At 38.3% G+C, this 115,343-nt stretch carries 94 protein-coding genes, 1 tRNA gene and 2 other RNA genes (1 of these 97 only partly in view); 43 read left to right on the forward strand and 54 right to left on the reverse strand.

Annotated elements, in window-relative coordinates; genetic code table 11:
* On the reverse strand, nt 1-172 hold the beginning of the coding sequence (locus NPX99_RS03165; protein ID WP_269030362.1) for a pyridoxine 5'-phosphate synthase. Its footprint begins 563 nt before the window's first position; 172 of the gene's 735 nt are visible here — the first part of the coding sequence; the start codon lies at nt 170-172; its stop codon lies off the left edge, out of view.
* A gap of 76 nt (nt 173-248) precedes the next feature.
* Entirely contained in the window at nt 249-1,370 is a 1,122-nt protein-coding gene (locus NPX99_RS03170) for an ATP-dependent DNA helicase (protein ID WP_269030363.1), read from the reverse strand.
* Nucleotides 1,371-2,140: 770 nt separating this feature from the next.
* Here NPX99_RS03170 and NPX99_RS03175 point away from each other — a divergent pair.
* From NPX99_RS03175 to NPX99_RS03190, 4 genes are all read left to right on the forward strand, one after another.
* Nucleotides 2,141-3,349, forward strand: a complete 1,209-nt coding sequence (locus NPX99_RS03175) for an MFS transporter (RefSeq protein ID WP_269030364.1) — start codon at nt 2,141-2,143, stop codon at nt 3,347-3,349.
* 27 nt (nt 3,350-3,376) lie between these two features.
* Entirely contained in the window at nt 3,377-3,499 is a 123-nt protein-coding gene (locus NPX99_RS03180; protein WP_269030365.1) for a hypothetical protein, read from the forward strand.
* Nucleotides 3,500-3,537: 38 nt separating this feature from the next.
* Complete coding sequence (locus NPX99_RS03185) at nt 3,538-3,807, forward strand: hypothetical protein (RefSeq protein WP_269030367.1); 270 nt, start codon at nt 3,538-3,540, stop codon at nt 3,805-3,807.
* Nucleotides 3,808-3,912: 105 nt separating this feature from the next.
* A complete protein-coding gene (locus tag NPX99_RS03190; protein WP_269030368.1) occupies nt 3,913-4,377 on the forward strand; it encodes a TauD/TfdA family dioxygenase in 465 nt (154 codons plus the stop codon).
* Between the two features lie 660 nt (nt 4,378-5,037).
* On the opposite strand, the gene NPX99_RS03195 is transcribed toward NPX99_RS03190, so the two are convergent.
* The 7 genes from NPX99_RS03195 to NPX99_RS03225 all read right to left on the reverse strand — a co-directional run bounded on the left by NPX99_RS03195 (nt 5,038) and on the right by NPX99_RS03225 (nt 13,798).
* Nucleotides 5,038-6,831 (reverse strand): acetolactate synthase 3 large subunit, encoded by a 1,794-nt coding sequence (locus NPX99_RS03195; RefSeq protein WP_269030370.1) that lies wholly within the window; start codon nt 6,829-6,831, stop codon nt 5,038-5,040.
* Between the two features lie 269 nt (nt 6,832-7,100).
* A complete protein-coding gene (gene miaA, locus NPX99_RS03200; protein WP_269030372.1) occupies nt 7,101-7,973 on the reverse strand; it encodes a tRNA (adenosine(37)-N6)-dimethylallyltransferase MiaA in 873 nt (290 codons plus the stop codon).
* Between the two features lie 646 nt (nt 7,974-8,619).
* Complete coding sequence (locus NPX99_RS03205) at nt 8,620-10,137, reverse strand: Do family serine endopeptidase (protein WP_269030374.1); 1,518 nt, start codon at nt 10,135-10,137, stop codon at nt 8,620-8,622.
* Nucleotides 10,138-10,305: 168 nt separating this feature from the next.
* Nucleotides 10,306-11,253, reverse strand: coding sequence for a protease modulator HflC (gene hflC, locus NPX99_RS03210; protein WP_269030376.1), 948 nt, complete (start codon nt 11,251-11,253; stop codon nt 10,306-10,308).
* A gap of 2 nt (nt 11,254-11,255) precedes the next feature.
* On the reverse strand, nt 11,256-12,401 hold the full coding sequence (hflK, locus tag NPX99_RS03215) for an FtsH protease activity modulator HflK (protein WP_269030378.1): 1,146 nt from the start codon (nt 12,399-12,401) through the stop codon (nt 11,256-11,258).
* Between the two features lie 96 nt (nt 12,402-12,497).
* Complete coding sequence (locus NPX99_RS03220) at nt 12,498-13,007, reverse strand: dihydrofolate reductase (RefSeq protein WP_269030380.1); 510 nt, start codon at nt 13,005-13,007, stop codon at nt 12,498-12,500.
* The gene (locus NPX99_RS03225; protein ID WP_269030382.1) at nt 13,004-13,798 is read right to left on the reverse strand and encodes a thymidylate synthase; all 795 of its coding nucleotides are present in this window, start codon (nt 13,796-13,798) and stop codon (nt 13,004-13,006) included. Before NPX99_RS03225 ends, NPX99_RS03220 begins: the two co-directional genes overlap by 4 nt.
* A 224-nt stretch (nt 13,799-14,022) precedes the next feature.
* On the opposite strand from NPX99_RS03225, the gene NPX99_RS03230 reads away from it, so the two are divergent.
* The 3 genes from NPX99_RS03230 (at nt 14,023) to NPX99_RS03240 (ending at nt 19,602) form a co-directional block, all read left to right on the forward strand.
* Entirely contained in the window at nt 14,023-15,330 is a 1,308-nt protein-coding gene (locus NPX99_RS03230; RefSeq protein WP_269030384.1) for an MFS family transporter, read from the forward strand.
* Between the two features lie 1,101 nt (nt 15,331-16,431).
* Entirely contained in the window at nt 16,432-17,739 is a 1,308-nt protein-coding gene (locus NPX99_RS03235; protein WP_269030386.1) for an MFS family transporter, read from the forward strand.
* A gap of 555 nt (nt 17,740-18,294) precedes the next feature.
* Nucleotides 18,295-19,602, forward strand: a complete 1,308-nt coding sequence (locus NPX99_RS03240) for an MFS family transporter (protein WP_269030388.1) — start codon at nt 18,295-18,297, stop codon at nt 19,600-19,602.
* A 79-nt stretch (nt 19,603-19,681) separates the two neighbouring features.
* Here the strand turns inward: NPX99_RS03240 and NPX99_RS03245 are convergent, their stop codons facing one another.
* A complete protein-coding gene (locus NPX99_RS03245; RefSeq protein WP_269030390.1) occupies nt 19,682-19,987 on the reverse strand; it encodes a DUF2853 family protein in 306 nt (101 codons plus the stop codon).
* A 94-nt stretch (nt 19,988-20,081) separates the two neighbouring features.
* On the opposite strand from NPX99_RS03245, the gene ssrA reads away from it, so the two are divergent.
* The 5 genes from ssrA to NPX99_RS03270 all read left to right on the forward strand — a co-directional run bounded on the left by ssrA (nt 20,082) and on the right by NPX99_RS03270 (nt 24,059).
* Nucleotides 20,082-20,433, forward strand: a transfer-messenger RNA (tmRNA) gene (ssrA, locus tag NPX99_RS03250).
* Nucleotides 20,434-20,606: 173 nt separating this feature from the next.
* Nucleotides 20,607-21,152, forward strand: coding sequence for an SspB family protein (locus NPX99_RS03255; RefSeq protein ID WP_269030392.1), 546 nt, complete (start codon nt 20,607-20,609; stop codon nt 21,150-21,152).
* A 12-nt stretch (nt 21,153-21,164) separates the two neighbouring features.
* A complete protein-coding gene (locus NPX99_RS03260; RefSeq protein ID WP_269030394.1) occupies nt 21,165-21,353 on the forward strand; it encodes a DUF4169 family protein in 189 nt (62 codons plus the stop codon).
* Between the two features lie 5 nt (nt 21,354-21,358).
* Complete coding sequence (locus NPX99_RS03265) at nt 21,359-21,610, forward strand: ribbon-helix-helix domain-containing protein (protein ID WP_269030396.1); 252 nt, start codon at nt 21,359-21,361, stop codon at nt 21,608-21,610.
* Between the two features lie 112 nt (nt 21,611-21,722).
* The gene (locus tag NPX99_RS03270; RefSeq protein WP_269030398.1) at nt 21,723-24,059 is read left to right on the forward strand and encodes an ATP-dependent helicase; all 2,337 of its coding nucleotides are present in this window, start codon (nt 21,723-21,725) and stop codon (nt 24,057-24,059) included.
* A gap of 59 nt (nt 24,060-24,118) precedes the next feature.
* Here NPX99_RS03270 and NPX99_RS03275 read toward each other — a convergent pair whose 3' ends face one another.
* Nucleotides 24,119-24,748 (reverse strand): DapH/DapD/GlmU-related protein, encoded by a 630-nt coding sequence (locus NPX99_RS03275; RefSeq protein ID WP_269030578.1) that lies wholly within the window; start codon nt 24,746-24,748, stop codon nt 24,119-24,121.
* A 140-nt stretch (nt 24,749-24,888) separates the two neighbouring features.
* Here NPX99_RS03275 and NPX99_RS03280 point away from each other — a divergent pair, with 140 nt between their 5' ends.
* From NPX99_RS03280 to NPX99_RS03290, 3 genes are read left to right on the forward strand one after another with little or no spacing between them, the layout of a single operon-like run.
* On the forward strand, nt 24,889-25,470 hold the full coding sequence (locus NPX99_RS03280) for an SCO family protein (protein WP_269030400.1): 582 nt from the start codon (nt 24,889-24,891) through the stop codon (nt 25,468-25,470).
* A gap of 28 nt (nt 25,471-25,498) precedes the next feature.
* Nucleotides 25,499-26,368 (forward strand): 50S ribosomal protein L11 methyltransferase, encoded by an 870-nt coding sequence (locus NPX99_RS03285; RefSeq protein ID WP_269030402.1) that lies wholly within the window; start codon nt 25,499-25,501, stop codon nt 26,366-26,368.
* A gap of 17 nt (nt 26,369-26,385) precedes the next feature.
* Nucleotides 26,386-28,212: an aminopeptidase P family protein gene (locus tag NPX99_RS03290; protein ID WP_269030404.1), complete on the forward strand. Its 1,827-nt coding sequence runs from the start codon at nt 26,386-26,388 to the stop codon at nt 28,210-28,212.
* 336 nt (nt 28,213-28,548) lie between these two features.
* Here the strand turns inward: NPX99_RS03290 and ligA are convergent, their stop codons facing one another.
* From ligA to ettA, 24 genes are all read right to left on the reverse strand, one after another.
* On the reverse strand, nt 28,549-30,708 hold the full coding sequence (ligA, locus tag NPX99_RS03295; RefSeq protein ID WP_269030405.1) for an NAD-dependent DNA ligase LigA: 2,160 nt from the start codon (nt 30,706-30,708) through the stop codon (nt 28,549-28,551).
* A gap of 91 nt (nt 30,709-30,799) precedes the next feature.
* Nucleotides 30,800-32,461 (reverse strand): DNA repair protein RecN, encoded by a 1,662-nt coding sequence (recN, locus tag NPX99_RS03300; RefSeq protein WP_269030406.1) that lies wholly within the window; start codon nt 32,459-32,461, stop codon nt 30,800-30,802.
* A gap of 6 nt (nt 32,462-32,467) precedes the next feature.
* Complete coding sequence (locus tag NPX99_RS03305; RefSeq protein WP_269030408.1) at nt 32,468-33,361, reverse strand: outer membrane protein assembly factor BamD; 894 nt, start codon at nt 33,359-33,361, stop codon at nt 32,468-32,470.
* 170 nt (nt 33,362-33,531) lie between these two features.
* The gene (gene lpxC / locus NPX99_RS03310; protein ID WP_269030410.1) at nt 33,532-34,407 is read right to left on the reverse strand and encodes a UDP-3-O-acyl-N-acetylglucosamine deacetylase; all 876 of its coding nucleotides are present in this window, start codon (nt 34,405-34,407) and stop codon (nt 33,532-33,534) included.
* A gap of 209 nt (nt 34,408-34,616) precedes the next feature.
* Nucleotides 34,617-36,371, reverse strand: a complete 1,755-nt coding sequence (gene ftsZ / locus NPX99_RS03315; protein WP_269030412.1) for a cell division protein FtsZ — start codon at nt 36,369-36,371, stop codon at nt 34,617-34,619.
* Between the two features lie 68 nt (nt 36,372-36,439).
* Entirely contained in the window at nt 36,440-37,741 is a 1,302-nt protein-coding gene (gene ftsA / locus NPX99_RS03320; protein WP_269030414.1) for a cell division protein FtsA, read from the reverse strand.
* Nucleotides 37,738-38,646 carry a cell division protein FtsQ/DivIB gene (locus NPX99_RS03325; protein ID WP_269030418.1) on the reverse strand — a complete coding sequence of 303 codons (909 nt, stop codon included), beginning with the start codon at nt 38,644-38,646 and terminating at the stop codon, nt 37,738-37,740. Before NPX99_RS03325 ends, ftsA begins: the two co-directional genes overlap by 4 nt.
* Nucleotides 38,634-39,554, reverse strand: coding sequence for a D-alanine--D-alanine ligase (locus tag NPX99_RS03330; RefSeq protein ID WP_269030421.1), 921 nt, complete (start codon nt 39,552-39,554; stop codon nt 38,634-38,636). Before NPX99_RS03330 ends, NPX99_RS03325 begins: the two co-directional genes overlap by 13 nt.
* A 239-nt stretch (nt 39,555-39,793) precedes the next feature.
* On the reverse strand, nt 39,794-40,771 hold the full coding sequence (gene murB, locus NPX99_RS03335; RefSeq protein WP_269030423.1) for a UDP-N-acetylmuramate dehydrogenase: 978 nt from the start codon (nt 40,769-40,771) through the stop codon (nt 39,794-39,796).
* The gene (murC, locus tag NPX99_RS03340) at nt 40,749-42,176 is read right to left on the reverse strand and encodes a UDP-N-acetylmuramate--L-alanine ligase (protein ID WP_269030425.1); all 1,428 of its coding nucleotides are present in this window, start codon (nt 42,174-42,176) and stop codon (nt 40,749-40,751) included. Before murC ends, murB begins: the two co-directional genes overlap by 23 nt.
* Nucleotides 42,160-43,296 (reverse strand): undecaprenyldiphospho-muramoylpentapeptide beta-N-acetylglucosaminyltransferase, encoded by a 1,137-nt coding sequence (gene murG, locus NPX99_RS03345; protein ID WP_269030427.1) that lies wholly within the window; start codon nt 43,294-43,296, stop codon nt 42,160-42,162. Before murG ends, murC begins: the two co-directional genes overlap by 17 nt.
* Nucleotides 43,286-44,443 (reverse strand): FtsW/RodA/SpoVE family cell cycle protein, encoded by a 1,158-nt coding sequence (locus NPX99_RS03350; protein ID WP_269030429.1) that lies wholly within the window; start codon nt 44,441-44,443, stop codon nt 43,286-43,288. Before NPX99_RS03350 ends, murG begins: the two co-directional genes overlap by 11 nt.
* A 130-nt stretch (nt 44,444-44,573) precedes the next feature.
* A complete protein-coding gene (gene murD, locus NPX99_RS03355; protein WP_269030430.1) occupies nt 44,574-45,974 on the reverse strand; it encodes a UDP-N-acetylmuramoyl-L-alanine--D-glutamate ligase in 1,401 nt (466 codons plus the stop codon).
* A 4-nt stretch (nt 45,975-45,978) separates the two neighbouring features.
* Complete coding sequence (gene mraY / locus NPX99_RS03360; RefSeq protein ID WP_269030432.1) at nt 45,979-47,049, reverse strand: phospho-N-acetylmuramoyl-pentapeptide-transferase; 1,071 nt, start codon at nt 47,047-47,049, stop codon at nt 45,979-45,981.
* A gap of 21 nt (nt 47,050-47,070) precedes the next feature.
* Nucleotides 47,071-48,492 carry a UDP-N-acetylmuramoyl-tripeptide--D-alanyl-D-alanine ligase gene (locus NPX99_RS03365; RefSeq protein ID WP_269030434.1) on the reverse strand — a complete coding sequence of 474 codons (1,422 nt, stop codon included), beginning with the start codon at nt 48,490-48,492 and terminating at the stop codon, nt 47,071-47,073.
* Nucleotides 48,489-49,940, reverse strand: a complete 1,452-nt coding sequence (locus NPX99_RS03370; RefSeq protein WP_269030436.1) for a UDP-N-acetylmuramoyl-L-alanyl-D-glutamate--2,6-diaminopimelate ligase — start codon at nt 49,938-49,940, stop codon at nt 48,489-48,491. The genes NPX99_RS03365 and NPX99_RS03370 overlap by 4 nt, the downstream gene beginning before the upstream one ends.
* Before the next feature lie 17 nt (nt 49,941-49,957).
* The gene (locus tag NPX99_RS03375; RefSeq protein WP_269030438.1) at nt 49,958-51,706 is read right to left on the reverse strand and encodes a peptidoglycan D,D-transpeptidase FtsI family protein; all 1,749 of its coding nucleotides are present in this window, start codon (nt 51,704-51,706) and stop codon (nt 49,958-49,960) included.
* A complete protein-coding gene (gene ftsL, locus NPX99_RS03380; RefSeq protein ID WP_269030440.1) occupies nt 51,706-52,110 on the reverse strand; it encodes a cell division protein FtsL in 405 nt (134 codons plus the stop codon). Before ftsL ends, NPX99_RS03375 begins: the two co-directional genes overlap by 1 nt.
* Nucleotides 52,107-53,105, reverse strand: coding sequence for a 16S rRNA (cytosine(1402)-N(4))-methyltransferase RsmH (rsmH, locus tag NPX99_RS03385; RefSeq protein ID WP_269030580.1), 999 nt, complete (start codon nt 53,103-53,105; stop codon nt 52,107-52,109). The genes ftsL and rsmH overlap by 4 nt, the downstream gene beginning before the upstream one ends.
* A 432-nt stretch (nt 53,106-53,537) precedes the next feature.
* Nucleotides 53,538-53,929, reverse strand: an RNA gene (gene rnpB, locus NPX99_RS03390) — RNase P RNA component class A.
* Nucleotides 53,930-54,014: 85 nt separating this feature from the next.
* Nucleotides 54,015-54,524, reverse strand: a complete 510-nt coding sequence (locus tag NPX99_RS03395; protein ID WP_269030442.1) for a lytic transglycosylase domain-containing protein — start codon at nt 54,522-54,524, stop codon at nt 54,015-54,017.
* A gap of 817 nt (nt 54,525-55,341) precedes the next feature.
* Nucleotides 55,342-55,728: a hypothetical protein gene (locus NPX99_RS03400; RefSeq protein WP_269030582.1), complete on the reverse strand. Its 387-nt coding sequence runs from the start codon at nt 55,726-55,728 to the stop codon at nt 55,342-55,344.
* A gap of 852 nt (nt 55,729-56,580) precedes the next feature.
* Nucleotides 56,581-57,519, reverse strand: coding sequence for an ArsR/SmtB family transcription factor (locus NPX99_RS03405; protein ID WP_269030444.1), 939 nt, complete (start codon nt 57,517-57,519; stop codon nt 56,581-56,583).
* Between the two features lie 430 nt (nt 57,520-57,949).
* Complete coding sequence (ettA, locus tag NPX99_RS03410) at nt 57,950-59,599, reverse strand: energy-dependent translational throttle protein EttA (protein WP_269030446.1); 1,650 nt, start codon at nt 59,597-59,599, stop codon at nt 57,950-57,952.
* A 162-nt stretch (nt 59,600-59,761) separates the two neighbouring features.
* On the opposite strand from ettA, the gene NPX99_RS03415 reads away from it, so the two are divergent.
* On the forward strand, nt 59,762-60,298 hold the full coding sequence (locus tag NPX99_RS03415) for a hypothetical protein (RefSeq protein WP_269030448.1): 537 nt from the start codon (nt 59,762-59,764) through the stop codon (nt 60,296-60,298).
* A gap of 47 nt (nt 60,299-60,345) precedes the next feature.
* On the forward strand, nt 60,346-60,954 hold the full coding sequence (gene pncA, locus NPX99_RS03420; protein ID WP_269030450.1) for a bifunctional nicotinamidase/pyrazinamidase: 609 nt from the start codon (nt 60,346-60,348) through the stop codon (nt 60,952-60,954).
* 39 nt (nt 60,955-60,993) lie between these two features.
* On the opposite strand, the gene NPX99_RS03425 is transcribed toward pncA, so the two are convergent.
* Nucleotides 60,994-62,052: a DUF475 domain-containing protein gene (locus tag NPX99_RS03425; RefSeq protein ID WP_269030452.1), complete on the reverse strand. Its 1,059-nt coding sequence runs from the start codon at nt 62,050-62,052 to the stop codon at nt 60,994-60,996.
* Between the two features lie 342 nt (nt 62,053-62,394).
* On the opposite strand from NPX99_RS03425, the gene NPX99_RS03430 reads away from it, so the two are divergent.
* Both NPX99_RS03430 and NPX99_RS03435 read left to right on the forward strand, forming a co-directional pair.
* Nucleotides 62,395-62,934, forward strand: coding sequence for a helix-turn-helix domain-containing protein (locus tag NPX99_RS03430; protein ID WP_269030454.1), 540 nt, complete (start codon nt 62,395-62,397; stop codon nt 62,932-62,934).
* A gap of 405 nt (nt 62,935-63,339) precedes the next feature.
* Complete coding sequence (locus NPX99_RS03435; protein ID WP_269030456.1) at nt 63,340-63,519, forward strand: YegP family protein; 180 nt, start codon at nt 63,340-63,342, stop codon at nt 63,517-63,519.
* A 558-nt stretch (nt 63,520-64,077) separates the two neighbouring features.
* Here the strand turns inward: NPX99_RS03435 and NPX99_RS03440 are convergent.
* Together NPX99_RS03440 and NPX99_RS03445 are read right to left on the reverse strand one after the other, a co-directional pair.
* Entirely contained in the window at nt 64,078-64,392 is a 315-nt protein-coding gene (locus NPX99_RS03440) for a hypothetical protein (protein ID WP_269030457.1), read from the reverse strand.
* A gap of 417 nt (nt 64,393-64,809) precedes the next feature.
* Nucleotides 64,810-65,046: a hypothetical protein gene (locus NPX99_RS03445; protein ID WP_269030458.1), complete on the reverse strand. Its 237-nt coding sequence runs from the start codon at nt 65,044-65,046 to the stop codon at nt 64,810-64,812.
* Between the two features lie 476 nt (nt 65,047-65,522).
* Here NPX99_RS03445 and NPX99_RS03450 point away from each other — a divergent pair, with 476 nt between their 5' ends.
* Nucleotides 65,523-65,837, forward strand: a complete 315-nt coding sequence (locus NPX99_RS03450) for a helix-turn-helix domain-containing protein (protein WP_269030460.1) — start codon at nt 65,523-65,525, stop codon at nt 65,835-65,837.
* On the opposite strand, the gene NPX99_RS03455 is transcribed toward NPX99_RS03450, so the two are convergent.
* Complete coding sequence (locus NPX99_RS03455) at nt 65,761-65,943, reverse strand: hypothetical protein (RefSeq protein WP_269030462.1); 183 nt, start codon at nt 65,941-65,943, stop codon at nt 65,761-65,763. The two genes, NPX99_RS03450 and NPX99_RS03455, sit on opposite strands and share 77 nt — an antisense overlap.
* Nucleotides 65,944-67,134: 1,191 nt before the next feature.
* A tRNA-Ile gene (locus NPX99_RS03460) sits at nt 67,135-67,211 on the reverse strand.
* A gap of 173 nt (nt 67,212-67,384) precedes the next feature.
* Between NPX99_RS03460 and NPX99_RS03465 the strand changes: the two genes are divergently transcribed.
* Nucleotides 67,385-68,122: an SIMPL domain-containing protein gene (locus NPX99_RS03465; RefSeq protein ID WP_269030464.1), complete on the forward strand. Its 738-nt coding sequence runs from the start codon at nt 67,385-67,387 to the stop codon at nt 68,120-68,122.
* Between the two features lie 38 nt (nt 68,123-68,160).
* On the opposite strand, the gene NPX99_RS03470 is transcribed toward NPX99_RS03465, so the two are convergent.
* The 3 genes from NPX99_RS03470 to dnaG all read right to left on the reverse strand — a co-directional run bounded on the left by NPX99_RS03470 (nt 68,161) and on the right by dnaG (nt 73,277).
* Nucleotides 68,161-68,622 carry a YcgN family cysteine cluster protein gene (locus tag NPX99_RS03470; RefSeq protein WP_269030465.1) on the reverse strand — a complete coding sequence of 154 codons (462 nt, stop codon included), beginning with the start codon at nt 68,620-68,622 and terminating at the stop codon, nt 68,161-68,163.
* A gap of 355 nt (nt 68,623-68,977) precedes the next feature.
* Entirely contained in the window at nt 68,978-70,990 is a 2,013-nt protein-coding gene (gene rpoD, locus NPX99_RS03475) for an RNA polymerase sigma factor RpoD (protein ID WP_269030466.1), read from the reverse strand.
* 349 nt (nt 70,991-71,339) lie between these two features.
* The gene (gene dnaG / locus NPX99_RS03480) at nt 71,340-73,277 is read right to left on the reverse strand and encodes a DNA primase (RefSeq protein ID WP_269030467.1); all 1,938 of its coding nucleotides are present in this window, start codon (nt 73,275-73,277) and stop codon (nt 71,340-71,342) included.
* A 134-nt stretch (nt 73,278-73,411) separates the two neighbouring features.
* Between dnaG and NPX99_RS03485 the strand changes: the two genes are divergently transcribed.
* From NPX99_RS03485 to carA, 5 genes are all read left to right on the forward strand, one after another.
* Complete coding sequence (locus NPX99_RS03485) at nt 73,412-74,629, forward strand: mechanosensitive ion channel family protein (RefSeq protein WP_269030468.1); 1,218 nt, start codon at nt 73,412-73,414, stop codon at nt 74,627-74,629.
* A 70-nt stretch (nt 74,630-74,699) separates the two neighbouring features.
* A complete protein-coding gene (locus tag NPX99_RS03490) occupies nt 74,700-76,376 on the forward strand; it encodes a Na/Pi cotransporter family protein (RefSeq protein WP_269030469.1) in 1,677 nt (558 codons plus the stop codon).
* 644 nt (nt 76,377-77,020) lie between these two features.
* Entirely contained in the window at nt 77,021-77,272 is a 252-nt protein-coding gene (locus NPX99_RS03495; RefSeq protein WP_269030471.1) for a GlsB/YeaQ/YmgE family stress response membrane protein, read from the forward strand.
* 821 nt (nt 77,273-78,093) lie between these two features.
* A complete protein-coding gene (ubiC, locus tag NPX99_RS03500) occupies nt 78,094-78,645 on the forward strand; it encodes a chorismate lyase (RefSeq protein WP_269030473.1) in 552 nt (183 codons plus the stop codon).
* 867 nt (nt 78,646-79,512) lie between these two features.
* Nucleotides 79,513-80,709, forward strand: coding sequence for a glutamine-hydrolyzing carbamoyl-phosphate synthase small subunit (gene carA, locus NPX99_RS03505; protein WP_269030474.1), 1,197 nt, complete (start codon nt 79,513-79,515; stop codon nt 80,707-80,709).
* Nucleotides 80,710-80,866: 157 nt separating this feature from the next.
* On the opposite strand, the gene NPX99_RS03510 is transcribed toward carA, so the two are convergent.
* Nucleotides 80,867-82,108 carry an MFS transporter gene (locus NPX99_RS03510; RefSeq protein WP_442864048.1) on the reverse strand — a complete coding sequence of 414 codons (1,242 nt, stop codon included), beginning with the start codon at nt 82,106-82,108 and terminating at the stop codon, nt 80,867-80,869.
* Nucleotides 82,109-82,700: 592 nt separating this feature from the next.
* Between NPX99_RS03510 and NPX99_RS03515 the strand changes: the two genes are divergently transcribed.
* The 4 genes from NPX99_RS03515 to NPX99_RS03530 all read left to right on the forward strand — a co-directional run bounded on the left by NPX99_RS03515 (nt 82,701) and on the right by NPX99_RS03530 (nt 89,977).
* A complete protein-coding gene (locus tag NPX99_RS03515; protein WP_269030476.1) occupies nt 82,701-83,540 on the forward strand; it encodes a DUF1460 domain-containing protein in 840 nt (279 codons plus the stop codon).
* A gap of 570 nt (nt 83,541-84,110) precedes the next feature.
* On the forward strand, nt 84,111-87,584 hold the full coding sequence (gene carB, locus NPX99_RS03520) for a carbamoyl-phosphate synthase large subunit (protein ID WP_269030478.1): 3,474 nt from the start codon (nt 84,111-84,113) through the stop codon (nt 87,582-87,584).
* 249 nt (nt 87,585-87,833) lie between these two features.
* Nucleotides 87,834-88,043: a cold-shock protein gene (locus NPX99_RS03525; RefSeq protein WP_004863356.1), complete on the forward strand. Its 210-nt coding sequence runs from the start codon at nt 87,834-87,836 to the stop codon at nt 88,041-88,043.
* Between the two features lie 731 nt (nt 88,044-88,774).
* Nucleotides 88,775-89,977, forward strand: a complete 1,203-nt coding sequence (locus NPX99_RS03530; RefSeq protein WP_269030584.1) for a pyridoxal phosphate-dependent aminotransferase — start codon at nt 88,775-88,777, stop codon at nt 89,975-89,977.
* A gap of 720 nt (nt 89,978-90,697) precedes the next feature.
* On the opposite strand, the gene NPX99_RS03535 is transcribed toward NPX99_RS03530, so the two are convergent.
* Together NPX99_RS03535 and trxB are read right to left on the reverse strand one after the other, a co-directional pair.
* Nucleotides 90,698-91,603 carry a LysR family transcriptional regulator gene (locus NPX99_RS03535; protein WP_269030481.1) on the reverse strand — a complete coding sequence of 302 codons (906 nt, stop codon included), beginning with the start codon at nt 91,601-91,603 and terminating at the stop codon, nt 90,698-90,700.
* Nucleotides 91,604-91,621: 18 nt separating this feature from the next.
* On the reverse strand, nt 91,622-92,575 hold the full coding sequence (gene trxB, locus NPX99_RS03540; protein WP_269030482.1) for a thioredoxin-disulfide reductase: 954 nt from the start codon (nt 92,573-92,575) through the stop codon (nt 91,622-91,624).
* 306 nt (nt 92,576-92,881) lie between these two features.
* On the opposite strand from trxB, the gene NPX99_RS03545 reads away from it, so the two are divergent.
* Nucleotides 92,882-94,276, forward strand: a complete 1,395-nt coding sequence (locus NPX99_RS03545; RefSeq protein ID WP_269030484.1) for a TrkH family potassium uptake protein — start codon at nt 92,882-92,884, stop codon at nt 94,274-94,276.
* Between the two features lie 533 nt (nt 94,277-94,809).
* Here NPX99_RS03545 and NPX99_RS03550 read toward each other — a convergent pair.
* Complete coding sequence (locus NPX99_RS03550; protein ID WP_269030486.1) at nt 94,810-95,868, reverse strand: glycosyltransferase family 4 protein; 1,059 nt, start codon at nt 95,866-95,868, stop codon at nt 94,810-94,812.
* Nucleotides 95,869-95,874: 6 nt separating this feature from the next.
* Nucleotides 95,875-96,348, reverse strand: a complete 474-nt coding sequence (gene greA, locus NPX99_RS03555) for a transcription elongation factor GreA (protein ID WP_035009226.1) — start codon at nt 96,346-96,348, stop codon at nt 95,875-95,877.
* 324 nt (nt 96,349-96,672) lie between these two features.
* Between greA and NPX99_RS03560 the strand changes: the two genes are divergently transcribed.
* The 3 genes from NPX99_RS03560 to NPX99_RS03570 all read left to right on the forward strand — a co-directional run bounded on the left by NPX99_RS03560 (nt 96,673) and on the right by NPX99_RS03570 (nt 100,791).
* Nucleotides 96,673-97,080, forward strand: a complete 408-nt coding sequence (locus NPX99_RS03560) for an SH3 domain-containing protein (RefSeq protein WP_269030490.1) — start codon at nt 96,673-96,675, stop codon at nt 97,078-97,080.
* Between the two features lie 129 nt (nt 97,081-97,209).
* Nucleotides 97,210-99,378, forward strand: coding sequence for an excinuclease ABC subunit UvrB (gene uvrB, locus NPX99_RS03565; RefSeq protein ID WP_269030492.1), 2,169 nt, complete (start codon nt 97,210-97,212; stop codon nt 99,376-99,378).
* A gap of 720 nt (nt 99,379-100,098) precedes the next feature.
* The gene (locus NPX99_RS03570) at nt 100,099-100,791 is read left to right on the forward strand and encodes a BA14K family protein (protein ID WP_269030494.1); all 693 of its coding nucleotides are present in this window, start codon (nt 100,099-100,101) and stop codon (nt 100,789-100,791) included.
* Nucleotides 100,792-100,860: 69 nt separating this feature from the next.
* On the opposite strand, the gene NPX99_RS03575 is transcribed toward NPX99_RS03570, so the two are convergent.
* A complete protein-coding gene (locus NPX99_RS03575; protein ID WP_269030496.1) occupies nt 100,861-101,505 on the reverse strand; it encodes an MBL fold metallo-hydrolase in 645 nt (214 codons plus the stop codon).
* 141 nt (nt 101,506-101,646) lie between these two features.
* Between NPX99_RS03575 and NPX99_RS03580 the strand changes: the two genes are divergently transcribed.
* Nucleotides 101,647-102,351 (forward strand): response regulator, encoded by a 705-nt coding sequence (locus NPX99_RS03580; protein ID WP_269030498.1) that lies wholly within the window; start codon nt 101,647-101,649, stop codon nt 102,349-102,351.
* A gap of 7 nt (nt 102,352-102,358) precedes the next feature.
* Nucleotides 102,359-103,699 (forward strand): ATP-binding protein, encoded by a 1,341-nt coding sequence (locus NPX99_RS03585; protein WP_269030500.1) that lies wholly within the window; start codon nt 102,359-102,361, stop codon nt 103,697-103,699.
* A gap of 49 nt (nt 103,700-103,748) precedes the next feature.
* Here NPX99_RS03585 and NPX99_RS03590 read toward each other — a convergent pair whose 3' ends face one another.
* Together NPX99_RS03590 and NPX99_RS03595 are read right to left on the reverse strand one after the other, a co-directional pair.
* Nucleotides 103,749-104,249: a YbjN domain-containing protein gene (locus tag NPX99_RS03590; RefSeq protein WP_269030585.1), complete on the reverse strand. Its 501-nt coding sequence runs from the start codon at nt 104,247-104,249 to the stop codon at nt 103,749-103,751.
* Nucleotides 104,250-104,629: 380 nt separating this feature from the next.
* On the reverse strand, nt 104,630-104,887 hold the full coding sequence (locus tag NPX99_RS03595) for an accessory factor UbiK family protein (RefSeq protein ID WP_269030502.1): 258 nt from the start codon (nt 104,885-104,887) through the stop codon (nt 104,630-104,632).
* A 277-nt stretch (nt 104,888-105,164) separates the two neighbouring features.
* Here NPX99_RS03595 and lgt point away from each other — a divergent pair, with 277 nt between their 5' ends.
* The 4 genes from lgt (at nt 105,165) to NPX99_RS03615 (ending at nt 109,332) form a co-directional block, all read left to right on the forward strand.
* Nucleotides 105,165-106,043, forward strand: coding sequence for a prolipoprotein diacylglyceryl transferase (gene lgt / locus NPX99_RS03600; RefSeq protein WP_269030504.1), 879 nt, complete (start codon nt 105,165-105,167; stop codon nt 106,041-106,043).
* Nucleotides 106,018-107,097 (forward strand): class I SAM-dependent methyltransferase, encoded by a 1,080-nt coding sequence (locus NPX99_RS03605; protein WP_269030506.1) that lies wholly within the window; start codon nt 106,018-106,020, stop codon nt 107,095-107,097. Before lgt ends, NPX99_RS03605 begins: the two co-directional genes overlap by 26 nt.
* Nucleotides 107,098-107,178: 81 nt before the next feature.
* Nucleotides 107,179-107,967 (forward strand): peptidoglycan editing factor PgeF, encoded by a 789-nt coding sequence (pgeF, locus tag NPX99_RS03610; RefSeq protein WP_269030508.1) that lies wholly within the window; start codon nt 107,179-107,181, stop codon nt 107,965-107,967.
* Nucleotides 107,968-108,399: 432 nt separating this feature from the next.
* Nucleotides 108,400-109,332: a ribose-phosphate pyrophosphokinase gene (locus tag NPX99_RS03615; RefSeq protein WP_269030510.1), complete on the forward strand. Its 933-nt coding sequence runs from the start codon at nt 108,400-108,402 to the stop codon at nt 109,330-109,332.
* On the opposite strand, the gene NPX99_RS03620 is transcribed toward NPX99_RS03615, so the two are convergent.
* On the reverse strand, nt 109,329-110,828 hold the full coding sequence (locus NPX99_RS03620) for an ATP-binding protein (protein ID WP_269030586.1): 1,500 nt from the start codon (nt 110,826-110,828) through the stop codon (nt 109,329-109,331). The genes NPX99_RS03615 and NPX99_RS03620 overlap by 4 nt on opposite strands.
* 280 nt (nt 110,829-111,108) lie before the next feature.
* Here NPX99_RS03620 and NPX99_RS03625 point away from each other — a divergent pair, with 280 nt between their 5' ends.
* Complete coding sequence (locus tag NPX99_RS03625; RefSeq protein ID WP_269030512.1) at nt 111,109-111,735, forward strand: 50S ribosomal protein L25/general stress protein Ctc; 627 nt, start codon at nt 111,109-111,111, stop codon at nt 111,733-111,735.
* A gap of 78 nt (nt 111,736-111,813) precedes the next feature.
* Nucleotides 111,814-112,398 (forward strand): aminoacyl-tRNA hydrolase, encoded by a 585-nt coding sequence (gene pth, locus NPX99_RS03630; RefSeq protein ID WP_269030514.1) that lies wholly within the window; start codon nt 111,814-111,816, stop codon nt 112,396-112,398.
* Between the two features lie 134 nt (nt 112,399-112,532).
* Here pth and NPX99_RS03635 read toward each other — a convergent pair whose 3' ends face one another.
* Nucleotides 112,533-113,276, reverse strand: a complete 744-nt coding sequence (locus NPX99_RS03635; RefSeq protein WP_269030516.1) for a L,D-transpeptidase — start codon at nt 113,274-113,276, stop codon at nt 112,533-112,535.
* A 285-nt stretch (nt 113,277-113,561) separates the two neighbouring features.
* On the opposite strand from NPX99_RS03635, the gene ychF reads away from it, so the two are divergent.
* Entirely contained in the window at nt 113,562-114,665 is a 1,104-nt protein-coding gene (ychF, locus tag NPX99_RS03640) for a redox-regulated ATPase YchF (protein ID WP_269030518.1), read from the forward strand.
* Between the two features lie 147 nt (nt 114,666-114,812).
* Here the strand turns inward: ychF and NPX99_RS03645 are convergent, their stop codons facing one another.
* Nucleotides 114,813-115,253, reverse strand: coding sequence for a PRC-barrel domain-containing protein (locus NPX99_RS03645; protein ID WP_269030520.1), 441 nt, complete (start codon nt 115,251-115,253; stop codon nt 114,813-114,815).
* Nucleotides 115,254-115,343 lie beyond the last annotated feature (90 nt).

Genomic DNA, 115,343 nt, shown 5'->3' on the forward strand with positions numbered 1-115,343 from the left:
GCAAATCTGCAAAACGAATATGTCGCTCATCGGGACGTGGATGGACTGTCAAACCAGCAGCACCTGCTGTAAGTGCGATATGCCCAATATGATTGATATTTGGCCAAGGAAGATTACGCCGATTGCGCAAAACGGCAATAGCATTCAGATTAACCGAAAGTTTTATGGCCATGTTCACTCCTATTTTCAGACACAGCTCTCAAAACAAAAATATATTTGCCAATATAATAGCAGAGAATAAAATTTTCCTATCGAACAATTGTTAAACGCTCTGCTGCACGTGTAATTCCGGTATACAGCCAGCGTGCATACATATCACGAAATGCAAAACTTTCATCAAATAAAACCACATTATCCCATTGAGATCCTTGTGCTTTATGAACAGTTAATGCATACCCATAATCAAAATCATCATATCTTTTTTTCAATTGCCATGAAATCTCACTATCAGGATTTTCAAACACAGCTTTTAAAAGCTTAATTTTCGCTACTCCACGATCGCTTTCTTCTGGTTTAACGAGAAGATTAATACTTGGTTTAACAGTTTCTTTCTGTGAAGTCATGACTTTCCATAAAGATCCATTTAACAAACCTTTAGTGGGATCATTACGCAAACACACCAGCTTATCTCCCGCTTGTGGATAATCTGCCGTAAACTCCTTCAAAGCGCGTAAACGCCTATTATAAAGATGCCGTGTTCGATTCACCCCTACCAACACCTGATCAGCATCTAAAACCAATTTCTGATCCACCTCTTTGCGTGGAATAACGCGCGCCGCTCCATAATCACCATAAACAATATCACGTCCTTCACGCACATCCATAGCTAAACGAACAATTGGATTATCATGCGCTTGTCGATGAATTTCAGAGAGAAGAAAATCTGGTGCAGCATTGGAAAAAAAACCACCCCCTGATATAGGAGGCAATTGACCTGGATCACCAAGAACAAGAATTGGCGTTCGAAAACTCATTAAATCACGCGCTAATTGTTCATCGACCATTGAACACTCATCAATAATGATAAGTTTAGCGTGTGCAGCAGCACTTCTTCGATTTAAGGCAAATGTTGGTGCAAGAGACTTTTTTCCTGTGATTTCATCAGAAACTTCTTCTTCTCCACGCGGAGAGTAAATCAATGAATGAATAGTACAAGCATTACTTGCACCTTTAGAACGTAAAACCTGTGCTGCCTTTCCTGTAAACGCAGCAAACTGAACAGAACCATCAACTGTTTCTGCGAAATAGCGTGCAAGTGTCGTCTTACCCGTCCCCGCATAGCCAAAAAGGCGAAAAAGTGGTGAACGCCCTTCCCTTAACCACGCGGCAACAGCCTTCAATGCTTTATCCTGTTCCGGTGAAAACTGCATAGCTTACCAACATAAGATTTGTATAAAAAGAGCAAGAATTTTGAAAAAAAAGACTATCAAGAAAAACTTTTTTATTAAGAATTGCTGACACACGCTCATCTAACAACTTTCGTAGCACAATTATCAATCATTTACCCATATAGTTTTTCAAGATATTCTAACAATCTAAATTTTATTTCTACATTGATCCTCAACGTAACACATTATACTTAATCAAATAAAATATCATTTTTTGCATATGCATATCTTAAATTTAAAATAACACCTTTATATGCTTTTTCTAACCAAAATTTAGAATGAGAAAAAGAGCATTGCAATTGCAAAACCATCGCTAGAAAAAATGTCCTTAACAGGATAAAAATAATGTAATTTCATGAACACTATTTTACACAATCAATCAGCTTTCTTGCACATAAAAATAAAGTATATCCCCTATTACGAAATAATCATTAAATATATCAAAAACCTTTTGGCGGAAATAGAAATAGCTCGCAACAAAAAGACTTAATCCTATGATGATGCTACACCTATAAAGTTCTTCCCTCTTATCATGTGTTTAATAAATTTACTCTTATCGCTAGCCTATCGAATTTGCACCACACATCATCACTTATTTTCTTAAATTAAGCATATTTCTTAGCTTTTATCTTCATACCAATCGCGTATGACAGATTTTTATGTAATTCGCATAAAATACCTCATTTAATTGTTGCAATCATTATTTAAAAAAACTACTTCATTGGAATAGACTTTAGTTGGAGGGGGGCATAGTGGGCAATAATAAATTTATAGAAAAAAATTATTATAGATGGATTGTATTGCTTGTTGCCACTATCGCTCAAGCATCAGCCTGCTTCTTTGTTCAAGGAATTGGTCCTTTAGCTGAATTTTTTAAGAAGGATTTCTCGCTTAGTGACTCTCAGATAGGTTTGCTGTCTTCAGCTGCGCAGTTCCTACCTATTATTGGGTTACTTATAGCTGGCGAATTGCTAGACAAGTTTAACGAACGCTATATTGTTGGAGTTGGCGCGGTCGGCGTTTCTGTCGCTCTTTTGTTGGGAGCAATCGCAGATAACTATATTTCCCTTTTGGTTTGTTTGCTCATTGTAGGGGGATTTTATAGTTCTGCTCAACCTGGTGGTGCTAAATCTGTTTCTTTATGGTTTCCACAATCGCAGCGCGGATTTGCAATGGGAATAAGGCAAGCGGGACTACCCTTAGGTGGGGCATTAGCTGGGATAGTTCTGCCTGCTAGTGCACTTGTCTATGGCACACAAGGTGCGTTTTTGGTCGGTGCCATAGTTTCTTTTTTAGGTGGATGCATATTTATTATTTTTTATCACGCACCAGCAAAAGTTGTAGTTATCGTTCCAGAAAACAAGGCAAGAGTTTCATTCTATGCAAATGTACGGTCTCGTCTTGCGATGTTAGCGGCGCCACATATGAAGAATATTATTTTTTCAGGCGTTTCACTTGTGATAGTTCAATATGTTTTAACCATTTTTATAACGGTTTATTTTTATAGAATCTATCACCTATCTTTAGATAAAAGTGCTTATTTGTTCTTTGTTTCACAAGCTTCTGGTGCCTTAGGGAGAATTATTTTAGCAGCGTGGAGTGATCATTGTAAAAAAGGACGATTTTTTCCTGTCTTGTTTTGCATGATTGCAGTCGTTTTTGGATTTTTAATATTAATTTTGGGCATGAGTGGATCCATAATTTATCTCACTATTTTATCTGCTTGGTTAGGTTTTTTTGGAATGGGATGGTATGGCCCTTGGGTTGCTTATATTGTAGACTCTTCGCCAAAAGAAAGCGTTGGCTTTTCTCTGGGGCTAGCAATGTCTGTAAATCAAATCGCAATTATTACTGCTCCACCATTATTTGGATTAATCCAAGATTTTACAGACACTTATTTACTAACATGGCTGATTTTAATTTTAATGATTGTTGCTTCACTTTTCTTAATAAAAAAGTAGGGGAATATAATTGGGAGGAAAATTATAATGATCAATGAAAATACTTTTGAGTTGAGCAATGTCGAAAGAGACAAACTTTGGGAGGCTTTAAACCATGTTATTTATGATCCATATGGTGGTCTTGAATATTCGGTTGAGCTAAAAAAATAGTATTTTCGCTGCTACCACAGAGAATATTGACAATTCTTATGAATCAAAAGGTGTTTATTACCCCGAGACCATATTTAATCTTTGAAAACCTTCCAATTGATAGACAAATTAATACGTCACCTCATCCCTATAATTTAGATGCGTCTTGTAAAAGTGGCTATATGAGCGAAAATTTAATTATGATGTTTTCTTTATTGATCGGAGAGCCTTATTCAATTCAGTTTGAAGGCGGACATATAGTAAATAACCTAGTTCCTTTAAAGGATAATAAAAAAGATGATACAGGATTAGAATCTGAAGTTGAGTGAGGTTTTCATATAGAAAATGCTGCACTAAAATTTATAAGTGGTTTTAATTTATCTTCTAAAGGGATATTTTTATCTGGTGTTCGCAATGATGTTAATGGTCCGTTGTTGAGAATATCTGATGCACGTCTCACTTTAAAACTTTTAAGTGAGGAGAATGTGCGTAGCTTAAGGGATAATTTATATATCATTAATGTTCACTATAGATGGAAAAAAAATGGGGTAGCCTCTACAAGTAAAGTGCCGCTAGTTCAAGGGAGCGGTGAATTCCCAGATATCAGCGCTGTTTTTTATCCGGGCATGTTAGAGCCACAGTCAAAAAAAGCCAAGGAAGCTTTAGATCATTTTTATGAAGCTATTAAGTCCGTATCTTTTGGAATTGATGTACAACCAGGAAGATTATTATATATTGATAACAGAATGGCTCTACACTCTAGAGATAAATTTTTTGGATCATTTGATCGTTATGAAAATCCAATGCAGTGGATTCAAAGAGTGTTTGTGTCTGCAGATTTATGGAATCATCGATATGTAGAACAAATAAAAGAAAGAGTATTTGATTTTCAATGTTAATGTCTTGACAATGATATGATGTCGAATATTATTCCGGCTTATCTAGACTACACATCTCATATGTATAGACTTCTCTGGCATAACCAGGTGAGGTTACTACCTGATTATAAGCTACGGTGGCCAATTGATTTTCTATGGTTGCATTTGATCTTTGTTATTTTTACCCTTCCTTTCAAGCTATTAGGGGAATTTTTCTATCAAACCCTTGAAAAAGCGATTTGAAGTCATCTCATAATGCAAAACCAAAACATAGTGATAAACTTTTCTATTGTTTTCATAGACATAACGGTTCGCATGGTTGCACCTTTCAAGCACGGTAGCTTTTTTCTTGCACGATGGAAACTTTCATATATCAGACAACATCATTAATTTATAATAGATAACTCAATGTCTTATCTAAAAAGTGCAAAGAAATAGCTATTAATGTAAACAGATAAATTAAAAAACAAAAACCACGCACAAATAAATTCAAACATAATTGGACACACAACTTATAATATTTTTTGAGAGAAACAAATAATCTTCCCATTTCTTTAAACAAAGAATGAACATCATAAAATGAGCTCTAAGAATAATAGGAATCTTCATAAAGAAGAGACAGAGATGAAGACTCCAAAAACTTCATCTCTGTCTTTTCTTTATTTGATTAACATATTCATTTTATACAAGAATATGACCATCAGCAGAAATAGCATTTGCAATTGCTTCATCATTAGCCTCATCAGGCAACAACATATCATTATGGGCACATCCCGATGGGATCATGGGAAAACAATTTTCTAAATGATAAACACGACAATCGAAGAGAACTGGCTTATCACAAGCAATCATTTGCTGAATTTTATCATCAAGTTCATCTGGTTTTGAACAACGAATACCAACAGCTCCATAAGATTGGGCTAATTTTACAAAGTCAGGCATAGATTCTGTATAAGAGTGAGAAAGACGATTACCATGCAACAATTGCTGCCATTGGCGAACCATACCCATATATTGATTATTTAAAATAAAAATTTTCACCGGGGTATTATGCTGCATTGCTGTTGCAAGCTCTTGAATATTCATCTGAATTGAAGCATCACCGGAAATACATATGACAAGTGCATCAGGATGTGCAATTTGAACACCAATAGCAGCAGGAAGACCATACCCCATCGTTCCAAGACCACCAGAAGTCATCCAATGTTTTGGTTCATCAAAGCGATAATACTGAGCTGCCCACATCTGATGTTGTCCAACATCCGTTGTGATGTAAGCATTTGCATCTTTGCTAAATGCATAAAGCCGTTGAAGAGCATATTGTGGCATAATAGCATCTTTTCTCTCAGTATATGCCAATGAATTACGTGCTCTCCAGCCATTAATTTGTGCCCACCATTGATCACGGCTTTCGCTTTTAAATATTGGTTTGTGCATATGCAAACGCCGATTGATCTCTTCTAAAATATGCGCCACATCGCCTATAAGTGGAACTTCTACTTTTACGATCTTATTGATAGAAGAAGGATCAATATCAATATGGATAATGCGCGCATGAGGTGCAAACGCATCAAGTCGTCCAGTGATACGATCATCAAACCGTGCCCCAATCGCTAACATAACATCACAATCATGCATGGCCATATTAGCTTCATACGTTCCATGCATTCCAAGCATTCCAAGCCAATTTTTACCAGAAGCAGGATAAGCCCCAAGTCCCATGAGTGTTGAAGTGATTGGAAAATCTCCTAGTTGGACCAATTCACGCAAAAGCTGTACAGCTTTAGTCCCCGATGAAATAACACCACCACCAGTATAAATAACAGGGCGTTTTGCTCCTACTAAAAGAGAAACAGCATTTTCGATAGCCTCCCCTTTCAACTGTAAATAAGAATGCATAACTGTCGCAACTTGAGGCGCTCTATAAAGACCTGAAGCGAATTGAACATCCTTAGGAATATCAATCAAAACCGGTCCAGGACGCCCTGATTGAGCAAGAGAAAAAGCTTCATGAATAATAGCCGCAAGATCATTAATGTTTTTAACCAACCAATTATGCTTCGTACAGGGTTTTGTAATTCCAACCGTATCAGCTTCTTGAAAGCCATTTGTTCCAATGATTGTTGTCGCTACCTGACCTGAAAAACAAACAAGTGGAATGGAATCCATGAGGGCATCTTGTAAAGGTGTCACAGCATTTGTTGCACCTGGTCCAGAAGTTACAAGCATAACGCCAACCTTCCCAGTACTGCGTGCATAACCTTCAGCAGCATGACCTGCTGCTTGTTCATGACGGACCAGAATATGCCGAACTTTATCTTGTTGGTAAAGAACATCAAAAATAGGAAGAACTGCGCCACCAGGATAACCAAAAAGATGTTTAACCCCATGATCAATAAGAGCTTGAACCACCATTTCAGCACCCGACATTATTTTTCCGTCCGCACTCTCTTGCATTCTTGGATGATTTGTCATTTTTCCCACTCGCCTACTTGATAGTATAATAAAAAAAAGCCCCCGAAGGAGCCCATAAAAAAAGACTCCAAAGGAGCCCATTACACACAAAAAAACATATATTGTATGACCCCCTCCTTATTCCTATGCACAAACCTATAAGAAAAACATTCCTTATAAGAAGATTCTTAATTCTATTAAGAGCATTCGTCAATAAAAAATTACACTTCCTAAAAGAAATCTATTTATAAGGATTTTTTAATGACTTTTCAAACCTCTAAACTCTTTTATCAAGAAATCAGTCTCCATTCTTTATCAAATTGATTACGAAACCATGTCATTTGCCTTTTTGCGTACCTCCTCGTTTGTGTTTTCACGATTTCAAGCGCATTCTCGAAACTTCTATACCCATCCAAATAAGCGATAAATTCAGCTATACCAATAGCTTTCATCGCTGGTAACAAAGGAGAAAGTTGAAGCCTTTTCATGGCAGAAACCTCTTCTAAAGCACCTCTTTCAATCATAGAATCCAACCGCTTATGAATACGTTCATAAAGCAATTCACGTGAAGGAATGAGAAGAATTTTTTCAGCACAATCTGACAAAATCAGAGGCAGCGTTTTTTGCTTTTGCCACCAACTTAGTTTCTTACCTGTTGCTTCATAAACTTCTAAGGCACGAACAATACGTTGACCATCTTGCGAAGAAATTTTCTCCGCAAGAACAGCATCAACTTGCAATAACTGGTGATAAAGACTTTCAGTTCCCTCTTGATCAAGTCGCAAACGCCATTTTTGCCGCAAACCCTGCGGAATAGAAGGAATTTCTGCAATTCCTTCTAAAAGAGCACGAAAATAAAGCCCCGTTCCACCAACAAAAATAAGTGACCTTGATGGAAATGTTATCAATAATTTTTTAACATCGTCCAACCATTGCCCTACTGAATAATTCACAGTAGGACTTACATAACCATAGAGATAATGTGGAACAAGTGTAGCATCAGTTTCTGTAGGACGTGCCGTTAAAATATTTAAAACATCATAAACTTGCATGGAATCCGTATTAATGATGAAGGCATTTTTTTCTTGCGCCATCTGTAAGGCAAGCGCTGACTTTCCACTTGCAGTTGGTCCCGCTATTAATATAATCGTTCTCTGTTTCATCAATGGAAATCTCTACTTCCATAAATCAACAGTTTCTTGCAACAGGCATAATCAACCACGTATAACTTGTATTTCATCTTCATTGTCATAAAGTGAACTCTTTAAACAAAAATACAAGCAGAACTTTTATAACGAACACAATGAAAATACTATGATAGTTCTGCTTCCTTGAAAAAAATGAATCCAAGAATAATACAAAAAAATCTCAAGGAATTTCTTCCTGCTATCATCATTCAAGAACAAAATACAGCCATAAAAATTCTTCTAAGGAACTATTATAAACCAAGATACTTTTTGCAACCCTAATATATAAATAACACTTAGCTTAATGTACACAAGAAAACAGCTTTATGTTTTATAAAAATGGATAATGCTTTGATTTACAATAAGCACTTCGTAAATTATTTTCTTCAAGCTCTCATTTACAGCTATTGCCTTTCCTTCTATCAACCACAAAGCAAAGCACAGTCATGCTCCTAAATGACTCCTTCTCCTACTCATCTTTCTGGCTAATTGCTTTTTTGAAAATTAAAGAAGTCGCCTCTATCATAGCTTTAATGGCAATAACAAAAACGCAAAGAATGAGACACAGCCTTTAAAACACCAATCTCTCAAACACTAGTCCCCCAATATTAGTCCCCAAACATTAATCTATTGGGATTGTTACAACCCGTAACTCTCCATCTGGACGTGCAATAATGAACAGAGCATTTTTACGCCCTGCCTCACGTAATTTATGAAGACGTTTTTTTACCTCATCAATCGTTGTGATAGAACTCTGATTGATATCAACGATGACTTCACCAATGCGAATACGCTTTTTATCTGCTGCGCTATTTTGTACAACAGATGTCACCACCACCCCCCGAAGTTTATCTGTAATTGAATATTGATGACGCAAATCTTCTGTAAGCTCAGATAATGTCATTCCCATAAAGTGCATTGTCATACTTTTTGAGACATCATTGTCCTTTTCATCATCAGATTCTTCTGCTGTATTTTCATTCGCATCTGTTTCAATCAAACGACCAAGCTTAACTTGTACTATTTCTTCTTGTCCATTTCGCAAAATAGTAACATCCACCACTTTCCCTTCCGAACTTTCCGCTACTAAACGCGGCAAATCACGCGCATGCTTAATTTTTGCCTTCCCAAAATAAAGAATGATATCCCCAGTCTGCAGCTGACTATTATCGACATCAGAATCTTCTATTTTACCAGCAACCAACGCTCCTACAGCGCTTTCTAATTTCAAACTTTTTGCAATATCTTCTGTTACGGGTTGAATACGAAGTGCCAACCAGCCACGCCTTATTTCTCCAAAATCACGCAACTGATTAATAACAGAAAGAGCCATATCTGATGGTATAGCAAAACCAATACCAATAGACCCACCGGAAGGGGAAATAATTGCTGTATTAATTCCAATCACCTCACCATTTCTATCAAATAACGGACCTCCAGAATTGCCTCGATTAATCGCCGCATCTGTCTGAATAAAATTATCATAAGGACCCGCATTAAGATCACGATTACGTGCAGAAATAATACCAACCGTTACACTTCCACCAAAACCATAGGGATTGCCGATCGCCATAACCCAATCACCAATGCGCGCCTTTTCTGAATCACCAAAACGTACAGCTTTTAATTTTTTGCTTCCTGCATTGACTTGAAGCAATGCCAAATCCGTCTTGCTATCCTTTCCAAGCAATTTTGCTTTTAGTTTTGTACCATCCGTAAAATTAACTTCAATATCATCGGCATCAACAATAACGTGGTAATTTGTAACGATAAGCCCCCTTTGCGCATCAATCACAAAACCAGATCCCAAAGAACGTACCTTTTGAAACTGACTTCCTTTTTGACCATCTTTAGGAGTAAAAAAATCACTAAAATATTCTTGCAACAATGAATCTTTTGGTATAACCGGGACAGAAGTATTTTCGTCTTGTTCCGTACCATCAACGGTCTGTGCTATGGAAATATTTACAACTGTCTCTAAAAGCTCCGCAGCCAAATCAGGAACAGAAGGCAGTGTATTTTTTGTTTCTTCTCCCCAAGACAAACTGATTGATCCTGATAAAAATAAAACCACACAGATAACAACTTTTGCGACAAAGAATTTCAAAGATGTACCCCCACCTACGACATTTTTAACCATGACATGCCTTTAATAAAATGCTGCAAAAACCTGACTAAATTTATCTATTACAAAATGAGTATAGCTTAACACTTTACCATCTTTATCACAAAAGAAAGCAACTACAGAACACACTCATCATGTAAAAAAAAACTTACAAAAAATTGTGTTCACAGTGCATTTTTATATCTACTCTTCCCCAAGTTTTGAATCAGATTTACTGGTCCCTTTACTGGCCTCGGTATTCATTGTTGATGGAAATTTTTTCTTTTCCAGCTGCGGATTGCGAAAATAGAAAAAGAAATCTTCGTTTGGTGAAATCACCATCGGAATAAATTCCAAATTCTTATATTGCTCCATTGCTAACCAAAAGTCATAGAAAGATGGATTAACCTTCCTCGCATTCAATAAAAGGCGAATACTTTCAGCCTGACCTTCACCGCGAGTAATTTCCGCATCACGTTTTGCAGCTGCTACGATCTCTTCATATTCACGATTGGCTTCTGCCACGATACGATCTCGTTCTTGCTGACCACGAGCACGAATATTTTCCGCTACAGCTTCACGTTCGGCTGCCATTTGCCGATAGACATCTTCTGAAACAGCGTCGGTTAAATCCGTTTTGCGAATACGCACATCAACAATAGTAATCCCCAACGAACCTGCATCGACAGAAAACTGCCGCTGCACTTCCGCCATCATTGCCCCCCGTTCATCTGATAAAGCTGCTCTAAATTCCCGCTTACCATAAACGGCCCGCAAAGCATCAATAAAACGCGGTGCAAGATTTTCACGCGCAGCAACTTGTGGACGCCCCGAAGCAATACGCTGTAAAAACAACTTAGGATCCGTAATACGATAAATAAAAAACGCATCCACTTCATAATAAGCCCCCCCCCTCACCTGTACAGATTGTGTAGGAACATCGTAACGTAACAACCGATTATCAACCACAACCATCTTATCTACAAAGGGCACTTTCAAATAGATTCCAGGGTTAGACTCTACCTTTACAATTTGCCCAAAACGCTTAATTGCTATTTGTTGGCGAGGATAGACAATAAAAACAGACATCCATAGAATCATCAAAAGAAAAACGATAGTACTAAAAATAAACAAGAAACGAGATTGCTGCATAATTAGCGTCCTTCCAAAAGGCGAGAATCCAAAAGTGACGTAGAACGCAATGAAGTTTTTTTCGCGTTTTCTGATGAATGACTACGCAACAATTCATTCAAAGGCAAATAAGGCACCACTGGAGAATTTATTCTATCAAGAACCAATTTATTTGGTGAAGCAAGAATACGTCCCATTGTCTCCATATAAAGACGATAACGCGTAGCCTCTGGTGAAATTTCAGCCTCCCGAACGATAGCTTGAAAACGCTCCGCACGCCCTCTTGCCTCTTCAACCATTTGTGCCCTTTCACCCTTTGCAATTTCCCGTGTGCGTGAAGCTTCACCATTTGCTAAACCGATTTTTGTAAAACGCACACGATTTCCCTCTTCAATCATTCGTCCACGTTCTTGCTCTGCCTGCTGAACAGAATTAAACGCCGCCGCAACCTTGGTAGGAGGGGCAGCCTCACTGATCGATACACGACTTATTTCAACACCGAGTTGATATTTATCCACGGTCAACTGGATAATTTTTCTTACATCATCAGCAACTTCTTCTTTTTTATCACGCAACACATCATCAACAGGTCTTGAACCAATAACTTCACGCATCGCACTCTCAGCAACCTGACGAACGGTCCCTTCTTGATCATTCACATTGAATAGAAACTGACTAGGATGTGAAATCCGATAATAAACAGAAAAATTAACATTCACAATATTCTGATCACTTGAAAGCATCAAACCTTCACTCTGTTGCGCCTGACCAGGCTGACCACCAATCGCAATTGTCTTTTCCGTTAAAGGCACTTTCATATAAGTCTCAATTGGCCAAAAGTGAAAATGCAGACCATCACCGATAATTCCGGCTTTAGGAACACCAAAACGCAATTCTACGGCTTGCTCATTTTGCTGAACAATATAAAGTGACTTATACAACAAAACAAATATGGCGAGCAAAAACAAAAGCCCCCAAAGACCACTCCCACCAAATTGTTTAAGTTGATCCTGCCCTTTACGCAAAATATCATCAAGATGGGGACCATTGTCACCACCGTTATTACTACCAGAACCAAAAAAATTCTTCGTGGATGTTTTTTTGTCTCCACTAGGCTTATTGTGATTGCCACTCCAAGGGCCGCCACCATTTTGATTTGTCCAGGGCATTTTTACCTCTTTTACTGAATACCATTCATCAAATACCAACCATTCATTTAAGTCTCATAAGATGGCTCTTATCTGATTCTATTTCCATACAAATAATTATTTTCGTTCATAAACCACAAAACGTGTTGGATGATTGTCTTTATCTCCTTCTGAGATGTATTGCGTTTGCACAATAGTCCATTTTTCTTTGTCAAAAACAGGAAAAAAACTATCACCTTCAATAGAAGTTAAGACTTCTGTAAGGAATATTTTATCAGCAATATGTAATCCCTGTTGAAAGATTTCACCACCACCAATAATAAAAAACGCATCTGCACCATTTTGCGAAGCTTCTCTTTTTGCAACAGAACAAGCCTCAGATAAAGAGTGCGTCGTAATAGCCCCTTCAGCGATAAAGTTATGATTGCGCGTAATGACAATATTTACGCGTCCTGGCAAAGGTTTCCCAAGAGAGTCCCAAGTTTTTCGCCCCATAATAATGGGTTTACCAAAAGTCAAAGCTTTAAAGCGTTGCAAATCTGTTGATAAATGCCAAGGCATTGCACCTTCACGACCAATAACACCATTTTCCGCAACAGCTGCAATTAAACAAATTGGTAAAGTCATACTGCTACCGGTGCCTTGATATGTGGTTGTGCTTCATAATTAAGCAATTCAAAATCCTCAAATTTAAAAGAAAAAAGATCTGTTACCGCTGGATTGATACGCATAGACGGTAAAGTATTGGGTATCCGAGACAACTGATATCGAGCCTGTTCAAAATGATTAGAATAAAGGTGCGCATCCCCAAGAGTATGGATAAAATCACCTATTTTAAGCCCACATACTTGTGCTATCATCATTGTTAACAACGCATAAGAAGCAATATTGAATGGGAGACCTAAGAAAATATCCGCTGAACGTTGATAAAGTTGGCAAGATAATTTACCATTAACAACGTAAAATTGAAAAAGACAATGACATGGCGGAAGGGCCATTTCCTCTATCAATGCCGGGTTCCATGCTGACACAATTAAACGACGAGAATCAGGTGTTTCCTTAATCATAGTCAAAAGATTACTGATCTGATCAATATGTCGTCCATCAGGCGTTGGCCAAGAGCGCCACTGATAACCATAAACAGGACCAAGATTCCCTTTTTCATCTGCCCATTCATCCCAAATTGATACACCATGTTCCTTCAACCATGCGATATTTGTTTCACCTTTGAGAAACCATAAAAGCTCATAAATGATTGAACGCAAATGCAACTTTTTCGTTGTCAACAATGGAAATCCAACCTGTAAATTAAATCGCATCTGATAACCAAAGACCGACCGCGTCCCAACACCGGTTCGATCAGTACGATCAACGCCCTGCTCTAAAACATGAGATAGAAGATCAAGATAGGTTTTCATACAAACATTATGGACGATTCTGTCGATTATAGAAAATGGAAATTGTAGAATTCATAAAAATACCATTTAAATCTCTTTAAATTCCTCTTTCAAAATATTTTACACAAGAAATTCCTATGTTTCGATTAAATTTTTGACGCAAAAGATAAAATACTATAGACAACTCTTAAGAGAGTAAATAGCAGGGGGAATAAATAATATGAAGATAAAAAAGGGATAGGTTTATGGAGAATGAAAGAACTTTAGCGCCGCATGATACACGAAAACGTATTTGGGCTATTGTGGCTAGTGCATCAGGCAATCTAGTAGAATGGTACGATTTTTATGTTTATGCTTTTACATCCATTTACTTTGCATCACAATTCTTTCCCTCGGATGGCAATGTCGTTATGCAACTTTTGAAAGCTGCTGGTGTCTTTGCTATTGGTTTTCTTATGCGCCCAATTGGCGGATGGCTTTTTGGCTTCATTGCTGATCGTTATGGACGCAAACGTTCAATGCTTATTTCTGTTTTTATGATGTGCGGTGGTTCGTTCTTAATCGCCTTACTTCCTACCTATGAAACCATAGGTGTGGCCGCAGGATTCTTTTTACTTTTACTCAGAATGCTTCAGGGACTTTCTGTTGGTGGTGAATACGGTACAACAGCAACCTATATGAGTGAAATCGCTCTTAAAAATCGCCGTGGATTCTTTAGCTCTTTCCAATACACCACATTGATTGGTGGTCAACTTCTAGCCAGTCTTGTTATATTCATTCTAGCGTTGTATCTCACCGAAGATCAGCTAAAAGCATGGGGATGGCGTATTCCATTTGCCATTGGTGGACTAGGAGCAATTGTTGCAATTTATTTACGCCGCAACCTCCATGAAACAACCACCAAAGAAAGCCGTTCTAGGAAAGAAGCCGGTAACATTGTAGAGCTTTTATCCAACCATGGGAAAGCTTTTTTTCTCGTTATTGGTTTTACCGCTGGGGGCTCTCTTACATTCTATACATATACAACCTATATGCAAAAATATCTCATAACCACTACCGGATTTGATAAACACACTGCTACCACTTTAATGACTGCAGCACTCTTTGTTTTTATGTTAATTCAACCTGCGTTTGGTTTTCTGGCTGATAAAATTGGAACAAGAACGTCGCTCCTTATTTGGAGTGTTTTATCTATTATCTTTACAATACCTGGGCTTCATGTGATTGGTAACACCGATAATACATGGGTTGCTCTATCAGTGATCATTGGAATGCTATGTATTATGAGTTTTTATACATCCATTGCTGGTATTGTAAAATCAGAAATGTTTCCCGCTTCAGTACGGGCAATAGGCGTTGGACTCTCTTATGCTATTGCCAATGCATTATTCGGTGGTTCCGCTGAATATGTAGCACTTGGATTAAAAGATCTTGGATATGAAACTGTCTTCTATTTTTATATAATTGGCATGATGGTTATTGCATTCATTGCTATTCTCTTAATGCCCGATGCCCGCAAAGGGGGATATCTTCAAAATGATGATATCCATTAAATCTTTCTATGGAACTCAATAAAAAAGCTCAATTTTTTGAGCTTTTTTTATTACAAAATTCATACAAAAATTGAATATTCACAAAATGTTATATATATTTATTAAATAAGAAAAATAACTCTTCCTGCTCTAGCATAAGCTTTGAAAGAGCTTCTCACTTTACCAGAAGAGCACTCTTTCTTCATTATACTCATTTTATGACCTTTAAAATATATTTGATGTATTTCAACAAGCACCCGCTTTTTATCAAAATCAAAGATAACAAAAGCTTTTTCAATAATAATCTCTCTGCTAGAAATGGCTTCTTCTTATGAAAAAGCGCATCTATTCCCTTTAGAAGAGTCTTTTGCAGCAAAAAATTTAACAAAGAATGCGTAACATCTCCAGCTGTCAAAGAGGTACAAGAAGATGATGGTAGATATTTTGTGTATAACGAAACTCTCTACGAAAACATACGTTTATTGCTCCATATGTAATAGCCATGTGTAGTAATTTCATTATTAAGAACATTAAAGGCAACATACATTTTTCAATACTCAATAAACTATGACCGAATAAAACAATGCTTTTCTTAATTAAAATTAAAAGGCGCTTCATAAATAAATATAACATCTGTCAAAAATGAATATCAAAATGCATTAATCCATTTAAAGAAAAAATTCCTTTTTTGACAAAATTCTTTATTCTCAAGAGACAAATCACATTCTTTAAGCATAATAATTTTCATATTATCCCAAAAATCAAAAAGGCAGATAATTTTAAGCAAAAATACAGTTTCCTTATTTCCTAAAAGAAACACATAACCTATAAATTAAATTGTATTTGTGAGTATAAGCTAGTCTCTTTCTATTCCTTTTCGGCCTAAACAATTTATGCCATTGTTAAACATACAATAAAAAGTCGAGAAACAACCTTATATAAGTATTCCCGTTTCTTTCATTTTTACACAAAAAAGAAAAAAAGTTCATAAAAATATACCTCTAATAAAGCAACTCAAACATCTTTCAGAAAAAACAATGCTTATAATTGAATTTTTGTAACTTAAACTGTAAACAACTTTAAAGAGAAAAATAAATATAATCATTAAAAGGGGAACACTTCATGAAAAATGAAACAACTTTAGCAGCACATGATACAAGAAAACGTATCTTCGCCATCATATCCAGCGCATCAGGGAATCTGGTAGAATGGTATGATTTTTATGCTTACTCATTTACGTCGATTTATTTTGCATCACAATTTTTTCCCTCAGATAATGATACCGTTACACAACTGTTAAAAGTCGCCGGAATCTTTTTTATTGGTTTTCTTATGCGTCCAATTGGAGCATGGCTTTTCGGCTTTATTGCTGACCGTTATGGACGCAAACGCTCAATGCTTATTTCGGTTTTTATGATGTGTTGTGGCTCACTCCTTATTGCCATACTACCCACCTACGAAACTTTGGGAATAACAGCCGCATTCCTTTTACTCTTAATCCGCATGTTTCAAGGACTTTCAGTTGGCGGTGAATATGGCACAACAGCAACCTATATGAGTGAAGTTGCTCTCAAAAATCGTCGCGGGCTCCTTGCTTCCTTCCAATATGCAACAACAATCTCAGGGCAACTTCTTGCCAGCTTTATTATATTTTCTTTATCACTTTATCTCACTGAAGATCAGTTAAAAGCATGGGGATGGCGTATTCCCTTTGTGATTGGTGGAGTAGCAGCAATAATTGCATTTTATCTGCGTCGTTCGCTTCATGAAACAGCCACCAAAGAAAGCCGTTCTCACCAACATGCTGGTAGTATAAAAGAGCTTTTACGCAACCACAAAAAAGCTTTCTTCTTGGTTATTGGCTTTACCGCGGGAGGTTCGCTCACATTTTACACATACACCACTTACATGCAAAAATATCTGATCACAACCACCGGATTTGATAAACACACTGCAACAACGATAATGACTGTGGCACTTTTTATTTTTGTGTTACTCCAACCCCTCTTTGGTTCTCTCGCTGATAAAATTGGAGCAAGAGCTTCACTCATCAGTTGGAGTACCTTATCAATTATTTGCACAATTCCCGTGCTTAAAACAATTGGCAATGCTCACAATCCATGGATTGCACTCTTAATCATCATTGGAATGCTTTGTATTATGAGTCTTTATACCTCTATTGCTGGAATCATAAAGGCAGAACTGTTTCCTGCTTCAATCCGAGCAATTGGCGTTGGATTTGCTTTTGCCATTGGTAATGCACTGTTTGGTGGTTCAGCTGAATATGTAGCATTTTGGCTAAAAAGTATGGAACATGAAGCTGTCTTCTCTTTTTATATTATTGGTATGATGATCATTGCACTCATTTCAATTCTCTTAATGCCAGATATAGACAAAGGGGGGTATCTTAAAGAGGATGAGATTCTTTAAGTTTTCTACGCGCAATAAAAAAGCCCAAACACAATTGGGCTTTTTTATAATGAATCTGCAAATATCCAATAAAAACAGCAAATAATATAAAATCTTTCACTTCTTATAGCTCATCCTACAGAAAAAACACTCCTCTCACCTATAAGATGAAAAATATTTTATAAATCTCTGTATTGGTTATATTTTACAAAATACCTTTTATTATTTAACAAAGAAATAATAAAAAATTATACAGTTTTTCTGCACCCTCTAACGTTCTATTGGAAAGTTTTAGAACAGCGATTTCAGCACTCTTTTTACAAACATTTCATTTTCACCAACATTCTACTCTACTTGAAGCTATTTTTCAACACACGTCTCTTTTAGGTTCGGCGTGGCGCTCTCCTCCCCCACAAGATAAAATCCTTAAAAGGCGCAAGCTCACAACCCCAACAAGCCCTCTAAAAGAGTTTTCATAAAAAATTATCATTATAACCAATTGAATTTTGATGATACAATCGTGAAAAAATTTAAAACGAAAAATATAAACTATAAATCTAAAAAGGGGAGCACTTCATGAAAAATGAAACAACTTTAATACAACATAGTGCAAGAAAGCGTATTTTTGCTATTATATCCAGTGCATCGGGAAATCTGGTAGAATGGTATGATTTTTATATTTATTCATTTGCGTCGATTTACTTTGCACCACAATTTTTTCCTTCAGATGGAGATGTTGTTACCCAATTTTTAAAAACAGCAGGAATCTTCTTTATTGGTTTTCTTATGCGCCCAATTGGCAGTTGGCTCTTTGGTTTTATTGCTGATCGTTATGGACGCAAAAACTCAATGCTTATCTCTATTCTTATGATGTGTGGAGGGTCTTTTCTCATTGCCATACTTCCCACTTATGAAACTTTAGGAATAACTGCCGCAATTCTTCTGCTCCTCATTCGAATGATGCAAGGACTTTCAGCAGGTGGTGAATATGGTACAGCAGCAACTTATATCAGCGAAATTTCCCTTAAAAATCATCGTGGGCTCTTTGCTTCTTTCCAATCTGGCACGCTTATTACTGGTCAACTTTTAGCCAGTTTTATTATCTTTGTTTTGGCACTTTATCTAACGGAAGACCAATTAAGAACATGGGGCTGGCGTATTCCTTTTGCGATTGGTGGACTAGCAGCAGTAGTTGCACTTTATCTACGCCGTTCACTTCATGAAACAACTACAAAAGAAAGTCGTTCTAGGAAACAAACGGGAAGTCTTAAAGAACTTCTAAGCAAACACAAAAAAGCTTTTTTTGTCATTGTTATTTTCGCCTCTGGAGGCTCTCTGACATTTTATACCTGTACAACTTATATGCAAAAATATCTCATCACAACCACCGGATTTGATAAACATACCGCAACAACGATAATGACTGCTGCACTTTTTATTTTCATTCTGCTCCAACCCATATTTGGTATCCTAGCAGATAAAATTGGGACAAAAAATTTACTTATCCTTTGGAGTGGACTCTCTACTCTTTTTACGATTCCTGGACTTCTCATAATCGGTCACACGCATAATCCATGGATTGCGCTGTCAACCATTCTTGGAATACTGTGTATTATGAGCATGTATACATCCATCTCTGGTGTTGTAAAATCAGCAATGTTTCCTTCTTCAGTACGTGCACTAGGAGTTGGTCTCTCTCATGCTATTGGTAATGCATTACTTGGTGGTTCTGCCGAATATGTAGCACTTGGATTAAAAAATATGGGGCATGAATCATTCTTTTACTTTTACGTAATCGTTGTGATGATCTTTGCATTCATTGCCACTCTCTTTATACCAGATATGAGCAAAGGAGGATATCTTCAAGAAGGTGAAACAAACTAACCCCTCTCTGCAAAACAAAAAGCCCAAAGAATTTTGGGCTTTTTTTATAATTATCGAGCAAAATTTAGTTTCAAATTGTTTAAATTTTATCCAACGCGTTTAGTTGTTTGGCGACTAAATAATAAAAAGTCATACGGCTTTTTCTACGATCTCCAGACATTATTTCTGCAACTTTCGTAACAGCTGTTTTAGCACTTTTCTCATCCACTCCCAACACATCTTTAACCCATTTTTCAACACGCTCTAACTCTTTTGGATCAGATGTCGCAACGAGCGAAGCATCCTGCTTTTTCATCACTAAAGCTAAACGATGGCTAAGTCGTTCTATTGCAGATTCATCCGGATTTTGGTCATATAATTTAATATCGGCTAGATCATTTATCATTCTTTGCCAGCTCCTCTCCAAGAATTGGCGGCTGCATTTTACAACCGCACCATATGCTTCATAAATAATTAGAGGATTTAAAATATTAACAACCCCCCTTTTCTAAAGAGCTTTCTTCATCTATATTGAAGGGGCTGGCTTACCAGCTATGGTAATAAATGGACAATGAAATAAACTCATTGGACCCGGGGGCGGTACCCGGCGCCTCCACCAAAATATAAAAAAATTATATTTTGGTGGGGGCGAAATAGGATCGACAAGAGCGTAAAGATTGCTCTTTTACTCGGCATAGTACCACCGTTATCGGACTAAATGAGTAGTTGCAAATGACAACTATGCGGAAGCACGTCTCGCCGCTTAAGGTGGTGTGAATGTTTCAAATTAAGTCTTAAACCGTCGCAGGTTTAAGCGGGGTTCGAAGGCACCTGGCAACAGAAGCCTTCACTTTTATAAATGTTCTTGATTGATTTTTCAGGCACTCTTTATCATAAAATTTCTTATTATTTTTTTAGTTGATTTAAATGCATAGTAGGTAAAATATTACTAGCTTAAAAAGATATTCTATTGCACAATATTACGCACACTCATCTGCCATGTGAAATAAAAGGAATAAACTTCGATGGTTCAAGATCAAATCCGTTACGATATTCTCGTTCAGGATGCACTTCGCGGGGTTATCCGTAAAGTTTTATTAGAAGTTGCCAAAGCAGGTCTTCCAGGAAATCACCATTTTTTTATTACTTTTCTAACAACTGCTCCAGGTGTTAAAATCTCTTCTCGACTTAAAAATCGTTACCCTGAACAAATGACCATCGTATTACAACATCAGTTCAGAGATTTAAGTGTTTTGGAAACGGCTTTCGAAGTAACGCTCTCTTTCCAAGAAATCACTGAAAAATTAGTAATTCCTTTTACGTCTATCCAAGTATTTTATGATCCTATAGCATCATTTGAAGCAGCGTTTGATCTTCCCTCAAACCTTACCTCTGGAGAAGATAAAAATTTAGAAAATACTCCAACTTCACCTATCATGCTATCGGACAACTCCAAAAAAGAAAATACGCTTCCCAAAAAACAAAATCTTAGTACGAATAAAGACTCCTCAAACAATGATACCAAACAAAGTGCTGATGTTGTTTCTTTAGACTCTTTTCGAAAAAAATAAATAAACTCCTTGATGACTAAACTTATTAATCTTCGTCAATTTCGAAAACAGAAAAAACGTGTAGAAAAAGCTGTTTTTGCAGAAGAGAATCGTTATCGTTTTGGACGAACAAAAGCTGAAAAAAAATTCGAGCAAAAAGAATCTTTAAAAACGCAGAAGTTTCTTGAACAAAATCGTTTATGGTGCGACGAACAAGAGTAAAAACAATGCACGAAGATAATTCCATCGATTGGTCAAAAGTGGGTTTGCGGAAAATATCTGTTCGAATTAATGGACACGCAACAAGTGTGTCTTTAGAACAACCATTTTTAGACATTCTAAAAACCATAGCACACAAAAAGGGTCAATCTTTAGCCTTTATTATCACTGATATTGATAGAAAAAGGCCTCAACAAGTGAATCTTTCGGCTTCATTGCGCCTTTATGCACTTCAAAGTGTTCTTACTCAGCGTTTATAATATTTTTTATAATCTTCATTCCCTTAATTCAAACAAAGACATTGCAGCTTTTTTAAAGAAAACTTTTTTAGACCTAGCACTTAGATGCAAAAAAGACTACACAAAAGATATAATGAATAATTTTCTTGATCACATACCTTTTTTTGAAGAAGATGGCTCTCTACCCTCCAATGAAAAGAGCTCTGGAGTCCCTATTCACATTGGAAGAATAAAAGAAAAAACGCAATGTAATGCCGATTATTTAGAACAACTCAATCCAGAACAGCGACAAGCCGTCATGAATACAGAAGGACCTCTTTTGGTTCTTGCGGGTGCTGGTACGGGAAAAACACGCGTTTTAACGACCCGCATTTCTCATATTTTGCACTCCGGTCTAGCCTCTCCTAAGCAGATACTTGCTGTAACTTTCACCAACAAAGCAGCACGCGAAATGAAAATGCGTATTGGTGCATTTATTGGTGAAATTGTTGAAGGCATGCCTTGGCTTGGAACTTTTCATTCCACCGGTGCAAAAATTTTGCGCCGCCATGCAGAACTTGTTGATTTAAAAAGCAACTTTACAATTCTTGATAGCGATGATGTCCTTCGACTTTTAAAACAGCTTATTCAAGCTGAAGGATTGGACGACAAACGTTGGCCCGCACGAAGTTTTGCAATGATGATTGATTCTTGGAAAAATCAAGGACTTTCACCAGAACGCATTTCAGAAAGTGATGCCCATTCCTTTGGAAACGGCATGGGACGTAAACTTTACCGCAGCTATCAGGAGAGATTAAAAACTCTTAATGCTTGTGATTTCGGTGATCTTCTGCTTCATTCAATTTCTATCTTTCAACATAATCCAGATATTCTTCGCGAATATCACTCTAAATTTCGTTATATTCTTGTAGATGAATATCAAGATACCAATACAGCACAATATCTTTGGCTTCGCCTTTTAGCACAACAATCCAAAGGACAACATGTAAACCTTTGTTGTGTTGGTGATGATGACCAATCTATTTACGGGTGGCGCGGTGCTCAAGTCGATAATATATTGCGTTTTGAAAAAGATTTTCCTCCTGCAAAAATTATTCGTTTAGAATGCAATTATCGCTCAACATCACACATTCTCAAAACGGCTTCTCATCTCATTTCTCATAACCAAGAAAGGCTCAGAAAAACACTTTTTTCTCATCAAATAAAGACTGAAGAAGAAAAAGTAAAAATTCATGCTGCATGGGATTCAGGAGAGGAAGCACGGGCAATTGGAGAAGAAATTGAACGCGCCCAACAAAATGGTCATTCATTAAATCATATGGCTATATTAGTGCGTGCATCATTCCAGATGCGTGAATTTGAAGATCGTTTTGTAACGCTTGGTCTTAACTACCGCGTCATTGGTGGCCCACGCTTTTATGAACGAATGGAAATACGTGATGCCATGGCTTATTTACGCGTTGTTGTCCAACCAGCAGATGACTTAGCTTTTGAACGCATTATCAACACACCTAAACGCGGCTTAGGAGATGCAACCCTACGCACCCTTTATGAGAGTGCTCGTGCACGCACTATTCCTCTTTTTTCTGCTGCAGCTGCAATCATTGAAACGGACGAACTAAAACCCAAAGCACGCAGTGCTTTGCGAAGCATTATTGAAGACTTTCGTCGCTGGCAAAATATGCTGCCATACACCCCCCACAGAGAACTTGCTGAAACAATTCTTGAAGATTCAGGCTACACAGCTATGTGGCAAGAAGATCGCTCACCAGAAGCACCAACACGGCTAGAAAATCTCAAAGAAATGATCCGCTCTATGGAACAATTTGAAAGCCTTCACAGCTTTTTAGAACATGTTGCCCTCGTGATGGATGCTGAAAATAATGAAAACACCGATGCAGTCAACATTATGACACTTCATTCTGCAAAAGGGCTTGAATTTGAAACCGTTTTTCTGCCAGGTTGGGAAGAAGGACTCTTTCCCCACCAGCGCTCATTGGATGAAGGTGGTCGTTTAGGATTAGAAGAAGAACGGCGACTCGCTTATGTAGGTCTGACAAGAGCAAAAAAACATTTGCATATATGGTTTGTCTCTAATCGAAAAGTTCATGGTCTTTGGCAACCTGCACTTCCCTCCCGTTTCCTAGATGAATTACCAGCAGAACACATAGAAGTTGTAGAAATGGGAACATCTTATGGCGGTTATGGAAAATCCTCTTTTAAAGATCATAATTCCTTTTACAATGATTATGCTCCATTAAGACAAAAGCGTATACAAAAGAACATTGAAGGAAAAGTCATCGTTCAACCCGTTGCTGAAACTCCTTCAAACTTTTCAATCAATGATCGGATTTTTCATATAAAGTTTGGTTATGGTCGTATCACAGCAATAGATGACCATAAATTAACCATTATGTTTGAAAAAGCCGGAGAAAAGCGTGTACTCGACAATTTTGTAAGCAAGGCTTAATGAAACATAATAAAATCATCTTTCCCAACAAAGTACCCTTTTTCATTTTATCTTGAACCTTACTTCCATTTTTCAATAAAAACCTCGATGGGAAGGTTTTGCATATCGGGTAATGCATTGTAAATTTTATCAAGGGGCCAATTCCACCAAGCCATTTCCAAAAGTGCCTGAATGACATTATCAGAAAAACGCATACGCAACCGCTTTGCAGGAACGCCAGTAACAATCGTATAAGGTAAAATATCTTTTGTGACAACAGCGTTAGCACCAATGATAGCACCATGTTCAATTGTTACCCCAGGCATAATAACCGCACCATATCCAATCCATACATCATGCCCAATGCTAACACGTTTTGCACAACGTCTTTCACGAAAGGAACTCTCCAACGGCATATAGCGGAAATATTCATTAGGACGATATGTTACTTTATGCGTGGAAAGGCGTTCTATGGGATGCTCTAGTGCATTGATACAGACATGAGATGCAATAGAACAAAAACGCCCAATATCGCTATAAATAGCTTCACTGTTACGCTCAAAATAAGAAAAATCTCCAACGCTTACATCTCGCAAAACGACCCTCTCATTGATTTCTACATAGCGTCCCAATTTACAACCATGCAGCCGTGCTGTGGTGTGAATACGAGGCTCGCTCTTATGGAATCGAAGATCTGTCTCAATATCCATTTCTCTTTCACCAATTGTTTGTCCGTAAATAACATGAAAAAACATACCGACAAACAAAACAAAATCAACCATGAAACAGAGATTGCAAAGTTAATCAGCCAATGTTACAATTTTTTTAATCCACCTAAGAAAGTCAGACTATGAAAAATGTAATACGCATCTTCGGGCTAACAATCATATTTCTTGCAGGCATTTTTATTTACGATGCGTTGAGAAATAAACCCTTGGGGGATGATTTTATACTCACTGATTCCAATGGAAAAACGATCACTGAAGTTGATATTCGAAGCCAGCCTTCAATTATCTTTTTTGGTTTCACCATGTGCCCTGAAAGCTGCCCTACCACATTGATCAATCTTGATCGATGGCTAACCGCCCTTGGCCCAAAAGCTGATAAATTAGGAATATGGTTTGTTACTGTTGACCCTGAACGTGACACACCAGAAGTCCTTCATAATTACCTCAGTAATTTTAACAATAAAATTATTGGTATTAGTGGAGATCCTGAAAAAGTTCATAAAATGGTGGATTCTTTTAATATCGTTGCTGAAAAAGTACCAGGAACAGATGGAAACTACACTTATAACCACACAGCAGCGATTTTTTTACTAAAAAAAGGCGGAAAGCTTGCTGGCGTTATTCCTTATGACACCAAAGAAAGCGATCCTGAAATAAAAGACAATATCGCTATTGAACAGTTAAAAAAACTCGTCTCAAACTAAATAAAAGCCGACTCAAAGAAAGAACAGAATGTCACAGCAAATTCGTCTGTATTATACTGCTTCTAAAAATGAAGCAGAGCGGTCCTACACATTTATGGAAAGAGCCTTTGAAGACGAAGGATATCCTCTCGCTCTTACCGAGATCGATGAAAAAAATGCTGTATATGAACTCTCTCTTTATGTAGATAAAGAAAGCTTAGAGAATGCTTCCAAACAATTTGCGAACATTCTTTCTATAGATCCTGAAAAAATTAACCGTGAAATTTTGCCCAATATTGACTGGGTTAAACAAAGCCTTGAAGGACTAACACCTGTGCATGCTGGCCCTTTTTTTGTACATGGAAGCCATAACCGAAACGATATTCCAGCTCATGTTTTGCCTATTGAAATTGAAGCTAATCAAGCTTTTGGTACCGGACATCATGGAACAACAGCTGGTTGTTTGGAAATGATTGCCAAAGTGATGCAACACGAAAATCCCAAAAATGTTCTTGATCTTGGTACTGGTAGCGGTGTACTCGCCATCGGCATTGCAATGCTCAAACCTGTTTGCGTACTTGCATCTGATATTGATCCCATTGCGATTCAAGTCGCACAGCACAATATCGAACTCAATGGCGTAAAGGAATATATTACAGCTGTTACAGCAACGGGTTTTTCCCATGATAAAATTGCATCACAAGCCCCCTTTGATCTTATCGTTGCCAATATCCTTGCTAATCCGCTTATTGAACTTGCACAAGAAATGGTAAAAGCACTCCAAAAAGGTGGATCACTGATACTGTCTGGAATTCTTGAAGAACAACACGCCCATGTGTTGGAAGCCTATATAAAGCAGGGTTTAAAACATATTGAAACATACCACCGTCAAGGATGGGTTACGATACATCTGAAATAAATGAAAAGGACGTTGTTATGTATCAATCTTTTGAGGCAACAACAAATCCAGCCCACGCTGCAGAGCGCATTTCCTCTCTTCGTAAAGAACTTGATCGCCTCGGACTAGATGGCTTTCTTGTTCCGCGTAGCGATGAACATCAAGGAGAATATGTTCCCCCACATGCACAACGTCTTAGCTGGCTTACTGGCTTTACTGGTTCATCGGGGACTGCACTCATTTTAAAAAACAAAGCCATTATATTCACAGATGGGCGCTATACACTCCAAGTCCGTCAACAAACTGATCCGCACATTTTTGACTATGAAGACCTCGTAACTTGCTCCCCCTCACAATGGCTTGAAAAAAATGGGCAAAAACTTTCTATTGGCTTTGATCCATGGCTCCACACCATCACTGCCACCGATACATTGAGAAACGCATTAGAAACTAAAGCAGGTGGAAAACTTGTCGCAGTTCAACAAAATCTCATTGACCTTATCTGGCATGATCAACCACAATTGCCACAATCTGCTCTATCAATTCATCCTCTCAAATATGCAGGATGCGATACAAATGAAAAGCTAACCTTCATTCAGCAAAATATCAAGCAAGCCAATGCAGATGCTTTTATTTTCACAGACCCCTCCTCTATTGCATGGACATTCAATATACGTGGCAATGATGTGTCCAATACACCTTTTGTCCTCTGCTTTGCTCTCATTCCTATCGAAGAAACACCTATTTTGTTTCTTAACAGCAAAAAAATGGGTATAGAGCAGAAACAATATCTAGAGCGCTATGCAAAATTATATGAACCAGAACAACTTATTGCAAAAATAAAAGATTATATTCAAAAAGGGACAGTTTTTGCTTTAGATCCACGGCTAACATGCGAAAAATTACGCACCGTTATTGAACAACAAGGGGGGTCTTTCCTTACGCTTACGGATCCCGCTGCTCTACCACGTGCCATTAAAAATAGCACAGAACTAAAGGGGGCACGTAAAGCGCACTTGCGTGATGGTGTAGCTCTTACTCGTTTTTTTTCTTGGTTAGATAAACAAACACCAGGCACAATGAGTGAAATTTCTGCTGCTCAAAAATTAGAAGAATTTCGCAGAATAACAGCAAAGGAAATGGGAGAAAAACTTGAAGATCTCTCTTTTGATACAATCTCAGCAGTAGGGGCAAATGGTGCTATTGTCCATTATCGTGTAACAACCCAAACAAATAAAAAGCTCAATGCTGGTGAACTTTATCTTATTGATTCAGGTGGACAATATCGTGATGGCACAACAGATGTTACACGCACAGTAGCAATTGGCAACATTGGAGAAGAAGAAAAACGTTGTTTCACTCTTGTTCTCAAAGGCATGATTGCACTTTCAACTGCATGCTTTCCAAAAGGAACACGCGGACAAGATCTTGATAGTCTCGCACGTATCGCCTTATGGAAAGCAGGTTTTGATTATGCCCATGGCACTGGTCATGGAGTTGGATCTTATCTTTCTGTTCATGAAGGACCACAAAATATTTCGCGCAATGGGTCCGAAGAATTACTCCCCGGAATGATTATTTCTAATGAACCTGGATATTACCGTGAAGGCGTTTTTGGTATTCGTATTGAAAATTTACTCATTGTAAAACCAGCACAAAAAATGAATGGTGGAGAGATAGAAATGCTCTCGTTTGAAACACTTACAAATTGTCCCATTGATCGGCGCTTAATTCTTCCAGAGCTTTTGACACGAGAAGAACGGCAATGGCTTAATGATTACCATGCACATGTTTATCAGGTTAACGCGCCTTATTTAAATGAAGAAGATAAAAAATGGGCAAAAGAAGCAACAATGCCTCTTTAAATGAAGAAGCACAAACATCTTCTTCCTCTTCTTACAGAACACTGTACCTTTTCTTTATGAAAGAATAACCTGTATGCTGTCAGGAAATACAAAAAATATTTCTCTAAAATACTTCAAGTGTTTTCGCTAGTAATGCTAACTTAGGTGAAATAACGGGGAATACACTTGCAAGTGGGAGTGCTTTAACACCTATCCTCGACCACCTCAAGATGATTACATCCTTCCTTTTCCTTAGAAATTTTTATTATATCATCGCCCTGAAGAACAATGTTTTAACAGCACTAAAGAGAACGATAAAGATGCATGAATTCTCATCATACTTGAAGCATCCCTTTCCTAAACATAATGTCCTTCAATCAACTGCAACCAAGTCTCTTCATCTATAGCTTCAACCCCTAATTCTTGCGCCTTGGCTAACTTCGATCCTGCGCCAGCTCCAACAACAAGAAGATCGGTTTTTTTAGAAAGTGAACCAGAGGTCTTTGCACCTAATCGTTCTGCTAATGCTTTTGCTTCATCGCGTGACATGCGTGCCAAAGTTCCTGTAAAAACGATAACCTTTCCTGCTATTGGAGAAGAATCTGTCATAATAGGTTCCTCATCCAGAGGTGTTACTTCCTCTAGCAAGACAGACAAAACCTCACGATTATGCGCTTCTTGATAAAAATCAATAATTGCACTTCCTACCTGTGGTCCAATTCCTTCGATATTGGTAAGCTCCATCCAAGCTTCATTGCCTTTTTCATTTTTCTGATCACATGGTATAAGTGCTGCCATCACCGCAGATTCGAAAGCTGTATAGTTTTGGTAAGCACGTGCAAGACGCCGTGCATTCACCTCTCCCACATGGCGAATTCCTAGCGCAAACAAAAAACGACTTAAAGGAATTTCACGGCGTGCATTAATAGCATCATAAAGTTTACGAACTGAAACAGCACCAAAACCTTCCATATTTTCTAAACGCGTCAAAGATTTTTCTTGCCGTCGCTGTAAAGTGAAAATATCAGCAGGTGTATGAATAGAAAACGTCTCATCTTGAACATGAAAAAAGAACTCCACCTGCTTTTTCCCAAGCCCCTCAATATCAAAGGCATTACGCGAAACAAAATGACGAATACGCTCAATTGCTTGTGCTGGGCAAATAAGCCCACCTGTGCATCGACGCACAGCCTCACCCTCTTCACGAACAGCATGGCTCCCACAAGCTGGACATAAGTGAGGAAAAACAAAAGCAGAAGCATTTTTTGGGCGCTTTTCAGCAATAATGTCAACAATCTGAGGGATCACATCACCAGCACGCTGTACAACCACTGTATCGCCGACACGGATATCACGCCCTTCACGAAGTGGCTCTCCTTTATGGCCAATTCCCTTAATATAATCCTCATTATGCAAACTTGCATTAGTCACCACCACACCACCAACAGTAATAGGTGCAAGACGCGCAACAGGCGTTAATGCTCCAGTTCGACCCACTTGAATATCAATGCCTTCTAAAAGCGTCATAGCCTTTTCTGCTGGAAATTTATGCGCAATTGCCCAACGTGGTGAACGGGAAACAAACCCCAAACGCATCTGGAGCATTAAATCATTAACCTTATAAACAATCCCATCTATATCATAACTTAAGGAATGACGGCATTCCTCGATATCATGATAATATGAAATTATCTCTTCTACTGTCTTAAAAACTTTTGTTAATGGGTTGATGACAAAGCCATATTCTTTTAACTTTTTCATCATCTCCATTTGGCTTTCTGCAAACATTTCACTCACTTCACCACAAGCATAAGCGAAAAATTGTAGCTTTCTGCTAGCAGTTATCCGTGAATCAAGCTGACGTAGCGAACCTGCAGCCGCATTCCTAGGATTAGCAAAAATTAACTTGCCTTTCTCCTGTTGACTCCTATTAAGTTCTTGGAAATCTTCCTGCCCCATATAAACTTCACCGCGAACCTCAAGAATATCAGGAAATTTACCCTGCAAAACCTGCGGAATATCAGAAATGGTCCGTGCATTCACTGTAACATTCTCACCCACATATCCATCACCACGCGTTGCAGCACACACAAGTCTTCCTTTTTCATAGCGTAAAGAGAGAGATAAACCATCAATCTTCGGCTCAGCAGTTATTTCTAACGCTTGTGTTGCTGGAAGCCGTAAAAAACGACGAATACGCTCAACAAATTCATGCACATCTTCAGAGCTAAATGCATTATCAAGTGAAAGCATTGCCTGTGTATGAACGGATTTTTCAAACTTCTCAGAAACGGGTGCTCCAATTTTATATGAAGGAGAATCCGAACGAATAAGCTCCGGAAAAAGGGATTCAATTTCTGCATTACGGCGACGAAGAGCATCATATTCTGCATCAGAAATTTCAGGCTGATCCTCACTATTATAAAGCACATCATGACGTGCAATCTCTTTTGCCAACCACTCTAATTCACTTGCTGCTTCAAGAGCAGTGAGGTTTTTCATTGCGTCCTTGTTCATAAAATCTATTCCAAATTATGGGCCATAGCCATAAGGTTCTCAACTCTTCTGCAAAATAGAACCTCAATGAACACATGTGCGTCAATTCTATCTATGTGAGAAGCTTTTGAGCAGCTGCACGCGCCTCTTGAGTAATCTGTTCTCCTGCTAACATGCGGGCAATTTCTTCTGCACGCTCATGCTCCTCCATTTTATGCACCCCTGTCATAAAACGCCCTTTATCATTACTTTCAACCTTTGAAATAAGAAAATGACTATGCGCTTTGGAGGCTACCTGTGGCGCATGTGTAATAGCAAAAACCTGCACAGTTTTTGATAAACGCTGTAATCGTTGTCCAATGGCAGCGGCAACAGCTCCCCCAACCCCCGTATCAATTTCATCAAAAATCAATGTGGGAGCTGATCCACGATCAGACAAAACAACTTTTAACGCTAATAAAAAACGAGACAGTTCACCACCGGAAGCCACACTAAGCATTGGTCCTGCTCGTGTTCCAGGATTTGTCCGAACCCAATATTCAATACGATCTATCCCTTCTGCACTTCGTTTTTCAGCATCACTTTGTATTTCAACAAGAAACTCTGCTTTTTCCAATTTTAATGCCGGCAATTCAGCCATAACACTTTCAGACAAATACTTTGCTGCTTCTCGACGCTTTACAGACAATGTTTGTGCTAATATATCGTAATTTTTTTGTGCTTCCCGTGCCTCATGCTCTAAACGCGTTAATGTAGCTTGCGCCTCCTCAAAATCAGCAAGCTCCGCATCCATTTTATCATGCAACGAAACCAATTCATCCACAGGAACCTGATATTTACGAGAAAAACCACGAAGAGCGAAAAGACGCTCTTCTATCCGTTCTAATTCACCGCTATCAAAATCTAACGCTCGCATTGCAGCCTCGATCCCTTCTTGCGCTGTTGCAAGTGCATGTAATGCTTCATCAATAGATTTCACCACAGGTGTAATGAGCTCTTGCGCTTCAGGGATTTTCCGCTCCAAACGCCTTACCAAATTAGAAAGGACAGGAATTGGTGATTTAGAACCACTCAAGAGGTCATCAGCCTCCTTAATATCTGTCGCTATTTTCTCTAATTTAAGCATATCCGCACGACGAAGAGATAAAGCCTCTTCTTCACCAACTTGAAAATCAAGTTTTTCAAGTTCTTCCACACACGCACGAAGATAATCAGCCTCACGCACTGCATTTTCTACTTTACTACGCTGTTGTTGCAAACGCTCTTCAAATTCACGCCATACCCGATAAGATTGGCGTAAATTTTCTGCTTCATCTTCAAGCCCTCCAAAAGCATCTAATAACTGGCGATGTGTTGCCACATCAACAAGAGCACGATCATCATGTTGTCCGTGGATTTCAACCAACAGACGACCAACACACCGCATAAAGGCTACACTCGCAACCTGATCATTGATAAAAACACGACTACGACCATCACTTGATTGCACACGTCGCAAAATAATATCACCCTCATCATCAAAACCATTGTCACGGAGAAAATGGCGTGCAGGGTGTGCAACAGGAACATCAAAGACAGCCGTCACCTGCCCTTGTGCTGAACCATGACGCACAAGCGAAGCGTCACCACGCCCACCAAGAGCAAGCGACAAAGCATCAAGGAGAATAGACTTCCCAGCACCCGTTTCTCCAGTCAAAACCGATAAACCCGCTGTGAAATGAATATCAAGCGTTTCGATCAAAACAATATTATGAATCGAAAGCTGTATCAGCATGTAAAATCAACGTGCCTTATTCTCACCACCACTTAAAGCATGAGAAATCCAAGAAGATTTATGCTCCTGTGGAGATATGCTATTCTTTTGCAATAAATTATAAGAAAACTGATACCACTCACTTTTAGGATAATTCCGTCCCAAAATAGCTGCTGCTGTTTGTGCTTCTGCAGTTAGTCCAAGAGCAAGATTAACTTCCGTCAAGCGAAAAAGCGCTTCTTCAATTTGATTTGTATCGGAATATTCTTCAACCACCGTACGAAATCTTCTACTTGCAGCAAGATAGCGCCGCCCTTCTTCATAATAACGGCCAACCTGCATTTCTTTACCAGCCAACTGCTCTCGACCAAAACGTATTTTCGCTTTAGCATCTTCAACATACTCAGAATGCGGATAGCGCTCTATAAGAAGCTGCATAGCAGCAATAGCACGTTTCGTATCGCGTTGATCTCGTGTAACATCTGCAATCCGACGGAAAGAAGAAAGCCCAATAATATAATAAGCATACGCAGAATCATCTGATCCTGGATAAAGAGTAATATAGCGCTGAGCCATGCTAATCGAATCATCATACTTACCAAGTCGATAATTTGTAAAAGCACCCATCACTAAGGATTTACGTCCCCAGTCAGTATAAGCATACTGTTTTTCAATCGTAAGGAACTTTTTCGATGCATCCCCAAGTCGTCCACTATTAAGGCTCGCAAGTGCCTGATTATATAAAACATTAGGTGGATCCATTTTTAAAACATATGCAGAAGGATCAAGGGTATTCTTTTCTTTAAATAAACAACCTGCTAATATGCAAGTGCTCCCCAAAAGCATAACCCCCAATACCTTGCGTACAATATTAGATTTTCTATATGCCAAATTTTCAATACATCTATAAGATCTTATCATAGTTTTCCCGGCCTCCAGAGAATATCACCTTGTAGCAAAAGTTATTTATTAAAAATTTTTATACCATATCACTTTAAAATCCACTAACCAATTTAGTGGCTTAGGTCAATCATCCCCTTAAAAATCAAATCAACCATAAGAAAATCTTTTCAATCTTTCTCTCACGTCACCTATAAGTAACTTTCTTCGTAACACGATTCGTCTGCCAAAACAGCTTTTACCAATTGCGAATTAATCCTATGCCCACTACAATAGGAGCGAAATAATCCAATAAAAGGTGCTCCAAGTAAAGCAGTGTCACCAATCGCATCAAGCATTTTATGTCGCACACATTCATTCTTCCAATAAGTCCCCTCTGGATTCATGATTTTATCATCAAGGCCGATAACAAGAGAGTTTTCCAAAGAAGCGCCTCTCCCTTTTCCAGAAGCCCGTAATTTTTCCACGTCTTTGACAAAACCAAAAGTGCGCGCACGGGATAAATCATCTCGAAATCCCTTTGTCGTAAGATCAAAAATGAAGTGTTGCTTACCAATAGCAGAAGAAGGAAAAGAAATCGTAATATCAAAACGACGCCCATTAAACGGTAGAAACTCTGCAACACCACTCTCAACTTCAACGCGCAGTGGCTTTTTTATAATGAAATAGGAACGCAACGCATTCTGCTGTACAATGCCAACTTCTTCAAAAGCTTGACAATACTGCCATGCAGAACCATCCAAAATAGGTATTTCATGACTTAACACTTCGATAATAAGATTATCCAAATTATACGCAGCAATTGCAGCCATCAAATGTTCGATTGTTTCAATTCTGTATTCTCCATGCCCAAGCACTGTTGATAATTGAGTCGCTCCCGTTTGCGATGCATGCGCTTGAAATATTTGATCTTTTTCTCCCAACCCACAACGCTTAAAAACAATACCACATCCCGCCTCAGCCGGCTGAATCTTCACCACAGATAGACACCCACTGTGAACACCATAACCCTTAAATGTCACAGCTTTTTTAAGGGTAGATTGATATTTTTGCACAAAATTCATCACATCACTACATTGAATTGCTTTTATACTTTTTAAAAACAGTTATAAAACCATAAAAATGATATGCATAGTAAATAATAAACCCGCTTATAAGAAGCGGGTTTATAAAAAACAAAATATTTCCCTCAAAAACACAGTATATCTGGCAACACAAAGCTTTTTTACCATAGACAAAGAGATTAGGATTCTTCCCTTTCCTCACTTTTTGCCAATTAATTGGCCTGACGACGCAAAAATGCTGGTATTTCTAACTGATCTTCTTCACTTATGAAATTACGCTGATCTTGTGGTACATGGGGGTGTAACGCACCAGAACGACGTGGAACATAAACAGATGCATCCTGAGAGAGTGCCTGAGAACTTTTATTATAAACCGATGCTTCTTTCTGCTGAGAAGATCTCACTGCAGGCTCTAAGCGAGCTTCTGGTTCAACTTCCTCACGATGTGTCAAGCTCTGTTTCAAACGCTGCCAAAGATTACGAGGACCTTGGACAGCTGCTGGTGCCCTCTCACGCTGTGCATGAACAACAGGAGGAAAGTCTTTTAACTCAGGCATACGCATTGGTGAACGTACTTGCATCTGTTGTACCTGTTTTTCTTTCTGTTTTACAGCTTCTGTCATCTCATCAAGAACATGCGCAGTTGCTTCCATGCTTACTGGTGCAATCATAGATTGCGGAGAACCACGGCCAACGTGCATCCGTGGCGCATTTGACATCTGCCCATGCACAACACCTGCCCCATAAGGAGCAGTATTCGCATTTCGTGCAACAACAGTATCGGTAGGTTGTGCAAAAATTTGACTTTTAGGACGGAACTGTTCTCCAGCTGTTTTTTCCTTTTCTATTTCAAGTGCTTCTATCACTTCTACCATTGTCTCAGAACGCAAAGGGGGTGACTGAACATGCAAAGAAGTTTGCGGCACAGCAGGATCGCTCTTGCGCATGGAAGGTGCAGGTTTCTGAAATTGAGGATGAGAAGGTTGAACAATCTCACTCACCTCACGATCAATACCCGTTGCAACCACGGAGACACGAATAACACCCTCTAGTGATTCATCATCAATAGCCCCAAAGATAACATTGGCATCCGCATCCACTTCTTCACGAATACGATTAGCAGCTTCATCGACTTCAAAGAGAGTCATATCACGCCCCCCCGTAATAGAAATGAGTAAGCCACGCGCACCACGCATAGAGGTATCATCCAACAATGGATTTGCAATAGCAGCTTCAGCAGCAGCCAAAGCACGCCCATCACCAGAAGCCTCACCTGTTCCCATCATTGCACGGCCCATTTCATGCATAACAGAACGAACATCAGCAAAATCAAGGTTAATGAGGCCTTCTTTAATCATAAGATCCGTAATGGAGGCAACACCAGAATAAAGCACTTGATCAGCCATTGCAAAAGCATCAGCAAATGTTGTTTTTTCATCCGCAATACGAAAAAGATTCTGATTGGGAATAACAATCAATGTATCGACAGACTTTTGCAATTCTTCAATACCAGCCTCTGCCGTTTTCATACGGCGTGCACCTTCAAACTGAAATGGCTTTGTCACAACCCCAACGGTCAAAATACCTTTTTCACGTGCTGCGCGCGCTACAACGGGCGCCGCCCCAGTTCCAGTACCGCCTCCCATACCAGCAGTAATAAAAACCATATGAGAATCTGCTAGATGGTCAATAATTTCATCAATACATTCCTCTGCCGCTGCTTGCCCAACTTCCGGTAGAGCACCAGCCCCTAAACCTTCCGTAACGGCTGCACCAAGCTGGATAACACGCTCAGCTTTTGACATAGCCAAAGCTTGTGCATCCGTATTTGCCACAACAAAATCAACTCCCTGAAGACCAGCATTAATCATATTATTCACGGCATTTCCACCACCACCGCCAACACCAAAAACAGTAATGCGTGGTTTTAACTCCGCGATATCTGGCCGATGCAGATTAATCGTCATTTCCTTTTCCTTCTCATAAAACATCGCAAGCCCAAGCGATAAAATTCAACTTACCTCAATAAACTTATTTAAAAACTCTCACGCAACCACTGACCAACACGCTGAAAACACCCGCGCGTGCCCGTCGATAAATGTTTTACTGCACCCTGCATTGTTTTTTCTTCAAAACCCACCAATTGCGGATAAATTAACAATCCAACAGCAGATGTAAACGCCGCCCCTTTTGCAAGAGAAGGAAGCCTTGAGATACCTAAAGGTCTTCCTATGCGAACATTTCTTCCCAAAATACGCCGTGCCATTTCTGGCAATCCTGTTAACTGGCTTGCTCCTCCAGTCAAAATAACACGTTTACCAATAATGTGACAAAAACCAGAACGATTTAAACAATCACGCACCATCTCTAAGATTTCTTCAACACGTGCGCGAATGATACGACCAAGAACAGCACGAGGATATTGCGTTTCACGCTGTCCACTCCCAATTTCTGCCACATTAATCATATGTCGCTCATCAGCACTTGTCTGAAGTGCTGAACCATAGACCACCTTTAAACGTTCTGCCTCTGTAAGTGACATAGAAAATCCACGCGCAATATCAAGCGTCACGTGATGTCCACCAACTGCAAGAGCATCCGCATGAACAAATTTCCCCTCAAAAAACACTGAAAATGTCGTTGTCCCACCACCGAAATCAATACATGCCGCCCCTAAATGCGCCTCATCATTCATCAAAACAGCAAGACCACTCGCAAAAGGAGTTACAACCATTGCTTCAACACTCAAATGTGCACGATTAATGCACGTTTCTAAATTACGCAAAGACGCTGTTTCCGCGGATACCACATGCACATCCACACCAAAATACTCCCCTGCCATGCCAACAGGATCAGAAATTCCTTTATCTCCATCCAATACATAAGAAACCGGAACTGAATGCATGACATGACGCTCAGCATCAAAAGCTTTGCGAGAAACATCTGAAAATGCCATACGCACATCACGACGTGTTATTTCACGGCCATCCAAACGAACCATGCCATTAATAAGAGCGCTTTGTAATCGGCTTGAAGAAAAGTTTACAATTACCGAATCCACCACCAAACCAGCCATTTTTTCTGCCGCATCAACAGCCAAGCGTATTGATTGCTCTGCTTCAAACATATCCATGACAACACCAGATTTGATACCGCGCGAGCGCTGTACTCCAAAGCCTAGGATCTCGATAGAATGTGTACGGCTATGTAAATAATGCGTATGTTTCAAAGGACGCAAACAAGCAATAAAACAGACAATCTTACTTGAACCGACATCAAGAACCGTTAAAAAACGTGGTTTACGTCCTCCCATATAAGGTGATCCGAGCAACATCATAGGCTTCCTGCCTTTCGTGCTTTTAAAATGCGTTCTTCTTCTGCCACAACAGCAGCACGACGTTCTAATGCCTCATCCGACAAAGAAACTGTAACACGATCAGAAAGACGCAAATCAAGACTGAGAATATCGCGAGAAAAAAGACCTTGTGCTGCCTCTGTCTTAAGAAGAGAAGAAAGTCTTTCAAGTGCGTTCTTTTCAGGTAGCATAACGCGCACACCATTCTCCAAGACCAGATCCCAACGCCTTTCACCTACACGCACAAAAGCGCGAACACGACTGTACAACTGCGAATAGACCGAAAGCTCTTGAAGAAACATTTTAGCCGCATTTTGCGCCCCCTTCCCAACGACAAGAGGCAACCCACGAACAATTCCTCCTTTAAAGGGCAAAATGACACGACCTGTATCATCGATAATATCCATCACGCCATCATGTTGCCAAATTGCATAAGGTTTACGCTCTACAACTGAAATACGTACTCTGTTGGGATAAATTTTTTGAATATTAGCTGATTGAATCCAAGCTTGCTGTTCTAAAAGAAAACGCGCCCTATCAACATCAAAAGTAAATATAGACTGAGCAGTATCAAGTCCTAAAATTTTTAAAATTTCCTGTTTCACTAGGCGTTTATTGCCATTTATATCAACATCAGTAATCACAAAACCAGTATCTTCTATGACAGCCTTCACAATCATTCCCATATGTCCACTTGATGAAAGCCCATAAAGCACTGTAAAAAAGAAAAACAATAAAACTGCAAAAGATCCCAAATGGCGAGGAACATGGATACCGGCTATAAACTCAAACATAAACCGGAGCACACGACGATAAAGACGTGGCAAAACTGACACGAACAACACCTCCATCAAAACATTTGTTTTATGAACATTCAACGCATACACGACGCGTCCTCCACCATCCACTGTACAATACCGCCATAAGTACGACCACTCGCTTTTGCAATATCAGGAAAAAGAGACGTTGATGTCATACCGGGCTGGGTATTAATTTCAAGCCAAACCAATTCTCCCGTTTCCTCATTAAAACGAAAATCAGAACGGCTAACACCTCGACAACCTATCGCCTGATGTGCAGCTAATGACATTCTTTGCACCTTTTGGTAAATATTTGATGAAAGTTGTGCAGGACAAATGTGAAGAGAGCCACCCGTTTTATATTTTGAATCATAATTATAGAATTGAAAATGCTGATCAGGGAGAATTTCACAAACGTCTAGCACCTCATTTCCCAAAACCGCACAAGTAAGTTCACGACCAGGAATATATTTTTCAACGATCACCTCATCCGCGTAACCCCATTCAGTCCCCACAACATAATGAGGCGGCGCAGATTCATTTTCTTTGACAATCATGACACCAAAACTGGACCCTTCACACACAGGCTTAATGACATAAGGAGGCTCCATGGGATGTATTCTTCCAATAGCAAAGCGACTCATAACACAAGAAGGCGCAACAGAAACTCCAACGCTCGCAACAACAATTTTTGCACGCCCCTTATCCATCGCCAATGCTGATGCCATTACTCCAGAATGGGTATAAGGAATTTTTAAATATTCAAGAATACCCTGAATACGACCATCTTCCCCAAAGGGGCCATGCAATGCATTGAAAGCAATATCAGGTTGCAATTGTTCAAGAACAGAAGCGATATGCCCATCAACATCCACGCGGCTTACACGATACCCCTGCGCTTCAAGAACATCAGCACAAGCAGCACCTGAAGATAAACTTACAGACCGTTCGGAGGAGAATCCTCCCATTAATACAGCTATATGTTCATCTTTCATAACAACTCACCCTCCTCTGTCTACTATATATAGACTACATAAAAACCACTCATACCATATAAAGAAAATACTAAGATTTATTCTTGCGAATCAATTACCTAGCATTTTTTGTAATGAATCAGACTCAGGCACAAGACGCAAGAGCTTCTCTGTTAATTTATTGATTCTTAATGGATTTTTTTTATTATCTCTTTGATATGACTCAATTTTTTTATTGCATTTTTTATGCACTCAATAAATCAATGGGACAGTTCAAAAAAAGGAACATAACGATCTTGTTCAAATTGACCAACACGCCATATCTCCCATTGTAACAGATGAGATGAGTGAGCAAAGACACGAGCACGCACTTTTTCACCCAATGCTTCAAGATCATAACCTGTTGCGTGCCCCGTATTAATCATAAAGTTACAGTGCATTTCGCTCATTTGAGCACCCCCAACTCGCAAGCCACGGCACCCTGCCTCATCAATAACGCGCCACGCAGATGTCCCTTCAGGATTTCGGAAAGTTGATCCACCTGTTTTTTCACGAACAGGTTGTACTGTTTCTCGATGACGGGTTACTTCATCCATAGCAGCACGAATATCATCTTTATTTCCTAAGTGTCCTTCCAACAAAGCAGCAGTAAAAATAAGATCTTCAGAAACATTACAATGACGATAGGAATACTGCATATCCTTCAAACTCAAGACATGACGCTGTCCTTTACGATCAAAGGCATAAACCTCAATAACACGTGCCGCTGTCTCAATACCATTCGCCCCAGCATTCATTTTGAGTGCTCCACCAAGACCACCAGGAATACCATGATAAAAATGGAAACCTGCAATCTCAGCTTCTAAAGCCGCTGCTGCCAAATGTTTATCTGCCGTAGCAGCACCAACAAAAAAACGCGTTGGAGAAACTTGCCGCACTTGCCCAAAACCTTTAGCCGAAAGACGAATAACAACACCAGGAATCCCCCCATCACGCACCAGAAGATTAGAACCAATCCCCACAATCGTTACAGGAACAGACACAGGAAGATTTTGAAGAAAAAGAGCTAAATCTGTTTCATCCGCAGGTTGATAAAAAAGTTCTGCTCGTCCACCAGTGCGAAACCACGTGACCTTACGCATCTCAACATTAGGCGTAAGTTTACCTTTTATTCCGCCCAACATCGGTTGCAATCGCGCCAACAGCGCTTCTCCATCAATGTGCTGAAAATTTATCATTGTTATCAAGTACCGCCAATTGATGAGGCAATGCACAAGCCCACTGTGTGATATTGCCAGCACCAAGAAAAACAACATAATCCCCCGAGCGAGCGAATGTAGAGACAATAGAAACAACATCCTCTAGTCCATGAATCAAACGCACATCACGATGACCCGCCATTTGAATATGTTCTACCAACTCTCTCGCACCAAAACCAGTGATCGGTTCCTCACCGGCTGCATAAACGGGTGCAATCAACACTGTATCTGCATCATTAAAACAAGCAGCAAAATCATCAAATAAATGATACAAACGGGAATAACGATGTGGTTGTGCAATCGCAATCACACGCCCTTTTGTACTCTCACGCGCTGCACATAAAACAGCCTTTATTTCAACAGGATGATGCCCATAATCATCAAATATTTCAATGCCGCGCCAACTTCCTGTTTGCGTAAAACGCCGTTTTACACCAGCAAATTCTGCTAAGCCCTTTTTTATAGATTCATTTGAAATACCAAGTTCATGCGCAATAGCAATCGCCGCTGTTGCATTAGAAACATTGTGTTGCCCAGACATTGGCAAAATCAAATTTTTCAACTCAGTCTTTCTACCTGTTTTGCGCGAACGAATAAGAACATCAAAATGCGTTTTTTGACCATCCATCGAAAGATTTAAAAAACGAACATCTGCCTGTGGATTGGCACCATATGTGATCACCCAACGATCATCAATACGACTAGCCAATGACTGAACCTCTGGGTGATCAAGACACAAAACAGCAAAACCATAAAAAGGAACATTCTCTACAAATTGCCAAAAAGCCTGGCGCACAGCATCAAAATTCCCATAATGATCCAAATGCTCAGCATCGATATTCGTAACAACAGCAATATCAGCAGGTAACTTCAAAAATGTACCATCGCTTTCATCGGCCTCAACGACCATCCAATCCCCTTCTCCCATACGCGTATTCGTACCATAAGCATTGATAATACCGCCATTAATCACCACAGGATCCAAATGACCAGCAACAAGAAGTGCGGCTACCATAGATGTTGTTGTGGTTTTACCATGCGTACCACCAACAGCAATTGCCCGACGAAATCGCATAAGCTCCGCTAGCATTTCCGCACGTTTTACAAGTGGCAAATGTCTTTCTTTCGCAGCAATATATTCAAGATTTGTTTTTTTAACGGCAGTAGAAAAAACAACAACCTCTGCATCTCCTAAATTTTCAGCATGATGACCTATATGAACATTAATTCCTTTGCCCCGTAAACGTTCAACATTTGCACTCTCAACTTGATCTGACCCTTGAACTTTATAGCCAAAATTATGAAAAATCTCAGCAATTCCACTCATGCCAATACCACCAATTCCGATAAAATGGATAACGCCTATATTAAGTGGCATTTTCATCAAAAAACTCCTCTTTTATATTTGACAATGATTGCCCTGCAATCAACGCTTCTGCCATATCCGCAAGGCGACTGGTTGCATGAGGTTGTCCAACTTTTTTTGCAGCAAGCGCTTGTTTTTCCAATAAGTGCGGAGAACAAAAAGCTTCTGTTAAAAGAGAAGCAAGTCTTTGTGCGCTTAAATCCTTTTCTGCGACGATTTGAGCCCCCCCTACAGCAGCAAGCAATGCAGCATTTTCTGCCTGATCATGATCTAAAGCATGAGGATATGGAATAAGCAAAGCGGGACGACCGATAAGAGCTATTTCACAAACAGATGAAGCTCCAGCACGTGATAAAATAAAATGAGATCGCGCCATACGTTCAGCAATATCCTCAAAGAAAGAGGCAACTTCTGCTTGCACACCCATCTTATGATAGATTTCTACTAACTCTTCAGCGCTACCGCGAACTTGCTGAACAATTCGTAAACGTTTACGATTCTCATCATCCAACAACGCAACTGCTTCCGGAACAATTTTCGAAAAAGAAGAAGCACCTTGACTGCCACCAAAAACCAAGAAATGAAATGGCTTTTCACCAGTTGATGGATCGTAGGAAATTTCTGCTGCTTTAAGAACAGCCTCACGCACAGGATTTCCTGTAAGAAGTATTTTATGAGCATAAGTATCATTGGTCGATAACAAACCACCTGCTATTGCATGCACAAAACTTGCTAATGCACGATTAGCACGCCCCATAATCGCATTTTGTTCATGAATAAATGTTGCGCGTCGACTTAAAGCCGCAATCAAAAGGGGGGGAAAGGTAGGATATCCACCAAATCCACCAACAAGCATAGGGCGCAGCTTATAAAACAGCGCTAATGACTGTCCCATTCCTTTTAATAAAGCCAAAAATGTTTTCACAAGTGCAAAAGGATGGCGTCCTGTAAATGTTGCTGATGAAACTATATGTGTATGCTCTTCATCAAAGCAGCGTACAAAACCTTGCGCTCTTTCATCGGTTACCAAATGGACATCATATCCACGTTGCCTTAATTCAACGGCAAGCGCTTCAGCAGGGAAAAGATGCCCACCTGTACCACCAGCCACCAAAACAATAACTTTGTCATCCGTCATAAGTAATATCCAAGGCAGAAGGAGAGGAAAAAGCAGAAAGACGTGCTTCTGGCCAGCGGCGTGTTAAACCAAGCAAAATACCCATTGAAAATGCAATCGCCAGCATTGATGAACCACCATAGGAAATAAAGGGGAGTGTCATACCTTTTGGAGGAATTAAATGAAGATTAACTGCCATATTAATCGATGATTGAAAACCAATCATCATCGCTATACCAGTAATACCAAGACGTATAAATGAATCACGCGTATTCAACGCTATATACAATGAACGTATAACGATAAAGCCAAAAAGCATCATAATGAAGAGACACAAGATAATACCATATTCTTCAGCAGCAACGGAAAATACAAAATCTGTATGGCTATCAGGAATGATCCGTTTCACTGTTCCTTCTCCCGGTCCTTTCCCAAACCAACCACCATTCAAAATAGCATCACGTCCTACATCCACTTGAAAGGTATCACCTTCACCCGTCAAAAAACTATTGATACGTTCGCGAACATGGTGAAGAAAAAAATATGCGAAAACAATTCCAACCATACCTAAAACAATAAACAAGAAAATAATGGTAAGAGGCACACCAGCAACAAAAAACAAACCACCCCATGTGGCGCTTATTAAAAGTGTTTGACCAATATCAGGTTGTAGAACAAGAAGCACACAACAAAAAATATAAAGTGCGGTAGCTAATGTATAGCCGAGGATACCTCTTCCCCGTATATGTTCCGAAAAAAGCCAAGCAGACATTACTACAAAAGCTGGTTTCATAAATTCTGAAGCCTGTACAGAAAAACCAAAGAGAGGAATCCACCGCCGCGCTCCCTTTAATTCTGGACCAATAAACAAGGTCGCAATCATAAGAACGAGCGTTACAACAAGCAAAAGAGCACATAAACGGCGAATATTACGAAGCGAAAAAAAAGAAAGTGTAACCATCGTAAAAAACGCTGGAATACTAAAAATGACATGCCATCTAACAAAATAAAAACTATCAGCAATTCCAATTTTTTTTGCAATAGTAGGGCTTGCCGCAAAAGAGAGCATAATGCCAATCCCCATTAAAATCAAACAAGCAGCAAAGATAGAGCGATCGATCGTCCACCACCAATTTGCAATTGGGTCTCTATCTGCACGCGTGACCATTATATCCACCTCATCTTTTTCACAATTTTACTCAAAGTGATACGGTTCCTCTCTTTTTAGCAAACACTTTAAAAACTGAATTACACAAAAAAAGATTCCGGAGTCTTAACATAAAAACATTTTTTTAAATTTATGCTTCTTTTAACTGCATAACCAAAGAAACAAAGGCTTCTCCACGCACTTCATAATTTTTGAATTGATCATAACTAGCACAAGCAGGTGAAAAAAGAACTGCAACCTCTTTTGCCTCGCAACACATAGCATCAATAGCAGCTTCACGCACCGCATTTTCCAAAGTTAAACACATCGAAAAGGGAAAGGCAGATCCAATAGTGCGAGCAAATTCTTCCGCCGCACTCCCAATTAAATAAGCTTTGCGAATTTTATGAAAAAATCCTCTTAAAGCCTCAATCCCACCTTCTTTCGCCTGCCCTCCAACAATCCAAAAAATATCATTAAAAGCAGCAAGTGCAGGAGCCGATGCATCCGCATTTGTAGCCTTGCTATCATTGATAAACAAAACCGCTCCCATTTTTCGCACTTGCTGCATACGATGAGCCAACCCTTTATAATTCGCTAAATACTTTTCTATCTGTGGGTCTGTTATTCCTAAAGCCTGCAATGCTGCTAACGCCATAAGAGCATTTTGCGCGTTGTGACAACCACGCAACGCAGTCATATGAGCAAGATCTGCAAGCAACTGACGCTCTCCATCACGAACAGCAAAGAGCTTTGTCCCATCAGCATAAAAACCATTTTCAACAAAGTGTTCTTTGGAAATTGCTTCAACTTGATGATCTTCATGAAGCAATTGATGATACAAAGCCTGACAAGCAGCATCATCAACTGAAATCAAAGCATGAGAAGCCCTAGCAACTAAAGGCCGTTTGGCTTGTACATAAAGATCAAAACTACCATGGCGATCAATATGATCCGGCGTCACATTCAATAAAAGTCCAACAGTTGGCTGCAAAGAGGGTGTGAGATCAATTTGAAAGGATGAACATTCAATCACATAAATACGTTTTTGAACAAATGGCTTAAGCGTTAATATTGGAGTGCCAATATTTCCTCCCATTTGCACATCATAGCCCATTTGTTCTAACAAATGAGTAAGCAAAGCTGTCGTTGTTGATTTCCCATTTGTGCCCGTAATCGCAATGAACGGAACATCCTGATCGCAAAAGCCAGAGCACTGTAAAAAATGATTGCGTGCACGAACAAATAATTCAATATCACCGATAATTTCTATATCTTTTTGACGTGCTTTCTCAACAACCCAATGAGGCTTAGGATAAGTTAAAGGAACTCCCGGAGATAAAATCAATGCAACAAACTCTGACCAATCTGCATGAAGAAGATCTCTCGTTGGAATATTTTGTCGAACAGCAGCTTGTACACCTGAAGGAGTATCATCCCACACAACCACTTCTGCACCGCCCCTGATCAGAGCTTGCGCAGCAGCTAATCCTGATTGCCCTAATCCAAACAAAGCAACTTTTTGACCTTTATAACACGCAACAGAAATCAAAGTTTTACCGCAATTTAAGTGTTGAGAGACCGATGAGAGCAAGAACAATTGAAATAATCCAAAAGCGTATTACAATTTGACTTTCAGTCCACCCTTTTTTCTCAAAATGATGGTGTATCGGCGCCATAAGGAATACACGTTTTTTTGTTAATTTGAAATAACCAACTTGAATAACAACCGAAAACCCTTCTAGAACAAAAAGCCCACCAATCAGAGCCAAAACAATTTCATGCTTGGTTGCAACAGCGACAATACCCAAAAGCCCTCCAAGAGCCAACGAACCAGTATCCCCCATAAAAATAGCCGCAGGTGGTGCATTAAACCATAAAAAGCCAAGCCCTGCACCAACCACAGCCCCCAATAAAACAGCCAATTCACCTGTTCCTGATACATACCGAATTTGGAGATAATCCGCAAAATTGATATTACCAGAAAGGTAAGAAATCAGAGCAAAAGACAAGGCTGCAACCATCACAGGAACAATAGCAAGCCCATCAAGACCATCCGTCAAATTTACCGCATTACCAGTTGCGACAACGACAAAAGCAGAAAAAGGAATGAAAAACCAGCTCAAATTGATGAAATACTCTTTCACAAAAGGCAGAGCCAGTCCAGGAGAACCAACCTGTAAGAGAACAAAAGCAGCAATCGCTGCAACCAAAAACTCTAAACTCAACCGTGCTTTACCGGAAAATCCTTTGTGTGTTTGTTTTGTCACCTTAAGATAATCATCATAAAAACCAATTGCCCCAAAAGACAGCATAACAAAGAGAGATACCCAAAAATAAAGATTTGATAAATTACACCATAAAAGTGCCGATACCACAGTGCCCGTTAAAATCATCAATCCGCCCATGGTAGGCGTTCCTGCCTTCTTAAAATGTGTTTGAGGACCATCAGCGCGAATGGGCTGCCCTTTTCCCTGCCGTAATTTAAGAGAAGCAATAATGCTAGGACCAAATAAAAACACAATAAGCCCTGATGTAAGCATAGCTACTACGGTGCGAAAAGTGATATAACGAAAAACATTGACGCCTGGAAGCCAATCACTAAACGAAGAAAGAAACAGCATCATAGTACAGAAAACCTTTTTAAATTAGAGAGAAACCCTTTGATAGCGATCAAGCAGTGCAGTCACAATATCTGATGAATAAAGACTATGGGATGATTTAATCATAAGCAGATCTCCATTGGAAATTTCTGCAAAAATAAGCGGTAAAATTTTTTCAATATTTTCAGCATAATGAACCTTCACGTATGTGGACAGATCAGTGGCTAAAAACTTCATTGCCTCACCAAATAAAAAAACCAGATCAGCACCAGAAAGAGACACCGGCTTTACAAGATCACGATGGAGTTTTTCACTATAAACGCCTAACTCCAGCATATCCCCTAAAATAGCAATTCGCCTCCCTCCTTCCCCTACTGGCCCTGTAGCAAGCAAACCAAGAGCAGCATGCATAGAAGCGGGATTAGCATTATAGCTTTCATCAATTAAATGAAATTCGCCCCCACTTGGCAAAGACAATCGATAACGAATACCACGCCCCTTTTGAAGAGAAAAACAGCTCAAAGAATGCAAAACATGTTCCAAATCAATGCCAATGGCATCACAAACGGCAAGAATACCTAAACTATTTTGAAGAATATGTCGCCCAGGAGCCCCAACCTTCATCACCCTATCTTGTCCAGAAATAGGGACACGCATAGAAGAATAATCTGTTAAAAGACGTATATCCCTCGCTTGGTAATCAGAATTTTCAGTCTCACCAAAGCTTAAGATCTTTTTCACACCACATTGCTTTGCCTTTTGAACGAGATAAGAAAAAAAATCATGATCCGCGTTTAAAACGGCAATGCCTTCCTCATCTAGCCCTTCAAAAATTTCAGCTTTTGCATCTGCAATTTCTTCAAGATTTTTGAAGTGACCCATATGCCCCGTAGAAATATGCGTAATGAGAACAACATGCGGATAAACCAACTCAACCAAGGGGCGAATTTCATCTTTATGATTCATCCCAATCTCAAAGATACCATAATCACTCTCCACAGGCATCCGTGCTAACGTGAGCGGTACGCCCCAGTGATTATTCAAAGAAGCAAGATTCGCATGAACCTTTCCAACAGTTGCAAGCACTTGTTTGAGAGCTTCTTTTGTTGTTGTTTTTCCAACAGAACCTGTTATTGCTATAATTTTAGCTTTTGAACGCTTGCGTGCGGCTTTTGCAAGTTGCTCTAAAGCTTGCAAAACATCAGGGACAACAAGCAGTGGAGCGGATATTTTTTTCATATCAGATAAACGATTTTCCGCAACAACAAGAACGCCTGCTCCTCGTGCATAAGCTTGCGCAGCAAAATCATGACCATCAAGATGATGTCCTTTAATACAGAAAAAAATATCGCCCTTTTCAAGAGTACGACTATCAATAGAAACCCCAGAAAAAGTTTCTGGCAAGCTCCCCACTACAAAGCCATCAATTGCAGAAACAAGCGCTTGTTTATTCCATAAAGCTGTCATCTATTGCGCTCCTGCAAAGCATCAATCGCTTTTAGGCGATCTGAAAAAGGAGTTGTTTTTTGCCCTATAATCTGACCATTCTCATGTCCTTTTCCAGCAATAATTAAAGTATCCCCTGCTTTCAGAAGCCCAACCGCATAACGAATGGCTTCACCACGATCTGCAATTTCTATTGCTCTTGGAACTGCTTGTAAAATATCCTTGCGGATTTTTTCTGGTATTTCTGTGCGCGGATTATCGTCTGTTACAATAACAATATCAGCCTTCTGTTCCGCAATTTTTCCCATTAATGGTCTTTTTCCTTGATCACGATCACCTCCACAACCAAAAACAAGAATTAAACGCCCTTGTGTAAAAGGGCGAACAGAAAGCAATACCTGCTCTAAAGCTTCTGGTTTATGCGCATAATCTATATAAACAGGCGCATTATTTTCTGTCTTTCCAACCAATTCTAATCGCCCAGGCGCTCCCTGCAAAGTTTCAAGCGAACGAAAAACCTTCTCAGGAGAAACACCTGTTGCAATTGCTAATCCCGCAGCCATAAGCGCATTAGCTACCTGAAAATCTCCAGCTAAAGGCAAATCAAATGTATAAATATTATTTTCCATACGACATTCAACATGCTGCTTAGAACGCTGATGCTCAACACGATTAATGGTAATAAATTGTCCTTTCCGTCCAATTGTTAAAACACGACGGCGTGCTTTCGTAACTTGGTCGATAACCTTTTGTGAATAAACATCATCTGCAAAAATCAGAGCTGGAGCATCTTGTGGCAAAACCGTATCAAACAACCGCATCTTAGCACGTAAATAATCCTCTACACAGGTATGATAATCCATATGATCACGCCCTAAATTGGTAAAGGCCGCCGCAGTTAAATGGACCCCGTCCAGTCGGCTTTGATCAAGACCATGTGAAGATGCTTCAAGGGCTACGTGTGTAACACCTTCATTGGAAATTTCATAAAGGAGGCGCTGTAAAGCTACCGGATCAGGAGTTGTGAGAGAACCAGAATCATTCCTATGAGGAGAAACAACGCCTACTGTCCCTATGCTGGCAGCACAAAATCCAACATGAGTCCAAATTTGCCGAGTAAAAGAGACAACAGATGTTTTTCCGCTTGTCCCTGTCACACCCACAACCGTTTCAGGTTGAGAACCATAAAAACGTGCAGCTGCCATCGCTAAACTATGACGAACATCATCAACGCGTAAAAGGGGAACAAATAAATTCTCAACTATCATATCACGATCTGTAACGATTGCTCGTGCACCACGCGTTAGTGCATCATTTATATAATGTCTGCCATCACCTTGCTTTCCTTGAACAGCTACAAAAACATATCCCGGTAAAACTTGCCGAGAATCTGCACTTATTCCTGTTATTTCCATTGAAAAAAGAGCTTCATCTTCAAGACATTCTGGAAAAACTGTTCCAAACAACATGATAACGCACCTTTATATTAATTTGACTGTTGTTTCACAACTCTCGAATTGTTCTTTGTGTTCAAAAGAGGCTCGTATTCTTTTTCAAAATCTGGTTTTATTCCCAAAAAACTTGCTGAACGACGAATAATATTAGCAAGCATTGGCCCTGCATTCATTGCTGCTGTTGCTGAACGCTGTCCATCTTCAGGCTGCGGTTCATCGATAATTGTTAAAACAACATAAGCAGGATTTTCAATAGGAAAAGCAGCAAGAAAACTATTGAAATTTTTTGTTTTAGAATATTTCCCATTTTCTACTTTTTCAGCTGTTCCTGTCTTACCACCAACACGATAACCTTCTACTTTTGCGTTACGCCCAGAACCAATATCACTGTTTAATTTATAAAGATAACGCATATTTTGACTCGTTTTGGGTTTTAAAACCTGTTTTGCATATTTTAAAGCTTCTGCTTGTGTGCGTTTCAAAAAGGTAGGTTCAATCAACCACCCATCATTCATTAAAGCAGCAGCACCTACGGCTGTTTGCAAAGGCGTTGTTGCCATCCCATGTCCAAAAGCAATTGTCATAGAATGGATATCCTTCCAATGACGTGGCGCAACAGGATGGGCAACTTCAGGTAATTCTGTTGTCAATCGATCAAGTAAACCAAGTCGTCTCAAAAAATCACGATGTCCATCGATCCCTACCGCCAACGCCTCTTTAGCAGAACCAATGTTAGAGGAATAAACAAAAACCTCCCAAAGTTCTAAAGGACGATTTTTTCCATGAAAATCACGGATAAAATAATTTTGCCCTGCTTGAAGAGGCTGTGAAGCATCAATGACACTCTTTAAATGAAAAAGCCCTGAATCAAGCGCCATTGCGGTCGTAAAACTTTTAATGATAGAACCCATTTCAAAAGTTCCAGCGGTCATTCGATTGAGGCGATCACTTTTGAGAGCTTCAACGGGGTTTCCAGGATCAAAATCTGGTAGTGATGCTAAAGCCAAAACCTCACCAGTGTGGATATTTAAAATAACAGCTCCCGCAGCAAGCGCTTTATAACGCTTCATTGCCTCCCTCAGTTCATCATGCACAATAGTCTGAATACGTACATCAATCGAAAGTTGAACTGGCTTTAATGCTTCTTCAGTTGCAAGACCAGCAGCACGCAAAGCACTCAAACCAGCATCATCAATATATTTTTCCATCCCCGCTATACCCTGATTATCAACATTCACCATACCGAGAATATGCGAAAACACTGATCCACTTGGATAAAAACGACGAATTTCAGTCCGAAAACCAATTCCTGGAATACCAAGAGCCATAATTTGTGTCTTTTGTGTTGATGTCAATCCACGTTGAATCCAAGAAAAACTAGATTTCTTTTTGAGACGTTTATAAGTTTCCTGCCAATTAAGATCGGGCAAAACTGTTGAGAGCAATTCAATTGTTTCATCTACATCAAGAATGCGTCGTGGTTCCGCAAAAAGCGAATAAGTCTTAATATCCGTTGCCAATAAACGGTTATTACGATCAATAATATCAGGGCGCGCCGTTAATTGAAGGACAGTTGGCCCTTTTGCTTCTTCAATCTGCCCACCTTCAAGCCCATAAGAAATAAGGCAAGCCCCCATAACGCCATATAAAATAAAGAAACAGAGCAAAGAAAAAAGCAAACGTGCACGACTAGAATACGAACGACGAACGGGAAAGTTATGGACATCCAACGGGGGTTTTAAGCGCTTTTTTTTCTGTAAGAATAAAAAGTATGATTTCATCACTGCACGCCTTTTTGAACATCGCCATTTACCTGAGAAGCGCGATTATTCGCCACAATATCCTTACTTTCCTCTAATATATTTTGTTTAATGACTTCTTCAATTTGATCATGGTCACGCACCGGAATATCCTCAAATTCGACAATTTGGCGCGGCTGTATAATCTCTAAACCAAGCTCTTTTTGATAACGTCTTGCAAGTTTTTGCATACGTGAAGGTTCTATCATCACAGCCCATTCAGCACGAAGCAAATTTACCATATTTTTTTCTGCAGCAATTTCATGTTCAAGACGACGAATTTCGCTCATTCGTTTTTGAACATCATATTTTACCTTATAAGTAAGACCTGCCATACAAATCATAATCATTACTAAAATCATATCAAATGTACGAAAAACTGTCATTTTTTGTTTCCTTCAAAACGAGCAATCTCTGCCATACCAAATAATTTCATATCTGTGCTAAGACTCTCTGCCTTTGTACGTACACCAATACGCAACCGCGCAGAACGTGAACGAGGATTTTTCTGCAACTCCTCTTCATTTGCAGTTATACCACCTTTAAACAAAGGCAAAAATGTTGCTGGAGTCGTCTTTATTTCAGGAAGATGGCGCGATCGCATACGTTCTCCTGAACGAGCAGAAAAAAATCTTTTGACCATACGATCTTCAAGTGAATGAAAACTCACAACACCTAAACGTCCTCCTGCTTTTAAAACACGTTCAGCGGCAAATAAACCACGTGCAAGTTCACCAATTTCATCATTAACATAAATGCGAAGAGCTTGAAAAACACGCGTTGCAGGATGAATGCGGTCCCCACTTTTACGGCCCACCAATGCTTCGATGGCGTGAGCAAGATCGCCTGTACGTAAAAAGGGTTGAACGCAGCGACGCTTTTCAATCATCCGTGCAATTCGTCCCGCATAGCGTTCTTCTCCTAATATTCTAAAAATTCGCGCCAAATCATCAACTTTCAAACGATTAACAACATCTCCAGCAGTAAAACCAGTCTGCGCCATTCGCATATCCAACGGACCATCTTTTTGAAAAGAAAATCCTCGCTCTGCTTCATCAAGCTGCATTGAAGAAACACCAATATCTAAAATAACAGCGTCCACCTTTTCTTCAACAACACGATCCAACTGAGAAAACTCGATTTGTACCAAACGAAGTCTTGGGGAAAATTCATCAACAAGAGATTGTCCTTGATCAATAGCATGAGGATCACGATCAAGAGCAACAACCTGTGCACCCGCATTTAACAACGCGCGCGTATAACCACCAGCACCAAAAGTGCCATCAATCACTTTTGCTCCAACCAATGGCATAAGCCCAGCCAAAACTGGCTGTAACAACACTGGAATATGGCGCTCAGTTTTATCATCCTGTTCTGTCAAAATAATCCGTCTTGATTTATGCGTTTTCAAATCAACAATCGTACATGGCAACTGGTATCAAAAGAACCAAAACCAACTCTCATATTCATCATTATGTAAAGTCGAAGCGAACCAGATATGCATTCTAATGCATTATACTTAAAAAAATATTATAATTGTAAAAAACAATCTTTACTTGAGTGCCGATTTCAGAAACGCACCCTTTCTATATTTGCCAGCCCCCAATGTTGCGACAGCCCTTGCATTAAGACGATTCATAATAAGCAGGTTCGAGATAAGAGAATCTTAGGATATTTGAGGGTCTAATTCAATATGCAAAATAGTAAATTATCTTTATAAATCAATATGTTATCTATATGAAAAATCTATATACACTCACATCACAATATCACTTACCCGTAACATTCATGATATAAAATAGAACAACAACGAAATATCAGTCGGCCTATAAGCCGGGTTCTGTATGGTAAAGCTTATACTTTCCATGGCAACCATTCATCTAGGACGGATGTTACCACCCGCCTCGTGCAACCTACCCGAATGACTCGCCCGGAAACCGGCTGCAAGTTAAGCCTTGCGCGTCATTTCTATTTGGTCTTGCTCCCGGTGGGGTTTACCTTGCCACATTCATTACTGAATGCGCGGTGGGCTCTTACCCCACCCTTTCACCCTTACCTATAAAAATAGGCGGTTTGCTTTCTGTGGCACTTTCCCTAGGGTCGCCCCTGCCGGGTGTTACCCGGCACCGTTTTTCCGTGGAGCCCGGACTTTCCTCACCTGCACACCTTGAAGCATGAAACAAGCGCGGCTGCCCAGCCGACTGACACATCCTTTATAAAACATTTTTCATCACATGCAAAGAGCAGCTTCAAGATATTTTAAAACAAACACACCCCCTTTAAGGCTATTTTATCTTAATGAAGCCAGATAAGTTTTTACTTTTGAGCAATATTTTGCTGAAATGGAATTCATTTTTCTTGCCCCATGACCTGCATTATATTTAAGAATTGTACCACACGTATTTCCACCACTTAGTGTATATGCCCGCGCCAAATAACGCATACCATATTCAAGATTGGTCGCAGGATCATAAAGATCTTTAATAGAACCATTAAAACCCAATCCTCGCGCAGTAGATGGTTTAATTTGCATCAAACCTATTTCGCCAGCAGCTCCTTTTATACGTGCCTTATAATTACTCTCAATTCTTATAACAGCATGCGCTAAGTTAACAGGAACATTATACTTATTTGCAAATTTCTGAATAAGAAATTCATACGGACGAGCAGAAATCTTAGAAGAAGGAGTCACTGAGCTTTTATTTGAACCTGCAACATTTAAGCTCGTATGAGTCCAACTTATATCAAACACAAAAAATACAGCAAATGCCGTATTTAAAAGGAGTTTCAAAATTTGCATTTTTTTCTCTTCACTCAGACATTCTCAAATCATAACCGCAACGGTATTGCGGGCGCATTCTACAGAAAAAGAAAGCTAAAGAGCGGCTTGAAAATGAAAATATTAAGACAATTTCAAGATATTTTTTTGCAACAGAAGAAAGTTACTCAATTTACTTATTATATCTTTCTATATCTCATAAAACATCGGAAAATAAAGAAACTATAATGAAAGTTTTAACATGCTAAAAAAGATAATATACTCTACAAATTTTTGATACAATTACAATACACTCAAATTTTAGCAACCAAAAACAGTATTAAAAATGCCTCTACTATTTTTTACATATGATTATTAAAATCTATAAGGCCAATTCCATAATTGCAAAAAGCAACATAAACGAGAACGCCTTCACCAAAGTCCCTTGATAACACAAAAACCTTACTCGGAACAAAAACCGCTATTAACACTTTCCATTGGCTGATAAATACTGGCTACTAAAAAACTCTGCTAAACACGCTATCCCAAAAAAAACATCGCGTAGGGAAAGCACGCCAATATACATAAATACATTAATTTCAGGCTATATAACAAAACTTAATAATTATGTCTATCTGTTTTTAGAAAATTCTATAAAGAGGCAAAATAAAAGATTACAAAACTACCTGAATAAAAATTCACATTATTTTTTATTCAAAATATTTTTTCACATACTGTGATTTTACCAAGCCTGCAGATCCCTCCATCTTTAGAACTTATACAATGAATAAAGATCTTAAAATCCAAGAAAAGCAAAAAACGCCCTTAAGATCGCACAAAAACACACTTTTTAAAAGAACTAAAAATAAACATCAGTAATAGAAGGATGGAAAACCGCTTTTGATAAAACCACAACAACAGTTTTCCCCAATTTACGAGCTTGTTCACTACTCTGACCATTTGCAAAAGCAGCAGAAACTACATCACGACGGAATTCCTCAATCAACTGCTTCTGTTGCTCAGGATTCAGCTTAGAGAGTTCCATTATAATATCTGGAAACAATGTTGACAATCTTTCTAGAAGAATTTCCTCTGTAAGATTAACCTGCTGTGAAGAATGCTGTGAAGAAAAAGAGCGCCCGAATAAAAACTTATGAACTGTAACATTTCGAGAAGCAAAGAGACTGGCAATAAAAATAAAAAATATAAACATGCCAAAAACGATACGACGCCAGCAAAAACCCATCATCTCTTACCTAAGAAAAAACCCCCAAACAGCTCTTAACTATTATCTTCACCCTACACCATACAATATTATCCGCCTATACCCCCCACCTTATAAGACTTTAACAAACTTTACATATAAAGCCTGACTGAGGAAATCCTCAGTCAGGCCAGACAATCTAAGGGATCCACGCGGGGGGGGGGGAGGAGGTTCCCTGATCGTCTTCTTACATCAACTATTAAGATAGCGGATGTAATATTCTTGCTATGGAATAAAATATTTTAAACAACAAGAAATTCTTATCATCTTCTAGGCAAAAAAAGACAAAAAAATTATAAATCGTTTAAAAATGAAAAAATTTAGGCAAAAAATATTCAAAATGATCCAATTTGAAGCAATTTTATTCCAAGAATTATCAATACGAATCTATGAAGATCATCATTTCCATATTTTCTCAGAAACTCTAGTTTGTATAAACTTCCCTTATAAAAAGCATAAAAACAGAAATAACTTATTCAAAAACTCTCACCGCAACAATTTCAGTTATGAACCTTTTAGCTCTTTTAAGTTTATATAATTATGCCTTTTCGAAGATAATTTATCCCGAATCATTCATCATCGAGGATTAAAATGAGGACAGATTATTTTATAACCAGCAATAAATTCAAACACATTATAAATGGCTGCCCTCACAGTCTTGGCTTTATAACAATGCCTTTAGAGATATCCCCTACAAACACAGATTGAAGCATCAATAGTCCCATGCAAACAACACAATGCGCAAAAAAATGATAACGTTTCAAAGACTTAACAAAAGCTCTTGCGCTTTGTAACTGAAAAAAATTAAAGAATATAACATGTAAAAAAATATGATCATGCAAACTGTATCTTTTTATCTTTAAGATCATCCACCAGTAAACGTGGATCACGTGCAAGCCAAAGCTTAACCACGAATCCTACCTTCTTTTCATTTTGCATAGGAGCAACAGACACTGTTTGTTCCAGAATAAGTCCCGCATTTTCAAGCCATTGTTCTATTTGTGTATCTGAAAGTCTAAGATTTCTATGAGCATGGTAAGAATATGAAGACTCAATTTCACCACCAATAAAATCTACAATCAGTAAACGTCCATGAGGACGTAAAATACGTGCAACCTCATGAAGAGACATCTTAGGATTCTCAAGAAAATATAAAACCCAATGAAAAATGACCAAATCAAAAGTTATATCTCCAGTAGATAAATGCAAAACATCTCCATCTAGCGCAACTTCAACTGCACGCCTATAAAGACCTGAAAACAATTTTAAGAGAGAGCCTGTATCTGTACCGATAGCCATCATGGTCTCAAATGGTTTATTGCCAATAATTTCAAGTAAAGCATTTTCCACAATCGGATTTGCAATATAAGATAACTGTAATGCTTCCCACTGCGCTGTCTTTTTTAAAAAATACTGTCTTCTGCTTGTTTGGCGCTGTTTTTTAATATCCGCCAAACGTGCCAAATCACACGCTAACATCTCATCGTACTTTGGCAAAGCTGAAAGGGCAGCCTTCACAATGTCTTTACCAAAACAGCCGGAACAAAACTTAAAATAAGTCCGTTTCCCCTTTTGATAACACACAACAAACCCTGCTTCATATAATAAACGTAAATGGTGTAATACATGTGATTGAGACTGGCCAAGGATAAAAATAAAATCAGAAATTGTTAAATCATTCTGATACAAGAGTGCAAGAATACGTAAACGACTTATCTCCGCTATCGTTTTCAACAATATAATCAGTGCATCCAAACTTACTGTTTTTTTCATCACTATTCTCTCAGAGAAACATTTATTTCCTACGAATAGAAAATGAAGAAGAAGGCATAGAGTTGCATCACTTCTGTTGATATTGTTTTCTGTTATATAAAAAACAAACAATTGTTAGAAAATAAACAGCACTCCTTTCCGCTATCCCCTAAAACAACAGCAGAGTTGCTTGCATCGTAACCTGTCAACTGCATATAAAATTCACACCCTTCCATTATAACCTGATCTGTAACAAACTCTCATATACATCGCCAACATATTAAAGCATAACGACGTATTGCCGTAAAAGATATTATAAAGATTCCACACTATAATTCTTATTTTGGAGTAACAAATAAAAAAACTTACAACATAGTAGATACTCTTTCTTTTGAAAAACACTAGACAGCATCACCATTTTCTCAATGAATTTCAAAAAAGATAAGAAACTCTAGCGTGTAAATGGCTTATAATTGGCACGTTTAGGACTAAGAGCATCCGCACCAAGACGGCGAACCTTATCAGCTTCATATTCGGCAAAATTACCTTCAAACCATTCGACATGCCCATCCCCTTCGAAGGCCAAAATATGTGTTGCCAATCGATCAAGAAACATACGATCGTGCGATATGATAACTGCACAGCCTGCAAAATTTTCCAATGCATCTTCTAGTGCACCTAATGTTTCAGTATCTAGATCATTTGTTGGTTCATCAAGGAGAAGAACATTGCCTCCCTCCTTTAAAAGCTTAGCCAAATGGACACGATTGCGCTGCCCACCTGATAAATTTGCAACCTTCTGCTGTTGATCTGTTCCCTTGAAATTAAAAGCACTACAATAAGCGCGGCTATTCATCTCATATTTACCTAACTGGATAACGTCATTTCCACCAGAAATTTCTTCCCAAACAGTTTTATCTCCCGCTAGAGAATCTCGACTCTGATCAACATAACTCATATGGACTGTTTCACCGATGCGTATTTGTCCAGAGTCTGGCTGTTCCTGTCCCGTCAACATTTGAAACAATGTGGACTTTCCCATACCATTGGCACCAATAACTCCGACAATACCACCCGCAGGAAGCTTGAAAGAGAGAGAATCAATCAACACACGCGCACCGTATGCTTTAGAAAGGTTATCAACTTCAATGACAACCTGCCCCAATCTTTCGCCAATAGGAATAATGATTTGTGCCTCTCCAGGACGGCGCTCACGTGCAGCTTGAACTAACGCATCATAAGCCTTAATACGAGCTTTTGACTTTGCTTGTCGCCCTTTTGGACTAGAAGCTATCCATTCTTGCTCACGCGACAAAGCACGCTGACGCGCAGCCTCTTCCCGACCTTCCTGAGCCAAACGTTTGGCTTTCGCCCCCAAATAAGCCGAATAGTTCCCCTCATAAGGAATACCTTTTCCACGATCTAATTCTAAAATCCAACCTGTCACATTATCGAGAAAATAACGATCATGTGTAATCAAAAGCACCGCACCGGGATATTCGCGTAAATGCCTTTCAAGCCAAGCCGTCGTTTCGGCATCTAAATGGTTTGTCGGTTCGTCCAAAAGCAACAAATCAGGTTTTGACAAAAGCAATTTACAAAGCGCAACACGCCGTTTCTCACCTCCTGAAAGCTTTATCACACTTTCATTAGCTGGTGGACAACCAAGAGCCGCCATAGCCATTTCCACTTGACTTTCTAAATCCCAAAGATTTTGGCTGTCGATAATATCCTGAAGACGTGCACTTTCATCAGCTGTTTCCTCACTATAATTCATCATCAATTCATTATAACGCTCGAGAATTGCCTGTTTATCTGCAACACCTTCCATCACATTGCCCCGCACATCTTTGCTTGTATCAAGAAGAGGTTCTTGCGGCAGATAACCACAACGCGCCCCTTCAGAAAGCCACGCTTCTCCAGTATATTCCTTATCTAGCCCAGCCATAATCCGTAAAATAGTTGATTTACCTGCACCATTCGGTCCTAAAATGCCGATTTTTGCATCTGGATAGAAAGACAAATGGATATTTTCTAAAATTTTTTTATTGCCGTAAGACTTGTTAAGCCCAGCCATATGGTAGATAAATTGACGTGCCATAAATTTCTCTTTACATTGTGCGATACTAAAAGATGAGGACTTTGAAAAAATTCTTTTGCTTTTCTTACACTGTGCGGTAAAGAACGCTTGCATTGTAACGAAAGCTTTTTGCTTTATACTGATATATTTTTTCTGTTCTCACAAGCCCCACTATGGTTCTAAATGCAAAAAACTGCCCATTCGAAGAGCAAAAAGCAAATCTTTTTAGCTGTGCCTGAAACATGCTATCAAACATCACCTCTCTTTTCCATACCAGATACAACATTGTGTTTTTATCGTATTAAACCAACTTATCAATGGAATATAGTCTCACCAAGAAAACCAATTCTCTATGCTCCTTCTTTTTTTGCGTTATGGGCCGTTCATTATGCAGTAAAAAACCCTTCTCTTTTTTCATCAATTTTGTGTCACGGAAAACAATGGGACTCACCTCTTGCACTGCTCTGGCTCAAATTGTGTTTACAAAACGACCGCCGCCTTATGGGATCTGACGTTCCAAGCTTGAGAATCATGAAGGCTTTACACAAACATGTAGCAATGAGTGACTATAGTTCCCTCCCCATTGATACATGGTTACAATTCGTGAAAAACTATAAAAAAAATTGTCAAAACCTATCTCTTCCCCTTTTGTGGCTTGATAATTACAAAAATAATACCAATATCGGTGAGATTATCTCGAAACTTCAAGATGAAATATAGCTTCTAAAAAGTCTCACAAAAGGTAAGCCTTCTATAGGAACATATTCATGGAAAAAAAAGTCTTAATCGTTATTGATGTTCAAAATGACTTCTTACCAGGTGGAACACTTGCAGTACCACAAAGCGATACGATTATACCTGCTATTAATAATCTCATAGACCAATTTGATCATGTTATCTTAACCCAAGACTGGCACCCCAAAAACCATTGTAGCTTTGCTTCTTCCTATTCAGAAAAAGCGCCCTATGACACAGTTGAGCTTAACTATGGCCCTCAAATACTTTGGCCTGATCATTGTATACAAGGAACACAAGGAGCAGAGTTTCATACATCTCTCAGAATTGAGAAGACACAACTTATCCTTAGAAAAGGCTACAATAAAAAAATTGATAGCTATTCTGCCTTTTTTGAAAATGATCAAACAACACCAACAGGCTTGCAAGCTTACCTTAAAGAACATGGTTTTACAAAGCTGGCTATGTGTGGCTTAGCAACGGATTTTTGTGTAGGATTTTCTGCACTTCACGCTATACAATGTGGCTTTAAGGTAAGCGTTTCACTCAATGCCTGTGCTGGTATTGATCTCAACGGATCACTTAACACCATGCTTAAAACGATGAACGAATCCGGTATAGAACTTTTAATGGTTTCCTAAAATATCTTCTTCTGCCTTTTTATTGTAACTATAAAAAATTTAATTTGACTCAGCGACACCGCGTTTATTCAGATGCTGACGCTTGAAACGAAGAGATGAATAAAAAGCCATTCCAAGAATACAGCTCCCCACCAATCCTGTTAAGACTTCAGGAACTGATATAATCGTTTGCAGATACATAATCACCGCGAGAACCAAGATAGCATAAAAAGCTCCATGCTCCAGATAACGATAATGCAACAATACCCCTGATTCGACCAGCATAATCGTCATAGAGCGAACATAAAATGCCCCTATACCAAGACCAATTGCAATAATAAAAAGATTGTGTGAAAAAGCAAAAGCACCAATAACGCCATCAAAAGAAAAACTAGCATCCAGAATTTCTAAATAAAGGAAAGCACCTGCCCCTCCTTTGGCAATTGTTGTTAAAGTTGTTTTTGGAGCATCTAAAAGTGAACTGATGGCTTCCACACCTATAAACGTCAAAAGTCCATAAAGGCTAGCAAGCAAAAAAGTCATTTTATCTTCTCTTGCAATCTGTTCTGCAAAAAACAATATCAAAGTTAAAACGATTGCAATATCAATGCCAGCAAGCGTTCCAAACTTCTGAGCCGGTTTTTCTATAAAAGCGAGCCAATGCACCTCTTTTTGGGAATCAAAAAAATATCTCAAACCAACCATTATCAGGAAAGTTCCTCCAAAAGCTGCAATTCCCACATGAGCATCTGTTAAAATTGCTGCATATTGATGTGGTTCCCATACCGCTAATTTCACTGCTGCAATTGGATTAATTCCAACAGCAATAGCAACCACCAATAACGGAAAAACAATTCGCATCCCAAACACGGCTACCAAAATACCCCATATCAGGAAACGGCGGCGCCATAACGGATCCATTTTTTCAAGAACACGAGCATTAATAATAGAATTATCAAAAGAGAGAGAAATTTCCAAAATTCCTAACACACAGCAAATAAAAAAATATTTCAGAAAACCAGTAATACTTTCTGTTTCAAACCAACCAATCGCCCCTCCCATAAAGACACCAACAATTGTGAAAAAAAAAGCCCATCCAAAATAGCCTAATAAGGCCATGATCATTCCTCACAATTTACTTCTTGAGTTCATTTGTAACATAAATCGAAAGATTGCATTCATTAACGTGAAAATAGAAAGAATCTATATAATGATTCTATATGGAATCTCTGGAAAAAAAACAAGAAAAGCACAGAAAATTTTATATTCTCTCTAAAATGAGTACCAATTTTAAATAATATGTAATACGATAAGTTGAAAATCGCGTTCTATTCATTAAAATTAAAAAAATAAAGAAAAATAAAACTATAAATATTGACATTACATCATGAGTTATTAATACATAGTGTGCCTTTAATGGTTAAAATCTATACCATGATGATTTGCTGAGGGAGATAATTCGTGGCACGTCCTGAAACTGAATCAAAAACTATATTTGGAAAACGTTTACGTTATGTACGCCTCGCTTTAGGGGATCCATCACGTGAAGCACTGGCTAAAAGTTTTAGCATGACAAAAAACTCCATTGCCTTTTATGAGCGTGGAGAAAGAGAACCCAATCTAAGTGTCTTACAAACATATCGCACGTTGTACGGTGTCAATATTAATTGGCTTTTAACTGGACAAGGAAAAATGTTTGATAGCGAGTATAATAAAAGTGACTTCGATTGGAACTATTTTATAAAAAAAATGGAAGGGCTTGAAGAAATTCTTGCCAACAGTGATCATAGTGAAAAAATAAACCAAGAAAAAATTGATAGCTCTTATGAAAAGTTGCAGCAATATTTGTCAAAACAAGGCTTATCTCATAGCCTTAATCCCAAAGCTGCAACTTCTCTGATGGATATGAAAGCTAAAATGGCAAATTCTTATACCCTTAGCTTATTTATTGACTTACTCATTCGAAGTGTATCGCAAAAAGAGATTATAGCTAATCAATAAATATCCTTATCATAAGGGATAGAAATGGATATAAATTTTATCAGCACGGAAAGAAGCATTCTTGTTTTTTCCATGCTGGTGTTTTTTTGTTGTACGTGGAAATTTATTTTGTAAAACAACCCAGTATACTTGCTTACCAAAATAAAAAAATCTAATATAAACTAAAAATGCACCGTAATTAAAGTTTAAAAAACCAGTTTTGTAGTATAGAATACCTATTTATAGATTATTGACAATAAATATTTTCTTGTTATTATATTCGCAGCCCTCATAGAAATTATTGTTTAAGACAAAAAAATCAAGGGGAATATATTGACTACTCGCTATAGAGACATACCTTAGCACATAGTCGTAGTGGTTGAGTGTTTATCCTACAAATTACGGCTATTTTATGAGGTGGAAAGCATGTTTTTTGAGGTATTTCAAGGTGTTCACAATCAATGGTACTGGCGTTTAATTTCAGGAGACGAACAAAAGATTGCTTTTTCAAGTAAGGGTTACCCAACAAAACAAGACATCTTAATGAATATTGAGCAGATAAAAGAAATTACGCATAAAGCCCTTATTAGAGAGCTAGAATCCTAACCTTCCTACCATTAAAATAACAATTTACACTTTTTATATTGAGAATCCCGCACTACACTTTAGTGATGAATAAAGAGAACTTCCTTTTTCTCGATGAAGAGAGGTTTTTATGTGATTTCTAGCATACACCAATGACGGTGAAATAAAAAATTTTTCGTAGATGCTGCATTTGTCCTCAAACAAACAATCAAACTCCTTATTCAATCCATCAACAAGCAACACTCTCAAAGTCTTGTGTTTTTTGGTAAACGACTCCAAGATCATATATGTGTATTCTTAGTAACTCTAACATATCTATAAATTAGTGCATCACCATAAATTTTTGATTGTTAATAATGATCACTTTCCTACAAACTTGAATGCTTTCATAAAGTATAGTTTAGAATAAAATTAAGGCATTATCCCAAAATATACCTTCACCACCAGCCTACAGTCTTTTACGACTAAAGGTTACCTCTTTCTCTCTCCTGCGTCTTTTTATTTCCTTATTTTAACGCCTTTAAAATCTTTTAATTCAGCATTCAATATAAAACTGTAGGCAATAAAATGTAGGCACAATTACCTTTTCATATCCTCTTTAGATTTCCCCTCATCCTGATATTGTTTTATGGTCTCTTCATATTGCTTAATTTGTTCTTTCAGTTTTTTAATTGCTTGATCACGTCTTTTAATCACCATACTTTGCTCTCTAATCGCCCTATCTCGTTCTTCAGTTATCTTCATGGAATCTCTAAAGAACTCATGCTTTATCTTTTTTGCTTCTTCTTTAAGAACTTTAACTTGATCACGATAATAAAGAGCAAAGCGAAACATGAATCCACTGCAAACCAAAACGACAATCACCACTCCTAATAAAATTTCATTTACACTCATGTTGATATCCTTTAAATACCATTAAATTCATCCGTCTTGACCAATTTTTTGTCTCGCGCTCTATCAAAAAAGAACGCCAAGTTACACGTACTAGATGCACAAATCACGCTCAGTACCCTTATTTTCTCCACTAAACAATCTAATGAACAATGCAAAAAAAGCCCTATGAAGTTGTCAATTCCACACCCTCATACTATTGGCACCGTATTTATTTATACAAAACACTAAGAATATAACTAATCTCAAAAATTTTAACATTTTGGAAAATCCCGTCGTTATAAACTTGAACATTACTGTAAAAGCGATTCCTTCCATTAACATGCGCATTACTATTAGCCATTGGAATTAAAAGAAATCTTCATCTTGTCATAAACATACAGCCTACTGCCAATCTCCAAACTTCCATACATCTGTGCATTACCATGAAACAAAGCTGGAAACAGGCAACATACAGTTCATCTGTGCACTATCATAGAGAATGTTGTCATTACAAACATAGGCACCATTATAAAACATGGCATTAGCAAAAACGCATCCATCTTCGATAAAGCGTCTAGCACTTATATTACACTTCACCCAACAATCACCTTCATGTTCTGTAAAATCACTAAGATCATTTTTTTTGATATTTTTAAAACCTCTTAATGCACACATGTGGCATACCATTTAACAGTAACTTAATCTATTAAAACAAAAGAAAAAACAGTGTCCTGCACCAATGAATTTGTTGTATTCTCTACAGCCATAACCTTGTTCCCTAAGGTTGTAGAGATTCATGATATCCACACACCACCTTAATTGCAGAAATTTCTTACAAATGCCAATGTTGGGGTATATCTTGATTCACAATGGTGTTGCGTATACATCAGTGACATTTCATAAACGCACTAGGTGTATTTCCACCTCTGGGTTATACGCATTCACTTTGTCACGATCGTGCAACTGAGGAACTATTTTTTATTAATTCAAATCTGAAAGTATATGGGAACATTTTGTTATTAGTTAAAAACAACTCTATATCCTTCATAAGCGAAAAGCTACGCATGGGTATTTTTACGCTCCTTGTATCACGTACTCTAGATTCGCAGTGTAGTATTAACGCTATAGCGTAAATATGTAAAGGTCTAAAAATGACAAAGACTGAAAAAGATTGGTTTCAACGCTTAATTGAGTTAATAAAAAGCGATGGACGCACAATGATTGAAATAAGCAAAGCAGCAGGCTGTGGACAAAACTACGTACAACAAATGATAAACGGAGGGAAAAGACCCTCTGTAGATAAACTCATGGCTATTCTTAACACACTCGGAAATGCTAGCGCCATATATGTAATAACTGGTTTTAACATCTCCGATGAAGACTTAAAACTCATTGCTTTGATTTCGTCTGGAGATAAAAAGAAGATTGAAGCTTTAAATGTTCTGTTGACTGAGCAGAACTTGTAGAATTTTCTACTATTTCCAATATTTCTTGTTTTTGAGCCTTAGACAAAGCTTCCCATTTCACAATAATATCGGATAAAGCTGCCTCAATTTTTTTGTCATTCTTCATAGTTACACTCCACGTAGTCAAACTATACAACGCTAAAGCGTTTAAATATATCCCATACCTTAGAAACCAATTTTTGCAATAGACTATATCGAAGCCGTTGCGTATAAACTGGTTTTATAAAATCAAATGGAATTCTGTTGATTATGTACCATGGTGAAACAGAAAACATCGCACAATCCAGACCTTTTTATAAAAAACTGGCATCATCATTTTATCAACAACGCTAATAATACTACTCAGATCTTGTGATTCGAACCAAGTGCTAATCGCGATGTGAAGATATCTCTGAAAATACTGCTAACCTCTACGTGAGAGAACAAGAAAAAGCTTATTTTGAAAGAAGAATATATCACAATTTTATTCTATACAGCACTACCTATATTTTTAAAATGATATCGCAAAGTAAAAACACAACAATGCGATATCTCCAGTTCTTATGAACAGCAGCGCTGCCTACCACTCTATGATATGCCTCCCCAAAAGGCTACCTCCTCTTGAAAGCACCCTTGAGATAAGCATAGAGACTTATCAGGAACGAAAATGGAAATACTTTAAAAAATACAATGGGTCAAGCCTCAATGACGCCCACACATACATTACACAAGAATTTACAAAAAGAAAAAAGGTTCTTAAGCTTAGAAAAGAAAACATCGAGAGATATTATCATCTTTGACCACATAGAACACATAAACATTTCTAAATTATGTTTTTATTGAATCTGAAATCATGATGATACGGTCCGGATCAGTTGTAAAAGTGTAACAGAAACACCATTCACTAAAAAATAGAAAGAACTACTTTAAAATAAGTATTTTCTTCCGATTTTATATGACAGGCAAAAACTTAGAATTTCTCTTAGTGAATAAAATATTCACTTATGAAAAAAACAAAAATCAACTCTTTAAAAAACTTTAATACGCCAGTTTTATGAAAAAACATCATGCAGAAGAAATTAAAAAAATGAGCTGATGGATTTAAGAAAGTACACAGCGATACATAAGCTTAGAAAGAATGTGGTACCGTAAATAAAAGCCTCTTTTCACTAAACTGAAGAATGCAAGAAGCTATTCTACACAGAAATGTGCCGGTAGAAAAACCACTCAATAATAGAACAACCATTAAAAGCTTCACGATAAATAAAAAAGCAAAGAATAATAAATCTCAAAACTTCTTTATATTTTTTTCATTTAATGGTGGGCCCGGAGGGACTCGAACCCCCAACCAAGCGGTTATGAGCCGCTGGCTCTAACCAATTGAGCTACAGGCCCCACACAGGTTGCTTTTCTCTAAACTAAAATGCCCTATGATACAAGAGCCTATCTAAAATTATAACCCATCTTTTTCTTTTTATCTATCGGTTTTTCTCGTGAGTACCCTAATTTCTTTACAAGAACACCCAAAAATGAGAAAGTAGTAAACTAATCAATGTAAAGGAACAGATATGACAAACACAATTTTCCAACCGCTGAATCATTATAGCGTTAAAATAGCTATGATAGTACTTACACTGCTAGCCAGTTCACTCTCCATACATGCCGAAGCAAGCAAAATGAAAAACGCAACCATTACAGTCACTGCAACTGGTGAAAGCCAAGCAACACCGGATATGGCAATTATCAACTTAGCTGTTGTTACAGAGGATAAAACTGCCCAAAAAGCATTAGCAGCCAATAATAAATCTATGAATGATATTGTAGCTGCTTTTAAGAACAATGGAATCCAAGCAAATGATTTACAAACATCAGGCTTGTCCATTTATCAATCTAGCACTGAGAAATCTCATGACAGAAGGAATCACGAAAAGCTCTATCATGTTTCAAATTCTTTAACAGTGCGTATTCGTGATCTTGCCAATGCTGGTAAAATATTTGATCAAGCAATGGCACTGGGCGTTAACTCAGTCAATAGCATTACCTTTACCAATGCCGATACAAAAGCATTTTATCAAGAAGCACGTAAAAAAGCTATCACTGAAGCCATTGAAAAAGCCCAAACTATAGCGCAGGCAGCAAATTTAAAATTAGGAAAAATCATTGAAATCAATGAAAATAATGACAATTATTACCCAAAGGCACGCCTGATGAGCAGTGCAACACATGCGAGCTACGCCGATACAAACTTCTCAGGCGGTGAATTAGGTTATAATGTTAGCGTTACAGTAGTATTTGCTATAGACTAAATCGTATGCGCCATAAATTATTGCGCGAAACAATCATATCACTCGCCTTCACAGAGAAGTTCGGTGATATGGTTGAAATAGGTTTCTTCACTCAATAATTCATCATCGTAAATTTCTATTTGTCCACGCGCAGAAAACTGTGTTTGATGTACTGTTTGCCAATTTCCTGATACCAGTGGATGCCACCATTGAAGATCTTTTCCTTCATTAATCAACCGATACGCACAATTTTTTGGAAGCCAACGCGCTGTTTTAACCGTTGCAACATCTAGTGATATACAGTCTGCAACAATTGATTTACGGTGAACATAGTTTTGGCACCGACAAGTTTCCGCATCTAAAAGACGACAAGCAACACTGGTTGCATAAATATCTCCAGTATCATCATCTTCTACTTTGTGTAAACAACATCGCCCACAACCATCACAGAGACTCTCCCACTCAGAAATGGAAATTTCTTCTAGTTTTTTTACTTTCCAAAAGGGAATTTCTTTACTCATAAAATCGTCCATATTTTTTTGAAAAATAAAAAACTACCAAAAGCAAAAGGAATAAAATTACATCCTTATAGTTTCATCAATTTTTCTTTAAAAATGATTTCTACACGCATTAACATGCCAAAATATTGTTCATTCCTTTGAGAAATGACTTTATAATTTCATGCCGCGTATCTGTTGTTTTTATAAATTACAGCACCAATATCAAAGCCAAAAAAATATTAAACATCGAATTTTTTACAGATCGTTCAACACTCAGCCTTCAGCTTTCTAAAAAACACCCAAAAAACTACGCTATATGTGTTTTATCTCCATTCATCAAGAGAAGAGATACATCTTTGAAAATGCTCCTCTTCTCTTAAGAATCGAGAAAGCTGCGCAATTTTCGTGAACGGCTCGGATGCTTTAATTTACGAAGAGCCTTTGCTTCAATCTGACGAATACGTTCCCTTGTCACTGAAAATTGTTGACCAACTTCTTCCAACGTATGATCAGTATTCATCCCTATACCAAAACGCATTCGCAAAACGCGTTCTTCACGAGGTGTTAATGAAGCAAGAACACGAGTTGTTGTATCCCGTAGATTAGCCTGAATAGCTGCATCAATCGGCAATAATGCATTTCTATCCTCAATAAAATCACCTAAATGAGAATCATCTTCATCACCAACAGGTGTTTCTAGTGAAATAGGTTCTTTTGCAATTTTAAGAACTTTTCGCACTTTTTCTAATGGCATAGAAAGTTTGCTTGACAATTCTTCTGGTGTGGGCTCTCGTCCAATTTCATGGAGAATCTGACGCGAAGTGCGAACGATTTTATTAATTGTTTCAATCATATGAACGGGGATACGAATAGTGCGCGCCTGATCAGCAATCGAACGGGTAATTGCCTGACGAATCCACCACGTTGCATAAGTTGAAAACTTGTATCCACGCCGATATTCAAATTTATCGACAGCTTTCATCAAACCGATATTGCCTTCTTGGATAAGATCAAGAAACTGCAAACCACGATTGGTGTATTTTTTTGCAATTGAAATCACAAGACGGAGATTAGCTTCTACCATTTCTTTTTTAGCAATCGTGGATTCGCGTTCACCTTTCTGCACTTGAGTAACAATGCGACGAAATTCACCAATTGAAATAGCTGTTTCTTGTGCAAGATTTTGTATTTCGCTTCGCAGTCTTTGAATTTCTTTCGCTTCGCGCCTTGAAAATTCTTTCCAACCAGATCCTGGCAAAGTTGCAATATAATTTAACCAATCCGCATCCAACTCACGCCCTTGGTATTCTTTTAAAAAGTCCTCATGACCAATGCCATAACTATTGGCTATTCTTTTCAGCTTACCCTCATTATGAATCAGCCTCTTATTGATGTCATAAAGCTGCTCAACCAAAGATTCGATACGATTTTGGTTCAGAGAAAGGGATTTTACTGCTTGAATCAACTCACTCTTTAATTGAATATATTTTTTCTTCTGAGAAGGTGAAAGAGCGCCCTCTTTACGCTCTGCCAAACTGCTTTCAACATGTTGATCTTGTAATTTCCGTAATTTTACATAAGTTTGTGCTATAAAATCTAATGTTTCCATGACTTGAGGACAAAGTTCATTTTCCATTGCAGCAAGCGACAAGTTAACTTCGTCATCATCTTCTTCATCGTCCTCAACGCCCCTCTCTTCCGCAATCCCCTCCATATTACGCATAGCAGAAGAGCTCTTTTCCTCTTTTATCTTATCAACTTCACTTCGTTCAACAACAGGAGCCTGTTTTGCCTCTGGACCAGCATAAGTCATTTCAAGATCAATAATTTCACGAAGAAGAATACGCTGCTCTCTCAGTTCCTCACGCCAGATAATAAGAGCTTGAAAAGTCAAAGGACTTTCACAAAGTCCAGCAATCATTGTCTCACGCCCTGCTTCAATACGCTTAGCAATAGCAATTTCGCCTTCCCGTGAAAGCAGCTCAACAGCTCCCATTTCACGCAAATACATACGCACGGGATCATCTGTACGATCTGTTACTTCACGCTTATTGGTTGTCGTTGCAATTGCGTGGCTAGAGGCCTCTACGAGATCTCCTCCCTCTACCGTAACTTCTCCTTCGTCGTGTTCAGAATCGATCTCATCTTCATCATCCACGACATTAATACCCATCTCAGAAAACATCGCCAAGATATCTTCAATTTGTTCGGAGGTAACCTCTTCAGAAGGAAGAACTGCATTCAATTCATCCATCGTCACATAACCATTTTTTTTAGCGAGTTTAACCATTTTCTTGATGGCATCATCAGAAAAATCAAGAAGAGGGCTATCCAAACTCGCTTGGCTTATTACTTCCACATTATCTTTCTGTTTAACCTTTGTTGCCATACCGTAACTCCACTTGATCACTCCACAGCTTCCACGTGACCAGTTTTTTGCGTTCTCACTTAACGTATCAACAGTTTCTTATATATACTTCCTCTTTAAGGAGATTACTATTGGAAAGAATACATTTTGTATACGCGCTTCATTCACACAAAAACGCGGGAAAACTCCAGAAGTTTCCCCGACACCTCTCAGCCTTTCTGAGATAATCTCTGCAGCATATAGTAGCATATAGTAAGAACCAATTTCCCGCTTTTCCTAAAATTTCGTCGTCATTCTTTACAAAAATGTCGCTCTACATAAACTTCCTCATTTTTAGCCTTAGGTGACAGATTCGCATCAAAAAAGCGAATCATTTTATCGTCTCTTGATTATTCCCGTCTCTTTTTTCATCCAACCAACTTCCAAACCCTTCAATTAATGCTTCTGTCGCTTGCATCTGTTGCAGCTCACTTTGTATCTCACGAAGCAGATCAAAAACCTCGCTCTTAGGATTTTCTACGAGTTGCTCTTCAATATCTTGTAATCTCTTATGTAGGTGGTGTTCTTGAAGATGCAAGTAGATAGCCTGTTTTAATATAGCACGAGCATCGTCTAGAGGAGCGCCAACAAAGACAGTACGCATACCAACATGTTGTACAAGATGTTTCATACGTTCTAAAAGAGCTTTTTGTCCTTTTTTTTCTAAGAGCACAACCATTGTCTCTTTATCATGAAGCTGCTGATTTCCAAGAATTTCCAACATGGATTGATGAAAGCACATTAATTGTGCATTTTTTAACTCCAATTCAGCAAGAACTTCAAAATTTTCATACCATAACTCAGGATAGTAAGCCAAAATCAATAAAATAACAGCTTCACGCAGAGGAATAGATTGCGAAGAATTGCGCACTATATCAGAGTTTGCCAAAACAGAAAAAGATTGGTCTTTAAATATTTTATTTTGGGAAAACTGGTGATGTCTCCCCGCACCCTTTTTTTTCGAAAAAGAGGAACGAAAAAAATCAAAAAGCCGTTTTTTTATATCCTGCAAATAATAACGGCGTATATTTTCATCCTTAATTGTAAAAATTTGCTGTTTCAGTTGTTTTTCTAGAGCCGCTCGAGTCTCTGGAGTTTCAAAGCTTTTTCCATGAGTAGCACGCCACCACAAAAGTTCAATCAAAGGAATTGCTTTTTGTAAAAAAGAAGAAAAAAGTTGTGCACCACCGGCAGAAATAATTTCATCTGGATCTTTACCTTGTGGCAACAAAACAAAGCGCACAGAAACGCCTGCCTTTAAAAGAGAAAGTACACGATCAGCAACACGAAAAGCAGCTTTTAAACCAGCATCATCTCCATCAAAACATAAAATGGGATCCGTGCCCATTTGCCATAAAAGCCCAATTTGCGCCTCTGTTAATGCTGTCCCCAAAGGAGCCACAGCTCCCTCAAAGCCAGCTTTAGCCAACGCAATCACATCCATATAACCTTCAACAACTAAGAGTGAATGATTTTTTTTATCGCCAACCAAACGGCTATTTTTGCGAGCAGTAGCAGCATTGTAAAGTATATTTCCTTTATGAAACAACACTGTTTCAGGACTATTAAGATATTTTGCAGGTGTATCTTTTTCTAACGTACGCCCTCCAAAAGCTACCACACGTCCGCGTAAATCTTCAATCGGAAACATAATACGATTTCTAAAACGATCATAGGAAACCGTTTCATCCTCACCAAATTTGAGGAGTCCACAATCTTCCATTTGTTTTATTGAAATACCACGCGCACTTAAAGCTTCTTTCAAAGCTGTACGTCTCATTGGAGCAAAACCAATTCGAAAACGTTCTACAAGCTCTGGTGTCACACCACGTGCATCAAGATAACGACGCGCCTGCATACCACCTTTATCGCGTAAGCTATGTTGAAAAAAAGCTGTAGCCATTCTCATAACATCATAAAGATCGGCTTTTTCCATCTGACGTTTTTGACTTTGTGGATCAAAAAGAGGTAATTTTATCCCTGCAAGATCAGCTAAACGCTCAACACTTTCTGAAAAATGCAATCCATCAAGCTCACACAAAAAAGTAAAAATATCACCACTCACACCACAACCAAAACAATAATAGCGACCTTTACGATCATCACAATGAAAACTTGGTGTTTTCTCACCATGAAAGGGACAACAACACCAAAAATCTCCTCGCGAAGGCTTACTTTTTTGGGGATCAAAGATCACCCTTTGGCCAATAACTATTGAAATTGGTAATCTGGCGCGGAGATCATCAAGGAAATCAGGCGAAAAGCGCATTATCTCTCACAGAGTTTTAAAATTCTTTTTTGCATATTTAACGAGTTTGAAGCATAATTCCAATACTTCCTCTTAAGTGGTTTTAAAAAATTAAAAGTTCAACCGCATATTTTTCAGAAACGGAGAGTGAAAAAGTGATCAAATTTCTTGTTCAATATCCTTTGCTAGAATCTATCATTTGGCTTATTATTCTTATCATTATTGCACTTTTAGTCAATTTTTTAGCACGAAATCTCCTCTCTCATGGAGCAAAACGGCTTTCTTCTTTTCTGCCTAAAAATACAAGCGTTGATATTGAATACACCATTGGGTACATAGCAAATATTGTTGCAGCTTTTATTCTCTCAATCGGTATTAATTTTATTCCGACACTCCCTGATACATTTAGCACCATCATAGAAAATGTCGCGAATGCCTTCATTATTCTTTTTGCTGTTCTTGCAATTTCTTCTCTTCTTAATGTTATTAATATCCTCTATGAACAACAGCCAACAGCGCGATTAAAACCAATAAAAGGTTATATTCAAATTGCTAAAATTGCGCTTTTTACTGTGGCTGCGATTCTTATGGTAGCGACATTAATTGACCGTTCACCTCTTATTCTTTTATCCAGTCTTGGTGCAATGGCCGCTGTCTTGATGTTGATTTTCCAAGATACACTCCTTTCTCTCATTGCAGGAATCCAAATTTCATCTACCGATATGGTCCGTGTCGGCGATTGGATTCAAATCCCCAGTCTGGATGTAGATGGTGATGTCACTGAAATTGCACTCCATACTGTCAAAGTTCAAAATTTTGATAAAACAATCACGACCGTGCCTATCCGTAAACTGGTGACAGACTCTTTTAAGAATTGGCGTGGAATGGAGGAAGCAGGTGGACGACGCATTAAACGCTCCCTCTTTATTGATCAATCAAGCATCCGTTTCCATACAGAAGAAGAACAAGAATATCTCTCTCGCTTTAATTTGTTAGAAAATTATTTTACACAAAAAATACCAGAAATCCGTGAATGGAATACGCAATTAGATAAAAATCATGACGTTTTAGCCAATACCCGCCGTTTAACTAACATTGGCACGTTTCGTGCTTACATTTTTGCATATCTAAAAAAGCATTTAAATATTGAACAAAATATGACCCTGATGACACGACAATTACCACCTACACCAAATGGCTTACCCTTGGAAATCTATTGCTTTACCAATACAACTGTTTGGCTAGAATATGAACAAATTCAAGCTGATATTTTTGACCACCTTTATTCCATTCTTCCTAGTTTTGGTCTAAAAATTTTTCAAAATCCAAGTGGCTATGATTTTCGTCATGTTTTAGAAGCGAAAGAAAAGTAAAATGATAAACTTCAATTCATCCATTTTTTAAATCAACCCTATTTATAACAACAATGAAAGAAAAAGTATCATGAATGGTTCACTGGTACTCCTTCATCTTGCAGGTGCTATTTCTTTACTTCTTTGGGCTACACGCATGGTACGTACAGGTGTTGAGCGTGCCTATGGTGATAAGCTTAAATACAAAATGCGCCACGTTATTTCCAAACCATTATTTGCTGTCAGTTTTGGACTTTTTACAGCAATGATTTTACAAAGCTCTACAGCAATAACACTCCTTGTTGGTTCTTTTGTCGAATCTGGTTTTGTCTCTGGATTAGCGGGGCTTATGGCTGTGCGTGGAGGAGAATTAGGATCAGCGCTCGTTGTTAAAATTCTTTCCTATGACCTCACTCTCGTTGTGCCACTGTGCCTTTTAATTGGTACCTGTATTTTCATGACAACTGAAAAACGTGATTGGCGTCAAGTCGGTCGTATTGTCATTGGTATTGGCCTTTTGATTTTGTCTTTACAAATGATAAGTGAAGCGACCAAACCTTTACGTGATAGCGCTATTTTACCTAACATCATTCGTTATCTTTCCACCGATCCTGTTTCCACTTTTTTGTTGGCAGCCGCATTCACTTATCTCTTACATTCATCCATTGCTGGAATTATTTTGCTGGTTAATTTCGCGAACTATGACCTTATCCACGCTCAGCTCTGTGTTGTCATGGTTCTTGGCGTTAATTTTGGTTCCTCTCTTATAGCACCACTTCTAACACGCAATGCGCCCCCTAATGCTCGCCTCGTTCCCTTGGGGAACTTACTCATGCGCGGCGTTGGTTCAATCCTTGCTCTTATCTTATTTCTTTCCTTTCAACCACCCATCACATGGTTTGGTGATAAGCCCTCCACTCAAGTTATCAACGCCCATATCATTTTTAATGTTTTCATTCTTCTTGCTGGAATACCACTCTCGAAATGGGTTTTAAAACTAACCACTCAAATTGTTCAGATAAGTACAAAAAAAACACAAAGCGATAAAACGCTTAATTTATCTGATCAAACAGCCCTTGATGACAGCGTTCTTGAACGCCCAACTTTAGCGCTTTCTAATGTCAGGCGTGAGGTCATCCATATTTGTGACCTTGTGGATATTATGCTAGAAAAAATCATGGGACTTTATGAGAAACCTGATCCCGACATCATCCGTGAACTCAACCAGCTAAATACCATATTAGATAAAAAACATATCGCAATCAAACTTTATCTCGCACGATTAGCTGGACAAAAATTATCTGATGAAGAAGCTCTTCAAACACAAGAACTTTTAGGTGCTTGTATAAAATTGGATCAAGCAGGAGATATTATCATTCATAATATGCTTATGCTGGTTAAAAAGAAGCAACAAAAAAATTTACAATTTAGCAGCGAGGGATGGAATGACCTTCTTCGTTTCCACACTATTGTTCTAGCCAACGCGCATATCGCATTTAATGTTCTTGTCTCACGTGATACACACACCGCGCATTTATTGGTGCAGAAAAAAGATCAGCTTCGAAATTTAGAAAAAGAAATGAGTTTGAAGCATTTTAAACGCCTGCGTGAAGGCGATCTCACAAATGTAGAGTCGTCAAGCCTTCATCTTGATACTGTACGCGATTTGAAACAGATCAATTCCCTTTTAACCTCAATGATCTACCCAATCTTAGAAGCACAGGGACTTCTCCAAAGTTCCCGCCTACGTAATCCTGCGGAACAGTAAACAGCTAAATCTTTACTTTGAGGATATTTAAAAGATAATGAACCATATCGATCATGATATTGAAAATTCAAATGTCTTACTCAAGCACTCTTATCAAAAGTGCACCTTTTCATAACATCAAGGAAAAAACACGCCATAAGAGATAGAAATATCAATCAGATTACAATAATGGTAGTGTTTATCTATACAAAATTTTGTAAAGAATTAAACAACACCATTTTTAAATATCATTTCAAGCATCATCGATATCCTACTAGCAGGCTTTTTTAAACTTTTTGGATATTCACTTTTTCATTATTTTAAGCATATCATTTTCATTTTTTCAAAATTTGTTATAAGAATTAGTAAAAATATACTTATAAATACACTTTTTATACTATAAAAGTACGTTTTAAGACATTTTTTACATAAAATAGTTGCATACTTCAGCGTTTTGTTTTATTATTGAGACAGTGATGTGTATTTGTGATTGTATGGATATAATACTGCACGCATAAGATATTCGCATGAGTTGAAAAAACAGCGAAGTAAAAATAAAGTTTCCAACAGCAGTATCCTTTCTTTTGGGGAAAGAGAGCCTTGACCTTTACAAAGCTTACCCTAGTTAGAACTAACAGTTTAGATTCAGGCAAAGGAGAATATAAATGGAAGACGCAAACATTGGCTGGATTGCAGCTATTATTATCGGTGGTCTTGCAGGTTGGGCTGCACAGTATCTTATGAAAAGCCAGACAGGGATATTTCTAAACATTATCCTGGGAATTATTGGAGCCGCATTAGCGAGCTTTGTTTTTGGCCTTTTAGGCGTGAGCTTTGCTGGTTGGCTTGGCTATCTTATTTCAGGTTTTATAGGAGCCTGCATTCTTATATGGATAGGAAGAAAAATTCGCCCATAAAGTTTTGTGCATTTTTCTAAAAGCATCTTTTGGTGCTCAATAAAATAATTGAAGTATTTCCACCATAGTTTTAAATTATGGCTATGGGTGGGGTGGTGGTTAGATGTTTAAGCAGCAATCTTTTCGCATCACCATCTTTTTTGGGCACCATCTCGTCTTTTTGGAACCACTATTTTGGGGACCATTATTATTGTGTCGTTAAATGAGAAACAGTAAAGGCTTGCGATTTACCATCCCCTATCAATAGCTATAAACATTTCCACTAGCTATAAGCATTTATACGAGTAGAGATGATGCTGTTATTTTAGTGCAATACTATAATACTCGTTTCATTTTTTACAATTCGCGTTCAAGATCTTAGCCGGTTGCTCCAACACTCTTCCTATACTCAAAATTCTGCTAAGAGCGAGATGCTAAAGATAATACCCATCCCATTTTTCTTACAATCTTTCTTATTTCTGTTTTTTATCAATGAAAGATTTTCTAAGGTAAATGAATTCTGCATCTCTTTTTTATATGCATTACAAACGAATTTTAAGGCCCTAAATGTTTTTCCCAATCCCCTGTTGCTATCAAGAAAGTTTCACAGTGCATTGTGTGAAAGAGTTTTAGATAAATCGTAACGCATTATTTTACCTTTTTTCATGAAAATACGCCCCATCATATAATTTTCTACATATCCTCTTTTAAAGAGCTGCCATTCCATTTTTCCCTTATAGCTTTTCATTTAAAATCTTGCTGCCTTTGCATTTCTACATTATAATGTGAATGTCTATTTTTATCACCTAGCATACAAAACACGGTTTTAGATATAGAGTGAAATGATTTCTAAACCAAAAGACTCCATCTTGCCCCCTCTCAAATGGCTATCTGATCAAGACCCCTCAATACCAGAGAACATTCGTGATTGGCTCATGGAAAAGAATTCTATGACGCTCCGATTGAAAAACTATTGCACCCGCATACATGTCGAACCACAACGGGAGTGTTTCATTACGCCGGATAAACTAAAAGAGGAAGCTGAACATCTCCCTGTTAGTTCACACTACTGGTTACGTGAAGTCATACTGATGGGAGATAACCAACCTTGGCTTCTTGGACGCACTGTAATCCCGCAAGAAACTCTCTTTGAACGTAATCAAGCACTCATGCATTTAGGCACTATACCATTAGGAAACTATTTATTTAACAGTGGCAAATTAACCCGCGATTACATTCATATTGGCCAACAAGATGCCCAACAAGATGTATTGTGGGCACGCCGTTCCCGTTTGCGCTTAGCAAACGAACCATTGTTGCTAACCGAACTGTTTTTAGCAGCTTCACCGCTTTACACAACAAATCTTACACAAATGAAAGAAGCAATATCTTAAAGAAGAGTATAACGTAAAATAGATGATAGATGTCTTATAAACTCATCAATAAAAGAACCACTCATCTGCTTACTTTAAAATGCGCTTTTTATGGTGATTCTTCCGAAAAACTGTTGCTTATTAGCCCCTGTCTCTTTGTGAAAAACCACTGATGATAAAATACTTTCAGACACTATGTCACTCGATTAAAATTTACTGCAATTTTTTACAAAGTCTCTTGCCAACCTTAGAAAAATTTATTTTCTCAATAGAGCGCTTCTTGAACGTACTATAATCTCTTACCAATATCACGAAGAATCCTGTTTCTTCTTGCACTAAGACTTTACCAAGCAACTCCCTGCCTTCCCTTTTATCAAACTGATAAAAAAGAATTCGTGAAAGACTGTTATTTTTTCTTGGTTTTCTACCAATTGTAAGCAAGCAGATTCGTATAAACGCGCATAAACTCCTTCTGCCATTTTATTATTTTAACTAAAATAAACTGCCTCTGATAAATATCCCCCTTCTAGTCTCCTTTTATCACGCTCTCTAATCGGCCATATTATATATTGCCGCAAGAATAGCGCTATCCTGCACCTCCAAGCAATATGAAGCGCTCCATCAATCTGGTCAGACAACATAAATCTATCTCATTTTATCTACGAAGAAAAACTGCTTTTTCAGCGATCCTTCTACGTCTTACAATATGCAAAAAATAATTAATCTGAGATTTTAGAAAAATTCAAAAACAAGACTTTACCTCCTTATAGAATATACCTATACTCTCTATCTCAAGCGAAACATTGTAAACGATGTACACAAAAGCTGTTATGCTTTTGCGCGGTGTTGGTTATTATACCTTTCAAAAACAAATTGTGGATACACACTATGAAACAAACTACCTCATCTTGCGATCCTTGGAGTGTAAGAAAACCTACAGCCCTCTTAGTATTAGCTGATGGAACAATTATTGAAGGTAAAGGATTAGGTGCTACAGGCATTGCTGAAGGTGAAGTGTGTTTCAACACCGCCATAACAGGATATGAGGAAATTCTTACAGATCCATCATATACGCAACAAATTGTTAATTTTACTTTTCCTCACATAGGAAATGTAGGAACGAATAGTGAAGATATTGAAGATCTCACTCCCCTCGACTGTCATGGTGCCGTCGGTGCTGTTTTCAAAGCAGACATTACACGTCCCTCCAACTATCGTGCAAATGAAAACCTACATCAATGGCTCAAAACACGTAAAATTATCGCACTTTGCGGTATTGATACACGTGCACTCACCATTCTTATTCGAGAAAAAGGTGCACAAAATGCTATCATTGCACATGATTCTCATGGGCGTTTTGATATCCCTTCTCTGCAGAAACGTGCACAAAAATGGCCAGGTCTTATCAATCTTGATCTTGCGAAAAACGTTACCTCTAAAGCATTAGGGCAATGGAACGAAAAACCATGGGTATGGAATAAAGGATATCATACAAACAGTGTGCACAATCTTCATATCATTGCAATCGACTATGGTATTAAGCGTAATATTCTTCGTCTTATGGCTACACAAAATGCGCGCATTACTATCGTGCCTGCACATACAAGTGCAGAAGAAATTTTAGCAATGAACCCTGATGGTATTTTTCTTTCTAATGGTCCAGGTGATCCAGCAGCAACAGCGCAATATGCCGTTCCAACGATTAAAACATTGATTGATCATAATTTGCCACTTTTCGGTATATGCCTTGGTCATCAACTTTTAGCTCTCACTCTTGGTGCAAAAACCATAAAAATGCACCAAGGACATCATGGCGCTAATCATCCTGTTAAAGACCTTAACACCGGAAAAGTTGAGATTGTATCAATGAACCATGGCTTTGCTGTAGATGCTACCTCTTTACCACAGCATGTCCAAGAAACACATATTTCCCTCTTTGATGGTTCAAACTGTGGAATTCGAATTATTGGAAAACCCGTTTTTTCTGTTCAACATCACCCCGAAGCTTCCCCTGGACCACAAGATAGCCACTACCTCTTTCAACATTTCTGTGATCTTATTATAGATTATAAAAAAATAGCTTGATTAAAGTGCTTTTCTTTTAGATTCTCTCTCTTAAATCACACGCTTTTACCTCGCAAAAATCCACTCTTTTTCAGAAAGCGTAATCTGCTTCTAGAACACGTAAGTTGTACTTTATAGGTCTTGAGAAAATATTCTTATTAATCAGAAACGCAAAAAATTAGCGTACCCGTAAAGCAAAAACTATCGTCGTCACGACAAGCACACAAAAGCTCCCCACAAAAGGAGCACCAGAAAAATAAAACATCGCGCCTTCATGGGTAAAATATTCGAAGAGAAGCATATAAAAAAGAGGACCGAATATTAAGCTCAATGAAACAACAGATGTCATCGCTCCCTGCAATTCTCCTTGTGCATTCGCCGGTACCTGTTCTGAAGCAATAGCACGCATAGGTGCATGAACAAGATACTCAAGCATCGTACACGAAAAAACTGCATAAACCATCCAGCCTTGTGTCGCAAATGTGTAACCAAACATAGCAGCTAATGCAAACAGAAGACCTAACATGACAATACGCCAATTGCTCCATCGCTTAGAAAAATAAGGCAGAATAAGCGCTACCACAATAATCTGTCCTATACCAAAAACACTATAAGACAATCCAATAGACAACGTGCCCCAATCGTAGCGTTCTTTAGCAACAAATGCCCAAATGCTCGGCCATATAGATTCCGCAAGCCAATAAAGAAAAAAGACTAATAACATCCAGAGAACTTTTGGATATTGTCTAAGCTGTAAAAGGGCACCTAACGGATTGGCACGTTTAATATCAAAAGAGCGTCTATTCCACATAGGAAGCGTTTCTGGAAGCATAACCCACGCAAAAATAAAATTCATGAGTGAAAAACCAGCAGCAAAATAAAACGGAATACGCGGACCCAATTGCCCTAAAAAGCCTCCAATGAATGAGCCTAAAATAAATCCCAACCCAGATGAAATTCCTAACAGACCAAAATTGCGCGTACGAGTCTTCTCATCAGAGATATCGGCAAGATAAGCCGTACAAATTGCAAAACTAGCACTACTCATCCCTGACAAAAGGCGCCCAATAAACAACATAGAATAGCTCCACGCTATAGCACATATAAAGTTATAAAGAGCAAAACTGATAATCGAAATAAGCAAAATAGGACGACGACCATAACGATCAGAGAGATTGCCAATGATCGGAGCAAATAAAAATTGCATTGCTGAATAAGCTACAAATAACCCTCCCCCTTCTACAGAAGCTTCGCTAATATTCTTCCCCGTCAACTGAGCAAAATATTCAGGCAAAATAGGACTAATAATTGCGATACCAATAATATCCAGTAATAAAGTAATAAAAACTAAAATAAGCCCATGATGGATAAATTTTTGATCGAGCTTTTGGCTACTCATAGCATGTAAATTGCTTTCCATACAATCTTTCAAACCCTACCTGCTATTAAGAACTATGACATAAGATCACTTGTTCTTACAAAAACGATAATTGAAGTAAAAAAATCAAAAAACAGAAAATATCACAAATTTTTATTTGATAGATACATAACAATGCATAAATTTCTATAAAAAATCACCATTTATAAGAAATAAGCTTCAATGAAGTAAATAAATTTAAATTTTAACATCACAATTTGCCTATAATTTTCTTCTAAGAAAAATAGTATTAATTAAATATACTACATTCAAATAGAAATTTATATTTTAAATAAATAATAAATATTTGAATATAATTTCAATTATTTATAAATGGTTTTACTATAAAATTATATTAAAAAGTTTATATTTTATTATTAAACATTTATTTTAAAAAAACCAATTTAATCATAATAAAAAAATTTATATACTTCACTTTTAAAAGTATCTACATCATACGAAATCAGCATCTCCTATCATAAAACCCTCCATATACCTCTTTATACTATATTTATGATATGTTATAGTGAGTGAAAGATAATCTGATTAACGCAGAAAAGTACCACTCATTATTAAATTCAAAAATGGTGAAAAGATGCGAAAAATATTCCAATTCATTTTAATTTCAGCATTGGTTACAGGATGTGACTTTCAGAATTCTGATGGAAATAAAGAAACGTCTGAGAACAAAACGGAAATACAGCAAGAACAACAAGTGAATCTAGATCCCTATACTTTAAAGAAACTCAATGTTATTCTTAAAGAGCGCTCGAAAATCAATGACCATGAGAAAGAAAAAATAATCGACTTTCTCTCTGGTGCTTTTTTAGGAACACCTTACAAAGCAAATATGTTACAGGGTTCAGAGAATGTACCAGAAGAACTCATAATCGACTTTAGAGGTTTAGATTGCTTTACTTATCTTGATTATGTTGAAGCATTACGGAAATCAACTTCGCAAACAGAATTTATAAATAATGTGATCCAAACGCGTTATGTTGACGGTAATATAAGCTTTTTGAATCGAAAGCATTTTTTCACAGACTGGGCTTATAAAGAATATAAACTTGCCAACGATATCACAGCACAAATCAGCCCCAATGCGGTAAATACCGAAAAATATCTCAATAAAAAAGCTGATGGTGGGAACTACCTTCCTGGATTACCAATTGTGAAGCGCAATATAACGTATATTCCAAGTAACTTTATTAATGAAGACGTCATAAGCCAATTACAATCTGGTGATTTTATTGGTATATACACCAAACTCGATGGTTTAGATGTAACCCATGTGGGTTTCTTTATCAAAACAGAGAATGGCCCAATGTTACGAAATGCTTCTTCACGAAAAGAGAATGAAAAAGTTGTGGACTCTCCTTTTATGGATTATGTAGCAAAAACACCAGGGATTATTGTTTTAAGAGCCCTAAAATAACCTATATGGGGACAGAAATGTCCCCTATAATGAACAATATATATTCGAATAAACCCTCAAATTATCAAACTAAACATTCAAACTCATGTCATCTACACACAGACAACACCTTTGTTGATATTTTAAAGCGAAATAACAGAGAATCTTACTCTAGCTTTAAACCTTAAATAAAAGAACCAGCTTATAATATTGTTTGCCATTCTCCATTTTTGATAAAAAAATGCTGTTCATGAGTTCAATTGATTGAGCATTATCATAAAGGAGAAAATGCAGAAGAACATAGTTCAAAATTGAGCATGACAAATATCACAATAATGCAATAATGGTAAGGACATGAGCCCTCCATTCCATATAAGAAGCATTTTTTCTCTTAAAAGTTATATTCATGCAACGACATAAATTTGCTCAACACAAAAAAGACACTGATCTTCAATGCTATAAAAAAAACATGGAAAAGGCATTTTATGGCTTACTTTCTTTATCACTTAACCTATAAAACAGTTTTAGCCCTAAAATTTAACTATTTTGCCTGACGCAATCGCGCACAGATGTTTGTCATAGGAAAAAACCATGCCAAAACGCACAGATATAAAATCTATTCTTATCATTGGAGCAGGACCTATTGTTATTGGTCAGGCATGTGAGTTTGACTATTCAGGCACACAAGCTTGTAAAGCATTAAAAGAAGAAGGTTACCGAATTATTTTGGTTAATTCTAATCCTGCCACTATTATGACCGACCCAGATTTAGCTGATGCAACTTATATTGAACCTATTACCCCTGAAATAGTTGCACAAATTATTGCTCGTGAACGTCCCGACGCACTTTTACCCACCATGGGCGGTCAAACAGCCCTTAATACAGCCTTATCCTTAAAGCGTATGGGCGTTTTAAACCGCTATCAGGTGGAAATGATAGGTGCTAATGCCGATGCGATTGATAAAGCTGAAGATCGTGCTTTATTTCGCAAAGCGATGGCAAAAATCGGTTTGGAAACACCACGTTCTATGCTCGCCAACGCAACAGAACTTAAAGAAAAAAATCGCCGACAACATGCAAAAAAACGCGATGAACTGAAAGCAAAACTTTCCGGTGATGCTCTTGATCAAGCACTGGAAAAGCTTGAACGAAACTGGCGTCATACAGAAGCTGACCGTAAACAACATTATATCGCACATGCGACAGCAAAAGCAGTTCAAGCGCTTGATGTTATTGGTCTTCCAGCGATTATCCGTCCTTCCTTCACCCTTGGTGGAACCGGCGGAGGAATTGCTTATAATCGCTCTGAATTTTATGAAATCATTGAACGAGGGCTTGAAGCTTCACCGACAACAGAAGTTTTGATTGAAGAAAGTGTTTTGGGATGGAAAGAATATGAAATGGAAGTTGTTCGCGATAAGAACGACAACTGTATCATTGTTTGTTCCATTGAAAATATTGATCCGATGGGTATTCATACTGGTGATTCGATCACTGTAGCCCCTGCCCTCACCTTAACGGACAAAGAGTATCAATGTATGCGCAATGCTTCCATTGCTGTACTGCGCGAAATTGGTGTTGAAACAGGTGGGGCAAATGTACAGTTTGCTGTTAATCCTGAAAACGGCCGCCTTGTTGTTATTGAAATGAACCCGCGTGTTTCCCGCTCTTCAGCACTTGCCTCAAAAGCAACAGGTTTTCCCATTGCAAAAGTAGCGGCCAAACTAGCTGTTGGCTACACACTTGATGAATTAAAAAATGATATTACAGGTGGTGTAACACCAGCATCATTTGAACCTTCTATTGACTATATTGTCACCAAGATTCCTCGTTTTGCTTTTGAGAAATTTCCTGGTTCATCATCTGTCCTCACAACTGCAATGAAATCTGTAGGGGAAGTAATGGCAATAGGCCGTACTTTTCAAGAATCGCTGCAAAAAGCACTCCGTGGACTTGAAACAGGTCTTACCGGTCTTGATGAAATTGTCATTCCTGAACATGCTGAAGGTGATGAAAAGAGTTCTATACGCTCTGCCATTGCAATCCCAAGTCCTGATCGCTTACGCTACATTGCCCAAGCAATGCGTGCGGGCTTACCTTTAAATGAAATTCATCAAATCAGCAAAATTGATCCGTGGTTTTTGGAACAAATAGCCTCAATTATTGAAATGGAACAATACATCCGCATCCATGGATTGCCCCAAGATGCAGATAATCTACGCATGTTAAAAGCAATGGGCTTTTCGGATGCGCGTTTAGCCACCCTTACGGGGCAAAAGCCTGATGATATTGCTGCTTTGCGCAAAACACTTAATGTTAAGCACGTTTTCAAGCGAATTGACTCGTGTGCAGCGGAATTTTCTTCACCTACAGCCTATATGTATTCAACATATGAAGCACCCTTTGCTGGGATAGAACACTCAGAAGCACAAGTTTCTGAACGCAAAAAAATTGTCATTTTAGGCGGGGGACCAAACCGCATTGGACAAGGCATTGAATTTGACTATTGTTGCTGCCACGCTGCTTTTGCACTCCGTGAAGCAGGCTTTGAAACCATTATGATCAACTGCAATCCTGAAACTGTTTCAACAGATTACGATACCTCTGATCGTCTTTATTTTGAATCTTTAACAACAGAAGATGTTATCGCTATTTTAGAAACAGAACAGCAAAAAGGCGAATTGGTTGGAGTCATTGTTCAATTTGGTGGACAAACACCACTGAAATTAGCAAGTGCACTAGAAAAACATAATATCCCCATCCTAGGCACTTCACCTGAAGCCATTGATTTAGCAGAAGATAGAGATCGTTTTCAAAAATTATTGTTCAAACTTAACTTAACCCAACCTCAAAATGGTATTGCCCATTCAATCGAACAAGCACACCTCATCGCCCATGAATTAGGCTTTCCACTGGTTGTGCGCCCTTCTTATGTTTTAGGAGGACGTGCTATGCAAATTATCCGTGATGAACGCAGCTTGCAAAATTATTTGCTTGAGAGTATCCCTGAGTTGGTTTCAGAAGATATCAAAGCCCGTTATCCCAACGACAAAACAAGACAGATCAATATATTGCTTGGTAAAAATCCGCTTTTATTTGATACCTATTTGACAGAAGCAATTGAAGTTGATGTTGATTGTCTTTGCGATGGAGAAGAGACACTGGTTGTTGGTATTATGGAACATATTGAAGAAGCCGGCATCCACTCTGGTGATTCAGCATGTTCTTTACCAGTCCATACGCTCTCTCATAACATAGTCGCTGAATTAGAACATCAAACCAAAGCATTAGCACAAGCACTTCATGTTCGTGGCTTGATGAATGTGCAATATGCCATTAAAGAGGGCACAATTTATGTCTTAGAGGTTAATCCGCGTGCTTCGCGTACTATCCCCTTCGTCGCAAAAACAATTGGTCGCCCCATTGCTAAAATAGCCGCGCGTATTATGGCAGGAGAAACGCTTCAAACTTATGGTGGTTTACCCTCTCTGCAACAAAAACAACATATTGCTGTCAAAGAAGCGGTTTTTCCTTTTGCTCGTTTTTCGGGTGTCGATACACTTCTTGGTCCAGAAATGCGCTCAACCGGTGAGGTTATGGGACTTGATTATGAATTTGCCCTTGCTTTCGCTAAAGCGCAACTTGGAGCTGGTGTTGAACTCCCAAAAGAGGGAACTTTGTTCGTTTCTGTGAGGGATGAAGATAAAAAGCGTATCTTAAACCCCGTAAAATGTTTAACTGAGCTTGGCTTTACTGTTTTAGCAACAAGTGGAACACAAAAATTTCTTACCGAACATAATATTGAGGCAAAAAAAATTAACAAAGTCTTAGAGGGGCATCCTCATATTGAGGACGCTATTCGTAATCGACAAATTCAATTAATTTTCAATACAACCAGCACTGCCAGTGCCATCTCAGATTCCAAATCATTACGCCAAGCAGCACTTATGCAAAAAGTCCCCTATTATACAACAATAGCTGGAGCTGAAGCTGTCGTAGAAGCGATCAAAGCCCTCAAAAAGAAGTGTCTTGAAGTGCGTTCACTACAAAGCTACTTCGCTTGAGTTTCTCGCCATGGAACAATGCACACACACGCTTTATATTTTTTCTTTATATGAAAACATAAATTAAGGCTTGCTTTTTATTCTAAAGACTTTTATACGGGTTTTATCGGACTTTCGGTTATGTGACTTTCTTTCCTGTGCGACATGCACTCTCGACGAAACTTCTCCCACCTAATTTCGATCTGAAACCGTATTGAGAGCTTTTTAGTTCCAGTACACAATGCAATTATATATTTTAAGGAATCTCCTATGTCTACAGGAACAGTTAAGTGGTTTAATACAACAAAAGGTTTTGGATTTATTCAGCCGAGTGATGGCAGTGCAGATGTCTTTGTACATATTTCCGCTGTTGAGCGTTCTGGTTTAAATAACCTTAATGAAGGACAAAAAATCTCTTATGACGTTCTTCAAGATCGTCGTTCTGGAAAATTTGCCGCTAGCAACCTTGCAGCACTTTAATCTTTTAATTCTGCAATAGTTTTAAAAAACCTTCATCTTTATAGACGAAGGTTTTTTTGCTTTTTATAAAGCGTAATTTACCTTTATAAAATAAAAAACGCATTTCCTATAATGCTTTTTTCCCCTTCCATCTTCTATAATCACCGCGATTGCCTCTTTCCTGTAAAACCTCAAAAAACGACTGCATAGAGTCACTTTGAAACAAAAATTTCTCAGCTCTCTACAGCTATCACTCTAAACCAAAGGAGAACTCAGACATCATTCAGAAACCTCACCCAAAAAAGCTTTTTTATCAAATCCCTAGAAAATAGGTTTGACCTGTTTGATCTTTTTGCACCAACATCCGATAAAATATCCTTCTTTGTGAATGCATTATTGTCGTTATACGCTGTCTTTCATTTGAGCGAGAAAAATGCTAGACATAGGCACAGACAAAAAGAGTATTAAACATTATCGTTTCACGCTCACAACCCTCGGTAACTTTTTCTCAATAGAATCCTATCCCCCTGTCAATCTCTACTCTTGAGATAAAAACTCTCTCCTGCTATCGCTCCTATTGTCTTCTATCGCCTATAAATGGAATATATCGCTCATTTACCTTTCTCTCAAATCTTACTAAAGAGCAAAAAACTTAAAAAATTTTCTGCAATTTTCTATTGCATACAACGTAATCTCTTATAGAATACTCTCAAATCAATAAGTATTTTCTGATATATACAAGGATTGAAATGATGGCTTTTATCGCCGACCGGCTTTCCCATATCAAACCTTCTGCAACAATTGCTGTTTCTCAAAAAGCACGTAATTTGAAAGCATTAGGTCGTGATGTTATTGCTTTAAGTGCTGGAGAACCGGATTTTGATACACCAGACAATATCAAAAATGCCGCCATTGAAGCTATTCGACGTGGAGAAACAAAATATACCCCCATATCTGGTATTCCAGAATTGCGCCAAGCAATTGCAGCGAAATTTAAAAGAGAAAATAATCTCACCTATCAACCAGAGCAAATTATTGTTGGTACCGGTGGTAAGCAAATCCTCTTTAATGCGCTGATGGCAACTTTAAATAAAGGAGATGAAGTTATCATTCCCTCTCCTTATTGGGTCAGTTATCCAGAAATGGTTACTCTCAACGGCGGTACACCTGTCTTTGCAGAAACCAAAGCCGAATTTTCTTATAAGCTTCAACCACAAGAGCTAGAAGCTGCTATTACCCCCAAAACTAAGTGGTTTATCTTTAACTCTCCTTCAAATCCATCAGGTGCCGCTTATACACATGACGAATTAAAAAAACTAACAGATGTTTTAGTAAAATATCCTCATATTTATATTCTCACCGATGATATCTATGAACATCTCACATACGAAGGTTTTACTTTTGTCACTCCAGCAGAAGTAGAACCAAAACTCTATGACCGTACACTCACAATGAACGGTGTTTCTAAAGCTTATGCCATGACGGGTTGGCGAATCGGTTACGCTGGAGGACCGCAAGAATTAATTAAAGCCATGGATACCATTCAAGGCCAGCAAACATCTGGTACAAGTTCTATCTCACAATGGGCGGCTGTCGAAGCGCTCAATGGTCCCCAAGATTTTATTACCCAAAATAAAAGTATTTTCCAAGCACGCCGTGATCTCGTCGTTTCCATGTTAAACCAAGCTCCCGGCATTCATTGTCCAACACCTGAAGGTGCTTTTTATGTTTATCCTTCCTGTGCAGAACTCATTGGAAAAAAAACACCTAAAGGTAAAGTAATCTCTCATGATGAAGACTTTGTAATAGCGCTTCTAGAAGCAGAATCAATTGCTGTCGTTCATGGATCTGCTTTTGGACTCGGACCAGCTTTTCGTATTTCTTATGCAACATCAGAAAAATTACTTGAAGAAGCTTGCTTACGTATCCAGCGCTTTTGTAATAATTTACTTTAAAAACTTTGAACAACATCTCCTGTTATAGTTTTATCAGAGATTAGTTTATCTGTGAGATTTTCGGCTGTAAAATTACGGCATAAATAAATGGGCTTTTCTCAGAAAATGCTCCCAGTGAAATGAGATATCAATCGAAAACAGAAAAAATGAAATGTCCTATTCCGCCCCGTGAAAAATAAGAAATTTTAAAAAGGAGTCTCTTATATAAGGGACTTTCTCTTCCATATTTAAACCTGTATCATTGACTATTTAAAATGCGGTGATCAAGAAACAACTCTTTCAGAATTCTAGAAATCATATTCAATGATTATCATTCAAAAAGCTTTTTATGATGTGTGAAGTCCACTCTCTGTCAAACTTGACATATTCCGCAATGATTATCATAACCCAAATGATCTTCAAAGTTTGTTATCATACCGCGATGCACCTAAAAAATATTGGATATCTATAAAAGTTATATTTTTTTTATCATCTGCCAAGATATCTGCATTTTTAGGTACTATTCTAAGAAAAAAAGCCGGACAAAATGCCCGGCAAATTTGGAAAATCTTCAGAGATAAAATCAATCTGACAGACCTTCATAAGGGAACACTCAAGAAAATGCAATGGGAGGCAACATAATCAAGAGATAATACTCTATGTCATTTTATAAGGAAAAGTACAATAAAGACTTCAGCGTATCTGCTATGCAATAAACACATAGCTTAAAATGTTACACCATTAAAAAGACCAATGACGTGCTTTTAAAAAAATATAATCTCGAAAAGCTTTCAACTTAGCCAAATTCTTTAAAGCATAAGGGTAACAAAAAAAAGTATCAAAGGAAGGAATATCAACTATATCAGGAAAAAGACGTACAAGTCGCTCATCATTATTAACAAGATAATCAGGAAGCACAGCAATACCAAGATCACACATAATCGCATTCTTGATTGAGATAATATTGTTGATTCGTAATACTGAAAGACGCAAAGATCCGTCATTTCTACCGGCCTTTTCCAACCAATTTAAACCAGATAAATAAGGTGGAACAGGTTCACCAAACGAAATAATACGATGCGCATCCAGCTCAGAGAGTGTTTCTGGTTTGCCATAATTCACAATATAATTCTCAGAAGCATAAACATGCATATGAATTGTAAAAAGTTTTCTTTGTATAAGATCTGGTTGTTGGGGCTGATGTAAACGAACAGCACAGTCTGCATGGCGCATTGTCAAATCAAGTTCCTTATCATCAAACAGGAGTTGAACCTGTATATCCGGATAAAGCCTAAGAAATTCTGGCATACGCTCCACAAGCCATCCTGCCCCCACTCCAAAGGTCGATGTAACACGTAAAATCCCTGTTGGCTTTTCACAACTTTCACTTAAATGCGAACGTGCACTCTCAAGCTTCATCAAAACTTCATGTGTTGTACGATAAAGAATTTCACCCTGCTCAGTTAAGATTAACCCACGAGCATGCCGCTGAAACAAAGATACACCAACCTCCTGCTCTAAAGCTGAAACCTGCCGTGAAATCGCTGATTGAGATAAATAAAGCTTTTGGGCTGCATGGGTAAAAGAACCTGCTTCCGCCACAGCATGAAAAACCCTTAATTTATCCCAATCCAACGGTGATGTCACAATTGAATCTCCTATTTTTTACGCTTGCAGATCTAAAAAACGTTCCGCTTCCAAGGCTGCCATACATCCTCTTCCCGCCGCTGTTACAGCTTGACGGAACACCTCATCTGCTACATCCCCTGCAGCAAACACACCAGCAATGCTTGTTGCTGTTGAATCTGGTACAGTCCATAAATAGCCCCCTGGTTTTTGTTTTAGTTGTCCTTCAAATAAAGAAACAGCAGGGTCATGACCAATGGCAATGAATATTCCCTCGATATTCACCTTCATTTCTTTACCAGTCTTAACATTTTTAAGACGTGCACCTGTCACAACAGCTCCTCTTGAATCTTGCGCTGGCAAACCAACAATTTCTTCTACGACATGATCCCAAAGAACACGAACATTATCACGAGCAAACAATCTATCTTGCAAAATTTTTTCTGCCCGAAAATAATCTCGCCGATGCACCACACTTACACTCTTTGCCAAATGTGATAAATAAAGCGCTTCCTCAATTGCTGTATTTCCCCCTCCTACGACAATAACATCCTTATCACGATAAAAAAATCCATCACACGTAGCGCAAGCAGAAACACCACCACCCATAAAAGTTTGTTCACTTTCTAAACCAAGCCAACGTGCCTTGGCCCCTGTTGCAATAATGAGGGCATCGCAACAATATTGCGTTCCTGAATCTCCATGTAAGATAAAAGGATAATTTAATAATTCAGCCTTTGTAATAGTGTCATAGACAATTTTTGTACCCATATTTTCAGCTTGTTTTGCCATTTGTTCCATCAACCATGGTCCTTGAATTGAATCAGCAAAACCTGGATAATTCTCAACATCAGTTGTAATCGTCAACTGTCCACCCTGTTGCACGCCAGTCACCAAAACGGGCTCGAGCATTGCTCTTGCTGCATAAATCGCCGCTGTATAACCAGCTGGACCAGATCCAATAATAAGCAGACGAATATGCGACTGTACCATAGAATCCCCTTCACTTTTTCTTACTTAATTATTATAAATACAACGAAATGGAGCCTTTTTAAAAAACATTTTTCAACAACTTAAATTATTGTGTATATGTAATCCTTTTTAAATTTAGTGAAAAGATTACCATCAATTCATCAAGGCACGTATAATATAGAAATTAATCTTTATCTTATAAAGAAAAAAACGTAAATTCTTATAAGCATAAAATTGTAACAAAAAGTCATATAAAGATAGGTAACGGCCATTTTTCAGTTTATCATCAATGTCTGTGCACGTTTTGCATTAATCATGGGAGGAGCAATGCTTCTGCCGATTTTTGTGGATTTGCACGACAACAATCATAATTGGATAATCTTTCTCTACTCTTGCGCCATAATCACCATGCTAGCAACGCTGATTCTTTTAGCAACAAGTGGTGCGACCTGTCGTTTTTCGGCACGGCTTGGCTTTATGCTCACTGTTTGTCTTTGGCTAACAGGAAGTGTTGTAGGCGCCCTTCCTCTTTATCTTTCTTCTTTACCAATTTCGCTAGCAGGAGCAATCTTTGAATCCGTTTCTGGAATTACAACCACAGGCTCCACAGTACTCACTAATCTTGACAATTTGCCACGAAGTATTTTGCTATGGCGTTCACTTATATGTTGGATTGGAGGTATTGGTTTTATCGGTTTAGCCTTATTGCTTTTGCCTTCACTACGTGTTGGTGGAGTACGACTATTTCATATGGAATCATCAGATAAATCTGAAAAAATATTGCCCCGTATCAACCAAATTGCTAACGGAATTATCATAGCTTATGTTGGGCTAACATTAGCTTGTATACTTTCCTATTTTGCTTCAGGCATGAGCTTATTTGATGCCATCAACCACGCAATGAGCACAGTAGCAACAGCTGGTTTCTCAACCCATGACGCCTCTTTTGGCTATTTTTCTGATAAACCAGCTATTTTGATTGTTTCTACAATCTTTATGCTGCTCTCTGCCTTACCCTTTGTGCTTTATGTTAAATTAGTGCTTCCAGGTCACTCAAAACGCTTTATTGATCCACAAGTAATTGTTTTCCTCAATATTGTGTTCTTCTTTAGCTTTGCCTTAGCAGCATGGTTGCGTCTTCATGATCATCGCACCTTTCATTGGATTTTTCTCGATGTTATTTTTCACCTTTCATCTATTATAAGCACTACGGGCTATAGCGCAGAAGATTACCAACTTTGGGGACCTTTTGCACTTGGAGTTTTTTTCATTATTTCTTTTACGGGGGGATGTGCAGGCTCTACCTCTGGTGGTATGAAAATCAATCGCCTCATTATTCTTTGGCGTATCACACAAACCAATATAGCAAAACTTCTTTCGCCTAATGTTATTGTAAAAACACACTATGATCACTCAAATATATCAAGTGATGTTGCCAAAGCAGTTTTGTTTTTTGTATGTCTTTACATGTTCTGTCTTGTTATTGGCACTGCACTTTTACTCACAACTGGTCTTGATTTTACCTCTGCATTTACCGGAGTTTTAACCGCCCTTTCAAATATTGGTCCAGGTTTTGGAGATATTATCGGTCCTGCTGGTAATTTTTCCACCATTAATGATAACGCACTATGGATTTTAAGTTTTCTCATGCTCGCAGGACGTCTTGAAATTATAACCATATTCGTACTTTTTATTCCTGCTTTTTGGCGTGAACAATTTTAATGCATAGTATTTGATCTTGTAATAACAAGAAATTGATACGCTCAATAATGTATGCATAAAATTGAACTCTGATTCAATCTATTGAAAAATCTTTAAAAAACTTCACAGATTTCAGCTAAGTTATTTTAACAATGATTTCTTTTTTAGAAAATAATTAATATTTTACAAATACTTTTTTCTACTGTAGCGCACTTAATAGAATTTTTATTCTTGAAAAATGTACAACCACTCCTCTCAAGAAGCAATAGAAACAGCTTCAAGAGTCTATCCCCATAATAAAGAACACCGTACTCTCTTAAAAAAATTACAAAAGTAAGAAATAATCACCTTTTTACCTGTAATCTCCATTACTCTGAAAACATAAAATTTCAATTTTTTATGAAAAACTCTGAGAGTTTGCCGTTATATCACTTCAAAAACACATCTCAATTTTGTGACATAATATTTATATTATTGAACTTTTTCCTTGAAATATTTATAGAGATCTTATTAGAATGCTATTCTTTTGCCTTCTCAAAAAAATCCTGATATATTTAAAGTGTTTTCTCCGCAAACATTTCCTCGTAAACACTTCCGATTGCTGCCGCCTCCTTGTCCAAAGGAAAATGTGTACGAACATGGGTTAACGCTTTTTGCCCTGCTTTTAAGGTTTTTTCTAAATCAGCAAGATAAGGTTCAATGGCTTCTGTTAAAGCATCTCCATCTCCTACTTTCACAACTGTTCCTGTCCCCTCTACCACCAATTCTTTAAAAATTCCCACATCACTGGTCACGACAACTGTTTGTGACGCCATTGCCTCCAATGGCGTTAAACCAAAACCCTCCACACGAGAAGGCGCTACATAAAGCGACAAACGACGGTACCACACAGGTGTATTCAACACCTCACCAAGAAAAATAATACGGTCATCCAAACCGGCTTCTGTAACTTTTTGTCGTAATTTTTTTTCAAAATGATAATGTTGTTCTGTCGTACGACCAGCGATAAACGCTGTCCATTCAGGATAGCGGGGTAATAATGCTATCATTGCATCTACAAACAAATCGATGCCCTTTAAATAACGCACACGCCCAAAACACCCCACCGCATATTTTCCAGGAAACCCTGACGAAGCAAAATAATCTTCAACAGTTTGTGGTGGAGAAAAACGCTCAATATCCACCCCATGCATAATAACCTGATGCGGCACCTCTAAGTAAGTTCCCGTGCATGCACTGGTAGCAATCACCTTATCCATACGGCGCAACAACCATTTGGTAAAAGGCTGATGATGACGTCGAGAAGCCGATGTAAAGACGAGCTTTAGCTTCATCCGCAAAACATCACGTAAAAAGACTCCACAAAGCATTTCAATATTGCGTCGTGCATGCCAAATACGAAAGGGCTTGCCCTTCGGACTTTTCCAAAGTCCGAAAAGATCTTTAAAAGCAAGAGCGGGCAATTCTTTTGGTAATCCAAAACCAAAAGTGGATATACGTACACCTTGCTTGCTCTGTAATGGAATAAGCTGAATAACTATAGATGTTACGCCTGATAAACGCTTTTTAAAATGAGGAGCAATAATCTCAGTTTCTTTTAAAGACACACGCATAACAGTTTAGATATATTGAACCTCAATAATTTCATAATTATGCGCTCCACCAGGTGCATTCACCTCAATCACATCACCCTCTTGCTTTCCGATAAGTGCACGGGCAATAGGTGAGGAAATAGAGATTTTGCCGGTTTTTACGTCAGCTTCTTGATCACCAACAATCTGATACACTTTTTTTTCTTCAGTATCCTCGTCCAAAAGCTTGATAGTAGCACCAAATTTAATTTTGTCACCTGAAAGACGCGAGACATTAATAACTTCCGCCCGCGCAATATAATCTTCAAGTTCATTGATACGCCCCTCATTATGACTTTGCGCTTCTTTAGCAGCATGATATTCGGCATTTTCTGAAAGATCCCCATGCGCACGCGCCTCAGAAATTGCTTCAATAATCCGTGGACGTTCCTGTTGTTGACGCCAACGCAACTCTTCTTTAAGACTTTCAAAACCAGCTGTAGTCATCGGAACTTTTTTCATAATCCGTCCCTTTCTGTTACACGGAAGGCTCAATAAAAATATAAAAAACGGCTTCCAAAATCACTTTTGGAATCCGAAAACCACAATTTATAATTATATAGTACAGCATCCTTATTTTCCATATAAAAATAAAAAGGAAGACAAAACACTCACCAAATTTTGTTTAAATAATTCCAATATTGGTGCGTTAAAATATTCAACTAAGCTCTTATAATCAAAAGCTTAAAGAAGAAACAATTGTATTTTTTCTTCTTTATCATAATATAGTGAAGGAGATCTTATAAGAAATGAAGAGAAATCTCTGAAGGGACCCTCTGTGGAAAAATGAAAAAAATAGTGTGTTTTTTTGTGTTTAGCTCTCTCTTTCTAAACACCATGATATCTAAAGCTGCAGATGCGTTTGTTGTAAGCAATCTTAATTTTAGAGCAGGACCAGGCACGCAACATGCACTTCGTGGACTTATTCCCGCAGGGAAATTGGTCTTTGTCCAAACTTGTGAAGGAAACTGGTGCCATATCAGATACAACGCTCAAACAGGTTGGGTATCATCTCGTTACCTCGCATTTAAAGAGGGAAATGACCTTTATCATACATACGCAATATTTTCAGGAACAAATCGTAATATGTATGGCTTTAATATCCGTAATCGGCATAATGAACATTTTTATGGTATAAACGAAAGCAGCTGCTATCACACTAAAAACATCAAAAGAAACTCTTCAGAGAACTAACCAAATATCCTATGAAATACTTCAATAAGTCTAAATAAAACTGCTAATTAACGCTTTATCATTTTTTTATTCAAACTGGTGAATGGGATATTTTTAAAACACATATATTTCTATATCAAGGAAGAATGAATGAAAAATGGTGTTACAGCAACAGTTGAAGCTCTTTCCATACTGATTGCCTCGGGTAATCCTCTTTTTAAAAATGGAGTCTTATGGACACCCCACCGTCCTGTTCGCCCTGAAAAATCTGAAGGGGGCATTTCATTTCAACTCAACACATCCTTTGAACCAGCAGGGGATCAACCTAAAGCAATCAAAACTCTGGTTGAGGGAATTGAAAAGAATGAACGTACGCAAGTGCTTTTGGGCGTTACAGGATCAGGAAAAACCTACACAATGGCCAAAATCATTGAAAAAACGCAACGTCCAGCTTTGATCTTAGCACCCAATAAAACTCTAGCAGCACAACTTTACGGAGAATTTAAAAGTTTTTTTCCCCACAATGCCGTAGAATATTTTGTTTCCTATTACGACTATTATCAGCCGGAAGCCTATGTTGCACGCTCTGACACTTATATTGAAAAAGAATCCTCCATTAATGAACAAATCGACCGTATGCGCCATGCTGCAACACGCGCTGTTCTTGAACGTGATGATGTCATTATTGTTGCATCTGTATCCTGTATTTACGGGATTGGTTCGGTAGAAACCTATACTGCAATGACCTTCAAAATAGAAAAAGGTCAAAAACTCAATCAACGAAAATTACTGACCGATTTAGTTGCTCAACATTATCGTCGACAAGATATCAATTTCATTCGCGGTTCTTTTCGTGTTCGTGGAGATACAATTGAAATTTTCCCCGCTCACCTTGAAGATCGTGCTTGGCGCCTCTCTCTGTTTGGTGATGAAGTAGAAACAATTACTGAATTTGATCCGCTCACAGGACAAAAAACAGATAACCTTCAATCGATTAAAATTTATGCCAATTCACACTACGTAACACCGCGACCAACATTAAATCAAGCAATAAAGTCAATCAAAATGGAGCTCGTTCAACGCCTCGATGAATTGAATGCAGCTGGACGTCTTTTAGAGGCACAACGTTTAGAACAGCGTACAATCTTTGATTTAGAAATGTTAGAAACAACCGGCTCCTGCCCCGGAATTGAAAATTATTCACGCTACTTAACAGGAAGAAAACCTGGTGAACCACCACCAACCTTGTTTGAATACATTCCAAACAATGCTCTTGTTTTTATTGATGAAAGCCATGTCACAATTCCCCAAATCGGAGGCATGTACCGCGGAGACTTTCGAAGAAAAGCAACCTTAGCAGAATATGGATTTCGCCTCCCTTCTTGTATGGACAATCGTCCTTTACGTTTTGAAGAATGGGATGCCATGCGCCCACAAACTATTGCTGTCTCCGCAACACCTGGACGCTGGGAAATGGAAGAATCTCAAGGCATTTTTGCTGAACAAATTATTCGTCCAACAGGCCTTATTGATCCCTCAACAGAGGTTCGCCCAGCGCGCAATCAGGTTGATGATGTTGTGAACGAAATTCGCAAAACAACTCATAAAGGTTACCGTACATTGGTCACTGTCCTGACCAAGCGTATGGCTGAAGATTTGACAGAATATCTCCACGAACAAGGTATCCGCGTACGCTATATGCATTCTGATATTGATACATTAGAACGCATTGAAATTCTACGTGATCTTCGGCTTGGCACCTTTGATGTCCTCATCGGTATCAATCTGCTTCGAGAAGGCTTAGATATTCCAGAATGTGGTTTTGTCGCCATTCTAGATGCCGATAAAGAGGGGTTTCTGCGCTCTGAAACTTCACTCATACAAACAATCGGACGCGCTGCACGTAATGTAGATGGCCGTGTTATCCTCTACGCAGATACAATAACTGGGTCCATAGAACGAGCCTTACAGGAAACACAAAGACGCCGGCAAAAACAAATCGCCTATAATGAAGAACACCATATCACACCGACCAGTATCAAAAAAAATATCAGTGATATTCTTAATTTGGGATGTGAAAATGAGCATACTCCTACAAATGTTCCTGATTTTATGAGGAAAAACAATAGAATCGGCAAAAATTTAACACTTCATATTCAACATCTCGAAAAATCAATGCGTCAAGCAGCAGCTGACCTTAATTTTGAAGAAGCAGCACGCCTTCGTGATGAAATCAAACAACTACAGAAAATCGAATTGGCAATTGCGAATGATCCCTTAACACATCATAACGAACAATCCATCCACAAAACTAAATGATACAATAAAATCTTTTTGCCGAAAAATATTTTTCTAAGAAAGATCTTAAGCGGATAATTTCAACCATAAGCGCCATCATTTTGGAGAATCGTAAGATAATAAAGAAAATATCAAACTGTCTAAAATAGATCTCAGCTTCTCTAAAACTTGAAAAACAAGTGGTAAAAGAGCCCCTTCCCATAAAATGCCCCCTTAGGGTCAATGATGTTCCAATTGAGCTAAAAAACAATTTAAAGAGAATATTTCCTATATATAAAAACTTCCTATATAGAGTGTCTGCATATAATTGCACCATGATCGCTTATCAGCCTTATAAAAGCAATCAAACAGAGCAGTGCTCTATAACGCAAAGAGGTAAAATAAGATTTTATGACCATTCTATCAAAGTCTATGATGATAAAACCAATACCCTTTGTTCACACATCTTTTGTTCAGGTTCTATTTGCCAAAATGATGTAAAAAAAGTATTATACAGGGAATTTTGCCCTTATAATAAAAAGTCTGTTGTTATTCATAAGAGTTTATAACTTAATCTGAGTAGAATATATTTTTTAAAAACAAATTTTTGTCACGATATTATTCTATGGTATTATAAGACATACAAAACTTAATGGGTTTTTATTTTTTTTCGCCACAATAAAGTTTCAAATTGTTCAGGCTCTATTCAGTTTGATACGTGTAGGATGTAAAAAAATACGAATTTACATAAGGAGTATCGCTATGCAAAAAGTGGTTAGGCTGACAGTATTATCCGCAATATCAACAGCAAGTGTTTTGATGCCACTAGAGACAACACTTGCAGACATGTCGTGGGCTAATGGTGAGCATATTTCAAGAAAAATAGATAGACAAATGCAGAGTGTAAATAAAAAAATAGATGATACGATGAGGAACATGTGGGCAGGCACCCCTCCTCACAGCTCTAGTATCCGTTCTAATGATTATAGCTCTCATGCAGCTCGTACGAAGCATCACCACCACTATAATGTTGACCATAGAAGGACAGAACAAAGTCATCATCATGTTGAACGCAAAACACATCGTTATGTGGAACGTCATACAACAACGCACCGTAATGTTTATGTGAATTCCGGTAACTCCGGTGATGCTTTAGCTGTAGGTATTTTAGGGCTTGCGACTGCTGCAGTTTTGGGTACAATTCTTAAAAAACCAGAACAGCCTCAAATTATCTATCAAGCCCCACCACAAAATCAGATAATTTATCAAAAAGGTCCGCAAAAACAGGTGGTTTATAAAGGACAACAACCAGTGCAAAATCCACCACTCAACCAATCTTCGAAAGCTAAGTGGCTTAAATATTGCACAAAAAAATACCGTTCATTCAACCCTCAAACAGGAACTTTTCGAGGTTATGATGGCTTAGATCATCCCTGCTATGCTCCAGTAGATTGAATTAACTTGGTAAATTAAAATAACATTATAAAAAACCCGCTCTAAGGCGGGCTTTTATGCATTTCTCTCTTAAATCCCTTGCAGAAAAGGATTGTTTTGGCGCTCATAGCCTATGCGACTTCCTGGACCATGTCCGCAAATGAAACAAACATCATCACCTAAAGGCACAACTTTTTCTCGAAGAGATGTCATTAACTTTTCATGAGAGCAGAATGGGAAATCGGTGCGTCCAATAGAGCCACGAAAGAGGACATCACCCAATAAAGCAAAACGTTCTTTTTCATTGAAATAAATGACATGACCAGGAGAATGTCCTGGGGTATGAAAAACCTTGAAGACATGTTCCGCAAAATGAATGCACTCATCATCTTCTAACCATTGGTCAGGAACACAAATGCATGTATCAGTAATGCCATATTTTCTTGCACTTTCTTTTGCCGCATCCATCACAGGCTTATCATCGCGATGGGAACCAATAATTTTAACACCAAGCGCTTGTTTTGCTTGCATTGCAGCTCCCACATGATCAAAATGACCATGTGTTATCCAAATAGCTTCAACAATAATACCACTCTTTTCGATCACTTCTTGAATGCGAAACCAGTCACCACCAGGATCAACGAGAACACCCACTTTTTGTTCACTATCAAAAAGCAAAGTGCAATTTTGTTGAAAAGGTGTAACCGGAATAATATATGTGCTAAGTTTCCCCATGACATCCTTTTCAAAAATAAGATTTCTCAACTTACAAGGAGCATTCCTCTCCTTATAGGAGAATAGTCTTCTCGACAGCTTTATGCAAGTTATGTAAAGTTGAGTTTTATGTAAACTAAATTTTTGTCAAGGTTTTAAAGAATGACCGATCACATTCAAGTTTTATGTGACGATGCCCCTCACCTTCTTGTGATTGATGATGATACCCGTATTCGCAATCTTTTATCTCAATTTCTCATGAAAAATGGATTTCGTGTTTCAGTCTCAGCTCATGCTGATCAAGCAAGACGACAGCTCGCAAGCTTAGATTTTGATCTTCTGATAGTTGATATTATGATGCCCGGCGAAAATGGCATCAATCTCACCTCCTCACTGCGTCAGAAAAAAAATATTCCCATTCTCATGCTCACAGCTTTATCAGAAATAGACAATCGTATCGATGGTCTAGAAGCCGGAGCAGATGATTATCTCGCTAAGCCGTTTGATCCTCGTGAGCTTCTCCTTCGTATCAATGCCATTTTGCGTCGTGGTTTTCCCCTAAACCAACCCAAAATTGAGCAGATCATTTTTGGACCTTATATATTTTCCATTTCACGGCGCGAACTTAAAAAAGGAGGAGAAATGATTAAATTGACAGAGAGAGAACAAGAAATGATGGTCATTTTTGCCGAAAATGCGGGCAATACAATTCGCCGCCATAAATTTGCAACGGATGACAGCAATATCAGTGAACGTTCTATTGATGTACAAATCAATCGTCTTCGCCGTAAGATCGAAAAAAATCCAACAACCCCCATATGGCTTCAAACTGTGCGAGGAATAGGTTATAAACTCACAATTGAATAGACATATAATGATCAAAGCTTTAAGAAAATTTGTCCGATGGTTAACAAAGAAAATGCCTAAACGGCTTTATGCCCGCTCTTTGATCATTATTATCGCTCCTATGGTCCTCCTGCAAACAGTTATTGGCTACATCTTCATGGAACGGCACTGGCAAATGGTGACAGAACGTCTTTCAACCGCTGTCGTCCATGATATTTCTGCAATTATTGATATTATTGAAACCTATCCGCAACAAAAAAACTATGAAGAGATTAAGCGTATTGCACAACAGCGCATGGGGTTAAACATTTCTATCCTACCCCCAGCTCCTCTTCCCTCTCCAGGACCTAAACCATTTTTTGCCATCCTTGATTATTTTCTCAGTGAGGAAATTACTCACCAAATTAACCGTCCCTTCTGGATTGATACAGTAGGCGATTCTGATCTTGTAGAAATCCGCATTCACCTTGGTCATAATATCTTGCGTGTCTTTGCACTACGCAGCCAAGCTTACGCTTCCAATACCGCTATTTTTTTAAGCTGGATGGTAGGAACAGCTCTCGTTTTATTGCTGATAGCAATTTACTTCTTGCACAATCAAATTAAACCAATTCAACAATTAGCTGAAGCAGCAGAAAGTTTTGGACGTGGTCGTCCTTTACCAAAAGGATTTCATCCACAAGGCGCTGATGAAGTCCGTCGTGCTGGCATTGCTTTTTTACGTATGCGTGAACGTATTGAACGCCAAATCGAACAACGTACTATGATGCTTTCAGGTGTAAGCCATGATTTAAGAACTATTCTTACGCGTTTTAAACTTCAGCTAGCATTAGCAAATACAGACTTTGATATGAAACCACTTGAGCAAGATGTAAGTGACATGCAAAATATGTTAGAAGGTTACCTTTCTTTCGCCCGTGGCGAAGGAAATGAAAGTGTTAAAAGCTTTGATTTAAATGCTCTTATGCAAAAATTCTCCGCCGATGCCCATCTCCACAAACGTCAATTTTCCTATAGTGTTGAAGGTCCTACACACATACAAGTACGCCCTCATGCCTTCACCCGCCTCGTCAATAATCTTGTATCAAATGCATTTTGTTATGCGAACACTGTCCACCTAACAGCCATATCCAAACAAAACTCCCTCATCATGACTATCGACGATGATGGTCCTGGAATTCATGAAAATATGCGTACAGAAGTTTTCAAGCCATTTTTTAGACTCGACAAAGCACGAAATCAAGATGCCAGTGGAACGGGTCTTGGACTTTCTATTGCTCAAGATATAGCACGTAGCCATGGAGGCAACATTCAATTAAACGATAGCCCTCTAGGAGGATTGCGCGCTATTCTTGATATCCCCCTCTAAAATATTATACAAATTTTCTATCAAAAAACTGTAAAAGAAACTTGATAATTTAGGCATTCCCTATAGTTTCAAACAAAGCGTATTGCAGTGCCTTACAAGCACTTTCCCCTCTCCAAGCAACCATCTGAAATGCAACATAATAGCTTTCACAGATTTTAAGCGCATGTATCAACAATGTTTCAACCTGTAAATGAGATGGATGCACCCCACCAGCCAGAAGAAGCCCCTGCCGATAAATAACTGAATTATTCCCTTGCCAATAATCAAAATGTCCGAGTAACAATTTTTCATTAATTGCCAGCAATAAGCGATGCATTTCTGTTGTTCGAGCACTTTCAATAGAAAGATCAAATGCACAAGCTAAATGAAGGGCCTCCTGCTCTTCCATCCATGAAAAAGCGAGGCGATAATTTGTCCGCTTCCCTTCCACACAAACACTGATCTCATCTTGTGCATCCCGCTCAAATGACCAATCATATTTGCAGGCAATCTGTTCAATAAAATCAACAGGATGCTCTTCCCTTTCTGTGGCGCAAAATGCAAGCCTCATCATAAACCCTCAATTATATTAAAACATTGTACATTAAAACTTTGTCAACAGAACACAAATCAGCTAAATTGTAACAACATCTTGCTACAAGCAAAGCTTTTACACCAAACAAATACACATTAAAAACAATCGACAGTACACACTACCCAGAACACAAGAATGCTTCTCGCGGCAACTCGATAATAACAAAACGAATCATCAAGTTCTTCCAGTGTATTGATACAATTTCAGAGTACTAGCCCCCCTGATTGAAAAAAAATGTTTTCTACAAAAAACAAATCAAAAAATAAATAGGCAATCTACTCTAACAGACTCAGGATTAAGCATTTTTTAGTTTCACGCATCACATTGAAAAATTGGGGATATTTTTTCTAAGACTGTTATTTTTTTTGTGTCTTTGTTTTTTCTAACGCGTCAAGATGTTTTTTCAAATCAGCATTATCGGCCTGTATTTTCAATACCATTTCCTTAAAAGTCTCAAATTCTTCACGTGAAACAAGATCAAGTTTATTGGCTATCTTTTCAGCTTGCGAACGAAAAGCTGTTCCTGCTTCCCGCCGTATACCTTGTGCAACACCAGCTGCATCTGTTGCTAATTTTGCTAATTCATCAAGAATACGATTTGATCCATTACGCATGAGATTTTCCTTTAATTAAAATGTCTGATACAGGCATTATAGCGTATTTTCACAACATTTAGATATAATTTTTGTTCCTTTTATCCTACGGATTTTATTTCACCACGCAGATTTTACTCTAAATTTTTTACACTTCTTTTATCATCATAAAGTTTTAGCTCTAAAAACCAGTGGAAACCCACCACTCTCCTAGCTTGACCATTGCGCGTTCATCTGTCATTCCTGTGTTATTTCTGACCATTATCTATAACTCTATATAATGTGAAATGCTTACTCCATGAATAATCTTTCTTGTCCAGCCATCGCTTTTCCATCTTTTCTCGATCCCGTAATTATACAGTTAGGCCCCGTATCTCTTCATTGGTACGGACTTGGCTACGTAGTGGGCATTCTTTTTGCTTGGTGGTATGCGCAAAAATTATTAAGAAAACAATCCCTATGGTATGCAAATCAGCCTCCTATGGATGAAGAAAAGATAGGGGATTTTGTTGTCTGGTCTGCCATCAGTGTCGTTGTTGGTGGTCGCTTAGGACAAGTACTTGTATGGGATCCCGTTTATTATTTTAACCATCCTAGTGCCATCGTTGCAGTATGGGATGGAGGAATGTCCTTTCATGGAGGACTGATAGGCATCATCATTGCAATGATCTGGTTTGCCCGCAAAAACAATATCAATATACGAGCAATGTTTGATATCATTGCTGCAGGTGCTCCTATTGGTATCGGCATTGTAAGAATATGTAACTTCATTAACCAAGAGTTATGGGGCAATGCTACCACAATGCTTTGGGCGGTTTGTTTTCCACTAGATCCCTATTATTTACCGCGTCATCCAAGCCAACTTTACGAAGCATTCATGGAAGGGTTTGTTCTCTTTATCATTTTATCCCTTATTATTTTTGCTTTCAAAGCGTTAAAACGCCCTGGCGCCGTAGCAGGAACATTTATTATAGGCTATGCAATAGCACGGAGCATTGCAGAAATTTATCGTGCTCCTCAAGAAGACCCAGAATGGTTTTCTACCCTGTTTCATCCTACTGGATTTACCTATGGTATGGCCTTATCTCTTCCTATGCTTTTTATAGGGCTTTATCTGCTTCTCAAAGCCTTTAAACACAAGTCTACAAAAAATGAGCACCCTCAAAGAAAAAATTAAAGAGATTATTGCGCACAACGGACCAATCACAGTCAGTCAATATATGACCTTAGCCCTGACTGATTCCCAATTTGGCTATTATCAAACGCAAAAACCCTTTGGACGTGACGGTGACTTCATCACAGCACCTGAAATAAGCCAATTATTTGGAGAGATGATTGGCATTTGGGCCCTTGCTAGCTGGAAAGCCCAAGGTTGCCCTCAACCTTTCATTCTCGCTGAAATGGGTCCAGGACGTGGAACACTCATGGATGATGTTCTGCGTACTATTCAAAAATTATCGACAACAGCATTTCATGCTGCTGAAATTTTTCTTATTGAAATAAGCAAAAAACTCGCCGAAGAACAAAAAAAACGTCTTTCTTCATATCAAAAAAAAATCTATAATGTTCAAAGCTTTGATCAAATCACCTCAAAACCTCTCTTCTTAATTGCCAATGAGTTTTTCGATACACTCCCCATCAACCAATATATTAAAATCAATGGAAAATGGAAAGAACGCCGTATTTCAGTGAATCAAGATGGAAATTTCATTTTTATTGCTGTTCCAGATAAACTTCCTTCTTCTTGCTTACAGTCCTATTGTTCTGAAATACCTGACGGAACCATTTTTGAACACGCGCCCTCTCGACATCAATTAATGCAACAAATCAGCAACCACTTAATAAAAGTAACCGGTTCTGCTTTGCTTATTGACTATGGTGCTTCTGATCTTGCCTTTGGCGATACATTACAAGCAGTTTCAAAGCATAGATTCCGTGATATCTTTGAAGCTCCCGGTGAACATGATTTAACATCCCATGTTGATTTTTCTTTTTTAAAAAAAATAGCTCTTGAACAAGACTGTTTTACTGAAATTCTAGAACAAGGAGAATTTCTCCTAAAAATGGGGCTTTTGGAGCGCGCACAACAGCTTGGAGCAGGAAAAAGCACAACACAAAAAGACAAAATTCACCAAGATATCGAACGATTAGCCGGTCCAGATCAAATGGGCAAATTATTTAAAGTCTTATATGTTTGTGATAAAAACATCCCCTTACCCCCTCGATTTTAATGACCGGCAACTATTCTTATTGACAAATACATCTCATACACCATTCTTACTCAAAAAAGGCTCTTTCTATAAGGAATTTTTATGAATTTTATTCCTGTTCCTATCCTAGCAAAAGATCTTTCTGCTTTACACCCGCAAGGGATAAGACATGGTTTTTTTACACGTCAAGCTGGTGTTTCAAAAAGTCTTTATCAAAGCCTTAATGTTGGCACAAATTCACATAATCAACCTGAACATATTGCACAAAATTGTCTTTTAATTGCCAATTATTTTGGTGTTGAGGTGCAAAACTTCGTTACTGTCAATCAAATACACTCCTGTGATGTTGTCGTCGTTGATCAAGCTTTTATTGGTGAAATTCCGAAAGCAGATGCTCTTGTTACCACCACACAAGGACTAGCAATCGGCATTCTTACAGCAGATTGTGGTCCAATTCTCTTTGCTGATCCACAAGCAGGTGTCATCGCTGCAGCACATGCTGGCTGGCGAGGAAGTTTAAATGGAATTATAGAAAAAACAATTTGTGTGATGGAAGAACAAGGAGCCAAAAGACAATCAATCATTGCAGTTCTTGGACCTTGTATTGGTCCTTGTCATTACGAAGTAACAAGAGAATTTTACAACCAATTTATTGATCGCCACAGCAAGTTTGAAAAATATTTTTTAAAAACAAATAAAGTCAATCATCTTCGTTTTAACCTATGGACATTCATTATGGAGCAATTAAAAGAAGCAGGAATCCACGCTTCTTGTGTAGAGCTTTGTACCTATCAAGATGAGAAACGTTTTTTTTCCTATCGCCGTGCGATACACCGCAAGGAATCTGATGACGGACGGCAAATTTCTGCTATTATACTGAAAAAGAGATAAACATCCTTGAGTTCTAAAGAGAAGAGTAAAAGTGTACAAAACTTTTGTATCTCAAAATCTTAACAAATGCTCTTAGAATATGGAACTTTATCACAAAATGATCTCTTAACTTGGAGAATATAAACGCTTTAACTGATGTTATTTTCAATATTTTCTTATGATGGAAAAAATATTCATACATAAGGAATCATATATATTGTTATTGTTCTCTTATAACATAAAAGCCAAAAAGCTTAATCAAGGGTTCTTTTTTACCTCATAACAAAAAAGAACACTGCTCAAAAATAACAAAAATTTTGGAAAAAGCGAAAACCAAACGCATAACTCTTTAACAATGAGAGATAAAATTGTAATGCTTTTGTAATTGTTATCTTGCAATCTGGTAACAAGAAATAAAAACCATCTCTACCGTGATTCTTTAGAGGTTCTACTATGAAACTTTTCTGCGGCAATTCTAACCCACGCCTTGCTGAGGATGTTACGAATTATTTAAATATTCCTTTAGGCAAAGCAACTGTGAAACGCTTTGCCGATCAAGAAATTTTTGTAGAATTACATGAAAATGTACGCGGACAAGACGTGTTTGTTTTGCAATCCACATCCTACCCTGCCAACGATCACTTGATGGAATTGCTTATCATGATTGATGCGCTTCGCCGTTCCTCAGCCCGTCGTATTACAGCTGTGATCCCCTATTTTGGTTATGCCCGTCAAGATCGTAAACCTGGACCACGGACCCCGATTTCCGCAAAACTTGTTGCCAACCTGATTGCTGAAGCTGGAGCGCACCGTGTTTTAACTTTGGATCTTCATGCAGGACAAATTCAAGGCTTTTTTGATATTCCAACGGATAATCTCTATGCTGTTCCGGTTATTTCCCGAGATGTTAAAATGCACTACTCCCTTGAAAATGTTATTGTTGTTTCACCTGATGTTGGTGGTGTAGTGCGCGCACGCGCGCTTGCCAAGCGTCTTAACAGTTTACTTGCTATTGTTGATAAACGTCGTGAACGTCCTGGTGAATCAGAAGTTATGAATATTATTGGCGATGTCTCGGGAAAAGATTGTCTTTTGCTTGATGATATTGTTGATTCAGGTGGAACACTATGCAATGCAGCAAGTGCTCTCCTTAAACACGGTGCCAATAGTGTTACGGCTTACATTACACACGGTGTTCTTTCTGGAAATGCTATTGAACGCATTACCAACTCAGAAATGAAAGAATTGGTTATTACAGATTCAATTATGCCAACAAAAGCAATTGAAAATGCGCATAATATTCGTGTCTTACCAATTGCCGACCTCATTGGAGAAGCAATTGCCAGAACAGCAGCAGAACAATCTGTCTCAAGCTTATTTGGTTAAGCTGGTCCCTTAGGATCTCCTGGTGCTGTTTCTACACCAAGTTCAGGAAAAGCGACAATGCGTTGACCATTAAAATGTGTATGAATAACAATAAATCCGCGTTCTTCAAAGTAAGTTAAGAGCCGGCGGGCACGGCTTAAAGAATGTGTTCCATAAAGGCGTGCCAAAAATGCATCGGATGGGCATGGTTTTCCACCTAAAGCAGCCTGTGCTACATGCAAAAAAACACCTTGGACATCATCTTCCAAACTTTCCGAGAGATGCAAAATGCGTTTCCAGTTTTCACTTACCGCAGTTTCTTCGTCAACGAAAGCCTGAGCAATAGCCAACTTACGCCGAAATTGTGCAAGATTTAAAAGATCTCCTGAGTGACCATGAATACGGCAACGAACCAAGAAATCTTGATAAAGCACTGCCGTTGAACGATAAAAAGCTTCAGGATCATCAAGAATTTCTCGAATAACACGTTCTGCTTGGATATCACGATCAACAACAGAAAGTTCAGGAAATAAGCTTGGTTTTTCTTCCAACGATTCTTGTTTTTTATGCACAGCTTCTTCTAATATCTCATGAACTGATTTTTCTCTCACCGGCTCTCGTGATTGCTTAAAGGGAATTAAAACTTCTTCCGGCGAAGCTGTAAAAACGAGTTCTTTTGCATCAACCCGCTCTGTTGGAAGAGGCATTAATTTGGGGCTAGAAGACCGTGCCAGTGTCTCAACAGGACCAATAACAATCGGTAAGGGGCGTCGTGATAAAGCAGGACCTAAAGCGATAAAATGCCCCCGTTCAAGATCTCTAAACATTTCCGCTTGACGACGCTCCATTCCCAAAAGATCAGCAGCGCGCACCATATCAATATCTAAAAAAGTTCGCCCTATTAAAAAATTTGATGCTTCAGCAGCTACGTTTTTGGCAAGTTTAGCCAAACGCTGCGTAGCAATCACACCGGCAAGACCACGTTTGCGCCCTCGACACATAAGATTGGTCATAGCACTAAGCGAAATCTTACGCGCCTCATCAGAAACCTCTCCTGCCGCAGTTGGAGCAAACAATTGTGCTTCATCGACAACAACAAGCATGGGATACCAATAATCACGTTCCACATCAAACAGTGCACCAAGAAAAGCACCCACAGCGCGCATCTGTTGTTCAGTCTCCAAACCTTCAAGATTGAACACCGCTGAAACCCGATGTTGGCGAATGCGATGAGCAATACGTGTCAATTCGAGTTCGCTGCGTTGCGCTTCAACGACAACATGACCAAATTTATCTGCTAAAGTTACAAAATCACCCTCTGGATCGATCACACAATGTTGCACCCATGAAGCGCTTTGTTCAAGAAGACGACGAAGAAGATGTGATTTTCCTGAACCCGAATTGCCCTGCACAAGAAGACGCGTCGCCAATAATTCTTCTAAATCGACAAATGCCGGCACGGATTTATGCAAAGCTCTACATTCTGCCGTATCACCCAAGGCAATCTCAACCTTCATAACATCTCCAGTATTTGATTTTGAATATATCGGCTCATATTTATCCTCCATCGAAACCATGTTTGTAACATTTCCTCTTATCTAACGATAGAAATCATCGATTTTTCCCACAACTCTTGCATCTGTAAACAGTTTGAATTATAGAATGGTCTTCTGCGTAGACACCCTTGGAGGCAACGCAGGATGGAGCAATCGCTGCTTAGCAACGTATATCTTCATATTCATACAAAACTGTTGTTGGTTTTTAATGAATCTCCAATCATATAAAAGGACTTAAACTATGAGCAAAAGCTATACTCTTAAGGCCGAAATACGCGAACGGGTTGGTAAGGGGTCCTCCCGTGAACTTCGTCGCAACGGTCTTATTCCTGCTATCATTTATGGTGAAAAACAGCCCCCTTTAGCAATCACAGTTCCCTATAAGGAAATTTTCTACAAAATTCATGCTGGTGGCTTTCGTACTACCATTGTAACTCTTGTCATTGGCAAACAAAAAATTACAGTATTACCAAAAGATTATCAACTCGATCCCGTGCGTGACTTTCCCTTACACGTAGATTTCTTACGTATTTCAGCGCAATCTGTTGTGGAAGTGAATATTCCTGTACACTTCCTCAATGAAGACACAGCTCCTGGACTTAAAAAGGGAGGCGTGCTCAATATTGTTCGCCACGAAATTGAATGTACGGCTCCGGCTAATGCTATTCCTGAAGCGATTGAGATTGATCTCGCCAGCTATTCTATTGGTGATTCTATCCATATTTCAGCGGTGCAGCTGCCAGAAGGAGTCACTCCAGTCATCCAAGATCGAAACTTTACCATTGCAACTATCGCAGCTCCTGCTGGTTTGGATATCGGTGATGACGCTCTCGAACAAGACAATGAAGAGAACAACGAAAAAAATTGATAATTTCAACAGGCGGGATTTTTCCCGCCTTAACTTATAAAAAATTTATTAATCCCTTACACTTTATTGAAGGTGCACATGTGGCTTATTGCTGGTCTTGGCAATCCTGGTTCACAATATCGAAATAACCGCCATAATATCGGGTTCATGGCTGTTGATGCTATTTATCAAACCTTTTCTTTTTCTCCGTGGTCAAAAAAGTTTCAAGCCAAAATCTCCAATGGTTTTATAAATGATGAAAAAACCTTTCTTATAAAACCTCAAACTTTCATGAATCTCTCTGGCCAAGCCATTGGTGAAGCTTTGCGATTTTATAAATTAGATTTAAAAAATTTGATTGTCATTTATGACGAATTAGACTTACCACCAGGAAAAGTACGTGTAAAAATTGGTGGAGGTAATAATGGACATAATGGTATAAAATCCATTGATACCCATTGTGGTACTGATTATTACCGTATACGCTTAGGAATTGGACGCCCCCATTCCAAGGAACTTGTTCATCAGCATGTTTTGGGAAATTTTACAAAATCCGACCAAGAATGGCTTCCCCCTCTTTTAGAGGCAATTGCGAAGAGTATTACGCTTTTCATAAAGGGCGATCAATGTCTTTTTATGAATGAAATCGCGCAAGCAATAAAAAACAAAGATCCGCTCTCATAGTCCATTTTCTAGGAGACAAAATAATCACACGTCATACAATCCTTGTATATAGTGCTCTCTTTTTTTGAGAAGAAGAGCATTTTAAAAAAACAAAAACTATCAAAAGATGCTCTTCGAAGGCATCCTTCTTGGAATTAAAAAAAACCATCTGGATTAATAGTAGACTGTAGCGGATCATACAGATGTGATTGTTGACTTAAAACTCTAGATGGAGCGTCATTACGTTGCAATACCACCACGCGCGCACCAACAGGAACACGATCATAAAGATCAATGATATCTTGATTAAGCAAACGAATACATCCGCTTGAAATAGCACGACCAATTGACCATGACTCGTGCGAACCATGAATGCGGAAAAGTGTATCCTGTCCATTTTTGAAAAGGTAAAGCGCTCGTGCACCCAATGGATTATCAGGTCCTGGTGCCATTCCTTTTCCCAAATGACCATAACGTTCTGGTTCTCGCGCCATCATTGCCGCAGTAGGAGCCCAATTTGGCCACCGGCGCTTGCGCTGCACAACCCCCTCACCTTCAAATGCCAGCCCTTCTTTACCAACCCCAATACCGTAACGCAAAGCTTTCCCATTTTTACCAATAAGGTAAAGGAAACACTCCTGAGTATCTATAACTAATGTCCCAGGTGGATAGGACGTATAATAAAGCACTTCTTGACGCCAAAACTTCGGATCAATAGTCGAAAGATCGATAGCAGGTAATAAATAAGGCTCATTGGTTACAGGTCCGTACAAAGACTGCATTTCTGCTGGAATATATCGAACTTGTTGAGAAGAAACAAACGACATATCTGAATGACGTGTAGCACATCCAACCAAAGCCAAAGGCACTGCAATTAAAAAAACACGACGAGATAACACTCTTATATTTTCTCCAATTAACTCTTTATGTAGACTTGCATACTATGAAAAACTTAGCATATTGTTAACGTTAATTTGAAATTTCCTTAAATTATGGGGAGAAAAAATCTTTAAACATGATAAAAAAGGCATTCCCCCTCTTCGAAATAGACTTTTTTCTTCTCTACAGCAACAGGAGACTATGACTCTTCTCAAAATGTGCTATAAAAACGCCAAAGACACCTTATCTTGACCATAAAATCAATAGAAATCTTGATCATAAAATGAATAGAAAAGAAGACGCTCATGGGTTTTAAATGCGGTATTGTGGGATTACCTAATGTTGGTAAATCAACTCTTTTTAATGCATTAACGAAAACAGCTACAGCACAAGCTGCTAATTATCCTTTTTGTACAATCGAACCCAATACCGGTGAAGTCGCTGTTCCAGATTTGCGAATGGAAAAAATTGCATTTATCGCTGGTTCAAAAGAAATTATTCCCACACGTATCAGCTTTGTTGATATTGCTGGACTCGTACGTGGTGCCTCAAAAGGCGAAGGTTTAGGCAATAAATTTTTGGCAAATATCCGTGAAGTTGATGCTATTATTCATGTTTTACGCTGTTTCCAAGATGATGATATTACCCATGTAGAAGGCCGCATTGATCCTGTTTCTGATGCCACAACAGTTGAAACAGAACTTATGCTTGCAGATCTTGAAAGCTTAGAGCGACGAATCGTACAAATCCGTAAACGTGCAACCGGCAAAGAGAAAGAAGCTCTCACAATTCTCCCCATGATGGAAGCAGCATTAAATCTATTGCAGAAAGGAAGCCCTGTCCGGTTGCTCCTTAAAGAAATCTCTTCCGATGAATATCGCATCCTTGATAATTTAAATCTTTTAACTTCCAAACCTGTACTTTATGTCTGCAATGTGAGCGAAAATGACGCTGCTCATGGAAATAACTTTACCAAAATGGTTGAAAAAATGGCAACAGAGCAAAATGCTCAAAGCATTATCATTTCTGCTGCTATCGAAGCTGAAATCACCCAACTTAATGATGCAGAAGCCTCAGAATATCTTCATGCTCTAGAGCTCTTTGAACCAAGTCTCAATCGCCTCATTCGCGCTGGCTATTCTTTGCTTGACTTGATTACTTATTTCACCTGTGGACCTAAAGAAACACGCGCTTGGACAATTACACGTGGTACTAAAGCGCCTCAAGCAGCTGGTGTGATCCACTCAGACTTTGAACGTGGCTTTATTCGCGCCCAAACAATCAGCTACGATGATTATATTGCTCTGGGTGGAGAAAACGGCGCGAAAGAAGCGGGCAAAGCCCGTGATGAAGGCAAAGAATACATCGTACAAGATGGTGATATCATGCTGTTTAAACATAATACTTAAAACTCACCTCATCCTAATATTTCATCTTGAATGATATAATAATTTCACAGGGAAGCCTTGCTTTACGACCATAAAAAACAATGCTGTCATATTTCATATTATGGCTTATGGCAGCACTGTTCTGTCACAAAAGAATGGAAATACAAATCAGCGTGTCCAATGTCCTTCGTACTTAAATGTTGGAGCCTCTTTTAAAGAATCCTTTGTTGCATTAGTAATAAGCTTCCATTTGCCATAATCATTGATCATTTGGATTGTTTCTGGAGCAATAACCACATAACTTTCTCCTATCCCAAGGAAACCACCAACAGCAATAACAAATCCCGCAATGTTATTGTCACGCAAAATAATATCTTTTACTTCACCAATATTTTCATTTTCCACATTGTATATATTTGCACCAATAAGGCTTGAAGCAACAAAATCAGTTGCTAAAGGTGTAACATAACGCACTGACATATCTGACCTTACCTGTACAATACCCGTCGAAGAAATCATTTCAGGTTCAGAAGGTACTGCAAAAGACTGCGCATACGCACTAGAAACCATCAAAACTGACATAAGAGTAGTACATGCAATTTTCTTCATTTTAACATCTCCGTTTTCACTTTGCTTTCAATTTTATCAAACTCAATGCATCATAAACAGATTTGTTCCCTAGGCTCTTCCAAGATCAAT

Source organism: Bartonella sp. 220B (genome assembly GCF_026930205.1).
In the GTDB taxonomy this organism is placed as follows: domain Bacteria; phylum Pseudomonadota; class Alphaproteobacteria; order Rhizobiales; family Rhizobiaceae; genus Bartonella.

Coding starts and splice junctions, on each gene's coding strand:
- NPX99_RS03170 (WP_269030363.1), bottom strand. CDS start 1,370: ATGCAGTTTTCACCGGAACAGGATAAAGCATTGAAGGCTGTTGCCGCG.
- NPX99_RS03180 (WP_269030365.1), top strand. CDS start 3,377: ATGATCAATGAAAATACTTTTGAGTTGAGCAATGTCGAAAGAGACAAA.
- NPX99_RS03185 (WP_269030367.1), top strand. CDS start 3,538: ATGAATCAAAAGGTGTTTATTACCCCGAGACCATATTTAATCTTTGAA.
- NPX99_RS03195 (WP_269030370.1), bottom strand. CDS start 6,831: ATGACAAATCATCCAAGAATGCAAGAGAGTGCGGACGGAAAAATAATG.
- miaA (WP_269030372.1), bottom strand. CDS start 7,973: ATGAAACAGAGAACGATTATATTAATAGCGGGACCAACTGCAAGTGGA.
- NPX99_RS03205 (WP_269030374.1), bottom strand. CDS start 10,137: ATGGTTAAAAATGTCGTAGGTGGGGGTACATCTTTGAAATTCTTTGTC.
- hflC (WP_269030376.1), bottom strand. CDS start 11,253: ATGCAGCAATCTCGTTTCTTGTTTATTTTTAGTACTATCGTTTTTCTT.
- hflK (WP_269030378.1), bottom strand. CDS start 12,401: ATGCCCTGGACAAATCAAAATGGTGGCGGCCCTTGGAGTGGCAATCAC.
- NPX99_RS03220 (WP_269030380.1), bottom strand. CDS start 13,007: ATGACTTTACCAATTTGTTTAATTGCAGCTGTTGCGGAAAATGGTGTT.
- NPX99_RS03225 (WP_269030382.1), bottom strand. CDS start 13,798: ATGAAAACCTATCTTGATCTTCTATCTCATGTTTTAGAGCAGGGCGTT.
- NPX99_RS03230 (WP_269030384.1), top strand. CDS start 14,023: ATGGAGAATGAAAGAACTTTAGCGCCGCATGATACACGAAAACGTATT.
- NPX99_RS03235 (WP_269030386.1), top strand. CDS start 16,432: ATGAAAAATGAAACAACTTTAGCAGCACATGATACAAGAAAACGTATC.
- NPX99_RS03240 (WP_269030388.1), top strand. CDS start 18,295: ATGAAAAATGAAACAACTTTAATACAACATAGTGCAAGAAAGCGTATT.
- NPX99_RS03245 (WP_269030390.1), bottom strand. CDS start 19,987: ATGATAAATGATCTAGCCGATATTAAATTATATGACCAAAATCCGGAT.
- NPX99_RS03255 (WP_269030392.1), top strand. CDS start 20,607: ATGGTTCAAGATCAAATCCGTTACGATATTCTCGTTCAGGATGCACTT.
- NPX99_RS03260 (WP_269030394.1), top strand. CDS start 21,165: ATGACTAAACTTATTAATCTTCGTCAATTTCGAAAACAGAAAAAACGT.
- NPX99_RS03265 (WP_269030396.1), top strand. CDS start 21,359: ATGCACGAAGATAATTCCATCGATTGGTCAAAAGTGGGTTTGCGGAAA.
- NPX99_RS03270 (WP_269030398.1), top strand. CDS start 21,723: ATGAATAATTTTCTTGATCACATACCTTTTTTTGAAGAAGATGGCTCT.
- NPX99_RS03275 (WP_269030578.1), bottom strand. CDS start 24,748: ATGGATATTGAGACAGATCTTCGATTCCATAAGAGCGAGCCTCGTATT.
- NPX99_RS03280 (WP_269030400.1), top strand. CDS start 24,889: ATGAAAAATGTAATACGCATCTTCGGGCTAACAATCATATTTCTTGCA.
- NPX99_RS03285 (WP_269030402.1), top strand. CDS start 25,499: ATGTCACAGCAAATTCGTCTGTATTATACTGCTTCTAAAAATGAAGCA.
- NPX99_RS03290 (WP_269030404.1), top strand. CDS start 26,386: ATGTATCAATCTTTTGAGGCAACAACAAATCCAGCCCACGCTGCAGAG.
- ligA (WP_269030405.1), bottom strand. CDS start 30,708: ATGAACAAGGACGCAATGAAAAACCTCACTGCTCTTGAAGCAGCAAGT.
- recN (WP_269030406.1), bottom strand. CDS start 32,461: ATGCTGATACAGCTTTCGATTCATAATATTGTTTTGATCGAAACGCTT.
- NPX99_RS03305 (WP_269030408.1), bottom strand. CDS start 33,361: ATGATAAGATCTTATAGATGTATTGAAAATTTGGCATATAGAAAATCT.
- ftsZ (WP_269030412.1), bottom strand. CDS start 36,371: ATGACGATTAATCTGCATCGGCCAGATATCGCGGAGTTAAAACCACGC.
- ftsA (WP_269030414.1), bottom strand. CDS start 37,741: ATGATGTTGCTCGGATCACCTTATATGGGAGGACGTAAACCACGTTTT.
- NPX99_RS03330 (WP_269030421.1), bottom strand. CDS start 39,554: ATGAAAGATGAACATATAGCTGTATTAATGGGAGGATTCTCCTCCGAA.
- murB (WP_269030423.1), bottom strand. CDS start 40,771: ATGATAAATTTTCAGCACATTGATGGAGAAGCGCTGTTGGCGCGATTG.
- murC (WP_269030425.1), bottom strand. CDS start 42,176: ATGAAAATGCCACTTAATATAGGCGTTATCCATTTTATCGGAATTGGT.
- murG (WP_269030427.1), bottom strand. CDS start 43,296: ATGACGGATGACAAAGTTATTGTTTTGGTGGCTGGTGGTACAGGTGGG.
- NPX99_RS03350 (WP_269030429.1), bottom strand. CDS start 44,443: ATGGTCACGCGTGCAGATAGAGACCCAATTGCAAATTGGTGGTGGACG.
- mraY (WP_269030432.1), bottom strand. CDS start 47,049: ATGATGCTGTTTCTTTCTTCGTTTAGTGATTGGCTTCCAGGCGTCAAT.
- NPX99_RS03365 (WP_269030434.1), bottom strand. CDS start 48,492: ATGACAGCTTTATGGAATAAACAAGCGCTTGTTTCTGCAATTGATGGC.
- NPX99_RS03370 (WP_269030436.1), bottom strand. CDS start 49,940: ATGTTGTTTGGAACAGTTTTTCCAGAATGTCTTGAAGATGAAGCTCTT.
- NPX99_RS03375 (WP_269030438.1), bottom strand. CDS start 51,706: ATGAAATCATACTTTTTATTCTTACAGAAAAAAAAGCGCTTAAAACCC.
- ftsL (WP_269030440.1), bottom strand. CDS start 52,110: ATGACAGTTTTTCGTACATTTGATATGATTTTAGTAATGATTATGATT.
- NPX99_RS03395 (WP_269030442.1), bottom strand. CDS start 54,524: ATGCAAATTTTGAAACTCCTTTTAAATACGGCATTTGCTGTATTTTTT.
- NPX99_RS03400 (WP_269030582.1), bottom strand. CDS start 55,728: ATGGGTTTTTGCTGGCGTCGTATCGTTTTTGGCATGTTTATATTTTTT.
- NPX99_RS03405 (WP_269030444.1), bottom strand. CDS start 57,519: ATGAAAAAAACAGTAAGTTTGGATGCACTGATTATATTGTTGAAAACG.
- ettA (WP_269030446.1), bottom strand. CDS start 59,599: ATGGCACGTCAATTTATCTACCATATGGCTGGGCTTAACAAGTCTTAC.
- NPX99_RS03415 (WP_269030448.1), top strand. CDS start 59,762: ATGCAAAAAACTGCCCATTCGAAGAGCAAAAAGCAAATCTTTTTAGCT.
- pncA (WP_269030450.1), top strand. CDS start 60,346: ATGGAAAAAAAAGTCTTAATCGTTATTGATGTTCAAAATGACTTCTTA.
- NPX99_RS03425 (WP_269030452.1), bottom strand. CDS start 62,052: ATGGCCTTATTAGGCTATTTTGGATGGGCTTTTTTTTTCACAATTGTT.
- NPX99_RS03435 (WP_269030456.1), top strand. CDS start 63,340: ATGTTTTTTGAGGTATTTCAAGGTGTTCACAATCAATGGTACTGGCGT.
- NPX99_RS03440 (WP_269030457.1), bottom strand. CDS start 64,392: ATGAGTGTAAATGAAATTTTATTAGGAGTGGTGATTGTCGTTTTGGTT.
- NPX99_RS03445 (WP_269030458.1), bottom strand. CDS start 65,046: ATGTGTGCATTAAGAGGTTTTAAAAATATCAAAAAAAATGATCTTAGT.
- NPX99_RS03450 (WP_269030460.1), top strand. CDS start 65,523: ATGACAAAGACTGAAAAAGATTGGTTTCAACGCTTAATTGAGTTAATA.
- NPX99_RS03455 (WP_269030462.1), bottom strand. CDS start 65,943: ATGAAGAATGACAAAAAAATTGAGGCAGCTTTATCCGATATTATTGTG.
- NPX99_RS03465 (WP_269030464.1), top strand. CDS start 67,385: ATGACAAACACAATTTTCCAACCGCTGAATCATTATAGCGTTAAAATA.
- NPX99_RS03470 (WP_269030465.1), bottom strand. CDS start 68,622: ATGAGTAAAGAAATTCCCTTTTGGAAAGTAAAAAAACTAGAAGAAATT.
- rpoD (WP_269030466.1), bottom strand. CDS start 70,990: ATGGCAACAAAGGTTAAACAGAAAGATAATGTGGAAGTAATAAGCCAA.
- dnaG (WP_269030467.1), bottom strand. CDS start 73,277: ATGCGCTTTTCGCCTGATTTCCTTGATGATCTCCGCGCCAGATTACCA.
- NPX99_RS03490 (WP_269030469.1), top strand. CDS start 74,700: ATGAATGGTTCACTGGTACTCCTTCATCTTGCAGGTGCTATTTCTTTA.
- NPX99_RS03495 (WP_269030471.1), top strand. CDS start 77,021: ATGGAAGACGCAAACATTGGCTGGATTGCAGCTATTATTATCGGTGGT.
- ubiC (WP_269030473.1), top strand. CDS start 78,094: ATGATTTCTAAACCAAAAGACTCCATCTTGCCCCCTCTCAAATGGCTA.
- carA (WP_269030474.1), top strand. CDS start 79,513: ATGAAACAAACTACCTCATCTTGCGATCCTTGGAGTGTAAGAAAACCT.
- NPX99_RS03510 (WP_442864048.1), bottom strand. CDS start 82,108: ATGGAAAGCAATTTACATGCTATGAGTAGCCAAAAGCTCGATCAAAAA.
- NPX99_RS03515 (WP_269030476.1), top strand. CDS start 82,701: ATGCGAAAAATATTCCAATTCATTTTAATTTCAGCATTGGTTACAGGA.
- carB (WP_269030478.1), top strand. CDS start 84,111: ATGCCAAAACGCACAGATATAAAATCTATTCTTATCATTGGAGCAGGA.
- NPX99_RS03525 (WP_004863356.1), top strand. CDS start 87,834: ATGTCTACAGGAACAGTTAAGTGGTTTAATACAACAAAAGGTTTTGGA.
- NPX99_RS03530 (WP_269030584.1), top strand. CDS start 88,775: ATGGCTTTTATCGCCGACCGGCTTTCCCATATCAAACCTTCTGCAACA.
- trxB (WP_269030482.1), bottom strand. CDS start 92,575: ATGGTACAGTCGCATATTCGTCTGCTTATTATTGGATCTGGTCCAGCT.
- NPX99_RS03545 (WP_269030484.1), top strand. CDS start 92,882: ATGCTTCTGCCGATTTTTGTGGATTTGCACGACAACAATCATAATTGG.
- NPX99_RS03550 (WP_269030486.1), bottom strand. CDS start 95,868: ATGCGTGTGTCTTTAAAAGAAACTGAGATTATTGCTCCTCATTTTAAA.
- greA (WP_035009226.1), bottom strand. CDS start 96,348: ATGAAAAAAGTTCCGATGACTACAGCTGGTTTTGAAAGTCTTAAAGAA.
- NPX99_RS03560 (WP_269030490.1), top strand. CDS start 96,673: ATGAAAAAAATAGTGTGTTTTTTTGTGTTTAGCTCTCTCTTTCTAAAC.
- uvrB (WP_269030492.1), top strand. CDS start 97,210: ATGAAAAATGGTGTTACAGCAACAGTTGAAGCTCTTTCCATACTGATT.
- NPX99_RS03570 (WP_269030494.1), top strand. CDS start 100,099: ATGCAAAAAGTGGTTAGGCTGACAGTATTATCCGCAATATCAACAGCA.
- NPX99_RS03575 (WP_269030496.1), bottom strand. CDS start 101,505: ATGGGGAAACTTAGCACATATATTATTCCGGTTACACCTTTTCAACAA.
- NPX99_RS03580 (WP_269030498.1), top strand. CDS start 101,647: ATGACCGATCACATTCAAGTTTTATGTGACGATGCCCCTCACCTTCTT.
- NPX99_RS03585 (WP_269030500.1), top strand. CDS start 102,359: ATGATCAAAGCTTTAAGAAAATTTGTCCGATGGTTAACAAAGAAAATG.
- NPX99_RS03590 (WP_269030585.1), bottom strand. CDS start 104,249: ATGAGGCTTGCATTTTGCGCCACAGAAAGGGAAGAGCATCCTGTTGAT.
- NPX99_RS03595 (WP_269030502.1), bottom strand. CDS start 104,887: ATGCGTAATGGATCAAATCGTATTCTTGATGAATTAGCAAAATTAGCA.
- lgt (WP_269030504.1), top strand. CDS start 105,165: ATGAATAATCTTTCTTGTCCAGCCATCGCTTTTCCATCTTTTCTCGAT.
- NPX99_RS03605 (WP_269030506.1), top strand. CDS start 106,018: ATGAGCACCCTCAAAGAAAAAATTAAAGAGATTATTGCGCACAACGGA.
- pgeF (WP_269030508.1), top strand. CDS start 107,179: ATGAATTTTATTCCTGTTCCTATCCTAGCAAAAGATCTTTCTGCTTTA.
- NPX99_RS03615 (WP_269030510.1), top strand. CDS start 108,400: ATGAAACTTTTCTGCGGCAATTCTAACCCACGCCTTGCTGAGGATGTT.
- NPX99_RS03620 (WP_269030586.1), bottom strand. CDS start 110,828: ATGAAGGTTGAGATTGCCTTGGGTGATACGGCAGAATGTAGAGCTTTG.
- NPX99_RS03625 (WP_269030512.1), top strand. CDS start 111,109: ATGAGCAAAAGCTATACTCTTAAGGCCGAAATACGCGAACGGGTTGGT.
- pth (WP_269030514.1), top strand. CDS start 111,814: ATGTGGCTTATTGCTGGTCTTGGCAATCCTGGTTCACAATATCGAAAT.
- ychF (WP_269030518.1), top strand. CDS start 113,562: ATGGGTTTTAAATGCGGTATTGTGGGATTACCTAATGTTGGTAAATCA.
- NPX99_RS03645 (WP_269030520.1), bottom strand. CDS start 115,253: ATGAAGAAAATTGCATGTACTACTCTTATGTCAGTTTTGATGGTTTCT.